This is a genomic window from Chitinophaga tropicalis (genome assembly GCF_009758205.1).
Classification (GTDB): Bacteria; Bacteroidota; Bacteroidia; order Chitinophagales; family Chitinophagaceae; genus Chitinophaga; species Chitinophaga tropicalis.
Window position 1 is genome coordinate 461,371 of the sequence record NZ_WRXN01000004.1, and the last position, 92,314, is coordinate 553,684.

Below are 92,314 nucleotides of genomic sequence, written 5' to 3' on the forward strand. Positions count from 1 at the left end.
CTTCATCTATCAGCAGGTAACAGGTACTTTCCATTGTATGGCCGGGGGTATGTAATATCCTGATCTTTGCGCCGCCCAGGCGAAGTTCTTCTCCATCGGCAGCAACATAAGCGGGAAAAGATGGCTGCGCCGTAGGTCCGTATACGATCATGGCCCCTGTTGCGGTGGCCAGGTCTACATGCCCTGATACGAAGTCTGCATGAAAATGGGTTTCCAGCACAAATTTTATCCACGCATTATTCTCTTCTGCTTTCCTGATATAGGGTTTCACTTCCCTTAATGGGTCTATGATAGCTGCTTCTCCGTGGCTTTCTATGTAATAGGCACCGTGGGCAAGACAACCGGTATAGATCTGTTCAATTTTCATATCTGACAACTTTATATCATAAAGGTCTGTCAAACACAAAACCTGAACAGTGATATCCGTCAGTCATTTAGCTGATCTTATTTCCGGCCAGGCTTCTCTCAAAAGAAATGGGTTTCGCCGAGGCGAAACCCATTTCTTTTGCAACCGGTTGAAAGCATGTTTTTTTATACGGTGCCTACGCGTTCCACTATCTCGAGAATAACATTCCTGCCAATTGGCTTTACAAGATAACCTGCCAGCGTAGGAAATTCCTTTGCCATTCCCAGATCGCTTTCATGGGTGGAACTGGTAAGGATATATATTTTGATCTGTTTAGGGAGGTATAGTTGTACAAACTCACGCATAAACTGCCAACCGTCCATATAAGGCATATTTACGTCCAGCAGGATAAGGTCAGGCAATTCATCTTCTGCATTAATGTGGTTTTTGATATAATTGAGCGCCTGTTCTCCGTCGGTGAACTTATCAATATGCGCAGCCAGTTCCAAACGTTCAAAATGTTGCCTCATAACGAACTGAAAAAGTTCATCATCATCAACGATACACACCCGGTTAAGTTTATTCATCTTACTTTAATGGGGATACGCGTTTATTAAAATATTCTAAAAAGCTGTTTCCTTTGCCTGTTTTGTATCCTGTCCCGATATCACCTTGCGGGGCCAGTTGTTCGCATGATCAATCATAGTCTTTAATACCGTTATTTTGATGCTACCCTGAGTATCTGAAGGTGGTCAGATTTTATTTCTATGGTTAGGATATGTTTATAATAACAACAGCAAGATAAAAAAAAGTACACGTTTGCCGCCAAAAAAGCCGTGTTCATCTCAATATTTTACGATAATAAAGATATTTTCGGTTGTTTTGGATAGTCATTAGTATAAATAAGCAATGAATATCAGTCAAAATGATATACGGCAGGCGTGGTATTCCAGAAGATGGGCTCAGATAGTTCTCCACGGAGTAGTATGGATCACACTTTTTTCCCTCCCTTACCTGTTAAAGCCTTCTCCCGATGCGGCGCATGCCCGTCCGGACCCTGACGAGCAAAGATGGCATGTACATTTTATCATCAATGCTATCTTCCTGACAGCCTTTTTTTACCTCAACGCAGAGATACTGATACCCAGGCTGGTATACAAAAAAAAATACTGGTGGTACGGGGTTTCCCTTTTTCTTCTCTTTACGGTACAGGTATTCTTCAGGTGGATCTTTATAGAAAACTATATCACTACACGTAAATTTGAGATAAAGCCTACTATCTTCTTCACGTTCTTCACTACGCTTTTTTTCCTGTCCTGCAGTACTGCCTGGCGGATGATCAGGGATAAGATGGAGACAGACCGGCTGGCAAGTGAAAAAGAGAATGAGAACCTGAAAACGGAGCTGTCCCTTCTCAGATCGCAGGTAAGCCCTCACTTTATGTTCAACGTACTGAACAATATGGTGGCCCTGGCCAGGAAGCAGTCAGATCAGCTGGAGCCGTCCCTGATCAAATTGTCTTCCCTGATGCGGTATATGTTGTATGAGGCTGATGAAGATACTGTACCACTGGATAAGGAAACCGATTATCTGCAGAGTTATATTGACCTTCAGCAGCAGCGTTTCGGGGCCAAGGTACAGGTAAATGTGAGGATGGAACTGCCGGAAAGCGGTTATGAAATAGAGCCCATGCTGCTTATTCCTTTCGTGGAAAATGCCTTTAAGCATGGTACAGGACTGATACAGGATGCCCGGATCAATATTGAATTAAGGGCTATACAGGGAGTACTGCACTTTTCTGTAGTGAATAAATACAACACTGAGTATGCAGAGATAAAGGATAAGACTTCCGGAATAGGGTTGACAAACGTGAAAAGGCGGTTGAACCTGTTGTACCGGGACGACTATCAATTGCTGATCAATAAACAGGATGGTTGGTTTATGGTATCTTTACTGTTACATTTGCATTGAGCACAATAAATACCAGGAATAACCAGAAAGACAACCAGAAAAACACAACGCAATGAGATTAAGATGCATAGCTGTCGATGATGAGCCGCTGGCGCTGGACCTCCTGGAAGACAATATCAGACAGGTACCTTACCTGGAGCTCGTAGCTAAATGTGCCGATGCTTTCGAGGCTATTAAGGTATTGGAAGAAACTTCTATTGACCTGATCTTCCTTGATATACAGATGCCCGGCCTTACCGGCCTGCAGTTTATACAGAGCCTTTCCCGCAAACCTATGGTGATCCTGATCACGGCCTATGAGAAATACGCACTGGAAGGATTTGAACTGGATGTTACGGATTACCTGGTAAAACCGGTGTCATTGCCGCGTTTCATCAAGTCCTGCAACAAGGCCAGGGAGCTGTTCCAGCTCAGGCAGAACGGTACCCTGCCGGCTACAGCCACTCCTCCTGAGTTCTTTTTTGTGAATTCCGACTACAGCCTGCTGAAGATCAACATTGCGGACATTATCTGGATAGAAGCCCTGAAAGATTATATCCGGATACACCTGGCAGGTAATGCCAAACCTGTAGTAACAAGAATGCCGCTGAAACAGGTGGAAGAGCAACTGACGCCGGCACGCTTTATCCGTATTCATAAATCGTATATCATTGCAGTGTCCCATATTACCGCTATCCGAAAGAACAGTGTGTTTATCGGCACCATGGAGCTGCCGGTAGGTGAGAACTACCGGGAGGCCGTTGCAGCACTGACCGGAGCCAGATAACCCTCTGTCAGCTTATCAAGTAGCTGATCCTGAGCTTGTTTGCCCGCTTCGTCGCATTATTTTATGGCATCGTCTCATTTGACTATGTATAATGGAAATCCACAATTAGTTTTGCTTTATCAGAAATGAATTTTATGCAAAAAATTATCTGGCTTCTTGCCATGTTGACCTTGTCCGTATCTGTATATGCACAGCCGCCCGGAGGATTTCCGGGAGGAGCTCCCCCCCCGGGAAAAACACTGAATGCAGGCCATCTTTACGGTAAAATACTTGATAATGAGGGTAAACCGCTCCCCTATACGTCTGTCATCGTTTTTCAGAACAGGATGGATTCTGCCAGCGGAGTAAAAAAGGAAGTATTGATAAAAGGAGCCATGACTCAGAATAATGGCGACTTCAGCCTGGAAGAGCTGCCGGTTTTCGGTCCGCTGGTCCTGAAAGTGACTGCTACCGGTTTCAAGCCATATACACAAACAATATCTTTCATCACCAAAAAGCCAGCGCCGGGCACTATGCCTTCCTTCGACAAGGACCTGGGTAACATCAAACTGGCCAGCGATATCAGTCAGCTGCAGGGAGTAACTGTTACCGCTGCCAAACCACTGATGAAGGTGGATATGGACAAGAAAGTGTTCAACGTGGAACAGAACATTTCCAGCGCCGGCGGTACGGCACAGGACGTGATGAAGAACGTTCCTTCCGTTAACATTGATATTGACGGAAACATGACCATGCGCAATGCCACTCCGCAATTATATATTGATGGCCGTCCTACCACACTTACGCTGGACCAGATCCCTGCAGACGCTATCGAAAGTGTGGAAGTAATGACCACTCCCAGCGCCAAATACGACGCTTCAGGCGGTGGTGCAGGTATTGTGAACATAGTACTGAAGAAGAACCGTAAAACAGGCTATAATGGTAACTTACGCGCCGGGGTTGACAAACGCGGCGGACTGAATGGAGGTGGTGATATCAACCTCCGCCAGGGTAAGTTCAACATTACGGCCAGCGGTATGGGCAACCAGATGAAGGACCGTACTACCGGCAAAACAGACAGGAACGATATTTCTGCTGATCCTGCTATCCATACCCTACAACAGAACAGCAGCAAAAATAACGGCGGCTTCCTGTTTGGCAGGCTGGGACTGGACTACTTCATGAACAACCGTACCACCCTGTCTGTATCCGGCATCAAGGTACACGGCAGCTTCAAGCCCAGCAGCATCCTGGATATTGACACTGACAGCCTTTTCTCCGGCGGCACTTCCACGGCTTTCAGCCGCAGGGTAACCAACAGCAGCCGTACTTTCAACGGTAACGGTCTTGTGCTGGGATTGAAACATCTCTTCCCTAAAGAAGGAGAAGAACTGACAGTAGACGGTAACTACTTTGGCGGTACCAATACAAACCACTCACTGTATAACACTGACTATTATAATATCAAAGGTGGCGCCGTAACGGGTAATGAACTGCAGAAAATAGACGGAAGCGGAAAAATGCGGCATATCACCGCACAGACAGATTATGTAAAACCACTGGGCGCCAAAGGTAAACTGGAAACAGGTTTAAGGGCCACCTTCCGTCATATTGAGAACAGGAACTTCAACTATATGTTTGATGAGGCGGCTGACCAGTATATTCTGACCTCCAACATCAGCAGTAACTACAAGAACAATGAGAGCGTGTATGCCGCCTATGCTTCCTTCAGCAACAGCATACATAACTTCAGTTACAAAGTGGGATTGCGGGTGGAAAGCTCTGAATATAACGGGGAGCTGATACAGACCGGTCAGAAATTCAGCAATACCTATTCTGCCAGTCTTTTCCCTACTGTTTTCCTGAGCCAGAAATTCAAACATGACCAGGAGATACAGCTGAGTGTTACCCGGCGTATTAACCGTCCGAATTTCTTCCAGCTGATACCGTTCGCCGACTCCACAGACAGGCTGAACATTACAAAAGGTAATCCTAACCTGGTACCGGAGTTCACCCGTTCTGTAGAATTGTCTTACCTGAAAACATTCAAGGGTAATCACACATTACTGGCATCTGCATATTATAAATATACAGACAATACCATCACCAGTTATATAGACCGGCAGACTGACGATGCAACAGGAAATACGGCGCTGATCAACACTTATATCAACGCTAACAGCAGTTATACCACAGGTGCGGAAATAACTGTTATGAACTATCTGACAAAATGGTGGAACGTATCTACCAACATTAACCTGTACAATTCAAAAGTAAATACAGGCACTGCCGCTGTAACTAACCAGGAAGCATTGTGGAGCATGTTCGGTAAGCTGAACAGTAACTTCAACCTGCCGGCTGCTATTGACCTTCAGCTGACAGCTACTTACCAGTCTAAAACCAACCTGCCGGTAAATACCAATAAAGGTTTTGGTGATGGGCCTCCTGACATGCAGGCGCAAAGTTCTTCCCAGGGTTATATCCGTTCTTTCTACGGGATAGACCTGGCGGTGAAGAAGAGTTTCCTGAAAAACAAGGCACTGAATGTGACATTGAGCGTGAGCGATATTTTCAGGAGCAGGATCACAGACCAGTATTCTTACAGCGCTTACTTCACACAGAATTATACCCGCCTGCGTAACCCGCAGATGTTCAAACTGAACTTTGCTTATCGTTTCGGTAAGGTAGATGCAAGCCTGTTTAAGCGTAAGAGCTCAGGAGCGGGTAACCAGGGAATGATGGATGGCATGCAACAATAATAGATCGCAACAGTGATGAACGGTTAATGCGGATGGTGTGAAAACCATCCGCATTTTTTTTGCTGTTAAATATCTTCGGAATCGTATACTATCACTTTCTTCCATAAAGAAGAACATTCTTCAATGAACTTCAGATGTGCCGGGTCTGTCTGATAAATGTCCTGTTCTGCTTTGTTCTTAAAGAACAACAGCCAGGAAACGGCATATGAACGGTCTATTACATCGCGGTTGGTAGTGGAGGGAACGCCTATATGGCATTGCTGTATGGTCTTTGCTGCTTTGGCCAGCTTCTGCAATCCGGCTATCAGTTTGTTCCTGTCTTCCTGGCTGTCAGGATTATGGAGCCAGAAATAAACGTGGTGTACGAAGACCTTCTTCGTTTGTGCCGCCATAGCCGCGCCTCCTGTCAGCGAGACCATGCCGGTAACAGCCGCGGTTTTGCCTGCTGCAGAAAGGAATTGTCGTCTGGTTTGTTTCGACATTGGGTTATTATTTTATGCCGGAAAATAGTTAAAATAGCTTAACTTTAGAAGACCTGCTATCAACTACTAAAACAACAGCCCTTATTCCCCTTCCCGAAACCAATGAAATCTTTTCTATTTATCCCTGTAGAGGTTGTATGTTTTTCATTCATGTAAAAAGGTAAGAGATGCAAATGTCTGAGATGAAACCCCAGATCCTTTTTGTAGGTACTTATACTCCGCGGAAATGTGGGATTGCCAGTTTTACGGGCGACCTGGTCCATGCCTTACAGCAATTGCTGCGTAATGAGTATGATATTCGCGTATGCGCGCTGGACAAAAAGAGCGAGGCAGGGAAATATACTTCCCCTGTTACAATGGTAATGGACGGCTGCCGCCTGAATTCCTGTATTGCCGGCGCTGAAGCTATTAACAATCATCCTGCTGTAAAGCTGGTTTGTGTTGAGCATGAATTTGGCCTGTTTGGCGGCAATATAGGAGAGTTTGCACTTGGCTTTCTCTCGTTGCTGAATAAACCTTTTATTATCCGTTTTCATACAGTACTGCCTGATCCTGATCCGGAAAGGCTGAAGCTGATAAAAAGCATCTGCCTGCTTGCAGACAAAGTGGTAGTGATGACCAGGCACTCTCAACGCCTGCTTATTGAGCACTATGGGATAAGTGCAAATAAGCTGATGATCATTCCTCATGGTACCCATCTCATACCTCCTCAGTTCTCTGCTTCACTCAGGGCAGCCTTCCATCTTGAAAACAGGAAGATATTAACCACCTTTGGCCTGCTAAGCCCTAATAAAGGCATAGAAACAGGTATCAGGGCTATGACCAGGATAGCAACGCAGTTCCCTGAAGCTATTTACCTGATACTGGGACGTACACATCCCAACCTGGTGGAAACAGAAGGCGAGGCCTACAGGGAATACCTGCAGGGATTGATCAATGAATACCAGCTTCATGACAATGTACGCCTGGTAAATGACTTTATTCCCACAGAACAATTACTGTCTTACCTGGCACTGACGGATATTTATCTCTTTACTTCCAGGGACCCCAACCAGGCTGTAAGCGGCACATTCCTGTATGCCATGAGCGCTGGTTGCGCCATTATATCAAACGATTTTGTGCTGGCACGTGAAATGCTTGATGATGAGACCGGTATAATTATTAATACCGGCGACGACAAAACCATGGCGGCCAATGCTATCTACCTGCTGGGCAATGACCAGGTAAGGAACAATATGGGGAATCTTGCTTTCATGAAAACAAGAGATACTCTCTGGGAAAATGTTGCCCGTAAACACGCCCTGCTGTTCCAACAGATGATCAGGCAACAGGCGCCTCTTTTACAACAAAATGATCAGCATGTTACACCCTGAAAAACTATCGGCCACGACATTTACTTCCGGCAAACTGGCCATGCCGGTCTTTAACCCGGAGCACCTGCTCTGTCTGACTGATGCCACAGGCGTCATGCAGCACGCCCTGCGCTCTCTTCCCAACCGTAAAGAAGGCTATTGTACAGATGACAATGCAAGGGCATTGCTGCTTACCATTTTTGCCTGGAAGCTGGGGCGGTATCCCGGAATATTGAAGCTGATGCCTGTCTATCTCAGTTTTGTACACTACATGCAACGGGAAGACGGGTACTTTGATAACTTCATGTCCTACAATAAGGCCATCATCCCAAACGATAATTCAGAAGACGCCTACGGGAGAGCATTGATGGCACTGGGTTATCTTATCTGCGATGGCCCTTCCATGCAGTATAAAAGGACAGGGGAAGAACTGTTCATGAGGGCCTATCCGCATATACACGGACTGGTATCGTTACGTGGCATTGCCAACAGCCTGATCGGGCTATGCCGGTTTATCACGCATGCGCCTGACAACAGGAAAAGGGAAACTGTCTCTTATCTTGCAGACAAGCTGATCACAGAGTATGCCCGTTATAGTGATAACGAATGGAAATGGTTTGAAGATATACTGGCTTATGACAATGCCATTATACCACTGGCATTATTACACGCCTATGAAGTCACCCAGTATCCCCCCTATCTCAAAGCAGGGCTGGAATCAGGCGCTTTCCTGGAATCGAAAGTGTTCAGGAATGATATATTATGTATCATAGGCAGCAACGGCTGGTACCGGAAAAACCAGGATGCGGCATTATTTGACCAGCAGCCTGTAGATGCAATGGCATTGGTATTGTTCTATCAACAAGCTTTTTATGTAACCGGCAACAGGGAATTTGCAGAGAAGATGAACAAATGCTATCAATGGTTTACAGGCAGGAATATATTGTGCCTTTCTCTCTACGATGCAGGCACAGGAGGCTGTGCCGACGGATTACAAGAGGACAGGGTCAGCGAAAACCAGGGGGCAGAAAGCACTATTGCCTACTGGATCTCTCATTTCGCTGTCTGTGAAACGCTCGATAAATGAAGATCGCAATCCTGGCCCCTATTACATGGAGAACCCCTCCAAGACATTACGGCCCCTGGGAACAGGTAGCGTCTGTGCTCACCGAAGGCCTTGCTGCCAGAGGGACAGACGTTACCCTGTTTGCCACAGGAGATTCACTGACCAGGGCAAAACTTTCATCCGTACGCGAGAAGCCACTGGGAGAGCAACCCGGCGATCATAAGGTATGGGAATGCCTGCATATTGCTCATATAATGGAACGTGCCGGTGAATTTGATCTCATACATAATCATTACGACTTCCTTCCGCTTACCTATTCAAGGCTGATACGCACTCCCATGCTGACAACTATTCATGGGTTCTCCTCTGAGGCTATTGTACCCGTGTATAAGAAATACAATACCAGCAGCTGGTATGTTTCTATCAGCAACAGTGACCGCCACCCCGGGCTTACTTATACAGATACTGTTTACAACGGTATCAATGAACAGCTCTTTACTTTTACTGAAAGCCCTGAAAATTACCTGTTAAGCTTTGGCAGGATACATCCTGAAAAAGGTACTCACCTGGCTATAGAGATCGCAAAGAAACAACGTATACAGCTGATCATTTGCGGACTAATACAGGACCAGGCCTACTTTGATACACAGGTTGCTCCCCATATTGATAATTCATCCGTTATCTACAAAGGCAATGTTGGTCCTGAAGAACGGAACAGCATATTAGGGAATGCAAAAGCCCTGCTGCATCCCGTCCTGTTCAACGAACCTTTCGGCTTAAGCGTGGCTGAAGCTATGATGTGCGGCACTCCCGTCATTGCATTTAACAGGGGGTCTATGAAGGAACTGGTACAGGACGGTACAACAGGTTTCCTGGCGACAACAACGACAGATGCTGCAGCGGCTGTTAACAGGTTACAGCACATCAGCCGTCGTTCCTGCCGGGACCATGCTATGAAGCATTTCAGCCAGGGTAGAATGGTAGAGCATTATCTTTCTATCTACGAAAGAATATTAAAGGGTTGATCTCAGTATCTCATCCAGCAGTTCATTTAACGGAATGGTGGCAAAAGAGGAAGCATAATCGGACACTGCATAAGGAAGAAATAACTGGCCGGCATGTACGCAGGCGCCACAGGAATAAACAACATTCGGCACATACCCGTTCCTCTCATCCTCATTAGGCATGAGCAGGGGTTTACCTAACCGGCCAATTTCCTTTAATGGATTATCCAGGTCAAACAGGCTGGCGCCCAGGGAATATTTCCTCATAGGTCCTACTCCATGCGTGATAACCAGCCAGCCTTTTTCTGTAAGAATGGGCGAGCCGCCGTTACCAATCTGTACAAACTCCCACGGATATACCGGTGCCTGCAGTAATGTCGCTTCTTCCCAGAGGTGGAGATCGTCAGAGAACATAATATAATTGTTGACACCGTCTATACGGGATAACATGGCATATTTCCCGTTAATACGCCTGGGAAAAAGTGCCAGGTTCTTATTAACTGCCGCTTTACCATATAAAGGAGAGATCTTAAAATGGCAGAAATCTGTTGTTTCTATGAGTTTGGGCAGGATGAAAACGCCATCGTATGCCGTATAGGTGGCATAGTATATTACAGAACCATCATCCTCTGTAAATCTTACAAAGCGGGCATCTTCAATACCATTCTTTTCTGTGAAACTGACAGGGAAGATCACCCTTTCCGACAGGCTGGAATCTTCCGGGAAATGCAGCTCGTAGGTAGCATCCACCAGTTTCATCACACTGCGTTTCAGCATTTCCCGCTCTGCCGTCCTTTCTATATCTATCAGGGAGTTCCTGAGCACCACATCCATCTCTTCATATGTGAATTCATCTGTAAGCTGATGAATGATGGTGGAGTGTATATCTTCCGGCAGGCGGAGCTGGGTAAGCTGCTGTTCAAATTTCTTTTTGTTATTCAGTCTTTCCTCTGTGATCAGTCCTTCTTCTATAAACTTATCGGGTTCAATCATCCGGATATTACAATCTTTATCCAGTATACCTTCCCTGAAAGTGATAGATGAAATATGGCTTTCGCCTGTAGCCCTGAGGCTGATCACCATACGTTTCTCTCCTTCGGCAAGCCCGGACTGGTCAGGCGCTTCCACAACGGAGGGATTGAAGAGCGCTGCAGCTTCTATGGAATATTCCATTGTGAAATAGGCGCCGATGAGAAATCTTTTTTCCCTGGAGAGCTGCATACCGTCTGACAGCAGAGGACAGACACGTTCAAAGTGCGCTTCAAATATGAGCTCAATATCCTTGTACCTGCAACAAAACTCCTGTAATACCTGGTTCAGAAGTGCGCCGGCCACTTCTTCTGTCATCCGGCTCACTTTCTCCACTATCATGAGTGCACGTTCATTTCCGGTATTAAAAAAACGGGGGATCACTTTTTTCAGATCAGGATTGATCCTTACATTTTTTCGGGTAACCTGTAGCATACTGAACAATCTATCGGTGAAAAAATGGAGAGTACTGACGTAAAGGTAGTATTTTTAAGGCACCTTAAAACTCATCTGTTATGATGTGATATATGATTTTCTTTTCCACGTTATCATGGTGGCGTTTGACCTTACAGTAGTATTGCACCGAATAATACATTAAAAAAATATACACTATTTGTTAATTTAGCGGCGTAATTAAGCCAATAATGAAACGAGCTATCCTGGTTACCCTGACCATGGTCTATTCCTATGCTATACAAGCCCAGACGGCAGCCCTGTCTCAAAGTGTGAAACAGGAATTTATCCGCTCCTGGGACTCCTACAGAAAATATGCCTGGGGCCATAATATGCTCCTTCCCCTCTCCCGCTCTTTTTCAGACGGTTATGAGCAGCCCCTTCCCATAGGGCCTGTAAACGCATATAGCACTATTAAAATAATGGGACTGCAGAAACAGGCGAGGGAAATAGAAAGATATGTCATGGACAGCTGTGACTTTAACAGGGATGTGTATGTCAAAACATATGAAATGAACACCCGTATACTGGGCAGCCTGCTATCCATGTATTCCTGCACTCATCAGCCAACAGTACTGGCAAAAGCCCGGGACCTGGGAGACAGGCTATTGAAGGCATTCAAAACACCTACAGGTATTCCCTATTGCCGGGTGAACCTGAAAACGGGAAAGACCAGCGGAGAAAACGTAAGCACAGCAGAAGCAGCAGCTTATACGCTGGAAATGGGCATCCTTAGTTACTATACAAAAGACCCTGTATATTACCAGGCCGCCAAAAAGGCTTTAATGGCTATATACGGACGCCGCTCAAAGCTGGACCTGGTAGGAGAAACAATTAATTGCGAAACGGGCGACTGGCAAAGCACTACCAGCGTTACCGGTGTATATTATGAATCTGTATTCAAAACCTCATTGCTGTTCAAAGACCCGGAAGTAAAGCAGATATGGGAGAAAAGTATTTCCGCTACCCATAAATACGATATGACAGAAAATGATACCGCCCTATGGTATGGCCGCGCAGAGATGTATTCAGGAGAAATACTGAACCCTGTAGTAACGCAGGAAGACGCCTCCCTGCCCGCATTGCTATGCCTGGATGACGACGCAGAAACAGCTGCCAGACTGCTGCGTACCTGGAACGGCGTTTGGAACAGGTACGGGCTGGCACCGGCGGTATATGATTACCGTAAGCAACAGGCTTCCTATGCACAATATGAACTTACTCCGGAAATCATTGCCTCTGCCTGGTACCTGTACGACTATACCAAAGAACCTGTATATGCAGAAATGGGCAAACAGTATTACAACGCCATATTGCAATACTGCAAAACGCCATTAGCATTTGCAGCCATCTCTGACGTAAGGTCTAAAAAACAACGGGATGAACTGCCTGTATATTTCTTTGCGGAAACAATGAAATACCTGTATCTCCTGTTTACGCCGGAAGCTGGATTTAATACGGAAGATTATATTTTCAGCAGCGGAGCACACCCGTTCAAACTCACGGAATTTAAAATCACAGAAATAAACAGGCGGTTGGGTATAGGATAACGGTTATAATGCCCGGATTGTCTGATCCACGATTTAATACGTCCACTTCAACACTTTTTCACTCTGATATGGCTCTGTTTTATGACAATTTTGCTTCATCAAATCACGTAAAACAAGCAATATCATGAACACAAAAACAGCAAAAATAGTTTACTGGACAGGCGCCGTATTAACTTCACTATGGTTCGGTACAAGCGGTATCTGTGAACTAACTGCCAATCCTCTTGTATGGGATATTACGCTTAAACTGGGGTATCCTGCTCACTTCATTTACATTCTTGGTGTTTTCAAACTTTCCGGTGTATTGGTCCTTCTCACTCCCAACAGGTTGTTGAGATTAAAAGAATGGGTATTTGCAGGCATCTTCTTTGACATTCTCTTTGCTTTCTTCTCCAAACTGAGTGTACTGGGTTTCCCCGCTACTATCGATGCCATCATTGCCTTCACAATGGTTACAGTAACCTATACTATGTACAGAAAATTATACCCTGCAACATATACCAGTCTTACTGCATAATTAATTGAATCAAATTAGAAAAGAGTGTCTGATGTTATTCAGACACTCTTTTTATTTCTATAGAACTACGCTGCGTGCAGCCGCTGCTATTACACCATTTTCAGGGTCCTGCACCATTCCTACAATCTCCCATTCCTGTGCATTGAAATCTTCAGGTACAGGAATCTGTTCTTTCGCCTTCTCACCCTTCTTCAAGTCAAATACGTAAAGCTTACGTACAATCTGCGCATGAGAAAGTGTACGTCCTTCATTCTCTCCCCGTTTAACTTTACTCACTGCATGTTTCTGTACCACGGCAATAAGCAGCTGATCATTGCGCGTATTACCTGTAACCTGGTAATTGAGCGCTATATTCCCCGCTTCCTGTCTTGCTTCAATTGTCAGCCCGACAGTTGGAACACTGCTTAAGCCCTGTGTTATTCCCTGACTTACCGCAGCCTCGTCAGAACCTATACATTCCGATCTGCCATTGATAACTACCTGTGGAGTATATACCTGTCCCTTAAAAAAGCGGCTGTACTGGTATTGACGTTCTGAATACTTTGCATCGCTGAACACATCTTTCCAGCCCAGCCGGTTCCAGTAATCCACATGATAAGCCAGCACATATACGGGTTTGTTGCCGGCTTCTTTCTGAATGCGTTCCAGCAAAGCATCTGCCGGGGGACAGCTGGAGCAGCCTTCAGATGTAAAAAGTTCAAGTACAGCAAAACCATTGCCTGCAGCCCGTCGCCACTTTTCTGCTTTTGAAGCATTACTTCTGAAAGAAAGGAAAGTGATAGAGACCAGTAATACCAGTATGGTATACAACATTGAATTCTTAAGCATACTCATTGTTTATGTTTTTAGTGACGAGCAAAGCTAGATGCAGCTCACCTCTCTGCATATCAATAAGTTCTTTAACCAGACAATTATCCCCGTGAATCAGGCATGTCTAACCGGGGGGTTAAAATGTCCGGTTCACGGTAATGGAGATTGTTGCCGGATGGCATTGAACCTACTTTTGTTGCAGAATAAATCAATCATCTATGTATAACAATCACAACATAAACTTCTGTTCCCTTGTAGTCATCGTACTAATGCTGGGCATACCAGATCTTCTGAAAGCGCAGGCTCCTGTATTCAGCCAGATAAAACAGATCAAAGCAGGAGTGCTTGATATTGGTTATGCAGAGGTTGGTCCGGTAAATGGGAAACCGGTTATTCTCCTGCATGGATGGCCTTATGACATTCAAAGTTACGCGGAAGTAGCGCCTTTACTGGCAGCAAAAGGTTTCAGGGTCATTGTTCCCTACCTGCGCGGCTATGGCACTACCCGTTTTCTTTCCGCCCAGACACCCCGTAACGGGCAGCAGGCAGCCCTGGCTGCAGATGTTATTGCGCTCATGGACGCACTGAAGATCAACAAGGCTGTTATTGGCGGCTTTGACTGGGGAGCCCGTACAGCAGATATTGTTGCGGCCCTGTGGCCTGAGCGTTGTAAAGCGCTGGTATCTGTGAGTGGTTACCTTATTGGTAGTCAGCAGGCCAACAAAGCCCCTCTCCCTCCCAAAGCAGAGCTGTCCTGGTGGTACCAGTTCTATTTTGCTACTGAACGGGGGCGCCTGGGTTATGAGGCCAACCGCTATGACTTTGCAAAACTGATCTGGCAAACAGCTTCCCCACAGTGGCATTTCAGTGATACAACTTTCAGGCAGTCTGCCGCCGCTTTTGACAACCCGGACCATGTGGCCATTGTGGTCCACAATTACCGCTGGCGTCTCGGACTGGCAGAGGGAGAAGCAAAATATGACAGCCTTGAGAAGAAACTTGCAACAGCACCTGCTATCTATGTGCCTGCTGTTACGCTTGAAGGCGATGCCAATGGCGCTCCTCATCCTGATCCATCCTCTTATGCTGCCAGGTTTAAAGGCAAATACGCGCATCATACCATAAAAGGTGGTATTGGTCACAATCTTCCGCAGGAAGCACCTCAAGGCTTTGCTGACGCTATTATTGAAGCAGCCGGCTTTGCCAGATAAAACTCTTTTTAAGAGCAACATGTGGCAACATCAATGTTCAGATAAACCAGTTGTCTGACTTATTATTGAAAGTCATAAAATCATTAGTACGATGCTATTGCTTCCAGTATTGCAACATAGTCCATTCATGTGTTCCCATAAAGAATCTGAGTATATTTGTCAACAGCTTCCATCAAAGCAAATATTCTATTGATGAAGAAAACAGGTTTTAAAATATCTCATACTACTATCTGGGTCAGTTCAATTTTTCTTGGACTGCTATCTTCAGTGCCGCAGATCGCGGCCCATCATTTCAACACTGCCGAGGCTATTGTCAATGCCGCCCTGACAGGTACATTTGCTTTGGTGATGTGGTATTTCAACATCTTCATTTTATCACGCAGTACGGGCAGGTCCCGCAAACAAAGCATCTCTTATCCGAAGCTTTTAAGCACCCTGTTGTTTGGTATGGTAGTAATGCTGGGGCTTGCATGGATACAGCAGCTGATCCTCTCTCATATCAATTTTGGCCCAACTATGCTAATGGTGGAGGTACGTGGTATTCTGATCAACCTGATATTCTACATGTTTCTGAACATGCTTCAGCAGAACTACGAGAACCAGCACGTGAAGATGGAACTGGAGCAGATTAAAAACGATAATCTCGGTGCGCAGTATGAACTGCTGAAACAGCAGGTTAATCCGCATTTCCTGTTCAACAGTCTCAATACGTTAAAAGCCATGGTGGAAAGCGGAGACGAAGAGGCTATTGATTTTATCATCAAGCTATCGAACTTTTACCGTTATACGCTGGAAAGCCGTAAGCTTGACCTGATCCATGTGCATGAGGAAATGGAAATACTCAATGCTTACCTGTTCCTGCAAAAGGCCAGGTTTGATGACGGGCTTGTCTTCACCAATGAACTTTCCACAAAGGGCTTAAACACTCTTATTCCTCCGTTCACATTACAGCTGCTGGTTGAGAACTGTATTAAACACAATGTTGTATCTCTGCAAAAGCCGTTGAGCATAAGGATATATGAAGAAGATAACTGCATAGTGGTTGAAAACAGGGTCCAGTTAAAAACCGGCGAGGTTAACTCACTCGGAGTAGGCCTGAAAAATATAAATCTCCGCTATCTCCATCTGCTCGACAAACAGGTAGACATTGTCAACGATCAACATATATTTAAAGTAAAACTCCCGGTTATTTATGAATATCATAATAATTGAAGACGAGCTGAGGACAGCCAAATCGCTGGAGAATATTATCCGGGCAATTAAGCCGGAAGCAAAGATAACCGGGCAGTATCAGAGTATTGAAAGCTCAGTAGAAGCATTGTCTGAAGGCGCACAGCCGGACCTGGTATTCATGGATGTACAGCTGGCTGATGGTCTCTGTTTTGAAATATTCAAAGCAGTTAAGGTCACATGTCCGGTAGTCTTTTGCACCGCCTTCGATGAGTATTCTCTTGAAGCGTTTAAAAACAACGGTGTAGATTATGTTCTTAAACCATTCTCAAAAGATGATATTAAGGATGCACTGAGAAAAGTGGACGAGCTTAAAAATTTCTTTCAGCAGAAAACAACGCCTGATATTGAGGAGCTGTTGTCCAGGCTGAGCCCGTCCGGTGGTAAGACCAGCTTCCTGGTTTTCCGGAATCAAAAGTATACGACCGTACATGTAGACAACATCGCTTATTTCTACATTAACTTCGATGCTACATCGATCATGTGTTTTGATAAGCAGAAGTTTGATGTTACTCAATCGCTGGACCAGATCGCTGCTGCTGTTTCCTCTAAGCAGTTCTTCCGCGTTAACCGTCAGTACCTGGTCAACTTCAAGGCTATCAAAGAAGTGGAACATTATTTTCTTCGTAAGCTACATGTGAAGCTGGTTATTGAGACACCTGAGAAGCTGCTTATTAACAAGGAAAAATCGCGCAACTTCCTGACCTGGATGGAAGACAGATAAGTAAATAATTATGCTTTTACCTGGTCAATAGTACAGTGCCCCTGCGCACTACTTCACCGCAAATAGTCCGGGCCCTGACCATATACACATAGGTGCCTGTAGGCAAATCCTGCCCTTTGCGTGTACCATCCCAGCAATCTTCCGGAGTACGGGCGTCAAAGACCACAAACCCTGCCCTGTTAAAGATCTTAAATTCGAAAGTAGATGTAGGCCCCCAGCTTTTCAGTCCGAAGCAATCATTCCGGCCATCCCCGTTAGGCGTAAAGGCTGAGGGAATAGGAAAGCGGGTGAAGGACAATGCCACATCCACACTTACCGTGATAGATTCCAGCCGCGAGCAGCCGTGCATATCGGTAATAGTCACTTCATAGGTAGTAGTTTTCAGCGGAGAAACAACCGGGTTAGGCGTCAGGAAATTAGTGATACCAGGCGCCATTTCCCATGTATAATAAATACCTCCTTTAGCATGCAGCGTCACCTCCGGGTGAGCGCAATCTATATCACCGGACTTAGAGACAGATGTTACCGGGAGGTTATATACCTTTACAGGCACATAAAGTGTATCATCTACTGCACAGGTATTATTCCGCATATACACTTTAAAGAGGGAATCACGTATTGGCGCAACAGTTATAACAGCGCCTGCAGTAAGCAGGGAATCGTTGTCCGTATACCATTCATATACATCTCCCCCTTTACCCACCAGGTCTATTGACTGCCCCAGGCATACAACCGGCGTATCAGGTATTACCCTGAACTGTGGAGAGGCATTAACAGTTATATTGATAGCCGACTGGCTGCTGCAGCCGTAAATGGTGGAAGCAGTAGCTACATAGCGCGTAGTTTTCATCGGAGTGGTTACAGGATTTTCAGCAGTAGCATCGTTGACCGCTTCTGCCGGCGACCAGGTAATAGTAGCAGGAATATCCGGTACGGCAGATAGCTGCAGGCTTGTACCTGTGCATATCATGGTATCCGTCCTACAGGTAAGCACAGGTGTTGGTTGTACATAGACGGTTACTGACGCTGAGCCGGGGCATCCTGCCGCGTCTTTTCCTGTTACTGTATAAGTAGTGGTCACCGCCGGAGATGCTATGGGGTCAGGAATATCTGTAGCCGATAATCCCGTTGCCGGCAACCATATATAACTTTCTACCCCGGAAGCCTTCAGCTGTGTTTGTTTACCGGCACAGATCACTACATTCGGTAATGTGTTCAGGCTAGCTGCACAAGGCGCCTTTATATTGACCAGGTAGTCTTCCACTTCTCCGTCTGCAGCAAATCCCACAGCGCTTTGTATGGCAGCCTGGCTGGAAGATATCCTGAACCTGAATGCATACGGTGTAACTTTTCCTGAAGGCAGACCGGCAGGAAGGTTATTCCAGTTCAGCTGTACTGTTGCAGCATTGGCAGGAACGGTCGCGATAACGGACTCATTCAGTTCAAAGCTGCCGTTACGGTTATAATCAAACCAACCTGACAGCCAGGCATCCTTTCCTGTTGTATTGGTAACAGGCACTGTAAGCTGATAGGTGCCGTTGCCGGTATAGCCAGGGAAGGTGGTAAGGGCATCTTCATCAGCACCATCGTCAGCAGCACCCTGGACATCTGCATCTCCCCCTGTAGCTCCGAGGAATAATGTGCTGATACGGGATACTTCCGGCAACGGGGCATCGGTATTACAGCTATTCTGGTTGCTGTAGAGAAGCTGATGCTGTGCATATCCGTAACCAGCCGGGAGGTCTCCCTGATCTGCCGGGGCCATGATACCAAAGGCCACAGCACTTCTGCCCTGTACCGATCTGAGCAGCCGGGTGCTGATAGTAACGGTACCGGTAGCTTCTGTAGCCAGGATGGGTAATTGTCCGAGGCCCTGGCTCCCGGCATATGTTTCTGTTATATCGATAGATTGTGTGCCACAGCCTGTTGAAGGATTAACGGTCTGTGTGGAATTCCTGTAAAATTCCAGTGTCTGCCACGCTCCTCCGGAGGTAGTGAAGGAAACCGTCTCACCTGTACCACAGGCTTCTGCATCGACAGCGATCAGGCGATAAGGTACAGGTTTACCGTTCCGTGTAGCTGTCACAGTGAGGGTGAACCGGCTGTTATTGGTGGTGAGTGTTGTTCGTAATGCAGGTATGACAGTAACGTCAGAGAAATCATAATATCCGTATAGTAATGCGCCATTCCAGGTGTTCATTACATATGGCGCAGGTATTTCTCCGGCTACAGCAGAAAGTTCAATGGTGACGGTTAAGCCTCCGGCAGTCGTAAATGTTTTAACTGCACCATCAGATACGGTCATTCCCGCCCAGTTGATCCACCATATTTCGTTTTTCAGGCTGCCGTTTCCGAGATCAGCATGTTGTGCAAACAGCTGATTATTAAATACAAAGAGGGATAAGGATAGCAATAAAAATTTTGGCATTATAGGGACTGTTTTTCAACATATAGGTATCAGGATAGTAAATAAATGGCTAACTGTTTCAGTATCATCCACTCTGCCAGGATGGAGGCTCCTGGTGGTCTTGTGTCCGGTTCCCTAAAATACATTAAAAAAAATTAAAATCAATACCATTGCACGAAGAGAATTCCCTGCAGACCGTCCGTTAAATTTAACTACTTCATTATCTGTAAAAAAAGAATAATATATTTGAGTGATTTATCCCTTAACAATTTAAAAACCACTACCTATAACTATGAACAGACGAATTATCTGGGGGGGCTTATTTCTTTTTTCCTTCCTATTATTTTATTGCTGGATGCCGGTGGGGCTTATCATGACATCACACATGTTCTTTGGCCTGACAGGAGGTGTAATTACTGCATTCTTTTTTGTACAGATGTTTGCCGATTTCAGAAGCTGGGATGAACTTAATTCCAAACTTCCCGAGCATAATCAATGGTATCATAAAGTGGCTGTTATAGCTATTGTACTGGCCGTGGCTCTTGGAGTAACGTTTTCAGTGCATTATGGTACACTGGAAGACAATGAGATCAAAGAGTACGGTGTACGCGTACCCGGTACCATTACGGCAGGCTATTCCAAGTCAAGCAGTAAGGGAGGTACTACCTACAACCTTTCTGTTTCCTTTTACACAAAGAAAGGGAAATACGTATATGTAAACAGGAATGTTGATGGAGGCCAGTATGATCAGGCCAGCATAGGAAAGCATGTAGAGGTAATGTATTCCCAAAAGCATCCCACCCTGGTAAAGATCCTGCTGGGAGAAGATGTTGTAGAGGAATTTACAGGCTTTAAAAGCAGGGATATCACCGTTAGTGATCTGAGTAAGATCCTTACTATGCGGAAAGACAGTATACTGCAGTCGCTCAACCAGGTAAGCTACCGCTGGGAGCTGCAGCCTCATGAAACCAATACATGGGTTAACAATGACAAAGAACTGGCAGTCTTCATTCAGAACGATAATGAGGTTACTTACGCTGAGAAGACCGGAAACTTTGAGGCATTTAAGAAAAATGCTCTAAGTAATGGTTTCAAGCCTGTGCTGGATACAGACAGCGCTGAGATACACCTGTTTGAAAAGGACAGCCTGATACTCATGCTGCAAACCAAAGCCAGCGACGACCTGCGAGCGCGCATAAAGGGAGAAAAAGCCCTGATAGCTACTTTAGGTAAAAAATAACCTTGCTGCGGGCTAAAAAAAAGTTGGCCGGTATCCTAAAAGGGTGTTAAATTTGCCTCCTTCCGCTTTGTGTGAGTGCAATACAATTTAGCATCCAAGGGTACGGGATGTAGCGCAGCCCGGTAGCGCGCTTCGTTCGGGACGAAGAGGCCGCTGGTTCGAATCCAGTCATCCCGACAAAACACACTTTAATTCGTTTCAAAGCCCGCAAATAGTCAATGTTTGCGGGCTTTTTATTTTTTTAGCCTACCAAATTATGTCAATTCATATCAAGCTATTCGTGAGTAAAATTTTTCTTTAAAACGACTTATGAAAGCCGTTACAACTGATTATAATTCAAAACAAAATATCATTTTTTTGTCTTCTGATACCATTTACGTGATAATTTCACACTCAGTGGTGCGTGGATAGTGAGAGTGATAACAATTACCAATTTGACCAAGAATAATTAATTTCAGCACTCAAATATTAACGTATTTATGTTTGACAACTCTGCAACAGACAGGCTACAGGAAGAATGGAACAAAAAAGGAACAGCATATGCCAGGGCCGTAAATGAAATGGTCAATTTCGGCGAACAACATGGCTGGGAAAACTGGAAAGGAAAGGATCCTATTGACGAAAGGACTCATCTGGGAGATCAGGTTGTCCAGCTTTTAAGAGAAGCTAATGAAAAAGGAACGGTAACAGCATTCAGAAAAGCATTCCCTCCCGCACATATCCCTCTTGCCCGCTACGTGGAAAAACAAGGCCAAAGCATTCGTGATATCCACTTTATTGAAGACGGGAAGATCGTTTTTGTCATAGGGGCACCCTACGAGGACAGACAGGCCTATATCTTAGACAACGACAGGCTTATCAAGCTGGATGAGGCCATATACGCAATAGGCAAGTCGAAGCAGGGAAATATTTTTGCCGTCGAAAGAGATAACACCATCGTGACTACACGGGGATGGCAGGGCGATATTATCTGTGAATTTACGCTTCATGAAACAGCAGATGAGACCATTACTGAGCTGATCCCTTTCAATGATGGCAAAAGGCTGTTGCTCGTGAGTACCAAAGGGATCTTTCTGATAGATGGGAACGGGGAAAAACGTATTCATCCGGCAAATACAAGCAACAAAGCTGGTAAGACACCTGACATTGACATGGAAAATGCCACCTTGTCTCATAATAATGACTTTATTGTTGTGGGAGATCAGGGTAGCGATCACAGGGTGCTGGATAGTGAAGGCAGGGAAATAGGCACTCTCGGACCGCAGTCATCCTACCCACATTACTGTCTCTTTTCAAAAGATGATAAACAGCTGATTACCAACTCCTGTCATTTTTATAATGGCATTACCATCGGTGTAAAGTCGGATTTACTGAATGGGCTAAATATTGAACCATATACGAAAAGCGATAAATATGTAGTGATTGACGAAGAAATGCGTGTATACGCGGGACTATCAACTGCTGACCATTACATACTGGCTGATGCATACGGGTATATAAGGGCGATCGATAAACAGGGTAATAAGTTGTGGCGGCATTATTTAGGATCTACCATTTCCGGCATGGCGATGTCGGACGATGGAACAACATTGTGGGTAGGCGCATATTCCGGCATCCTGCATAAACTAAAATTGCAGGCTGGACAGGATGAACATACCATCGGAAATGGAAATCACCAGGAAGAATTCAGGCTGATCCTTTGGAAAGATGAACCGAAACCGTTGTTCTGGTAGATGGCATCAGGTAGTGCTATTGTTTAGTAACCTATATCCGATAGGTGTTACGCCCGTGCTTTTCTTGAAAGCCCTCGTAAAATGTGCCGGATATTTAAATCCTAACTCATAGGCTATCTCGTTAATGGTCTTTGGGTTATCCAATATCTTTTGTTTAGCCCAATCCATTATTTTCAATTGGATATATTCCAAAGCCGTTTTACCTGTCTCTTTTTTTATTAAATCACCGAAATAATTGGTAGAAAGGTTGAATTGCTCAGCACAATAGGTAACTGATGGCAAGCCTATTGTTTGCGGCTTGTCCGATTGATAATATTCGTTCAACAGTTTTTCAAACTGGCTTAGTATGTCAGTATTGGGCCCACTACGGGATATGAACTGGCGGTCATAAAAACGTATGCAATAGTTTAGGAATAATTCAATATTTGCAACTATCAGCATTTTACTATGCTTATCCACACCACGCTCCAGCTCGTAACTAATCTTGTCGAAACAATCCAATACAATTTTCCGCTCCCTTTCAGATAAGTGTAGTGCCTCATTTGATTGATAAGAAAAGAATGTATAATCGTCCATATGCCTGCCCAAAGATGTACCACGTATCAGGTCGGGATGGAACAACAAAGCGTAACCCTGAGGTTTATAATCCCTGCTGATATCTACATTGATGACTTGCCCCGGAGCAACAAAAACCAACGTCCTGTCCTGGTAATCATAAGTATGCCTTCCATATTTCATGTCACCGCACATCACTTCCTTTAAATACACTATATAAAAGCCAAAATTCATCCTGGACGCGTAGATTTCCGGCACTCTGCCGTTAAAATCCATAATGCTTACCAATGGGTGCAAATTCTCCTTATGATAAAAAGCATCATGCTCGCTAACTGTATCAATTCTTAAAATTTCGTCCATTTTAATTGCATTTAAAAATCAATACAAATTTACCCACTATTTCCTCCTTTGTACGCAGCGGAACGCTGATCAGTGAAAATGGTAGCACAATCCGTGGATTGTATAAGGGATACTTATCCATAAGATAAGACCTTTGTAATCTGAACTTTCAGCGTGATTAAATCACAATAAAAGAAATATCATTTTCAACAATAAAATTAAATAAATAATTGATTATGAGACTCATGGAAGATAAAGTTGTTCTTATTACAGGCGCAGCACAGGGTATTGGATTTGCAGCTGCAAAGGCATTCGCTGAGGCCGGAGCATTGGCAGCATTAGCAGATTGGGATGAAGACCTGGTGAACAAAGCAGCAGAACGGCTAAAGACAGAGGGTTATAAAGCACTTGCTATTGTTTGCGATGTTTCGGATGATGTACAGGTACAGGCAATGATCAATAAAACAGTGGAAACATTCGGAAAACTTGATGCAGCTTTTAACAATGCAGGTATCCAGAATGTGCTTGCAGATGCAGCCGACCAGACCAGAGAAGATTTCGACAGAGTGATGGGCGTAAACCTGCGTGGTGTGTGGAGTTGTATGAAATACGAATTACAGCAGATGCGCAAGCAGGGTAACGGTGCTATTGTAAATTGTTCGTCAATCGGCGGAATTTTAGGTGGGCCGCAAAGAGGTACGTATCATGGAGCCAAACATGGTGTAATCGGGCTTACCAAAAGTGCAGCATTGGAGTATGCCTCACAGGGAATACGTATCAATTCCATTTGTCCTGGTATAATTCATACACCAATGGTAGACAAAATGATGGCTGGCGGTCAGCAGGATATATTAGATGCAATGATAGAGACCGTACCTGCCAGGCGTTTGGGGCATCCGAAAGAAATTGCCGATGCGGTGCTTTGGCTTTGTAGTGATATGGCAAGTTTTGTTGCAGGTCATACGTTGGTTGTGGACGGTGGTTACAGTATTCAATAAGCGGATAGTCGAATAAAACAACAAACCCGTCTCCGGCTTAACCGTGACGGGTTTGTTTTATAGCTTCGCCCTGCGCTGGCAGTCCGTCTCTCCTATTTCCCGCTTTCAAACCTTTTTTGGGCTTCCGGGGTCATTGGCAGGCGGACAAAAATAGCTTTACTTAAATGCTTCCAATCAAAGTTTTTCACTTAAAGAATCATATTACTTTTAGCTGAACCTGGATCTTATTTTTGAGTAATCCCTTTCCATTCATCTGTTCTAAAAGGAATAGCTGGCAAGTTTTCTGAGTTTATGAGATTGCATTCCGGATTATCTGCCCAGGCATATCTGACAGCTACAGGTTCGGCAACTTTATCAGAATAAACAATCACTTCATTTCCTTCAATGGTTGCTTTTGCCCAATAAAATTGCTTGTCTGTACCGGCAATGGCGAAACCTATTACTTCTTTTCCATCTTTTGTGGAAAGCCCCAGGCCAATGTTTGTAAAACTGATGCGGATGCGATTACCTTCCTTTCTATAATTCTTATACACCGGACCAGATGGGATACCTTCCTGTTTGTACACCATTTTATTGGCAATTAAAGCCAGGCGGCGGCCTACTTCCTGTTTATTTTTCGGATGAATATCGTTCGCTTCTCCAATATCAATAATGCAGGCCATACCTGTATTGGGCTGCGACAATGTCAAACTTTGCGCTTCTCTCAATTCCGCCCATTCACTTTCTGATGGAAGCGGTTTTGTCTTCATGTAATTGGCCAACTGAACGAATAAAAACGGAAGATCGCCTTGCTGCCAGCGCTTTCTCCAATCTGTAATCAGCATGGGAAATAACTTTCGGTAATCATAAGCTGCTCCGGCATTCGACTCACCCTGGTACCAGATAAATCCTTTAATACCAAAAGGAATAACCGGGTTTATCATGGTATTAAATAGCACTGTGGGATAATACTGATAGTTGAGTATTTTAGGAAGAGCAGTTTCAAGATCTTTTTTATATAACCATTTCCCGCTTAAAGAAATTTTAACTGAACCATCTGTAATATAAATATCATCTGCCGGGTTCAAACCTCCCCCGTTCCATAACATGGCTATTCTGACAGCAATAGTATTTTCTCCGTTCTTCACCAGATTGGCAGGAATGGTATAAGAATGCGTTGGACTGGAATTCCAGACATTCTTACAAATTTCCTGGCCATTAAAATAGAGCGAATAGTTCATCTCCGGATGTCCGAGGTTGATAGTTAAATCTTTTTGCTCAAATGACTGAGGCAATGTGATTTTTTTTCTTAGCCAGACCATTCCTTCATAAGAACCAATTCCAAAACCCTTTACCAGATTTGGCATTTCAACTGCTGTCCAATCCGTATCATCATATCCCGTAGCCGGCACTATCTTATCCGTGTTATTTTGCGGATTATATATTATATTCCAAAAGCGTACCAGGTTCAGGCTGTCCTGCACAAAATCTTCACGGTCAGGAGCAAGCGTATCATTGCTAAGCGTTTTTTCCCTGGTAATTGGCGAGGTAAGCAACATGTCCCGGCTTGTCCATGCTTCTATTGGTGTGCCACCCCAGGTGCTTTGAATAATGCCAACCGGCACCCTCCTGTCCTGGTGAATTTTACGGGCAAAATAGTAAGCAACTGCAGAAAAGTCTTTTACATTTCCGGAATCGCAAACTTTCCATCTTCCGGCTGCAATATCGGTTTGAGGTCTTACCTGTTTACTATGTTCAACAACCAGAAAGCGTATTTGCGGGAAATTAGCATTTGCTATTTCTTTACCTGCATCCTTAGCCTGCTGCACCTGCCATTCCATGTTTGACTGACCGGAAGCCAGCCACACATCGCCGATAAGAATTCCCTTTAGCCTGATTCCAGCATCCGGTTTTCCTGATTCAGCAACTTCAAGTACATAAGGTCCTCCTTCTTTAAACACAGGGAATCTGAGCAGCCATTTCCCCTCCCGGTCCGCTTTCGCTGTTGCCTGAATATTTCCAAGTTTTGCAACGACAATAGCGCCGGGAGTTGAATTTCCCCAAACCGGAATTTTAATGCCCCTCTGTAAAACCATGCTATCGCCAAATACATTGGGCAACCTGATCTGAGCATTAATAAATTTTTGAGAAACAAAAAATGTAGTAAGGAATAGAAGTAAAGTTCGAATCCGGAATCTCATTGTATTATTCTTTCGTTTTAAGCATGTAAAAAATAATCTTTATGCTGGAGCAGGTACAACCAAAGGCCCTTAAATCTTCTGATCGCTGGCAAAGCAGTTTACCCAGGAACCTATTTAACCGAAATCTTGACCGATCCTGAAATATTGCGTGATGAATTGCCGATATGCAATATAAATTCGCCAGCTTCCACATTCCAGTTTTTTTTGGTTTCGTCATAAAAAGCCAGGTCAGCAGCTTTTACGTTAAGCTCGATCGTTCTTTCTTCCCCAGGACGCAGAAAAACTTTTTCAAATGCTTTAAGTTCTTTTTCCGGGCGCAAAACAGTGCAAAACGGATCGCTGACATAAAGCTGCGCAACTTCTGCTCCATACCGGGAACCCGTATTTTTTACAGTGCATTTCGCATGAATGGTCTCTCCTTTCCCATAGCTGGTCTTGTCTGTAGAAAAATGGCTTACCGAAAACCCGGTATAAGAAAGGCCATAACCAAATGGGAATTGAGGAACAATTTTTTTTGTATCAAACCAGCGGTATCCTACTAAAATATCTTCTTCATAATTTACGCGAAGGTCTTTTCCCGGAAAATTGCCTAACGCATGGGCGGGCGATTGATCCAGGGACACCGGCAATGTGAACGGCAGTTTACCGGATGGGTTTACTTTGCCACTCAGCAGATCGGCAACAGCATTTCCTGCTTCCATTCCGCCAAACCATGACCACAGTATGGCAGGCACGCGATGAACAATTCCTGATAACTTTACCGGTGAGCCGGCAATGATAACAACCACGGTATTAGGGTTTGCTTTTGCCACTTCGCGGATCAAAACATCTTGTCCGTACGGTAGGTCCATATTTTGCTTATCGGAAGATTCTGTATCAAAATCATGATTTAATCCTCCGAAAATGATCACTGCTTCTGATTCCTTTGCTACTTTTACAGCTTCATCTATCAGTTTCCAGTCAACCACATCAGAGCTTGTTTGTCCGGCGTTGCTGCCTTCTTTGAAAGTGGATTGCTTTTCATACCCCTGAGCAAAGTTTATTTTCACCGTAGCTCCAAATTTCTTCCGGATAGCGTCAAGCGGAGTAATTTCGTAGAGGGCTTTTATTTCGGAGCTAAGTCCGCCATTGCAATGCCTGCGTGTAGCATTATCTCCAATAACTGCAATGGATTTTATTTTATTGAAATTCAGTGGAAGTATGTTTCTGTTGTTTTGCAATAATACTGCCGCTTCAGCAGCATCGTTATATGCGGCCTGCTGATGCTGCGGCGTATTCATCTTCCCTTTTTCCCGATCCTCTTCATCAAACATTTTTGTCTTTATCATTATCCGCAGCACATTCGCTACCTTTTCATCAACAATGGCGACAGGTACCTTTCCTTCTTTTACTGCGCTGATCAATGGATCGGCAAAATACCATTCATTGTAATCCTTTTTATCCGTTCCCATTTCCAGGTCAAGGCCGGCTAAAGCGGCTTTTATTGTTGAATGTGCGGCTGCCCAGTCGGTCATCAGCACCCCTTTAAAACCAAACTCTTCACGAAGTATCTTCCTGTCCAGGTACTCATTCTCCGCGCACCAGTCCCCTCTGAATTTATTGTATGCGGCCATTACGGTGTAGGCACCTCCTTCGGTTACTGACGCTTTAAATCCCGGCAAATAAATTTCACGCAATGCTCTTTCGCTCATGTACACGTCAATTGAATCTCTATGCGTTTCCTGGTTATTAGCCAGCCAGTGTTTTACACTTACCGCTACATCTTTTGACTGTAATGCTTTGATATAGGCAACCGACATTCTGGAAATAAGGAACGGATCTTCGCTCATGTACTCGAAATTTCTTCCGCAAAGCGGTGAACGGATAATGTTGATACCGGGTCCGAGTAAGATATCTTTTTTCCGGAAGCGGGCTTCTTCACCCAATACAATTCCACGCTCATAAGCCAGTTTAGGATTCCAGGTAGCGGCCAACGCTGTACCCGGCGGAAAACAGGTGGCAGAATCATTGGTCCAGCCGGCATAAGCCCAGTCATGCCGGTTTATTTCCGCACGCACCCCATGAGGCCCATCGCTCAGTGCCCATTCAGGAATACCTAATCTTTTTATTCCCGATACGTAAAATTTCGAATTTCCATGAAGGAGACTAACTTTTTCCGCCAGCGTCATCTGGCTGATCAATGAGCGGATCTTTTCCTCCTGTTTACTGTCGTTTGTCAAGAGCTGCGCATTGGCTATACCAGCCATCATTACGCCTGCTAAACCGAGCACAAATTGTCTTACTACTTTTTTCAATTTCATCAAATTTTCTAAACGTGTCTTTGTTAAAAAAATGTATAAGGGATGTATTAAAATTTCATCCCTTATACATACAAGTCAATTAATCTTCTAAAACTATTTACCACCCGCAACAATGGCATCGATGGTACGTTTGTCGAGCACGGTATTATTCCGCCTGTCCAATGCACCGCCCGTATCCCAGTAAAAGGGTTTAAGACCATTGGCTATGGCCTGTCTGGTTACATAGGTCAGCCAATAATCCACCGCGTCATTATGGGTGGCCAGATCTTTGGGAACATACTTACTGTTGCCACGCCTGTAGGCTCCATATTCGCCCATTATGACAGGGATCTGTTTGTCAATGAATTTCGTTTTCATCCTGGCGAGGGAGGTGTTTACATCACTCTCCTCTCCCCAGGTGGCATTCCGGTCAGGTTCAATGTTAGAATGATGTCCTGTTCCCCAGTAATAAAACATTTTACCCCAGTCAGCGTCGCCATCCATCAGCAAACAGAACTGGGATGGTGAATAATAATGTACCTCTACCATCATCCTGTCTTTTACAGGATCTGTGGGGAGGGTATTCATCATGTCATTTGTTTTTTCAATATTCGTTGACGGTCCCTGCACCACCAGCACCCGGTAGCTGTTACGTCCACCGGTGGACCGGACTGCATTAACAAAGGTTTGATGATAACCGGCAAGTATTGCCATTTGCTCAACATTGTCGGCAGCGGGCTCATTGGCGCTTGCAAATAGCAGGTGCTCATCAAAATCGCGCATTGTGGTAGCTATTTGTTCCCAGAACGCTTTTTGCCTGGCATTAACTGAATCTTTCTTCTGAGCGTTAATATTATTCTCCAGCCAGCCACCGTCCCAATGGATATTGAGTAAAACATACATATCGTTATTGACGCAATATTGAACCACCTGCTTTACCCGGTTAAGCCAGGCATCCTGGATCTTAGCGGTAGCTTTATCTGAATACGGGTTCCATGAACAGGGCAGGCGGATGGCATTAAATCCCTGCTGCTTTACGAACTGGATGTAACTCTCGGTAATTAAAGGATTTCCCCAGGCGGTTTCTCCGCCAATAGCTTCCAGTGTATTTCCAATGTTCCAGCCCAGTGTAAATTTGGCAGCCAATTGCACTGCAGTACTTCCCATGCCGGTTGCATCGGCCGGTATGGGCGATGTATTATAGCCCGGATATAAACTGCTGGCTTGCGTTACGTTTATCCGGCGCAGCTGGCTGTTTCCCACGTTAACCTCTAGTACCGCAGAGCGGACAGCTCCTGTGGTATTGGCTGTAGTGGTTAATTGAATGGAAGCCGGGCTGTTTTTGCCGTTTGTTTTGCTCAATTGCAGCCAGGAAGAAGCGGGATTGCTGATATTCCATTCTGCGTTACTGGTGATCGTTACCTCAGCAGTATCTTCTTTAGCCTCAAAAGCAATTTCGGATGAAGAAACCGACAATACCGGTGCGATCGTGCTGTTTTTACTACAGTATGCAAACATTACAGCCATAATTACAAGGCCGGTGAGTACATACCATCTTTGAGTTTTCATATTTATGATATTTGGTTAAAAGTCCTGGCACTATTTAATCTTTACCACCCTGATATTATCAATAGCCGCCCGTAAGCCGGAAGCCGAGGGGGAAGCGGAAAAGTTTTTGGTCTGGATATTTATCGCTCCGGTGCCGGTGGTACCCAGCAAAGCGGTCAGGCTTGCGGCTGCCGAGCCTTTACCGTCATTGCTCCTGAACAGTGACAATGGAATGGTTACCGTACGCCAACCCTTTGTGGCAAAGGAAGAGATAGCGCCATTGGTACCTTGCCACGGCTCATAGCGGGCCATATAGTCAAATGAATAACCTTTTATAACATAAATAGAAGTGCCGGTCCATGTGTTGGGTACGCTGATCTCAAACTTAAGGGCATAGTCATCAAGGGAAAGGCCTAAACTGTCAGCAGGGACCCATTGTACATCGTTAGTATTTATACTGCGTTGCCAGTCCCACCAGGTGCCATCACCGGCAGGCAGAATACCATTGCTTAGCACCGCGTAATTACCCCTGTTGCCGGGAAAGTTAGCGCTGCTGTTATCTATGCCGGTACCCCAGTTGAAAGTATTTATCTCATCAAAATTACAGAGAACGCCTGTTGTATTATCGTTTACGTTGAAGGGGGTCGAGGCCATGCCGGATTTTGTAGTAACCACTACAGGGCCGCTTTGTGTAAGTGCTGGTAATACAAATCCAACGGAGGTACCATCGCCCGCTGTGGCATAACTGGTAACCGGTGTACCGGCAAAAGTGAGCTCGTTTATAAAAAACAAATTCAACCCGTAGATATAAACAGAATCGCCCTCATTGGCATTTTCGTTTGAAATGCTTGTGATGCTGGGAGGCGGAGCCACAATATCAAATGTAAAGGTGGTTGCCCCCTGCCGGGTAACGTAGCGGATAGTGTTCAGATCTTCTGCAGACACTGATGGGAACGGTATCACAGCAGGTACCAGTACGGCAGCGCTGGTATCAGAGAACATTACGCTGTTGATGGTAGCTGGTATGCCATTGAAGGAGATCTGTACAGCATCTTTCAGGTTATGCCCGATCAATACCACCCATTGACCGGTAGTAATGCCATTCACAAGGGTATCAGCAGGCGCTGCTGCATAATTCCTGACACTTGTTATAACTGGGGCGCCTTCCGTTACATCCTTCTTACAGGCGGATAGCATCCATGCAAAGGCCGTAGCAAACGCCAGGAACAGCAAGCTTCTATAGTGGTGTTTAAATATTACTTTATTCACTGTATAATGTTTTTAGTATTGCTTAATAATATGATACCGGAGCTTCCAGCAATTTCGGGTTAGCAGTAACCTCAGAAGAAGGTAGCGGGAAAGTGAAGCTTTGAATAGTGGCAGGCGTGATAATGCCATATGGATCCGCGGGTGTTAAGACGCCATTTGGCAGCGTAAATGTTACACGTTGTTCGCCGTTTAATTTACTGATTGCCTTTGCCGGGTTGTAATAAGACAACCTAACCAGGTCTGTCCAATATTGCCCTTCTGCTGCCAGTTCAATCCGTCTCTCGTTAATCAGGGTATCAATATCTATTTTGGTTGCCGGGTCGATGCCGGCTCTTGTACGAACCTTGTTAAAGTAAAGAAGCGCCTCGCCGTCAGTAGTTGAACCATTGTTACCAAGTATAGCTTCAGCATAAATGAGGTAAACGTCTGCCAGTCTTAATAATGCGTTATGTTCTGTAGAGGAGGTCAGATTCATGGTTGGGGCGTTATTATCCTTGTTTGTACCGATAATATGCTTTTTCAATCCGCAATCGCCTGTATATTTATATCCTCCGCCAGCTGCGTTCAACTCCGGATAATAATCACCATTGATCATAAAGGTAGCCTTACGCCTTACGGAATCTTTTGTGGTATAGAGCTTGTACATATCTACGGTTGGCCGTATGTTAAACCAGCCGGCAGAGCCATTAGCAGATATTTCTGTACCGCCCGGAGAATAGATCTGCAGCATATTTCCTTCCAGCCAACCGCCACCCGGGGCCCACTGTAATGCGAACAATGACTCCGGATTGTCGTTAAACTGGCTTTTAAAGAGGTCGGCATAATTAGCTGCCAGCGCCAGGCCGCTATTGTTGCACACATTTCCTGCGTATTTTCTTGCACTATCCAGGTATGCCTGGTCCCTGGTACCGCCGCCCTGGTTTAATCCGGCTACTGTTAAATAAACCTTACTTAACATGCCTTGCGCTGACCAGGTGGTTACCCTTCCGGCGGCATCAGCAGGCGGGAGGTTCTGAGCTGCAAAAGTCAGATCATTAATTGCGAACTTATATACGTCTTCTGTTTTTATGCGGTTAATCAATGGAGATATGATCAGCGTACTGTTATCTTCAATAACAGGTACGGAACCCCATAATACCGCCAGGTTATAATAGGCAAATCCACGTATAAACCGGGCCTCTGCTATAGCAGCATTCCTGTCCTTGTCAGGGATAGTATTGGGCGCCTTTTGCGTGATGGCATTGATAGTAACGTTACAGTGCGCAATGACATTGTACATCCCTTTCCAGTTGGAGATCATGATATTATTTAAGCCCGTAACTGTAAAAGTGTTAAGCTGCACGGCATCTCCCCAGTAACCAACTGCCATGTTCCCGCTCAGCACATCGCCAACAGGTAAATAACAGTTATAATTCCAGTCTCCCCAGGGTGTACCTGCGTACAATGCGGCAGTTGCCAATCTAAGGTCATTAGGAGTTTGATAAAAGTTATCAGCACTTATCTGCGACAATGGCGGACGATCTAAAAAACTCTTGGAGCATCCTGTTATAACTATTACAGGTAACAGGAAAGCAATTATTTTATTCAATATCGGTTTCATGACTATTTATATTAAACAGATGAATATTTACTTACTCAATTTGATGTTAGCACCAATGGTATACACCCGGGGCTGCGGATAATAGCCTCCGTCAATACCTGCAGACAGCGGATCCCATGATCCGATCTCAGGATCCATTCCCTTGTAGCTTGTAAGAATGAAAGCATTCGAAACATTGAAATAAACTCTCACATACTTAATGTTGGCTTTATCAATAAGCTTTTCAGGGAGGGTATATCCTAAAGAGAGATTCTTACACCGTAAAAAAGTGCCGTTTTCTACAAACTTGTCAGAGTTCCTGTTATTATCATTGGTATTATCATTTCTAATTCCGGGGATCCTGGTAGTAGGGTTTGTCACCTGTACATTATTAACATCTGTAGCAGATCCGTTCGGGTCAATCAAAGTCAGCTTTGCGTAGTTGGAGAGTGCCCTGAGATACCCAAAACTTGTTCCCGGGTATTCTCCGTTTACACGCAGCTGGTTATATACTTTATTGCCGATGTTTGCAGCAAAAAATATATTCAGATCAAAATTCTTATACGAGAAGGTATTATTTAAACCAATCTGGTACTTAGGTATGGGAGAACCGAGGAACGTTTGGTCATGTTCATTGATAACGCCATCACCGTTAAAGTCTTTAAACTTCAGATCACCATACCAGATGCTACCACCGGCAGCGCCTACCGGCAGGGGTACGCCATTTTTAGTGGGCAATGCGTGGTTCTTAAAATCATCTTTCGTTGCAAATACGCCTCCGTCAATAACATATCCGTAAAACTCACCAATAGACCTGCCCACAACCGTTTTGCTGTACTGTTTATTCAGTGAAGCACCATCCGTGTTGAGCTTCAGCACCTCGTTAATATTACGTGAAACGGTTACATCCGTCTTCCAGGTGAAATTTTTGCTTTTAACATTGGTTGAGCTGATCCTGAAGTCAAAACCTTTGTTGTTAACTGTACCTACGTTGACGTACGGGGCATCCAGCGAGCCTGGTGCATAGCCAATGGCCGTTCCGGAATACAATGGCAGGGGGATCTGTAATATAAGGCCATCGGTCCTGCGGTTGTAAAAATCAACGGCGAAATTCAATCTCCAGTTAAAAAAAGTACCATCCAGCCCTACGTTCGCATATTTTGTTTTTTCCCATTGCACATAAGGATTTCCCACATTCTGGGTCAGCTGTGCAATGCCTGTGAGGCCGGTAGCCACCGTAGCAAGGGTTGAGGTATAGGCATAGTCCCGGATATTCTGATTATTTGTTAATCCATAACCCAGGCGCAGCTTTAATTCATTAATAGCTTTAACTCCCTGCAGAAAGCTTTCATTATTCAGCTTCCAGGCAAATGCTCCTGAGTAGGTGGTTACCCAGCGGTTTTCAGGAGCGAATTTGGAAGAACCATCCGCCCGTACATTGGCGGTAAACAGGTATTTATCATTGATGCCCAGGTTTAGACGGCCAAAGTATGATTCCTGGGCACTTTGCCCCTTGCTGCCGGAATTAGTAGCGGTAGTAGGATCTCCACTACTGATTACCTGCACACTGTTGGATGGAAAATTTGTCCGGCCGGCAGAAGAAGCTTCATTCGTGTTTAGCTGCGCTTCGTGCCCCAGTAGCACATTGACATTATATTTATTCTTAAACAGATGTGAATAGGTTAAATAGTTTCTTATGGTTGTATATAAGCTTTGCGAAAAACTATAAGATGCGCTGTTAGTATTGTTTTTCACCAGGCCGAAGGTATAGGAAGGATTAAACCGGTCTTCCGTTGCCATTGAAAAGCTTGCTGTTGCTTCATTGCGCAGGATCAGATCTTTGGTAAAAGCAATTTCTGCATATAAATTACCAAAAAGCTGTTTCCTGTTTGCCTGGTCTTTATTAATAAGGGCTATCGCATATGGGTTCACGGTACTATTGACCCATCCATTTGGATTATAGGCGCCGCCCCAGCTGCCATCCTCATTTTTTACAGCTATATCCGGCGTCTGGCTTAATGCGGTATTAATTACATTTGAACTGGTTGAATTCACATTTTCTTTGATACTAACAAGTTGCAGGCTGGTGCCGATCTTTAGCCAATCGGTTGTTCTATTGTCAAGGTTCAGTCTTAATGAGATCCTGCGGAAATCTGATCCAAGGGCAATACCTTCCTGGTTGAAATAAGAGCCGGATAGCAGGTATTGGGTCCTAGCGTCTCCCCCACTGATGGTCAACGTATGGTTGGACATCGGTGCATTTCTAAAAAGCTCTTTCTGCCAGTTAGTTCCTTCGCCCAGATATTTTGGATTTACAAACTCCGGCCGGGTATCAAACCCCCAGCCTAAGCCTGTATTTCTTTCATTTATAAAAGCTGCATATTCCCTTAAATTCATGACAGGCAATTTTTTAGGTATCTGCTGGTAGCCTGTGTACATATCATAGGAAATGCTTGGCGGAGCTACCTGTCCCCTTTTGGTTGTTATTACTATCACGCCGTTTGTTGCCTGAGATCCATAAATTGCTGTTGCGGATGCGTCTTTCAATACATCAATGGATTCAATTTCGGAAGGATTGATACCGGCCAGTGGATTGACGCCGGCGCCCAATGTGGCTGTGCCGCCAATAATGATCCCATCTATTACATACATAGGCGCACCTCCTCCAAAAGAAGACAGGCCACGGATCTGGACGGACACCGCTCCACCCGGCTGACCTGATATTTGTTGAGCCACTAGCCCAGGAACCTTTCCCTGCAAGGCCTGATCAAAGGTTACAGGTTGTGTTTTACGGATCTCATCACCGGAAACAGAAGATATGGCGCCGGTAACGTCCGGCCGTTTTATTTTGCCATACCCGATTACCACCACGTCTTCCAGCTGTGAAACATTTTCAGCCAGTTTCACCTGAATGGAGGTGCTTTTATCAACAACTACTTCTTTTTTCTGGTAACCTATCATTGTAATCACTAATATGTCTCCGGTCGACGCGTCGATCGTAAACCGTCCTGCTTCATCGGTGATAGCGAAGCGTTGGGCGTTCTTAATGCTGACCGATGCTCCGGGAACCGGGGTGGAGTTACTTTGAGTGACGATCTTACCACTTATCTTAATTGTTTGTGCAGAGAGGCTTATGCTGAAAAGGATTCCCAAAAGGGCACCCAATAGCGGCAGCATTCGCGAGCGAATCATTTTGGTTGACTTCATACGTGTGAATTTAAATTGGCTCTTATTTATATATTTAGATGTTTTCCTTCCCTTAAATCACGTCTTATAGCATGTTGTATCTAAATCCAGGTATTGGGCAGCCCTAAACAGGGTGTCTGTAAAAAGTATTATGCCATCAGGAAGTTTGGTATAGACAGGTGGTACTGCCAATAAGTCATTCAAGAATGCAGAAGCCAGCAAGCTAAACAGCACCAATCTCAATTTCATACACGTGGATTAGAATACTGTAAAGCTATTACCTGACCGTCTGAAAGCAGGCGGTCGAATGTTTCAAACTGGGGGGTTAAATGTTACAAACGGCTGATTTTCATCTTTTCTAACCGATGAGGGAGGAGACTAATTGTCTTTATTTTTAATGTTTGTTATATACTGTGAAGGCAACATACTAAACTCTTCCTTGAAAAATTTGGTAAAGATCTTGGGATCATTAAATCCTACCTCGTATGCAATTTCGGCAATTGACATTCCGCTTTTATCCAATAGTTGAGCAGCTCTTTTCAAGCGGATTGAACGGATAAACTCTAATGGCGACCTGCCGGTAAGCGAAACTATCTTTCTATAAAAGGTAACGCGGCTCATGCACATTTCACGGCTGAGGTCTTCTACTGAAAAATCAGAGTTATCTATTTGTTTTTCAACAGCTTCCAATGCCTGTTTCAGGAATTTTTCGTCCACAGGGGTTATTGTAACCTCTCCGGGATTTACTTCAATCTGCTTCTGGAACCTTTTCTGCAACAGTTTTTGCTGTGCCAGCAGGTTATTGATACGTGAAGCCAGTATCTCAAAGGTGAATGGTTTTGTAATGTAATCGTTCACACCGGCTTTCAAGCCTTCCAGCTGTTTCTCTTCGCTTCCCATAGCTGTAAGCAAAACAATGGGAATATGGGCAGTGAGTGTTTCGGTCTTAACTTTTTTGGCCAGTTCAACGCCGTCCATTAAAGGCATCATAATGTCACTCACCACCAGGTCAGGGTTTAGCTGTTTTATTCTTTCCCAGCCTTCTTTTCCATTCGTGGCTTCTTCTATATGATATTGCCCTTTCAGGTTGTCCTTCAAATAAAAGCGAAGGTCCTCATTGTCTTCTACTATGAGTATGGTTTTCCTCTTATCTCCCTTTTTACTTTCCTCTAATTCCAATGGTTCTCCATTTTCTGCTGGTAAAGGGGAGGCTGCTGCCCGGGCCGAAGATTCATAGATTTTCTTTGCAGGAAGAAGCACCGTAAAACAGGTACCCTGATCCGGCTCACTTTTTACAGTGATGATCCCGTTATGCAATTTTACAAACTCTTTTGTAATGGCCAGGCCGATCCCGGTTCCCTGGTTCACCATGCTTTCCGGGACCTCTGTCTGAAAGAACCGTTCAAATATCTTTTCATGCTGACCGGCCGGGATCCCGATACCGGTATCTTTTACTTCAATGGCAAGTGTTCCATCTCCTTCATTATTCACGGGTGGCTGATAGATGAGATTAAGCCCCACAGCGCCGTTATCATACGTATATTTAAACGCATTCGAAAGCAGGTTGAACAGGATTTTTTCAATTTTATCCTTATCGAAATAAATTTCCAGGCTGTCAATGTTAGCTGAGAAAGAAAATTGGATCTTTTTCTTTTCCGCAATATCGGTAAAGGAGTAACTGGTATCCTTACAAAACCCTACAATGTCGCCTATAGAAGGATGTAATCTTACTTCCTGTACTTCCATCTTTCTGAAATCAAGGAGCTGGTTTACCAGGTTCAATAAGCGCTTTGCATTACGCTGCACCAGGTTTAACTGCTTTACCTGCTCTTCATCCGTAGTATGCTTAATGATCTTGTCTAATGGGGCAATGATAAGACTTAATGGTGTGCGGAATTCATGGCTCACATTGGTAAAGAATTTTGTCTTTAACTGTTCCAGCGCATGGGCTCTTTCAGCTTCCCGGCGTTGTTGCTGTACTTCAAAGCGCATGTGTATCCTGTCTAGAGTAATACGCCGGATAAGTAAAAACAATCCTGCAGCGACCAATATATAAATAATATATGCAAGGGGGCTTCGCCAGAATGGCGGTTCTATATTGATCTGCAAGGTCTTAACACTACTCCAGGAACCATCCCTGTCCAGGACCTTTACTTTAAAAACATAATGACCAGGATTAAGGTTGGTATAAGTAGCTCTTCTTTCACTGCCATCGGCATAAAACCAGTCTGTATTAAACCCTTCCAGCATGTATGCATACTTATTATAAGTATTGCCGCCGAAATCAAGTGAAGCAAATTCAATAGAGAAAACGTTCTCTTTATACTTCAGGTCTATATGCTGTGATTTTGATAAAGATTGCGGCAGCAGGACCCTGTTATTGATCAGCTCTCCCGGGGCAACATTTTTATTTAAGATCTGCAAGCTGGTAAATACAATTTTAGGATGATAAGCCCGCTTTTTTATGTTATCCGGATCAATGATATTAAAACCAAAAGGGCCTCCGAAGATCAATTCACCTGCCCGTGTTTTAAGTGCTGCATTGTCATTAAATTCGCGGTTCTGCAGATTGTTCGTCTCATCATAGTTAATAACAGAGAAGGTAAGTCCGTTACTATTTTGTTTTGGAATGGCATTACACACTCCATTGGGTGTAGAAAACCACAATGTCTGATGATTATCTTCAAGAATATCCAGGATCATGTTATCGGGCAGGCCATCTGAGGTAGTGAATATTTGAAATTCTTTTGTCTGCTCGTTAAACAAATTCAAACCTTCCGAAGTCCCCAGCCAGATCCGTCCTTTGCTGTCTTCCAGGATAGAAGAAATAACATTGTTGCTTAAACTATTCTTATTATTTGTATGCTGATAAGAGACCGGAACACTTTTATTCTTTTCAAAAACGGTCACCCCGCCATTTGTCCCGATCCATAAATTACCCTTTCCGTCCTGCAGGATACTGGAAATATAATCGGAAAGTACAGCCCCTGCCCTGGCTTTATAATGGTCAAACTTGTTTGTGCTCCTGTTAAAACGATTCAGGCCGCCGCCCAAAGTGCCTATCCATAAATTCTGCTCCCGGTCCTCAAATATTTCCCAGACCCTGTTGTCTCCCAGGCTGGAAGAATCGCGGTCATCATGCCGGTAGTGTGTAAACTTCCTACCGTCAAAACTGTCAAGACCACCCAGGTAAGTTCCAATCCAGAGCATACCTGTATGATCGATCCACAAACTTACCACTACGTTTGCCGTCAGGCTGTTTTGATTGTTTGAATCATGCAGGTACTGATTGAAAGTATTGTTTTTCCTGTCAAAATAGATGAGCCCTCCGCCATTGGTACCGATCCAGAGATTACCAGACCTGTCTTCAACAAAACGGTTTACATCATCATATTGAAGGCTCTTTGCATTCATTTCCTGGTGATGATAATATGGGAATTGTACGATGTTGCTGTTTAAATAATTTACCCCCTGCTTGTATGTTCCCAGCCAGATAATGCCGTTATCGTCTTTATAGATTGCGTTGATACTGTTCTGGCTAAGGCTTTTGGGATCTTTTGGATCATTCAGCAGGTAACTGGTTTTGAAGCCGTTTTTCTTATCGATCAGGGTTACGCCGCCATGGTCTGTTCCTACCCAGATAATACCATCGTTATCCTGAACGATCTGGCTTACTACTTCTGAGCTCAACCTGGATGGAGAGGAATTTTTATTAAACAGTTTGATCGTATTGTCCTGTGGATGAAAAAGAAAAACGCCATAGGTGTAACACCAGACCCAAACATCTCCATCATTGTCTATAAAAAGGCTATTGAAATTATTCCCTTTATGCTGTTCCTGTAAAACGGTGCTGGAGAATATAACTTTATCTGATGCTATATCATATTGCTGCAAAAATCCACTCTCGTATACGATCCATAACTTTCCGTCTTTTGTTTCTTTAACAGAAGTGATCTTTCCTGGAGAATTCAAAGCATCCTGCCGGACGAATGGTTTTGCTCTTTTATCAATATCTGAATATAGATATAGACCTAAATCATAGTAAAGAAACCAGTATCTGCCATTGTTCCCCTTTACGACATTCGCAATCGTACTACGAGGTAGCCCCAGGAGCTGCAAATATCTAAAATAATCCTGCTCAAATCCTTCTGTATCCGGATTATAAATGCATGCTCCTCCCATTGTTGCTACCCACATCTTTCTATCGGGAAGCTCATAAAGCGACAGCACATTGTTATCCTTCAGTGAAGAGCTATCATTGCGATTTTTACGGAATATTCTGCACTTGTATCTATCGTAACGGTTAAGTCCGCCCGTGGTGCCAAACCATAGAAACCCGTCAGGATCTTTCAGCACGGCATTCACCCGGTTGTGTGAAAGTCCGCTGTACATATCAAGTTTGGAGAAATTGTAATGGTTGCTCTGAGCAAAAATCCAACCCCGCAGCAGCAATAAAACAACTGCAACAAAAACAAATTTAAGATAATGCAAAACAGACTCTATCATTTTACGTTTCATTGTTCAAAATCTCCCATCATAGGGAAGGAATTATACCAGCGCCCGTTTATAGCTACAATTTCAGCTGGGCTCCAAATATAATTGATAACCGGGAAATTTATAAACCTGCAATTCACGGTAGTGCCCTTGTCAGAAGCTTTATCATGCTCAATGCGAAGAAATTGCTCAAAAAATCGCTTTTACCTTCGGTAAAAGCGATTTTTTGGGGTGTTTTTGCCTGCAGCCGGCCAGGAAACAAATTAAGGATATTCATACTATTATCCCGATAGAAAATTAAAAAGTCAACAATTTTTGGCAGTCTGCTCTACAACGATTTAATTTACATAAGCATATCAACCTATATACAGCCCATATGAGAAAGGGAATGAACCTCGCATCATTCGACATTTTCAAATATATAAAGTATAATTTTTTTAAAGCAACGAATACCCAATATATGTTGCTTGACGATGACACGTTTAAAGTGGCAGACATCCGTTTCCCGATCCGCAATTTTTTCTATGGTATAGGTATAACTTATGGTGGTAAAGACACTGTTCGTATTGCAAACAATGAATATGTAATAAGTAAAGGCAGTTGTATTGCTATTGGCCCCGGCACTATTTCCCAATGGCTGAACGAATCTACTGCGCTTACAGATACGGTACTGTTTACGCGGGACTTTTTAAAGAACTTCCTGCATGCCGGTTTTCCGGATTCACTTCCGTTCTTCTTACCCGGCGGTAATCATGTAATTCAATTAAATGCGGCGCAATTAAAGCAAATGAGGTTACTGTTCAATACCCTTAAAGCATTCAGGGATGATGAAGCTATTGTGACCGGTATTGTTTACTCCATCCTGATGCTTGCAAAAAAAATGTACGACATCGACCTTACTCATAAGCTGAATGGGCTTACCCATAAACAAAAGCTGGTCCGGCAATTTCAAAGCCTTGTTGTTGAACATTTCTTAACAAAACGAACAGTTGATTTTTATGCCAGGGAAATGAACATAACTTCCAAATACCTGAGTGAGATCCTGCTAGCCGAAATTGGAAAACCTGCCAAAGCGCTGATCGATGAAACAGTATTCCTGGAAGCCAAAACACTATTGAGGCAAACAACTATGTCTGTACAGGAAATAGCTAACTGGCTTAACTTTCCGGAAACTTCGAACTTTATCAAGGCTTTTAAAAAAAGAGAAAACCTGACGCCTGCCGCATACCGGAAACATCAATAATATCTTACCGAAAAAAGTACCATTGTTGCCGACATTTGGATAATTGTGTTGATAGTTTTTGAAGCAACTTTACTGTAACAAAACTAAAACGTATGAATAACACAATCAGCCCGTTCACAATCAGCATTCCCCAGGAGGAAATTAATGATCTCAATCAAAGATTAGCCTTATCACGCTTTCCGGCAGGAAAGACCAATGACTGGAAATGTGGAGCGCCTGTTTCTTATCTGCAAAAAATTGCGAACTATTGGCAAACAGCATTTAACTGGAAAAAGCAGGAAGCCTGGTTGAATCAGTATCCGCAATACATTGCCAGTATAAATGACCAACCCATACATTTCCTGCACGTTAAATCCGCCGATCCTGACGCCATTCCATTAATGCTCATACATGGTTATCCCAGCTCATTTGTTGAGTTTATAAAAATAATTGATCTGCTTACCAATCCTTTACCGCATAAGACGAAACCGACCGTTTCTTTTCATTTGATCATTCCTTCCATACCGGGCTTTGGCTTCTCCATCCCAACAGGTGACGAAAGTTGGGACATGATAAAAATAGCATCGGTTTTTGCAGAGCTGATGACCACATTAGGATACGAAAAATTTGCAGTACATGGTACCGATATGGGCGCCGGCATTACAGGCATGTTATCTGCAGTTGCTGGACACCGGTTACTGGGAACGCATGTAAATACTGATTACACAGCTGTAACAGGTATGGGTATGTTGCCACAGGACCTGCAATCCTTTTCAGACGATGAAAAGAAACAAATCTCCGCGTTCAGGGATTATGAAAAACATGAAACTGCCTATCTGAAAATATTATCAACAAAGCCACAAACATTGGCATATGCACTTACCGATAGTCCTATAGGTTTATTAAGCTGGATCATGGAGAAATTCAGGACATGGACAAATGCTTCGAAACATCTGCCTGAAGATGCCATTGAGTTAGATCTTCTGCTTACCAATATTTCAATTTACTGGTTCAATAAACTTGGCGCATCTACTGCCTATACATTGTACGATGGCATGAATATGCAGTTTAACTGGAATGCGCAAAGCGGTGATGCCAATGCACAACAACCAGCAGAACAATCATGGGCCCCGCCAAAAGTGCCGTCGGGAATGGCAGCATTTGGCGGCGATGGCGTACTCCTGAAAAAATTATTAGGGCCTATGGGTAACCCTGACAGGTGGAGCTCTTATGATGAGGGTTTACACTTTCCGGCGATGGAATGTCCTGAGCTGCTGGCGAAAGATATATATAGTTTCTTTCAGGATGCAGTGCATCCATAAGATACTCCATACTAAAGACATGCCCAAAAATCGATTTTGCCTTTGGCAAATTGATTTTTTGGGCATGTCTATCTGGCCTGCGGCCTGCTAATAATTTAAACCGGTGCACAACATAACAGCCTAATGAATAAGCCTGGCCACTTCACTTTCCAATGCCTCTCCCCGTAAGTTCTTTGCTACTATCTTTCCCGAAGGATCTATCAGGAAGTTCTGAGGTATTGCCCTTATGTTATACAACCTGGCAGCCTTACTATTCCAGTACTCCAGGTCCGACACCTGGGTCCAGGGCAGTCCGTCATGCTGTATCGCTGCCAGCCAGGCATCCCTTTTACCTGCCTGATCCAATGATACGCCCAGCACGGTAAAGTTCCTGTCCTTATACTTGTTATACACTTTAACAACATTGGGATTTTCTGCCCGGCAGGGGCCACACCAGGAGGCCCAGAAATCAAGCAGCACATATTTCCCCCTGAAATCAGATAGACGGACCGGTTTTCCGTTCACATCATTTTCTGTAAAATCAGGCGCGATAGACCCGATTGACGTCGGCCCGGTATCAAACAATTCATTGCCCAGTTTTTTTCCTGCAACAGTGTTTCTGATTTCCGGAGACAGTTGCCTGAATAACGACCCTGTCTGTGTAACGGGGAGCTGACCAGCCAGTTCTATCAATGTCTCGAGGCTTATATAGGAACCAGGATGATGCATGATGTAAGCACATTTCAAAGAATCCCGCTGCTTAAGCATCTGCTTTGCCTTATCATACAAAGTAAGTATGAACGTACTATCGACCGTCTGCCCGGCAGTAGCTTTTCTATAACTTTCGTCCAGCTGTAAGGAAAGCGCATCTCCCGGCGCCAGGACCTCCCTGTAATAAGCGGCATATTGCGCATTGATCTTCCCGCCCTTCACCACTGCATGCTGCAGCAAATCCGTACCTTTAATACTGATCACTCCCGGTTCCAGGTAGAAAGTGATCGCATCTTCACTTTTCCCGATCACGATACTTACCTTCTCCGGATCTGTAACTACTCCTTTGAAAGTAAATCTGCCACCGGACAACTCCGCTGAATCAGCCACCCGCTCGTTTGTCCAGCCCAGTGAATAGATCAGATAAGCCTTTGCCGGCGTCTTCATTTTACTAAGCTGCCCTTGTATTGTATAATGGCTCTGTGCAATGGTATGACCTGCAAATAAAAGCGACAGGCCTGCGATAAGAATTTTTTTCATTACTAATATCCAGAAGTTTGAGTAAGGTTAGGATTATAAGTGATTTCCGTTGGTGGTATTGGCCAGAATTGTTTATAAGAGGCCCATATGTTATTACCTTTTGATGCCAGCATAACAGCATCCAGCTTACCTGTGCGTCTCAGGTCAAAAAAGCGGTTCCCCATTTCGGTGAACAGCTCTACCCGGCGTTCCTGTGCAATGGCAGCCAGCAGGTCTGTTTCATTGGAAGCGGTGGTATTTGATAATCCTGCACGGTTTCTTATTACATTGATATCCTCCTGCGCCCCACCCAGGTTTTTCAGCGCTGTTCTTGCTTCTGCTCTTACCAGGTAAATGTCTGCCAGTCGCAGGATCATAGACCGCTCAGCGCCATTGGTCACCGATTTGTACTTGTTGGGAAAATAATAAGTGGCAGCAGGTGTTATACCGGTATATGTAGTGGCCCTTACCCAGTTCGTATACCGTTCATCGTCAGGTTCAAAGCTGTTCAGCAGATCAGCCGTTAACTGTACCTGTACCAGGTAAGTGCTGACAGGATCGGTTGTCACTGTAGCTGGCATGGAGTTGTTATAGTTCTCGAATTCAGTAGTCACCACATCATTCATCATGGCCATTGACCAGATAGTCTCCTGGCTGTTCTTTAAGAATACATCGGCCAGCCGTACCAGCTTGTAAGTATCATTGTCTGCGATCACAGAATCGGCCATATCAGCCGCATGCTGCCATTCCCCTGTAGCCAGGTACATCTTTGCCAGCAGGGACTGTGCTGTGCGAAGGTTGGGGCGGGCCCTGTCAGATGTTGCCGACCCGTAACCATCCCTGTAAGTTGCTGGCAACAGGGAAGCCGCCATCTTCAGATCACTGATGATCTGCTGGTACACATCATTCTGTGAGGCACGCGATAGCTTATTGGTTACATTAAAATCGGAAGTTAAAGCCAGCGCTACATCTCCATACAAATTAGTCAGGTAATAATAATTGAATGCCCGTAAAAAATAACATTCACCCAACCACTGATTTTTAAAATATAACTGGGCATTTGTAGCATTTATCCCTTCTATTGCCAGGTTTAAAGCATAGATCTTGCTATAGGTAGATGACCAGTAATTCACTGTAGCAGGCGAAATGGCATCTGCATAGCACATCTTGATAGTATTGTTTGCTGACGTATTAGGCATAGGCGCCAACTCGTCTGCATACAGACCGGTAAGGCCGGGGAAACCACCAGGTCCGTCGGAGTTTAACGCCGCCAGGGAGCCTGTCACAATTGCCGATATCGAATTGTCTGATATATATGCGTCTGCCCCACCAATCGTGCCTGCAGGCAACTGACCATTATCCAGGTATTTTTTGCAGCTGGTGAACAGCAGGAATAAGGCGAATAATTTTATAATACTGATTTTCATTTTCATCTCAGTTAATTAGTTAGAAGGATACATTTAAACCTCCGGTGATCACTCTCATTGGTGGTATTACCGACAGGCTCAGGTTTTCAGGATCAAGACCACCAAGATTGGAAATGGTGAACAGGTTCTGCCCCTGCACATACACCGAGAGGTCTTTCACGTGTAATTTTGAGATTACTGCACCGGTGAAATTATACCGGATGCTCACGTTCTGTAATCTTGCATAAGTGGCATCACTATAAGCTCCGGAGCTATTCACATATAATTGCGAGAAGTTGATCAGGTTCATTATAGAGGCGCTCATACGCGGCACTTCAGTAATATCTCCTGGTTTTTGCCAGCGGTCCAGCCAGTAGGTAGGGCCGTTCAAGCCGTAGTAGCCCACTGCAAATCCGTTCTGTGCTAATCCATTCATCGCCGTCCGCTTGGTAAAAACGAAAGAAAAATCCAGTGACAGATGTTTGTATGTAAATGTATTTTCGATCCCTCCATAATATTTAGGCGCCAGGTCCACAAACTGTGTTTTATCTGCGTCCGTCAATTCCATAGCCTGATAATCGGCCTTCTCTCCCTTGGCATTGACATAACTGAAATATCCTGTTTCCGGGTTTACACCGGCATAGTTGAACAACCTGATACCGGTAACCGGTTTATCAAGTACATAGTTAATTCCCAGGTTCCGGTAAGTAGGGAGCTTCACCAGCTTACTGGTTGGGATAGATATATTAAACCGCGTGGTCCAGTTAAAATTCTTTTTCCGGATATTGTTGGTGCTCACGCTCATCTCCCATCCGCTGGTGCGGATCACCGCATCTGTATTCACAGGATAGCCACCAAAGCCCGTTACCGTGGACAGCGGTATATTCATCAATTGATTTGAAGCGATATTCCGGTAATAATTTCCTTCCACATGCACCCTGTCTTTAAAGAAGCCCAGTTCCAACCCTACTTCAGTATTCCTGTTATGTTCCCAGCTGAGAGCAGGGTTGGCCAGGCTGCCCGGGTTAAGGGTCGTCTTTCCCGCATAAGTGCCGGATCCGGCCACATACTTGCTCAGGTATGCAAAGTCCCCCACGGCATCTCCACCTATAATACCTGTACTGGCACGCATCTTTCCATAACTCAGAAACGGCAGGTTGTATTTGATAAAGGGCTCTTCACTGAAAATCCAGGCAGCAGCTACAGATCCGAAAGTGCCAAACTTTTTGCCGGGGCCAAAACGGGTAGAGCCATCCCGCCTTCCATTGAGGTTAATGATATATTTCTGGTCCCAGATGTATTTCATGATCGCATACATACCTATATCCCGGTAAGGTGTCTGACGGTAGACGGTCGACACAGATGTAGCTACAGAAGGATTGCTGAGCAAAGCATCGGAGGGAAAGCCCTGACCCGAGATCTCATCGACAGTACTGAGATTGTTATCCAGCTTTCCACCAATTTTAAAGCTGAACTCCCCTTTCTGCCAGAAGCTATTATTATACTCTGCATAAGGCTCAAGCGTCACATTACGTGTTTGAAAATGATGAAAGCTGCTATATGTACTGGCTGCGGCATCTACCTTGTTTGGAGGCATAGCCGTGGTAGGGTATCCCATTAACTGCTGCCCGTTGATATTGCTGTACCCCAGGTTCATCCGTAATGCAACATGTTTGAAAGGCCGGTAAATAAGGTTCGTGTTAGCAAGTAAGTTGTTGGTCACATTACGGTAAGTACGGTTTATATCTGCAGCCACCGCACTGTTCGGATTTTCCCAGTTCACAGTTCCATCAGGAAGGAAAGGGGGAGGTGCATTGGGTGGTGTGAATACCGCTACAGATGAAAAGTCTATTGGTACCATATCATTCACGCTGGAAAGATAAGTACCTGAAATTGCATAGCTGAATTTGTTATCCTTCGTATTGGTATTGATGGAAAAGTGCATAGAACCATCCACCATTGAGCCTTTATGTACCTGGATGTTCCCGGTCTTACGGAGACTACCGCTTACCATATAGCTGGTAGTTTGTGTACCGCCTCCATAAGTAACATTTAAATTAGCTGTTTGTGCCAGGCTTCCCAACATCTCCTTTTGATAATCGTTATCTCTATCCAGTGGGTAAGTTCCGTTCAGATCAGGGTCTCCGGCGCCTACAGTGCTACCATCATTCTTTAGTGCCTCCCGGCGAAGTGTGAGGTATTGAGCGGTATTCATCGGCTTTACATGTTGTCCTAACATAGAAACACCATCATACACATTCACATTCAGTGTAGCCGGTCCGGGCTTTGCCTTTTTAGTTGTAATGAGGACCACGCCATAAGCACCTTCTGCACCATACAGGGAAGTTGCATCTGCATCCTTCAGCACGCTGATGCTCTCAATATCATTGGGGTTTAAGAAATTCAGACCATTACCTCCCTGTAAAAAGTTGCCGGTGCCATAAAGTGTATTTGTTTCCATAGGCAGCTTTGCTCCCGGATAGGTCACACCGTCTACTACTATCAGCGGAGGTGGCGCTGTTGAGCTAAAGTTGGCCGCATTCCGCAACCGGAGTGAGAAAGCGCCTCCGGGCTGGCCGGTCACCTGTTGAATGAATAACCCTGGTACTTTTCCCTGTAATGCTTCCAGTACATTGTTGACAGGATTCTTTGCAATATCTTTAGCTGTAATGGTTGTTACATCCCCTGTATTAAACCGTTTGGTGGTAGAACCATAAGCAATGACCTGCACCTGGTCCAGGTCTCCTATATCCACCCGCAGAACCACCTTTAAGGGCTCAGTGATACGGGCTACAGCTATTTCCCTGCTTACAAAGCCCACATAAGAAAACTGCAGGATGGCCTTCCCGTCTGGAACAATGAGCGAAAAAGTACCTTTTTCATTGGTCAGGGTCATCCGCTGGAGCTCTCCTTTCACCTTTACAGTTACGCCCGCAAGGGAATTATTATGTTCATCCGTCACCGTACCTGTCACTATCCCGGGAGGTGCAGGCTCTCTGGTTACGGGCTTAGCATGGATCAGGATAATACTGTTCTCAATGCTGTAAGTAAGCGGCTGGTTTGCCAGGCATTTACTGAGTACTGCCGGGAGGTCAAGGTCCTTCACATGAATGGTTACCGGTTTACTGGTATTCAAGATATCATCGGTATAAAAGAAATCATACCCGGTTTGTTTCCTGATCTCCTTAAATACCTGTGACAGCGGTGTCTTTTCCATATTAAGTGTGACCTTTTGTGCATAGCTGGTAGCACTTGCCTGTACAATGCCAATTGTAGTAAGGATGAGTACGATCAATTTCATAATGCGCAAGGACATTAATGCGCAGGTTTTCCACCTGCCTGATTTTTCAGGACAAAAATTCATAATTTTGGTTGAGTTAATTCGCAAAGCAGCCCTGCCCACGAAGCCGTGCGTGCAACGCGAATAATGTTTAATGAATAATGTTTAGCCCGAGACCGGCCACACCGGTATCAGTAGCTAAGCGTAAATCCTTAACCGGGAGTGTTCCACCACTTCCGGTTGTTTATTTTTGCTCAGCCTTTCCCCAGAGGCGTAGGTGATTATTGAACTACCGTCATAGTATTTAATGTGTTGGTTGATAAATTAATTACGATCTTATTTGTCGGCTATAGTAATATGGTTGTTCTTCACCGTAAATTTTACCGCCGCAGTAGCTTCCAGCATTTTTAGTACTACAGACAGGTTCCGGGACCGGGATACCTCTCCGCTAAAAGTCAGCTTACTATTGTTATAATGTCCATAATCCACATCCACATCGTACCACCTGGATACCTTCCGCATAATATCGGGCAGGGTCTCATTCTTAAATATAAAATCGCCCTCTTTCCAGTCAATCGCCGTTTCAGGGATCACGGAACTTACCGTTACATGTTGCAGGCTGTTCAAAACTGCCTGCTGTCCTGGCTTTAACAGGGCGCTTTCGCCGCCATCGGCTGTTACACGGACAGCTCCCTGTAGTAATGTGGTTTTAATTACCGGTTCATCCGGATAAGCATTTACGTTAAAATGGGTTCCCAGTACATCGATCCTTTGTCCCTTACAAACAACCCTGAATGGTTGACCCACATGTTGTGCAACTTCAAAATAGGCTTCTCCGGTAATTTTCACTTCCCGTTCCTGGTTGTTGAAAGCCACCGGGTAGGTAATAGAAGAGGCTGCATTCAGCCATACCTGTGTTCCATCCGCCAGTACCAGATGGTGTTTTCCTCCCCGGGGAGTACTTACTGTATTGATCATAGAGAGGGCGTCTTCATCCTGCTCCTCTCCGTTGGTATAATTCAGTTCTCCGTCTGCCTTCTTTTTAATAGTTATGCCGCCCTGTTTTGCCAGCTCCCCGTTCTTTGCATCCGCCAATGTGATGCGCTGGCCATTGGCCAGTGTAAGCACTGCCTTATCAGACCCGGGCAGGGCATCATCCTGTATTATTGCCAGTGGCTGAGGTTCCGGGACGCTCCCGGAGTGGTATAAAAAGTATCCTCCCACTGTTACCAATACGGCTACAGCTGCCGCCACAGGCACCCAGCGCAAGCGTTCCCGCTGTTTAGCCGGCAGAGAAGGGGTAAGCTGTTCTATTTCAAGCAACTGCTCATCCGTAAGCTCTTTCAGACCCGGTAATTCCAGCTGATGATACCATGATTCGATGATGGCCCTCTCCTCCGGGGTGCATTCCCCGGCATTATACTTATGTAGCAGCTCCTTAAATGATACTCTCATATAATGTATGACAGGAAGAAAAGGGGGAAGGGCTATTGGGAATGAATATTTTTAAAAAAATTGTTGCAGGGCAATGAGGGCGCATAGCCCAATCTTCAAACGGAGGATCTTTAATGCGCTTTTGATATGGTTCTTCACAGTAAACTCAGAGATATTGAGCCTGTCGGCTATCTCTTTGTGGGTAAGATATTCTTTGCGGCTCAGGATGAAGACCTCTCTCATTTTGGGGGGAAGGGCAGCAATCTCCTTATCGATCATCTGCTGTAATTCCTTTTCCCGGACCTGGATGTCTGACGTATTAAGCCCTTCATCTATAAAGTTTTGAAAATTAAGAGCATACCGGGCTTCCACCTGCTTATGTTCTATATAGTTCAGCACCCTGTTACGAACCATTGTATATAAATAAGCAGATACGTGCTGAATGGGGGGAAGCTGTTCATGCTGACTCCAAAGGGTAGAAAATACTTCCTGTACAATTTCCTTTGCATCCTCCAGATGGCCGGTCTTCTTATAACCGTGCAGGATCAGGGGCCTTTTATACCTGTTATAAAGTTCTGTAAAGGCGTTATTGTCGCCCGCCTGTAGCATGACAACTAACTCTTTATCATTTGCATGTGTTAAGACCCCCATTTAGTCAAAAATAAAAAAAAGGGGGAGATTTTTGTTTACATAATAATTTACCACGGCATTTGTGCTGTGCGAAGAAGCACAACCGCATCCTCTATACTACCAGGTGAATATTACAACTTAAATCTACCGTGCAGTTTTAATCAATCTCTAAGTTAATTCTTCTCTAATTTATGTGACAGAAAAACTGAATGAAATGAATGGAAAATGGCTAGTAAAGAAAATATATTTTCGTCAGCGTTATGAATAAAGAAAAGTATCCATTTAAGACCAACAATAGCCACGCTAACTTTGAATTTGAAAGCCATGGTCCGAAAGGGAGGATAAAAAAAATTATCGAATATTATGAGATAGGAAAAATGGCAGATGAAACTCCTATTCTTAATTTAGGTTTTGGCGATTGGGATGATGCTTTACAGACTGTCGGTGATTTGACAATTTCAAATAACGCTGATCGGGATAAGATTTTAGCAACGGTTGCAAGTACGGTATTAGACGTTACAGATCATTTTGGCAATGTAGCTATATATGCGAAAGGGAGTACACCTGCCAGAACAAGATTGTATCAAATGGGCATTAATGCTAATATAAAAGAAATCGAAACGCTTTTTAATATATTAGGATTAACCTCCTCTGGTTGGGAGAATCTTCAGCAGGGGGTAAACTATACAGAATTTTTAGTCACAAGAAAAAAACATAAATTTGAATGAAAAGAAGAGAAAATATGTCGTCCAGGTTTTCTAAAATCTTAAGTAAAATGGAAAAGCCAGTGGTAGGAAAGCTAAGTTTTTCCGAGGAAGACTTGCGTAGAAGCTCCTTTCTCAATAAAAAAATAGAACAGGCCAAACGTAGCTTAAAGGAACATCCTGTGCCAATCGAATTATTGAAATCAAGATAATATTATAATAAAGCAACGCCTCGCAAAAAGCGAGGCGTTGCTTTATCTGGATACCGTTTCGAATATAGCTGCTCTTAAAATGTCTCCTTCTAAAACATTAAAATCAGATAACGAAAACATTTCCATTCTTCGTTACCGCACAAATAAACCCGCTGCGAGGACAAAAATAATGCTGCAGCAAAACCTCTTCACCTTTTTGCTTAAAGGCGAAAAAACAGTTCATTTTGCAGGTACACAGGTCAGCATAAAGCCTCACCAGTTTGTCATGCTGGCTGCCGGCAATTGCCTCATGAGCGAAAAGATCGCCGCAAAAGATGCAGATTATCACAGTATTCTCATCTTCTTTGATAGCAAGCTGCTATCTGACTTCTATACCCGCCATTTTTCATTGCTTGCCAAACAGGCAAAACAATCAGATAATCATCCATTCCTGCTGTTTGAAAAAGATGAGTTCCTGGTGAATTTCACCCGTTCCCTTGACTGCATGCTTACCGGGGACAACTCCATACATCCCCATCTGCAAAAGGTAAAACTGGAAGAGCTGTTCTTATATCTTGCAATACATTACCCGGAACAGATACAGCAGATCAGAAATATGAGCTATGAAGCAAATGAAGATCTCATAGTCCGCCAGGCAGTTACCTCTCATATAGACAGCAATATCACAGTTGAAGAACTTGCCTTTCTATGTAACATGAGCCTGTCTTCATTCAAACGTAAGTTTGCACGTATTTATGGTAACAGTCCCAACAAATGGCTATTGGAAAAAAGAATGGAAAGAGCGGCTAAAATGTTACGGCAGGATAACCGCAAAGCGAGCGAGATCTATTATGAGCTTGGTTATGAAAACCTTTCCAGTTTTATTCAATCCTTTAAACAGATCTACGGTTTAACTCCTAAACAGTATCAATTATCAGATTGAACGTCCGGCTACACTTTCTGAACGGTTACCTATTATTTGCTGCCGGTTTCCACATCTACCTTTGAACAATAATTCAAACAAGATGAACAGAAAGTATTTTTTAGAGTTAGCTGACTACAACACCTGGACAAATAATATTGTTATTGAATGGTTGGACCAAATTACTGATGAACAGTGGGAAGAGAACATTATCAGTAGTTTCAGCAGTATTAAACGAACCGTAACTCATATCGTCAGTGCTGAAAAGATCTGGATCGACTACTGGGAAAATGTTCCTGATCCGGTTTTCTTATCTGCCGGATTTAAAGGCACGAAAAATGATCTGATAAAGATCTGGAAAGAATCATCCGCCTGTTTGAAGGATCTCATTGAAAGATATCCTGAAGAAAAATATCAGCAGCAAGTTACTTTTAAATGGCCGGGAGGCAGAGAAGGGCGGATGGAATTCTGGCAAACATTTTCTCACTTTATTAACCATTCAACCTTCCATCGCGGGCAATTAGTAACTATGCTACGCCAGGCTGGTTTTACAAAACTTACTTCAACTGATTTAGCTACCTATTATCGTGTTATCAGCTAATTAATAATTTGCCCCGGCATTTAAAATGCCGGGGCAAAGAAATGTTGCAATAATAATAATCAATGTGTAATTTGATAGTCGCATTATTATAGGCTATTATTGATAATCAAACTATAACTCTAAATGAAAGCTAAACTCCTCCTATTTGTTATCCTGTCAACAATATTTATCAGTAAGGTACAAGCACAGGATACAGTTCTAAAAGTACTCACTATCAGCAAACTTGATTCAATAAACTCAACCATCTTAAAAGAGAAACGATTTTTGCAAGTCTTCCTGCCTCAAAGTTATAAACCAGGGAGTACTCATAAATATGATGTGATGTATGTACTTGATGGAGGTAACTGGAATACCGGCTTAATTACAAAAGTACAGCAATTTTTAGAAGGCGAGAGCTACATGCCTCCAACTATAATTGTCAGCGTACTGGGTATAGACCGTACCAAAGATCTCACTCCTACACACCTGGATGACTGGAAAAATTCAGGAGGAGCAGCAAATTTCCTCAGTTTCATTAAAGATGAACTGATACCTTACATTAATAAAGAATACCCCTCTAACGGAGATAATACGCTATGGGGGCATTCACTTGGCGGACTATTTGTTATAAATGCCCTGCTGAATGAACCTAAAACCTTTAAAACATACATTGCTGTCGACCCCAGTCTCTGGTGGGGCAATGAGTATATTCAAAAGATCGCCCCCGGCAAGTTACCCGCATTAGCCGGTTCCAATATTACACTATTCATAAGTGGCAGGGAAGGTAAAGACGGAGAAGGCATGAAGATCGCTTCTATGGATAGCATCCTTAACAAAATGGCGCCCGCAGGACTAGCCTGGAAACATATTAATTATGCCGATGAAACACATAGCTCAATAAGGCTAAAAAGCATTTACGACGGTTTGAAATTTGCCTATGGATGGCGTAACGGCCAGATTGAATTTCATCCTATGAACGGCCTCGTTTTAAAAAACAAGCCTCTCAAAGTATGGTACTTTGGCGATACCACTAAAACTCACTACACCCTGGACGGTACCGAACCAACTGCCTCCTCTTCAGCAATACAATCTGAGATCAGTATAACTGATGCGACAAAACTTACCATAAAACAGTTCACCAACCGGGCACGTTACGATAAGATCAAAACCGGAGATTTTAAAGTAACCAAAGCTTTACAATCTGGTTCCAGGCAAAAGAATATACAACCCGGCGGCTTTCATTATGCCTATTATGAAGGTGAATGGGATAGCACCACGAACTTCAGGAATCTGAAACCACAGCAGGAAGGAATAACCGGAGCCGATTTTGACATAGATAAGCTACCACGGAAAAATAAGTACGCGCTGGTCATTGACGGATTGCTGGAAGCCAAAGAAGACGGATATTATATTTTTATCCTGGATGCCGACAAAGGTTCGAAACTGTACCTTGATAACCAGTTACTGATACAATGGGAAGGCTGGTACACCAACCGGACGTATTCATACATATTACCCCTGGAAAAAGGATTTCATCCCATTAAACTGGAATACCTGCATAAAAATGAAGACTTTAAATTAAGGTTATCATACCTTACCCCAGGTACCCTGGAGACCAAAGATCCGATCGTGATCCCTCCTGCCCTGCAATATAGTCAACGTTAGGACCCGGTTTGATAAGTTTATAATGCGGAACATTATCCATTAATAGTGTCCCGCATTAATTATTTAGCGTCAGGTGTCTTTTCTGTCTTCCATTTAATAACATGGTATACCGCTTTAGTAGTACCTACATTTCTGATACCATGTAATTGATTGGATGCCTGGAAAATGACAGAACCCGGGCCAACACGTTTCGTGATCCCATTTACGGTCGATTCGACCATTCCCTCTTTAACGATGATCAGCTCTTCGTCAGGGTGCTGATGCGGCGGATGCGGCGCTTCTCCCGGATTCAACGTAGTTACATGCAGCTCCAGCTCATTTAAGGTCAACGTAGATGACTGAAAGAACTGGCGTTTCTCTCCTGTTTTAGTACGTTCCTCCCTGATGTCGTTCCAGTCATATATAGCAGATGTCAAGGGAGGCTGCTGGGCTTTGCGGGCAACAATGGCGATTGGTATGCACATTATCAGTGCAGTTATACAAATGAGCGTTATTTCCCGTTTTGTCATTGTATATGGTTTAAGTAAGATAATTTACAAAACAAATTGTTGAAAATGGGATTAATATTCTGACCGGAGAATTACCTTCTGTAAACCAGCGCATTCGTCGCCATTAATTGTCAATTAGACATCAAAATTCACACACTCGAAGAACATCCCCAAAAACAGGTCACTTTTGTACAAAAAAAAGAGCGTATCCCCTATACATTCGCAGCGTTCATAAAATATGATTTTACCCCCTTTTTTAAACGAATTACCCCTGTTTTCACTATCCCTGGAGAGTTATTTTTGTAAGTGTCTCTATAAAACTGAGTTCAAAAATTCGGGGGCCTACCATTCATTTTAATTTATTTAAACAGATTCTCGTTATGAAAAGATTCCTAACCATCTTTCTTTTCCTATTTCCGTCCGTTACACTTTTTGCCCAGCAATCGAAGATCACGGGCAAGGTAGCTTCCGGCGCGGACCCATTACCGGGGGTAACGGTGCGGGTAAAACACACCAACCAGGGTACTGTCACAGATAAGAACGGGCAGTTCACCCTTATGGCGGGTATCGGCGATACCCTTGTATTCAATCATATCTCTTTTCTTACACGGGAGCTGGTGGCAAGCGGCAATGGCCCGATGAATGTATCGCTCGTATCTAACAGCCAGAACGTGAATGAGGTCGTGGTGGTAGGTTATGGTACACAAAAGAAAGCGAATTTAACTGGTTCGGTTGGCGTTGTTAAAATGGAGGATATGGAGAGCCGGCCATTGACAAATCCTGGTCAGGCGTTACAGGGTACTGTTGCCGGCGTATATGCGTTACAAAGCTCCGGGAAGCCCGGTGACGATGGTGCAGTAATTGACATTCGCGGCGTAGGCACGTTTGGTAATAATAGTCCCCTGATATTAATTGATGGGTTTCCGGGAAACATAAATGATGTCAATGCCAATGACATCCAATCCATATCCGTATTAAAAGATGCAGCTTCAGCTTCTATTTACGGTAACAGGGCCGCCAACGGCGTAGTCCTGATCACGACCAAAAGGGGCTCGGCAAGTAAACTGCGGGTAAATTATACGGCCTTTTATGGCTCACAAAGCCCTACCAGGCTACCACATGTTCTGAACGCTGTGGACTATACAACACTTTATAATGAGGCATCCATAAATTCCGGCGGGACAGCCAAATATGCAGACTCTATTATTCAAAAGTACGCAGCGAATAATGACCTGATGTATCCTGATATCAATTATTTCAAAGTGTACTATGGCAATGCCAATATTCAGAATCACCGGGTAAGCATTTCAGGGGGAAACGACAATGTAAACTATGCGTTTATGCTTGGCCGCCTGAACCAGGACGGTATCCTTGTAGGGACCAACTATAAGAAGACTGACTTCAGGTCAAATATTGACGCCTATTTCCTGAAGAATAAAAGGCTCAGGTTTTCAGGAAAGTTAGCCGGAAATCTTGGTGTGAAAAATGAGCCAACAGACCTGTGGAACGCGGAATGGTATGCAACGCTTGCACCGATACACCCTTTACGCAACGCTGCCGGTCAATGGGTATCTGTTAACGGAGAGCGGAACTATTACGGTGAAATTAAAGAAGGCAGTACTGCGCTGACAAAACGATATAACTTTAACGGGCAGGTAGAAGCCGAATATAAGATCTTAAACGGTCTGAGCGCTCAGGTCACTTACGGGTATAATGTAATGACTTCAAAAGCAAATGCATTTCATGCAAATGTGACCCTGTATAATGAAAGCGGCACTACAACCAACCTGGTCTCCAATTTAAATGTTACCAATGAGACAGACGTTCAAACCCTGCTGACCTCATTGTTAAAGTACAACAAAGTGCTTGGTAAACATGAAGTTAACTTACTGGGTGGTTATTCTGAAGAAGAGTTTACCTATGATTGGGAAAGCGCTTACCGTTCAGGATTTGTTAATAACACACAACGTGTGCTTAATCTTGGAGATCCTTCTACCCAAACAAACAATGCGGGCAGTTATGACCTTGGATTACGCTCTTATTTTGCGCGGTTGAATTATGCTTTTGACGGGAAGTACCTGTTTGAAGCAAACATCAGAAGGGATGGTTCATCCAGGTTTGCAAAAGCGCACCGGTGGGGAACATTTCCTTCTTTCTCTGCAGGCTGGGTATTATCAAAGGAGAGATTTATGGAAAGCCTGACCTGGCTTGACCTGCTTAAACTCCGTGCATCATGGGGCAGATTAGGCAATCAGAACATAAACAATTATTATAACGGAAGCGACATCCTGTCATCCGGACAGAACTACTCACTTGGTGGTACATTGTATTCCGGTGTGGCTGTTACTTCTATGACCAATAAAAATCTGACCTGGGAAACTGCACAGCAACTTGACCTGGGTATTGACCTCTTCCTGAAGAAAAACTTTGAGATCACTGCCGATTATTTCGACAAGAGAACAAAGGACTTACTACTGACCCAGTCTATACCGCTTACAATGGCTCAATCTGCACCATATGCAAATGCGGGTGAGGTACAGAATAAGGGTATTGAAGCTGCGGTAACCTACAGAACCACCTTTTCCAACGGGTTCAAGCTAAGAGCAACAGTAAACGCTTCCCATATTATAAATAAGATAACAAGAATGGATGTTGCCGAACAGCTCACTTCACCTAAAGCTATTAAGACCGGCGCGGCCATCAATTCATTCTACGGTTATAAAATGGATGGAATATACCAGATATCGGATTTCACCTGGCAAAATAACAGCGATCCGTCAATACCTCATGCAAGCCGTGCCTATACACTTAAGCCTGACGTGGTACAGGTTTCCAACTATACAGCACAACCTGGTGATATCAAGTATAAGGACCTGAACGGAGATCATGTGGTTGACATGAATAATGACCGTACAATAATAGGAAATCAGTTCCCTAAGCTGACTTATGGATTCAATCTTAATATGGAATGGAAAGGGTTTGACCTTGGTATGTTCTTACAAGGCGTTCAGGGCATGCAGGGATATACTTACTATGAAATTGCCACTCCATTCAGCGGGTTTGCAAATATGGGCGACTGGTGGCTTAAACGATGGACACCTGATAATCCATCCAATACCCTGCCACGGTTGACCTTAGATGGCGCACGTAATAATATTCATTCCTCTTTTTACATGGAGAATGCTTCGTATCTGCGTATGAAAAATATTGAGCTGGGCTATTCTGTAAGTCCGAAAATTCTTTCCAGGGCAGGTATCAGTACACTCAGGATCTATGGAAATGTGCAAAATGCCTTCACGATCACGAAATTCAAAGGTTTTGATCCTGAGCAAACAGTTGATCAGACCAGGGCCCAGGCTTTTCCGCAGGTTCGTATAATGACGATGGGTGCAAGTGTTAACTTTTAAAAGAGCAGTTCATGAAAAACATACATAAAATAATTCTTTTCTTCTTTGCATTGTCTTTGTTTGGTTGTTCGAAAGATCTTCTTGATAAAACGCCGAAAGACAGGCTCTCTCCCTCTACTTTCTTTCAAAATGAGTCGCAATGTAAGCAGGCACTGATAGGCATTTATAATGCCATTCAGCCTAATGCAACACCTTCTCATTTTTACCAGTTCGATTATATGTCTGATAACGGTTACTGCCAGGATTCATGGCAGGGATCAAGAGAGGTAGGTGAATGGCTCACCAACGCTTCCAGCTGGGCGCCATATGCCAAATGGACGATGGACTTTACAATTATCTCCAGGGCAAACGAATTCCTCCAGGACATCAGCAATGCAACCGTAAGTGAAACAGTTAAGACGCAAATGTCCGCCGAAGCCAAATTCTTAAGAGGTTACGCTTATGCTGACCTGATCACATATTTCGGAGATGTGCCGCTTATTACGAAGGTCCTGGCATTGTCAGAGTCTTATGTATCAAGAACCGCTAAAAGCGATGTGCTTACCCAGATCCTTGCAGACTTTAATGATGCTGCTACTAATCTTCCTGTTTCCTATTCCGGAACAGATGTAGGACGCGCCACAAAAGGGGCAGCTCTTGCTTATAAGGCAAAAGTCCTGTTATATAACCAAAAATGGGCGGAAGCTGCACAGGCAGCACAGGATGTTATTGATCTGGGAGCATATAGTTTATATACAGACTATGGAAGCATGTTCGACGAGGCTCATGAAAATAATGTTGAAGTTATTTTTGACATCCAGTATATTCCTACAACGCAGGCACAGCCATGGCCTTCTTCTGCTTTATCTCTCAGCAGCTGGCCTACAGCAAATGTTACAGCAGACCTGATCAATTCCTATTACATGACGAACGGGTTGCCAATTACAGATGCAAATTCAGGCTATAACGCTCAGGACCCTTTTAAGAACCGTGATCCGCGACTGGCTGCATCAGTGGTATTGCCTGGTTCATCGTTCGGGTCATCTACATTCATCCCTTCCCTTGACCAGGTGCCTTGTGGTGCACGGCCGCGTAAGTATGCCGCTCTGGGCATTGCAGATGTCAATAACTGCTCTCTTAACACGATCCTGATGCGTTATGCAGATATTTACCTGATGCGTGCAGAAGCGCTTATTGAATCCGGAAGTACAGACCAGGAGATATATACTTTGATCGATAAAGTAAGAGCCAGGGTAAATATGCCGACAGTAGAGTCTGTTGAAGGTGTGGGTTTAACGCAGGCGCAGCTCCGGGCTATTGTGCGTCACGAAAGAAGAGTAGAGTTTTACAACGAAGGAACACGCTATGCTGATATGTTCAGATGGCAGGATGTATCTCTTGTGCACGATGTATATGGCTATGATAAAGCATTATTATCAGATCCTTCAAGCCCTGCAACATGGACCTTTAAGCAAATAAAGGTGGAGACAAGAACTTTTGACGCTACAAAGGGATGGTTGTGGCCCGTTCCTCAAGGCGATATAGACATCAATAAAAATTTACTTCCGAATAATCCGGGCTATTAACACGCCTGATGTCATGTTAGTTAACTCCAGGTGATCCGGGGTCTGAAAGCCCCGGATCATTCTACAGGCAGTTTGTTCCGTATGAATTTAATCATCAAACCCAAATATCTCCGTTATGAAAAGAAACCCTCTAATCCAGCTCATTTGTTTGCTGATCTTCTTATCCGGTTGTTCCAAAAAGGAAACGGATATAGAAAAGATCCAGGCTAAATCACTTACCGCACTGGCTACCAGTACCCCCACTAATACGAATAGCCTGCGGGGAATTAACTGGGCTGATCCTAATGGCAATGAAGCTCCTTCAAGGGTTGTTACACCGAGCGGGTTATCATCAACCATAACAGCAACGGATGCAGCAGCTGTGGGAAAACGTATTGCCGATTCTTTAAAGGCGGCCGGTGGCACGACCATACGAATGCCTATTACGCCGTCAACTGCCAGCAGCGCGTCTTACTGGCCTGTATACCAGGCGGCCATTAATGCGATAGTAGCGGAAAACTGTAATGTTATCCTGTGCTATTGGCCTGACGGGGTGCATCATGTACCTGACACTACTCAATGGTATACGATGTGGAAAAAAGTAGATACGGTTTATAAAAACAATGGTTCCGTACTTTATGAACCGATCAATGAACCTGTAGATTATTCCGGCACTGATCTCTGCAATCTTTATGCAAACTTCTTAAATCAGCTTAGCCCTGCTTCCTGGAAATGTATTTTAGATGGTACAGGGTATGCAGGAGAAGTGATCACAGTAGGTAATGACAGCCGGTTAACCAATCAATATCTTGGACTTCATTGTTACTGGTGGTTTTATGGGTCCTATAATGTATGGTCAAGTTACTATAACATAGTATCAGGTAAAGTGGGATCATACGCTTCAAGAACGGTGATAACGGAAGTAGGCATTGAAACGTTCCGTCATGTCAGCTTCTGGTGGCAGTGGGATACAGGGGTATATGAAGACCAGGCATTCCTGACAGGGTCCCTGGCTTATTCAAAAGACAATCAGATAGGAACTATTGCCTGGTCGGGCGTAAATGACATTGACACATATCGCTGGTTTTCGGCCAACAATAATCTTGTGGAAGTGAATCCGGGTTGTGCCAATATGTTCAGATGGTCATGGGGGCTTACTGCTTCCCCCAAATGGCAGGGACCAATCTCTGATGGAAGATTTAAACTGCAGAACCGGGCAAGCGGCCTTATGCTGGATAACCTTGGAAGTACAACGGATGGGGCCAGTGTAGCTCAATGGCAGGATGGAACAAGCTCCAATCAGCAATGGAACGTAAGCTATTCTGCAGGCTATTATACATTGAGTTGCGCTACCGGGAAAAATTGCCTTGATGTAGGCAGCAATACTGCTGATGGTTCGGCTGTTCAACAAAAAGCTTTAAGTTTTTCCAATAACACCCAGCGCTGGACATTTGTTTCTACCGGTGATGGTTATTATAAAGTGGTTAACCTCACCACAGGTAAATGCCTTGATACCGGCGGACAAACTACCAACGGTTCATCAATGCAGCAATGGTATAGCAATTCAAGTTATAACCAGCAGTGGAAATTCATTCAGTTATAACAAAACCTCATAAGATCAGATATCATTAAGGAATGGGCAGACAACCTGCCCATTCCTTAATGATATTAATTGCCATTGCGACATATACGAAAGCCCTGATCGGGGCCTTTGCCATTTGCTTCGTAGCTGGCCCGGAAAGACAACCTGCAGCAGAAATCGGCACCGATCCAGCCACCGCCCTTCCATATCCGCCCCTGTGGGCTATCCGTTCCTTCAGGCTCGTACCAATCCCAGCACCATTCCCTTACATTGCCAGACATATCATAAAGACCAAGCTCGTTCGGGGCTTTACCGCCAACAGGTCTTGTTCTGTTATTGTTTTCTACTAACGCAGGCCAGGACCAGGTCCCTGCCAGGTATTTATCTCCGGCATTTTTCCAGTACCATGCTGTTTCATCTATATTATTACTTCCGCTGTATGTGTAGCCTTTGCTGTTCCTGCCTCCGCCTGCAGCATACTCCCACTCTGCCTCTGTGGGCAGCCGGTAGCCATTGGCTTCTGTATTGACCGTTACAGTCCATTTTACATCATCTAGAGCATTCGTATTATCCGGGTCTTTTTTATCCTTGTATATATTGTAATATGGAGATAACCCTTCTTTTGCGCTCCTTTTGTTACAGTATTCGATGCAATCATACCAGCTTATTGTTTCTACCGGGAAATTGCTGCCTTTGAATGCTGAAGGATTGTTTCCCATTACTTCGATCCACTCTTTCTGAGTCACTTCGTATATGCCGATATAAAAGTCAGGTATTGTTCCGCCTTTTACCAATACAAGGTTATCAGGCGCTTTCTGCGAACAGGAGCTGGCAATAACCATGACTGCTGTTAAAACTAAGATCAGTAGCTTGCTCATTGAAACGGGCTCCTTTACTATTACCACACTGTTGCATTTATATACCCGCTTTTACCACCCCATGCTTCCAATGCAAGTATCATGTAATTGTAGCTGCCAAATCCCTGTCCGCCGGTATTTCTCCAATTGTTAATGTGGTTGGCCATGTTTACAGAACGGTTTTGTGCGGTTGACGCTCCGCCCCAGGTATCTTTGTACTGCCAGAAAGTTGCAGTTCCAATAATAGAAGGCGCGTCAACACGCAGTGACTTATAAAAGCTATATGAATGACCGTCGCTACTCATGGTATTCACATAGGTACCACCCGTTACAGAACCCATCTCTGCAACATAGTACTCTATTAGCGGATTTGTTGTCCATCCATAGACGCCAACGAAATTATAGCTACCGCTAAGGGCGCCAACGTTGTAGCCTACAGTTCTGGCAGATCCGGGGTTCCAGCCTTTACCGCCAACCACATCGTTGACATTGCTGTAGCTAATGGCAAAGTTACCTCCGGAACCGTGGGTTATACTTGCGGAACCACCTTCCCGGTATAATGACCAGAAGTAGCCGTTAATGGTACCCTGATCTTCCGGTGTGACATCATCTTTAATAAATCCTGTCTGCCGCTCGCCAGGGGGTTCAGGGGCGGAGGCGTTTTCTTTGTTGCAACTTGTTAAAAGTGGTGAACTTGTAAGGAGCATAATGATCATCGCTCCGGAAGAAGCCTTTCTGGCTACTTCCATTAGGGTTTTAGCTGTTTTCATAACGGTAATATTTAATGGTTACTATAAATTTAGTAAAGTCATTTCAATAATATTACCGATTGCAAAAAAAGTTTCATTTTTTGTTATTAAATACAGCTATTTCAGCTATCTAACCGATTGCGAAACAAATATATTAGAACAGGGAATATATATATTAAAAAGATGGTCTTGTGAATCTCTTTATTTACATCTGTAAGTGAATACCGGATTATAAAAGCCCATATAGTCAATGATAATTGCAGTACTGCCATGAACATAAGAATATTCCAGGGGAAGACCGTATGCGTTATATGAGCTGGCTCCTGCAGGGTTATTCACGCTATAATCTCTGTTGATGAACTGCAAAACCGGGTCAGTACGATTGAAATTTACTTTGTTATCGTATTGCAGTGAATCTCCATAAACATTCGTCACCAGGTTACCTTGCGCATTATAAGTATAGATGCTGGAATTGCCTGACATGCTCCGGCGTATCATCCTGTTCCGGGAATCATATTCATACCCTATAGTTGACCTGTTATATCCCGGAGGCATCAGGGGGTCGAATACAGGTCCGTCAGCACCAATCACACCATCGTAAAAAAGGGTATCCTTTGTAATCCGGCCACGGGCATCATAGTACAGGTAGTGCCATTCGTAAAACCGGGAGCCAACACTATAGGATCCCCCGTTGGTAATGTATTGTGATAACCGGCCACGTCTATCATATATGAATTTATAGTCCGGGCTTAAACGGGTTTCATAGGAGGCCCGCCTGTATTCAAGCCGGCCAAGGGAGTCATACTCAAAAAAGACGCTGTAATCAGACACCTGGTCATCAATACCTGTCAGCTTACAAATGCAAACGTCAGGTCCTGAGGCGTTATCCGGTTTACGGCAACCCAACAGGCAGATAAGTACCATTGTAAAAAGAGGGAAAATGAATTTGTTCATGATAGGGTATTTTTGAAGTTAAAAATTGCATGGGGTAGTGACATATTACATTAACTGTAATAAGCGCGACATCAGATGTAAATGCTCGGGTATAACTGCAGATAGGGATCCGGGTTAAAAGGGTTATTGAATATACAAAAATTAAGGTAATTACCGGTAGTATATAAATTCAAGTAATTACGGTTTAGACACCTGATCAAAAGGTTTGATTTTATTAACTTTGCTGCATGAACAGAATTCCTGAATGTAAAGTAGCTTCTTTCCGTAGTTCCGAATTGAAAATGAAAGGTTTTAAGATCCACGAGATCACAGGACCAGCATATCCTTCTCTCTTCTATGGCAGACGGGACTTTTATAAGATAGTTCTGGCAACCGGTCACATGAACATTTGCTATGGCGACCAGACAATTGATATAGAAGATACTTTCCTGTTCTTTGCCAATCCACATATAGCCTATTCCTGTGAACACCTCTCCCCCGAACAGAAAGGTTATGCCTGCGTGTTCACTGAAGATTTTATTGAAAGCAGGGAGCGTAAAGAAAACCTCCTGAACTCTTCCATATTCCGCTTTGAAGGAATACCTGTGATTCCCGTAAACAGCGAACAGGCAGCGTTTATTGAAGGGCTTTACCAAAGGATGCTATCTGTATATAACGGCGATTATGACCGGAAGGACGAAATGCTGAGAAGCTGCATAGATCTCATTATTCATGAGGCATTGAGGATCCGACCCCAGAATGAGCTGAGGCAAAAGAACGCTGCTACCAGGATCACCTACCTGTTCATGGAATTACTGGAAAAACAATTCCCTATAGAAACCACCGCAGATCCACTCAGGTTAAGAACTGCCCAGGACTTTGCTGAAAGCCTTGCTGTTCATGTCAACTATCTCAATCGTTCAGTAAAAGAAGTTACAGGTAAACCAATATCTGTGCATATTGCCGAACGCATTGCTGCAGAAGCCAAAGCCCTGTTACAGCACACCAGCTGGAGCGTAGCTGATATTGCCTACGGACTGGGATTTGAATACCCCAGCTACTTTAATAACTACTTTAAAAGAGTTAGCGGCGTTACTCCAAATTCCTTCAGAAAGAGTAAAGGGAAAGTATGAAAATCATAATTTCCCGTTTGATTCTCTTAAAAAATGCCTGTTGTTTAACCGGAGCTTTGCATCAACAAATGCAACAAAGCTCATGGAAAAAAGAGAATCTAATGGATTGGAAGTATCCGGCAACACACCAACTCCTGTCATCTCAGTAAGCCCGATTATATTATCAACACCACCTGAACGGGGTGAAAAACTACAGGTACGGATCTCCGCACCTATAACCGGAAGTCAGCTACCGGTTATTATCTTCGCACACGGCTACGGTTCTTCACTGGACGGCTATGCTCCGCTGGTAAATTACTGGGCCGCCCGGGGGTTCGTAGTGATCCAGCCCACTTTCCTTGATTCAAGAACGTTGGGCCTCAGCCCGGATGATGCCCGTACACCTTTGATCTGGCAATTCCGTGTTCAGGATATGAAACGTATCCTTGACCAATTAGAGCTGATCATAGATTCCCTGCCCGGACTTAACGAACGCGTAGACCGGAGCCGCATAGCTGCAGCAGGACATTCATTCGGAGCGCAAACAACAGGCATGCTGCTGGGAGCGCGGATCATTGGGCCTGACGGCAGCCCTGGTGAGGATATGTCTGACCCGCGGATCAAAGCAGGTGTGCTGCTTTGTGCCGCCGGACGGGGAGGCGAAGATCTAAGTCCCTTTGCAGCAGAACATTATCCGTTTATGAATCCCGGCTATGCAGAGATGGCTACGCCTGCACTTGTAGTTGCAGGTGATGATGATCACTCCCCGCTGACCGTTCGCGGACCGGAATGGTTCACCGATGCTTATACATTAAGCCCGGGTAATAAATGGTTGCTTACATTGTTTGGAGGAGGGCATCTGCTTGGCGGGATTTCAGGGTACCTGGTAACGGAGACATCAGATGAGAATCCGGAGCGGGTTGCTGCAGTACAACGGCTCACCTGGGCTTATCTACGCAGTGCGCTCTATTCTGGAGATACTTCCTGGGAGATGGCATGCAGGGAGTTAATGGAAAGTCCTGATCCGCAAGGTAAGGTTGAAGGTAAATAAATATAACTTCCCACCCTTAAACAGATTGCTTTCACCAACAAAAGCAATCTGTTTTCACGTTATGTAAATAATCTCAAATAGTATTATCTTAGTAGTCTTCCGAATACAATAATTGTCAATCTGACCTTTAAATCCATATGAATAAACAACTGGGAATATTATTGGGATCATTAATTATATCTATTGCCTGCACCGGTACTATACTGGCGCAAAAAAGCAATCCTGCCCCCAAACCTGTTTTTGCAGACCCGGTATATGATGGCGCTGCCGATCCTGTTATCATCTGGAATAAAGAGAAGAAAGCATGGTGGATGTTCTATACAAACCGCCGTGCCAACACTGACGATTCAACAGGCGTTCGTTGGGTACATGGTACTCACATTGGCATAGCCACATCTGCAGATGGCGCTACCTGGCGCTATGTTGATACCGCCAATATCAACTACCGTCCTGACGAAGGATATACCTTCTGGGCGCCCGATATTATTGAGCACAATGGCCTTTATCACATGTACCTTACATATGTGCCGGGTATATTCAATAACTGGAACCATCCCAGGAACATTGTTCATTTAACCAGTACCGACCTGATGAACTGGAAATATAAATCCACTCTCAAACTGGCTAATGACAACGTTATTGACGCTTCTGTATTTTACTTACCCGATGGCAGCTGGCGCCTTTGGTATAATAATGAAAAGGACGGAAAGAGTATTTACTATGCCGATAGTAAAGACCTGTTCCACTGGGAAGATAAAGGCAAAGCTATTGATGCAAGAGGAGAAGGACCAAAAGTATTTCGCTGGAAGAACAGCTACTGGATGATCGTTGATGTATGGAAAGGAATGGATATTTACCAGTCTGACGATCTGCTGAAATGGAAACACAATGCAAGAATACTCGAAGAACCGGGCAAAGGCAAAGATGACGGAGCAATAGGCGGGCATTGTGATGTGATAGTGAATGGGGACAAAGCATGGGTATTCTATTTTACCCATCCGGGAAGAACAAAAATAAACCCTGCTCCTAACCAATCAGTAGCCGCCAGAAGAAGCGTCATTCAGGTTGCTGAACTACAACTGAGAAACGGAACCATCACCTGCGACCGCGACCAACCGGCATATATACGCCTGAATAAGCCCTGACGCGGGGGGAATCCGGACAATATCAAGGTGTTTTGCGACAAATGCCGTTATGCAGTTTGTGCTATTCTGCTGAAGTTGTAACTATGCAGTGAAAACAAACGCATCCATGAAAAAATTAACATTCATTACGACGACCCTGTTACTGTTCATTACATTACAATCTTACAGCCAGAAGGTTCAACCCGTTACCAGTGGCTTTGCCAGCAACCAGGGAGTGAAAACATATTATGAGGAATACGGCAAAGGCAGTCCGCTGATATTACTGCATGGCGCTTACATGACCATTGGTATGAACTGGAATGAGCTTATACCGGAATTATCCAAAACCCATCGCGTAATTGCCCTTGAACTACAGGGACACGGGCATACCCCGTTAACAGACCGTCCTCTGACATGGCCTACTCTTGCGGCCGATGTAGCGGCTGTTATGAATCATTTAAAAATAGACAGCGCTGATGTGATAGGTTACAGCTTTGGTGGTACAGTAGCTTATCAGCTGGCCATACAAAACCCTGAGAAAGTAAAAAGAACAGTCATCATTTCTTCCACCTATAAAACCTACGGCTGGCAAAAAGAAGTAGCGGCTGCTCTCAGGTCCATGACGCCTGAAATGCTGACAAATACACCTCTCAAAACTGCCTATGATGCAGTAGCTCCGGATAAAACAAAATGGGAACCCTTCTTAAAGCAGATGATCGCGTTCGATAATATTGACTACAATTTCGGAGACGATAATATTAAAAAGATCAAATCTCCGGTACTGCTTATTTCTGGGGATAACGATGGAGTTGATAAAATCGAGTTAATAAAAACCTACCAGTTACTGGGAGGCTGTGTATTCGCAGATATGGGAGCTATGCCAAAATCTCAATTAGCTATCATTCCTGCCCAGGGGCATGTGAGCCTGATGATGCAAACAAAGCAATTGCTTGAATACATTACTCCTTTCCTGAAATAATCACATTGCTAATATTGACTGATAGCAGTATTCTCAGGGATACTGCTATCTTTTTTTGTGGCAATCACCGATCATATCAATTTATAAATGTATTCTTCTATTTCCATTTGTCTTGCACTTGCAAATCCCCTATCATTACCAATTTTAACAAAGCCACATTTCTCCAGCACTCTTTGTGAGCCGAAGTTGTCAAAAGCCACCCTTCCGAAAATTGGCCTGGTCTTTTCTACTTCCAGGAGCTTCATAAGTGCATTTGATGCAATGCCTTGTCCCCAAAGTTCTCTATCTATCCAATAAGTAATCTCTGCATCTCCATGCATTACAAATTTAGCCACGCTACCAGCAATGCGATCATCCACCAATATTGTGCGCATGTTAATTTCCGGGTTGGTCAGAAAACCTGTCCATTTCTTTATAAAAGCGGTTTTATCGGCATGGCCTTCAGGCATGAAAGCTGCCAGATAACAAGCTTCCCTGTCAAGTTGAAACTGGAAGAGCTGTTCTAAGTCAGCACTCTCCGTATGTCTGAGTTTGATTTCTTTTTCAGCTGTCATATATCTGTTGGGAATGAGCTATTTATTCTCAATATTCAATTTCCTGTAATGCGTTTTCCTTTATAGCCATCATAGTTACACCAATATAGGAATAAATATAATTACCCGGCAAACCTCGTCTAATAATGAATAGCCCCTTATCCTCCTTGTCCACCTGGTTTATAAATGTTTTCCATACAGTTCCTTCCCCTCAACTCTACCTTTCAAGTATATTTAAAGCATGTTTGAAGCATGTCTTAAGCATGTTTAGTGTATGTATTGCGGTACCTGTTTAGCGCCACGGTATTTCTCACTTAGCATTTCTGAAATTGGAAAAACTCAGGCTGAGTATTACCGGTAAAGAAATAACTTGGCCAAACAGCGGGCTTATCTTATATTTAAGGTACCACCAATAAATAAGAGCGCTCTGCTAACGAAGCCGTACCCCATTTAACCAGATGAATGCAAAAATAAGGCTGGCTGCCGCAGGCGTTTTGCTACAGGTAATTTATTACAAACACTTATTCAATTAATAAATAATACCTTTTATGGCAAATCAGAGTAGCAATTATCAGCAAACGGCTTTGGGTGATGTAGCTGCAAGACAGCTAGCCATTGCCACCCGTACGGTCCCCCAGATGGTCACTATCAGCCCCCGCTGGCTTACCCGTCTGCTTAACTGGGTTCCTGTGGAGTCGGGTGTGTATCGTTTAAATAAAGTCAAAGATGCAGGTTCCATTGTTGTGGATTGCTCCGCCCGGGATGAACATATCCTGCCGCAAACCTTCGTGGATTATATCGACAACCCGCGCGAATACAACCTGGCCGCCGTACAAACGATCGTAGACGTACATACCAGGGTCTCTGATCTGTATAGTAAACCTTATAACCAGATCAGCGAACAGTTGCGGTTAGCGATTGAAACCATTAAAGAAAGACAGGAAAGCGAATTAATCAATAATAAGGAATACGGGCTGTTAAACAGCGTAGCTCCATCACAAAGGATTAAAACCCGTACAGGAGCTCCTACTCCTGACGATCTGGACGAGCTGATCTCCCTCGTGTGGAAGGAACCGGGCTTCTTTTTATTACATCCGCTGGCGATAGCTGCTTTTGGCCGTGAGTGCACCAGGAGAGGCGTTCCCCCTCCTACTGTATCTCTTTTCGGCTCTCCATTTATTACCTGGCGGGGTATCCCCTTAATCCCTTCCAACAAACTGCCCATAGAAAACGGTAAATCAAAGATCATTCTCTTACGTACGGGTGAAAGTCGCCAGGGCGTAGTAGGTCTTTTTCAACCAGGTTTACAGGGTGAGCAATCCCCCGGTCTGTCCGTACGTTTTATGGGTATTAATGAGAAAGCCATTGCATCATATTTAGTGTCATTGTATTGTTCACTGGCAGTACTGGTCGATGACGCCATTGCTGTCCTGGACGATGTAGAAACAGGATTCTACCATGAATACAAATATTAATAACACAGCTCTGCCTGATGAAGCCGCATTGGAAAAGCTGGCCAATGAACTTTTTCGCCAGGCAGACACAGGTAATGGCATACCTGGGCAGGAAGTGGTAGCTCAACAGGCTATCCCACCTTCTGTGGCAGGTAGCGGACAATCGCCCGCCGGTATCCTGCATGGTAATAATATTAATATAGACAATCCGCAAACCGGTTTCCCGGATAAAAATCTGCAGGATATCAACTCTTCTTCCATAGCGGGCGACAGTCTTTTTTCCCCGGCTCTCCGGCTAAAAGAATATCTTCCATATGAGGCTGACCCTGCACATTTATTTAACCTGCAGGCTATATTATCGCTGATCCCTGTTGATAATGGCATGGGATTGCAGTTACCAGGTACAGTTGATCACGCTCTGGAAGATGTGCCTGCCTATTATTTCCTTGAAAGTAAGCCGGCGCTTGTTTCATCCTGGGGTTTTGATGCCTATGCAGTAAAGAAGGATTTTCCTATCCTGTCTGAACATGTGAATGGTAAACCCCTGGTATGGCTGGATAACGCAGCTACAACCCAAAAGCCCCAACAGGTGATTGACAGGATCAGCCATTATTACCAGCATGAAAATTCCAACATTCACCGCGCTGCCCATGAGCTGGCTGCCCGTGCAACAGATGCATATGAAGACGCCCGTAAGAAAGTACAGACTTTCATCAATGCCGGCTCTCCCAATGAAATTGTTTTTGTACGCGGCACCACTGAGGGTATTAACCTGGTAGCCAAAAGCTGGGGAGAACAATACCTGCAGCCAGGCGATGAGATCATCATTACCCATCTTGAACATCATGCCAACATAGTACCCTGGCAGCAACTGGCCGATAAAAAAGGTCTGAAACTGCGTGTAGTACCGGTAGACGATGACGGACAGGTATTGCTGGACGAATACGCAAAACTGCTGAACAGCAAGACAAAGCTGGTGGCATTTACACAGGTATCCAATGCTCTGGGCACTATAACTCCGGCTCATACTATTATAGAACTTGCCCACCAGGCAGGTGCTAAAGTATTGCTGGATGGCGCACAGTCTGTTTCACATATGCGCACTGATGTGCGGTCATTAAATGCAGACTGGTTTGTCTTTTCAGGACATAAAGTATTTGGGCCTACAGGTATTGGCGTGTTGTACGGCAAAGAAGACCTGCTTAACCAGACAGCACCCTGGCAAGGCGGTGGCAACATGATCAAAGATGTAACGTTTGAGCATACCGAATACCACAATGCGCCCACCCGCTTTGAAGCCGGAACAGGCAATATTGCGGATGCTGTTGGACTCGGAGCTGCTATTGATTATGTAAATAAACTGGGGATCGATAATATTGCTTTGTACGAGCATTATTTGCTGGAATACGCTACCCGTTTACTGAGACAGGTACCTGGCCTGCAGTTGATAGGCACTGCCAAAGAAAAGGCAAGCGTTCTGTCTTTTACCCTGCAAGGTTATTCCAATGACCAGGTAGGACAGGCATTGAACAAAGAAGGTATTGCTGTAAGAACAGGGCATCATTGCGCCCAGCCTATACTTCGCAGGTTTGGCCTGGAAAGCACGGTAAGACCATCGCTGGCTTTCTACAACACCTGCGCTGATGTAGATCTTCTTGTGGCCACTTTATTACAGCTAAGAGCTGCTAAAAGATAGGATAACCTATCTTTTAGCATGCCACTGTTACTCTTAAAAAGGTAGCAGGAATAGAAGTGCTGCCAGAATCCCCACTCCTGTTCTCACGGTTAAATAACTCTTCCAGCTCATGCTGCAACTCTGCGGACTTACCACTCTTTTCAGCTGCTTCAAATGCATTCATAGTAGGACCATAGTAATTCTTAAACCTTTCAACCAATGCAGAGGGAGAGAAAGGTGCATTAAAGGTATATGTATCCTTCACAAAGGAGATCTTTTCCGGGGGAATACCAGTTTTACCAAACCGCTCTTTCACATGATCTTCTATACCCCATAACATAGGACTAACAAACCCTTCCGGCGGCGGTGGTGTATATGCAGAACTGATCTTCAATATCTGAGCTACAAGTGTAGGATCTCCGGGTATCCAGTTTCCCATTATAATCTGGCTACCATGGCGTGTAACCCTTACCATTTCCTTTGCCACATCAAAAGGTTTTGGTGCAAACATAGCACCGAAGATGCTTATCACCAGGTCAAAGCTTTCATCGTCTATTCCCTCCAGGTTCGTAGCATCCCCTTCCCTGATAGAAATACCGGTAAGCCCTTCTTCCTGTATACGTTTATTTCCTGCTGCAACAAGGTTCCTGGCAATATCCACGCCTAATACCTTCGCTCCAAGCCTGGCTGCAGGAATAGCAGTAGTACCATCCCCACAACCAAGATCCAATACATTCATCCCGGAGTTAATTCCGAGCTTATCAATTAATGCAGCACCACTTTCCCGCATAGTTTCTGAAATACGGGTAAAATCGCCCTTCTCCCATAAAGCCTTGTTAGGATTCGCAGCAGTTTGTTGCGCGCTTGCTGGTTCACTCATAAGTATTGTTTTGAGGTTAAAAATGTATGGGGCTTCAAAGTGGTAGTAAACAAAGGAGATCAAATAAAGCTGAGGTACTAAAGATAAAAAAAATAACCCGCTAAGGCGAGGGCACTGAAAAAGTAGTTTTCTTTAAAGAAATATTCGGGTAGGGGGTGGAGAATATTTTCGAATAGACGATTCTCAGAGCCTACGTAAGGACTTTTTCAGTGCCCTCGCTAAGGCGGGTTATTTTTTTTATCTATTTTTCTTTTTCTTTCGTCTCGCCCAGTTGCCACTCCGGACGGATATAATGACAGGTATATCCGAATGGATGTTTCTGCAGGTAATCCTGGTGTTCTTCCTCTGCATCCCAGAAATCAGATGCAGATACAATTTCAGTAACAATAGGTTTGGAATATATACCTGCAGCAGTCAGTTCTGCAATAAGCTCCGTTGCTGTTCTTTTCTGTTCTTCATCCAGATAGAAGATAGCCGAACGATAGGATGTACCGATATCATTACCCTGCCTGTTCAAAGTGGTAGGATCATGGATCTGGAAGAAGAACTCCAGCAGCTTACGGTAAGAGATCTCATCCGGGTTAAATTCGATCTTTATTCCCTCTGCATGGGTTCCATGATTACGATAAGTAGCATTACGCACATCTCCACCTGTATATCCTACCCTGGTTTTAATTACCCCGGGAAGAGCACGGATAAGTTCTTCCACTCCCCAGAAACAACCACCAGCTAATATTGCAGTTTGATTTGACATAGTCTCTGTTTTATTATTAATGCAGCATCATTTATGCCAGGACAATATTGGAGGCCAATTTAGCATACATTGGCATATAGCCGGGAAAAATTCTGCCAGTATGGCAATCCTATTTCTCCTTATGGCCTTTCAGGACAGGTATTTCAATATAACTATCATTCTGCCATTTTACTTTCAAAAGCTCTCCGGCATCATCCATCGTTTCATCACTCACATCTTTCCCTGTTCCGTAATTGAGCTGGGAAAATGAATTTTTATTGACATTGATCACTGCAAGCAATCGGCTTCCTTTGCTTAGCTGTCTGCTCACCAGCTTAGTATTGGAGAAGGGAATGCCCTCGATCTTACCAGGGGTTAAAAGATGCCTTGTAGTAATATCTTTGGCATAGCTGGCACGACCTAAAAAATAAGATAATTCAAAATAAGTTCCGTCAGGCATTACTTCATATAGAACAACTCCCAGATCAAAATCCTTCTTATTGATGATCGCTTTTATTTCTCCCGAAAATGCGCCATTCACAATAACAGGTTCCTTAAAAGGCTCGCTGAGGAAAAAGAGGCCATTGCTCGTATCAAGTTCTTTCCTGATGATAGGGTCCGGATAGTAATCATTATAATACGTGGTCCGGTCCTTAAAATCTATTTCCTGATAAAAAGAACTCCGCTTCAACGGTTTCCTCTCAGTTAGCTGATACCTCCCGTCCTTCCTTGTATCGCTCAGGTATAAATGGAGCACCTCATTGTGCATTTTATCCAAAGATGATGCATGCCTCCATTCATTAGCACCCATTACTTCATAGTTAATTCTATCCTGCAATATAGCAGGTTTCTTCCCTCCTTTAAAGATATAATCAAACCATTCGTAAGTGATCTTTCGTGTATTGATCAATGCTACAGTATCTACTTCATATCCATTGAGCACCTTCGCCCCTCCCCTCTGTGAACCGAAATGGTCGTAGGGACCAATAATCAGGTAATCTTCATTGTTCTTATAGTATTTCGTATGCTCCCTGAAGTAGTACAGGCTGGATAGCTGAGAATCGTTATAATATCCATCAATAACCAGCACAGGTATAGTTATCCCGGAAAATTCCTCTTTATATGGCACCATGCTTTGCCAGTAAGTATCATAGGCTGGATGCTGCAACCAGCGCTGCAGATATTTATTGGGAGTTCCGTCAACACTATCAATTTTCCGGTATGCGGTTCCTGCTTCCCACCAGGCCTGTTGCATTTTCCTGAACCGCGGCCTGTCGTTCCCTACAATGGTATCCAGCTCCTTGTTGTTAGTTACATAGAAAGCCCATTCATAATTTGGATTGACGAAGATGCCATTCTCTACCGGCAATCCCATACCCGGCCTGTTTGCTGCATAAGGCACAATGGTCTTCAGAGCCGGATGCAGCTTCTTAACAGCCGCCCATTGGGTGAAGCCATTATAGCTTCCACCGTACATTCCTATCTTTCCGTTACACCAGGGCTGTTTACTTATCCAGTCAATAACATCGTAGGTATCTTTGCTATCATTTTCATATGGGAAGACTTCGTCAGGGCTATACCGTTTTCCTCTCGTGTAAGCCATAACGCCGATATAGCCATTGTCTACCGCTATTTTCAAACTATTCACATCCCTGCTGCGCACATAGATCGTAGACTGTAAGATGACAGGTAAAGGAGTTGTTACTCCTTTTCTTTTAACCACAATAGCAGATATAGAAGCACCATCTCCTGTTCTGATCAGAACGTTATCCTGGATGTCGTAGATGCTGTCAGCAGGTGTAGATTGCCGGGGAAATACGGGTACAAGGGCAATGAGAAGTAAACAAATCAAGATAAGCAAGTTCTTCATCGATAATATTATTTGGGCTAAAGGAGAAAAATAATAAAAAAAAACGGCATTTATTGTTTCAGCTCTGGTTGGGACTGCTCTACACTTCTCCAGGGGAATACCCGATGGCACTGAATTTGTCGCGATAAAATAGTCAATTTTATTTAGTCAACTAAACTTTAAAGTTATGCCTATTGTAAAAGTGATTGAAGTAATAGCCTCATCAGAGAAAGGTATTGAAGATGCGATCCAGAATGCACTTACAGAGACATCCAAAACTATAAGAAATATTGATTCAATTTTCGTAAAAGATATCAAAGTGCATGTTAAAGACGGCAAAATTGCTACTTATGGATTGATCTGTAAAGTCTCATTCCGAATTGATGACAACGAAAGAGAAAATAAACATTGATGAAACCGGTTTTTAAATGGGAACATCAAAAAGGTCAGTGGTGAAAAAGAATTTATTGTCCGGAAATGGACTTAGTATGCCCATAATCGAACAGATAAAGATCAATGTCCACTGGTTTCTCAATGAAAAGAAAGCCTTTATGCCATGGCACGGGTATTGAGCATAGGCAGAAACGCTATTTGCCATGCTGTACAACTATCTGAAAATTGCGTATCGAAATATAATCCGTAACAAAACCTTTTCCACTATCAACATCCTGGGCCTGGCCTTAGGCATGGCATCAAGTCTTCTTCTTTTGTTATGGGTACAGGACGAATTACGCATTGGCAGGCAGCATGCTAATACAGGTCTTTTATACCGGATCATGGAGAATGAAATTGCTGATGGACGGATTGTAACAGATGAAGATACGCCAGGTCTTTTACCTGAAGAGCTTAAAAGACAATTTTCTGAAGTAGCTTATGCGGCAGGAATATCGTCTAACGAAAATCATGTATTGAGTGCAGGTGAAAAAATATCCCGGCAAAGCGGTTGCTACGCCGGAGCTGATTGGTTCAATATGTACAGTATTCCATTACTGACAGGTACATCGCAATCTGCTCTCAGCGAACCAGGTAACATTGCTATTTCCCGCAAGACAGCTGAAACCTTTTTCAAAAATGCCCAGGCAGCGCTTGGCCAGGTTATCCGGATAGATAATCATACTGATTACAAGGTATCCGCTGTTTTTGAAGACCTCCCGGATAATTCAACTGATAAATATGATTTTCTTCTGAACTGGAAGACATTTTTAAAAAGGGAACCATGGCTGAACGTTTGGGAGAATGGCGGACCAGGTACAAGGATACAACTCAGACCAGGAACGGACCCTGATAAAGTTAATGCTAAACTGAAAACTTTTCTGAAAGGCCGGAATAAAGATATCAGTCCTTCATTCAACATCGAACTATTCTTACAGCCTGAAGCAGAGGTCTATTTGTATTCTAACTTTAAAAATGGTCACCGGGATGGCGGCCGCATTGAATATGTCCGGCTTTTTATTATTGTAGCTGCTTTTCTTCTGCTTATTGCAGGTATCAATTTCATGAATTTAGCTACTGCACGATCTGTTAAACGGGCCAGGGAAGTAGGTGTCAGAAAAGCAATAGGGGCTGAACGGCGCTCCCTGATCTGGCAATTCATGAATGAGGCTTTATTGATGACAGCACTTGCAGCTATCGTGGCTATTATAGCTGTCTGGATAAGTCTTCCTGTTTTTAATCAGTTAACCGGCAAACAGCTATCCCTGCCCATAGGTAACTTTACTTTCTGGATGCTGTTAGCAGCAATACTGCTTGTTACAGCCGGGGTATCCGGAAGTTATCCGGCATTATTTCTCTCATCAATCAGGCCGGTACGTGTGCTGAAAGGAACATTACACATAAGTGCCGGATCGCAGCTTTTCCGGCGTGGTCTCGTTGTTTTCCAGTTTGTTCTGTCCATTTTAATGATTGTTGGCACCATTGTCGTTTATCAGCAGTTACAGTATGTCCAGACAAAAAATCTTGGATACGACAGGGAGAACCTGGTAGTTATTCGTGGAGAGGGAGAAATTGCGCAGAAGTACCAGGTATTTAAGCAACAGCTATTGCAGCTGGCCGGTATTCAGTCTGTCACCTATATGCAAACAAGTCCGCTGCAGAATGGTAATACAACAGATGGCGTACAATGGTCAGGTAAAGAGCCTGGCCTGGCTATCCAGTTTAACAATACTTCGGTGGGATATGATTTCGTTAAAACGATGAAGTTACAGCTTGTGCGCGGCCGGGACTTCTCGCCGGAATTTGGAACTGACTCTGCCAACTACCTGATAAATGAATCTACCGCGAAACGTCTCGGCTATAAAGATCCTATTGGCCAGCCACTCACTTTCGGGAAGCATCCCGGTATAATTGTGGGCCTGCTTAAAGACTTCCATTTCAATTCGCTTCATGTACCCATCCGTCCAATTATTATCCGGTTGAATGACCAAGGGGCATATGGGAATATCCTGATCCGGACACAGCCAGGCCAGGTAAAACAGGCACTTTCCAACATTGAAGCAGTTTGCCGCAAAATGAATCCTACATTTCCCTTTTCCTACTCATTTGTAGATGAAGAATTTATGAAAGTATACAAAAGTGAGGCTGTTGTAGGAAAGCTGATCACGCTGTTTGCCTGTCTTTCCATTTTTATTGCCTGCCTTGGCTTGTTTGGTCTGGCAGCTTTTATGGCTGAGCAACGGACAAAAGAGATCGGTATCAGAAAGGTTTTCGGTGCTTCGGTAGCCAGCATTGTAACTCTGTTATCCAGGGATTTTATAAAACTTGTCCTGATCGCCATTCTAATTGCTTCTCCGTTAGCCTGGTATGCCACAGCCCAATGGCTGGAAACATTTACTTACAAGATCTCCCTTTCCTGGCCTGTATTCGTTATAGCCGGACTGTCAGCAATAACGATAGCGGTGCTGACGATCAGCTTCCAGAGTATCAGGGCAGCCCTGGTCAACCCGGTGAATAGCTTAAAGGGGGAATAAAATTTTCAATTCAGATCTTCGACTTTAACCTGCTTAATGTTTCCTGCGATATGTTGAGGTAAGAGGCAACCATTTTATTAGGCAAACGCCTGACAATAACGGGGTTTTCTTCAAGCAACTGACGATATTTCTCTGTTGCATCCTGTGTCAGGAATGACATGAGCCTCCTGGTATTATTCACATACGCCATTTCCAGGTAACTACGGTAAAACTTCTCCCATTGGGGAATGATGTTGAGCAGATGATAAAAATCGTCGTGGGTGATATACAACAATTCCGTAGGTTCTATTGCCTGGATAAATTCCACTGAAGGTTCGCCTGTTATGAAGCTGACCAGAGCCGTTGCAAACTGGTTCTCAAAAGCAAAATGCCGCGTTGCTTCCTGCCCTTCTTCGTTAATGAAGAACAGCCTTAAGCAACCTTTGCCAACGAAGAATGTTCGTTGGCTGGTTTGCCCATGAGCCAGCAGAAGTTCATGTTTCTCCAGCTGTAATGGTTTGAAGTAAGAAAGAATAAAATTTAACTCTTCCTCAGAGACCCTTATTTTGTTGTTAATGTAACTGCGAAGCTGTTCGTACATGCAGGATTAAAATCTTTTAAAGTTCCTAATTTAAGACTTTGCTGCAACCTTTTCAGCCAATTTACGGGCATTGGGAATGATAATAAAAGCAGCAGCATAAGCAACCGGCACCATAACGCTCCATGCTTTAAGGAATTTAATAAACCAATCTTCACCAAAGCCATAGTTCCGCATAAGCCCTACAAATGCCATGATCAATGTCATTGGTATTACTACAAATAATGTGTTGATGTACTTAAAATGTTTCTTTCTCATTTTTTTTAAATTTTAAATTGATAACGATGCAAAGGTGCAACGACTATCAATTTCAATCTTTGATGTACATCAAAAAATGATAAAAGCATTCCGGCAATACCTATCTGACTACAATATTTACCAATCTGACTACTTATTACGGGGTATCATACCGGAACTTTGCAATTAAAACTAACAATATATGCACAATCAAATCGAAGGTAAAGTAGTGGCCATCACCGGAGCAAGCAGCGGCATTGGCAAAGCAATTGCCATGGAATTATCCAGGCTGGGCGCAAAGATCATTCTCGGCGCCCGCAGAACGGAACAATTAGAAAAGATCGTAGACGGGCTCAGCAACGCCATATACGTTACTACAGACGTCAGGCATAAAGCCGACCTTGAACGCCTTGTCAACGCAGCTGTTACTGAATATGGCCGGCTGGACGTGATTATCAATAATGCCGGTGTTGCCCGGACCAGCCGGATAGATGAACTGGATATTGAAGGCTGGGAAGAAATGATAGATATTAACCTGAAAGGCGTCCTGTATGGAATGGCAGCGGCCATACCCGTTTTCCGGCAGCAGCAGTCAGGGCATATCGTCAATATCATTTCTACCTCTGGACTAAAGATAGTGCCCACCCAGGGAGTATATGCCGGAACAAAGAATGCCGTTCGCACCATAGCAGAAGCCTTCCGGCAGGAATCTGACGGTACAATACGGATAACAGGTATTTCTCCGGGAGTAGTAAAAACAGACCTCACTCATAGTATGAAGAACAGGGAAAGCCAGGCAGCTATCCTGGAGATGATGGAACAACTGGCCATCAGCCCGGAAGCAATTGCCCGCGCAGTATGTTATGCTATCAGTCAGCCGGCAGATGTGGAAGTGGGCGATATCGTGATCCGTCCCTCCCGGCAGAATTAGTTGTAATTTAGCCTGTAAAAGCCTTTCGCATGAAATCTTTCATGTCAGATACATATACTATCAGCAGCATCTCTGAGCTGATGCGTTACCTGGAACAACCTGAGCCTTTGCATCCATTGGCAGCCGTAGTGGATTATAACCAGGTGGGTCCCGGCGCCTTTGAAAAGGGAAAGAAGATCCTTCTTGACCTGTATAAAATTTCATTCAAAACACAATTCCGGGGACAGGTAAAATACGGTCAGGGATATTACGATTTCGAAGAAGGTGGATTGGCCTTTATAAAGCCCAACCAGATCGTTGCCTCGCCAGAGGACGACCTGAGCTATGAAGGCTATGCCCTCTTCTTTCATCCGGACTTTATCAGGCACTATCCCCTTAACAACACGATAGATAATTACGGCTTTTTTTCATACTCCGTCTCGGAAGCGCTATTCCTTTCAGCTAAAGAAAAAACGGTCATCATTAACCTGTTTGGGTTGATAGTAACAGAACTGGAGAATAATATAGACCAGTTCAGCCAGGATATTCTTGTATCGCAGATAGAGCAGTTATTGAACTATAGTCAACGGTTTTACAACAGGCAGTTCATTACCCGCAAAACTGTCAATAATGAGATCATCGCTGCGCTGGACAAACTGTTAAAAGTTTATTTAAACGAAGGTAAGGGCCTTGAAGACGGCCCTCCTTCGGTACAATATGTTAGCGGTCAGCTGCAATTATCACAACGCTACCTCAGCGATATGTTACGTTCACTTACGGGACAGAATACCCAACAATATATTCAACATAAAGTGATAGAATACTCCAAAGACCTGCTTGGCTCAACCACGCTTTCAGTAGCTGAGATAGCTTATCAGCTGGGTTTCGGACATCCCCAGTCTTTCAGTAAACTATTTAAAGCAAAAACCAGCCTGTCGCCATTGGAATACAGGCAATCATTTCATTGATTCCCATTTTTCAACATTCACACCTTTTATCAGCAGCCACAAACACATTGAAAGTTCTCCGATTAAAATTAACGGACCAAGGACAGTGGAGAACAACAGTTCTTCCAATCCGGGAGAGAAGATCAGTAAAAATGTATTCAGCAGATAACATACCCCTACAATACATAGCATAACACCTAAAAACCCTGGCAGAAATTCAGACTTAAAGACCAGGTATCCATCTATCAGACATTCAAAAGCAAAGAATACAAGGCCAAATCCAAAGCCATATGAATGCACTTTAACTGAAAGATAGCTTAGCGACTGTAACTGTTCCTGGCTGAATGTTTTCAGATAACCGGCATCTTCCATCAGGAACAGCGGCATCATTAAATTCATTTTATTGGCTACTAACACTGCGGTCTGTATCAGGCCGAAAAGAAGCGAGAGTAGCGCAAGGCTCTTGTTTACCCGTTTTAAAAGCGTATAATAAACCAATCCGAGCACCAGGTCAAACACATGCATTATAAGGTCACCAAAAACACCAACGCGCCATAATAAGGGGGAAGCCGATATATTTTTAGTAGTTGCGGCAGCATCTCCCGGTACGATCATTTTATTCCGGATAAATATCTCACCCATAGCGCCTGCCACGATTATTATGAGGTAGGCCAGGCCGCCAATGCGGGCATATACCTGGGGAGAGGTTTCAATTTTCTTTATTGTCATGGTATATATGTTTGGGACTGAGGGCCAATGATAGCTCAAAAGTTTATAATTATTTAGCTATTTTTATTCCCTGTGTTAAAAAAATATTCTCATCGTTATATCCGGAATGCGAGTTATTCTATCCTTTTTACTTTTATGGATCCCTGTATCTCTTATGGCGCAGGCTCCTTATACCATACGTCATTTCACTGACCAGGACGGGCTTCCCCAGAATAGTGTGAAATATATAGCTCCCGATGGAGACGGCTTTCTATGGATGGCAACTGAAAGCGGGCTGACACGCTTTGATGGCAGCCGGTTCATGAATTTCACCAGCAGCAATACACCGTTCAGGAACAGCCGTATTGATTTTATCTATCCTGCCGCCACTGAAGACGGACTGCTGGCCACTACCACAGATCATGAAGTACTGAGTATTCACAACGGTAAAGTGCTTGTGCCTACTAAAATTCCACAGGAATTCGGCTATCTCCGCCGGGGCCAGACAGATGAAACCTATGCTGTTATCCGCCTGCCGGACCGGTATATAAATGCTGTAAATTCATCTCATTACCTGCTGGCACATGGAGCTGACAGCTATTTCAGAGTAAGCCGTGACACCATCAGCCTGTTAAAGGGCAGCAAAGTGCAATACAGCGTCTATTACCCCCAGGCTGATGTCAACCGGCTATTTACGTTACAGGGGTACCTTTGCAGTATCCAAAAAAATGGGCAGGCTGTACGGATCACCCCTGCCGGTATCCGGCCCTTGCGTCTGACAGGCGATCTGCAGACAATCCTCTCCCGATTGGGATCAGAGGAAATGCCGGGGATATATTGGAACATTCCCGCAAAGCAATTATTCATCTACCACGATAAGACCTGCTACAGGCTTGAGCTTACAGACAGTTCTACCTTAAAGGCCACCCTGATGCTGAAAGGCTTTGATTTTCCCAGGAATGGGATAGTAAACCTATATAATGACAGCACTAATAAGCGGCTGTTCCTTGGCAGCTCGACCAAGGGGCTTTTTGTATGTAACTCACAACAGTTCAAAGGGATAAAGGCAGGTCAGGAAGAAGATGAAGTATATTATGCACAGGCGCCCTTCGGCACGCAGGGCATTGTTACTCCACAGGGAGTTGCCCTGGACCCGCAAACCGGCAAAAGGACCAGGATACCCCTGCTGGATAAAAAACCTACTGATAAATACAGCATCACCCGCGATCCGATGGGTAACTACTGGTATAAGGACTATGCTACAGTAATGAAATTCAACAGTGACCTTAGCAGGTTATTATGGAAGCACCGGTTTAACCAGCAGATAGGCCAGCTGTTCATAGACGATGACAGTGTGCTCTGGATAGGGACCAAGCAGGGGCTGTATACCATCCATACTCCCGGTGCCCGTCCCGAACCTAAGTTATATGAAGCCAATCTTAACAACATCTCCTATGTCATAAATGACAGACACATTCTATGGGTGGGAACAGGCTATGGCTTACTTCGTGTTGACCGGCGGACAGGTAAAACAGATAGCATACCACAGCTCAACGACCGTTATATCAGGAGTCTTTATCTCACCGCTCCGGATGAGCTCTGGATCACGACAGACAACTATGGCATTTCCCTTTATAAGGATAATCGCCTTATTCCCCTGCCTACCGATGAGAACAAATACCTGGAGGCTGCCCATTGTATTGTACTGGATAAACAGGGATACCTCTGGATCAGCACCAATAAGGGATTATTCCAGGCCAGTTACCGGGATGCGCTGGAATATGCAGCAGGCCGGCAACAAACACTATTCTACCTTCATTACGGTAAGGAACAGGGGTTCTATACCAACGAATTCAATGGTGGCTGCCAGCCCTGTGCCTTACAGCTGCAGAACGGAGACATTTCCCTGCCATCGCTGGAAGGGCTGGTGTACTTCTCTCCTTCCTCCATACGTCCTGAGTTTCCCGAAAAAGGGATTTTCATAGATAAGGTAGAGCTGGATACCGGAATTGTTACCGCCGAAAATTTAATTTCCCTGCCCAACGATTTCAGACATGTAAGATTCTCTATCAGTACACCTTATTTCGGTGATCCCGGTAATCTTCACCTGTATTATTCCCTTGAAGAAGAAGGAAAACATAATAAGGTGCTATGGCTTCCAGTGGCTGATAACAGGGTCATTGAGTTCTCTTCCATGCACTCCGGTAAATATACTCTTCGCATACGCAAGCTCAACGGTTTCGGAAAGGATAATATCACAGAAAAAGCCCTCACTATACTGGTAGGAAAAGCTTTCTATGAAACCGGCTGGTTCCGTATACTGGCAGGCATCCTGCTCCTGCTTACAGGTTTCGCTTTGTCCTGGTTCCGTATCAGGAGAGTGGAGAAAATGAACCGTGAACTGGCATTACGTGTAGCAGAGCGGACCAGCGCGCTGGAAGAAGCAATGAACACCCTGCAGATATCAGAACAGCAATTACGCAGACAGGGATTTATTCAGCAACGACTGATAGCGGCTATTTCACACGATCTGAAAACGCCGCTGAAGTATATGATGCAGGTAATAGGAAAAGGTAATGAACAGAAGAGTGAGATAGGGAAAGACGAGCGAAAGATCATTTACGAAAGCCTGTACAGCATGTTTCATATGGTGGAAAACCTGATCCAGTATATGCGTTCGCAGTTCATGGATGATGTATCCTCTCTCGAAATGGTGGATCTCCGCCAGTTACTGGAAGAAAAAGCTAACATTTTCCGGGTAGTGGCCAGGGCCAGGGAAGTGGAGATACTAGATCACACACTGCCTGATACGGTTGTACTGGTTAACAGGCAGTTGCTGGCCGTGGTGATCCATAACCTGCTGGATAATGCCGTTAAATATACCCGTAAGGGTTATATACAGATACAGGCCTCCTGCTACGCTGAACAGATACACATACGGTTTGCAGATACCGGTATTGGTATACCCCCGGCTATAATAAACTGGATCACGCAATATAAAGAGATGCCTGCCAATACAGAAGGAAAGCTGTCTTCGCCGGACGGGATCGGCCTGATGATGGTGATAGAGCTGCTACAGCTCCTCAACGGTGATATTACCGTTACTGCCAATAAAGATCAGGGGACCATTATCGATATTACATTAGACGTTATCAGGTAGAAATATTATGCGTTCTCATTTTTTCCAGCAGATCAACAATAGTATTAACCTCCAGCTTTGTGAATATGCGCGCTTTATAAGTACTTACTGTTGAAAGCTGCAGATGCAGTTTCTCTGCTATTTTGTTTAACGGGATACCTTTCGAAAGCAGGTTCATTACCTCCAGTTCTCTTGTAGAAAGGGATTCAAAAGGATTGGCCTGTGGTTGTCGTTGCAGCATTATTTTATTCAGCATCAGCTGCCGGGTGGAAGCGCTCATATATTTCTCATGCCTCAGTAATGTCTGGATAGCCTCTTTTGTTTCTTCTTCAGGTGAATTTTTACTGAGATAACCATCGGCTCCTGCCATCAGGTAATCTATTGCATACATCTTCTCATCGTAAGCTGAGAACATAAGTACCATAATACTGGGTTGTTTCAGTTTTACAACATCCAGCATCTGCCTGCTGTTACCTCCCGGCAGATTGATGTCCAGTATCAGCAGGTCAAACTGTTGTTTTCCCAGCATCACTACTACGTCATCAAACGCTTCCACTGCCGTTATTGTAGCAGGGATATCAAGATTGGAAATTATTTTCTTAAGACCATAACGTACAATAGAATGGTCATCAGCAATAAGAATACTGGTCATTTATATCGGATAAGAGTAAGTGTCAGACGGTGTTCCTCCTATGGTGTGCGCAAATATATATAGTATTTTCAATAATCAGCAACAGCTTGTTTAAGCTAAAACAGATGCACTACCTGTCGTGTAGTATTACTACTACATACATGACAAAAAACTTCTATTCATCAAGAAACGTAACCAATTTACCTTCGCCCCGCTCATAACAAATGAGTTTGTTTGCTCCTGTAATACCCTTATCGTCCTTTCAGGCAAACAATTAAAAGATTGCGCTGGCAGTGGTCATTGAAAATGGTTATGTATATAACCATGTGGAAGCCCTATGTTCTTAATGTTTATTATCTGATACTTACTTGATATCTATGAATAAATTTTACAAAAAATCCCTGCTCTCCTACCTGATGGCCCTGGGTATGTTTGCATCGCATGAAAGTTATGCAGACGGCTCAAAGGATCTCTATCCCAGTGGAGCTACGGGGCACAGGGCCTTCCTTGTCAGCACCACCAATACGACTACAAACAACTGGTTGTTTACAACGTTGGGGGTACATTATGTATATGTTAATCCCGGTGAAAAAGTAGCTGCTGCTTCCAGTGCCCAGGGTGTGGGTAACGGGCAGATCAGGCTGACTGCTCCTGATGGAACGGTTTATCTGTCAACCGTCGGATCTACTACGGGAAAGATCGCTAACCGTACGGAAGAGCTACAGGGCCCCCTGGTTGGTTATACCCCGTTTGTGCGGACGGTAGGCAGTAATCAGGGAGGGTTGTGGAAAGTAGAATTCATACCTGTAAATACTCTTGATGGCAATGGCTTCAATGGCGGTACCGTTCTTGCTGATGCGGCATGGACCCAGAATACCACTAACAACTCCATTGCAGCATGGGATGTTTCTGCATTAAGTGCTTCCAATACTATTATTCCCGGCAGGATGTATTCTAATGTGATGAATATGTATGTTGATAACGGGAATTTTTATGGTAATTTCTATATCCAGACAAATGATGGTTATACATATAAAGTTAATAACAATGGAATGGCGGGGATAGGCTTTACTTTCTTTGTGAATAACAAAGGTATTGCCACCAGTACTGCTGATAATGCTACTCCGACCTATAAGAGCCTGAACTCAACAGCCAGTATTCCTACCAAAGACCCGAGGAGCGCTGATGGCGCTCAAAGCGTTACCCAGAAGATATTTTATACCACACCGGCTGCTGACCTGCCAGCATCGGCGTTATTACCCGATGGCAGTACTACCTGGCTGAAAGTGCCTAAAGTAGTCCCTACCGTAAGCAATATCAGCATAGATGGTGTAGAAGGTACTGTGGGACAGGTAAGCAGTAAAGGTGCTTATATTAAGTTCACTGCTAACCAGGCAGGTAATTTTCGTATTACCCTGACTGGTTCCGGTAGTTTTGTAACAAGGACTATTAACGGTTTTGCCTCTGCAGGTGTAAACTCTATATTCTGGAATGGGAAAGATGGTGCAGGTACTAGTCCTTCCCTTGGCACGGCAGCTATTACTGCCGACATAAGGCTGCAAGGAGCGGAAGTGCATTTCCCTTTCATAGATGTGGAATATAACGTGAATGGTATCATTATTGAACAGCTGAACGATAATGGTACTGTAAAGACAGATATTGTTTATTGGGATGACAGCAATTTAGCCAGTGCTGCCGGCGCGTCAAGTCCTATGGCTAATGGGAACTCCGGAAGCGGGCTTTCCAGTAATTCTAATGGTCATAAATGGAGCAGTAATTTCGGTGATGCCAAGACCATGGATACATGGACCTATATTCTGGGTGATATTGCCAGCAAAAATACTAACCTGGTTATCAGGCAATCTGATCTTGCAGTACAGGGTATCACTACATCCGGATCAGTAACAACTGTAGCAGCAGGGCAACCTGTTACCTATACTATACCTGTTGTAAATAACGGTCCCAGTGATGTAACCGGTGCCCCATTTGCATTTAAAGTACCTTCGGGATTCACTATATCCAACATCAGCTATACTACCAGTTGTGGTACTGTCAGAAATGCGGCAACAGACGCGTCAGGAAACTACTCAGCTTTGCTGGATATTCCGAATGGCTGTATTATTACCTTCAATATAACTGGTATTCCGGGTGCAGCTCTGGCTGGCAGTTCATTGAATATGGAAGCAAGCGTTATGCGTCCAAGCGATGTAACTGATCCGGATGCTACCAACCCGGATGTAGCAGTACCTCCTACGGATCCTCATGTGGAATGTAAGAATGGTACGACAACAGAATCCTGTAATAACATAAAATATAATACGGGTGTTACTGTAACTGCAAGTGCTGATATCGTAACTGTTAAAAAGCTGAAAGATGCTGCTAAAACGACCTTTGCGCCAGGGGAAGCTGTTGTATATACTATCACTGTAACCAACAACGGCCCTAGTGATGCAACCAATGTAAACGTACAGGATGCGGCACCGGCTGGTACGAGTATCAGTGCATGGACAGCTACTGTTACTACTGGTACTGCTACCTTACCTGCTACCAGCGGAACAGGTAACCTGAACCAGACTATCTCTACCTTACCTAACGGGGCTGTTGTTACTTATGAAGTAACCGTTCAAACTCCTGCCAACTATACAGGCAGTCTTTCTAATACAGCAACTGTTACAAGCGGTACCAGCGATCCTAACCCGGATCCAACATGCCCGACCTGTACTGCTGCTAGCATACCAGCTACTCCAAGTGCTGATATCGTAACTGTTAAAAAGCTGAAAGACGCTGCTAAAACGACCTTTGCACCAGGAGAAGCTGTTGTATATACTATCACGGTAACTAATAACGGCCCTAGTGACGCGACCAATGTAAACGTGCAGGATGCGGCACCGGCTGGTACGAGTATCAGTACATGGACAGCTACTGTTACTACTGGTACTGTTACCTTACCTGCTAGCAGCGGAACAGGTAACCTGAACCAGACTATCTCTACCTTACCTAACGGGGCTGTTGTTACTTATGAAGTAACCGTTCAAACTCCTGCCAACTATACAGGCAGTCTTTCTAATACAGCAACTGTTACAAGCGGTACCAGCGATCCTAACCCGGATCCTACATGCCCGACCTGTACTGCTGCTGGCATACCAGCTACTCCAAGTGCTGATATCGTAACTGTTAAAAAGCTGAAAGATGCTGCTAAAACGACCTTTGCACCAGGGGAAGCTGTTGTATACACTATTACTGTAACCAACAACGGCCCCAGTGACGCGACTAATGTAAACGTACAGGATGCGGCACCGGCTGGTACGAGTATCAGTGCATGGACAGCTACTGTTACTACTGGTACTGTTACCTTACCTGCTAACAGCGGCACAGGTAACCTGAACCAGACTATCTCTACCTTACCTAATGGAGCTGTTGTTACTTATGAAGTAACTGTTCAAACTCCTGCTGACTATACCGGTAGTCTTTCTAATACAGCAACTGTAACGAGCGGTACCAGCGATCCTAATCCGGACCCTAGCTGCCCTACCTGTACTGCTGCCAGCATACCTGCTACTCCAAGTGCGGATATCGTAACTGTTAAAAAGCTGAAAGATGCTGCTAAAACAACCTTTGCGCCAGGGGAAGCTGTTGTATACACTATCACTGTAACTAATAACGGCCCCAGTGACGCGACTAATGTAAACGTACAGGATGCGGCACCGGCTGGTACGAGTATCAGTGCATGGACAGCTACTGTTACTACTGGTACTGTTACCTTACCTGCTAACAGCGGCACAAGTAACCTGAACCAGACTATCTCTACTTTACCTAATGGAGCTGTTGTTACTTATGAAGTAACTGTTCAAACTCCTGCCAACTATACAGGCAGTCTTTCTAATACAGCAACTGTTACAAGCGGTACCAGCGATCCTAATCCGGACCCTACATGCCCTACCTGTACTGCTGCTAGCATACCAGCTACTCCAAGTGCTGATATCGTAACTGTTAAAAAGCTGAAAGATGCTGCTAAAACGACCTTTGCACCAGGGGAAGCTGTTGTATATACTATCACTGTAGCTAATAACGGCCCTAGTGACGCGACCAATGTAAACGTACAGGATGCGGCACCGGCTGGTACGAGTATCAGTACATGGACAGCTACTGTTACTACTGGTACTGTCACCTTACCTGCTAGCAGCGGAACAGGTAACCTGAACCAGACTATCTCTACCTTACCTAACGGGGCTGTTGTTACTTATGAAGTAACTGTTCAAACTCCTGCTGACTATACAGGCAGTCTTTCTAATACAGCAACTGTTACAAGCGGTACCAGCGATCCTAATCCGGACCCTACATGCCCGACCTGTACTGCTGCTAGCATACCAGCTACTCCAAGTGCTGATATCGTAACTGTTAAAAAGCTGAAAGATGCTGCTAAAACGACCTTTGCACCAGGGGAAGCTGTTGTATATACTATCACTGTAACTAATAACGGCCCTAGTGACGCGACTAATGTAAACGTACAGGATGCGGCACCGGCTGGTACAAGTATCAGTGCATGGACAGCTACTGTTGCTACTGGTACTGTTACCTTACCTGCTACCAGCGGAACAGGTAACCTGAACCAGACTATAACTACTTTGCCTAACGGCGCTGTTGTTACTTACGAAGTAACCGTTCAAACTCCTATTAGTTATACCGGCAGCCTTTCTAATACAGCGGCCGTTACGAGCAGCACTAACGATCCAAATCCGGGTTGTGCAGCCTGTACTGCGCCCACTATTACGGCAACCACATTAGCTCCACCAACTACAACAAATGATGTAGTTAATATTAAAGAAGGCAGCAACATTACCATACCCGTACTGACAAATGATGTTGCAGGAGGAGCCTCAATAGTTCCTTCGACGCTGGAAATAGTTACACAGCCACAACATGGTACGGTAACTGTAAACACTGATGGAACTGTTGTATACGCTCCAGAAGTTAACTACAACGGTACTGATACATTTACATACAGGGTAAAAGACGCCGCAGGTAACTGGAGCAACACTGCTACTGTAGATATTACAGTTACACCTACCCCGCCAGTTGCTGGAAATGATGTTGTAAATACCAAAGAAGGCAGCAACGTTACCATACCTGTACTGACAAATGATGCGCCGCAAGGTAGCCCGATCGTTCCTTCAACGCTGGAAATAGTTACACAGCCACAACATGGTACGGTAACTGTAAACACTGATGGAACTGTTGTATACACTCCGGGTGCTAACTACAACGGTACTGATTCATTTACATACAGGGTAAAAGACGCAGCAGGTAACTGGAGCAACACTGCTACTGTAGGTGTTACAGTTACACCTACCCCGCCGATAGCTGAAAATGATGCTGCAGATACAAAAGAAGGCAGCAACGTTACTATACCTGTACTGACAAATGATGCGCCGCAAGGTAGCCCGATCGTTCCTTCAACGCTGGAAATAGTTACACAGCCGCAACATGGTACCGTAACTGTGAACACTGATGGAACTGTTGTATACACTCCGGGTGCTAACTACAACGGTACTGATTCATTTACATACAGGGTAAAAGACGCAGCAGGTAACTGGAGCAACACTGCTACTGTAGGTGTTACAGTTACAC

67 protein-coding genes and 1 tRNA gene (1 of these 68 cut by a window edge) are annotated in these 92,314 nt (G+C 44.2%); 37 read left to right on the plus strand and 31 right to left on the minus strand.

Annotated elements, in window-relative coordinates; genetic code table 11:
• Both GO493_RS12205 and GO493_RS12210 read right to left on the minus strand, forming a co-directional pair.
• On the minus strand, nt 1-367 hold the 5' portion of the coding sequence (locus GO493_RS12205; protein WP_157306442.1) for an MBL fold metallo-hydrolase. The gene continues 1,052 nt to the left of window position 1, outside the view; only the first 367 of its 1,419 coding nucleotides appear in the window; its start codon is at nt 365-367; its stop codon lies off the left edge, out of view.
• 164 nt (nt 368-531) lie between these two features.
• Complete coding sequence (locus GO493_RS12210; protein WP_157306443.1) at nt 532-933, minus strand: response regulator; 402 nt, start codon at nt 931-933, stop codon at nt 532-534.
• A gap of 322 nt (nt 934-1,255) precedes the next feature.
• Between GO493_RS12210 and GO493_RS12215 the strand changes: the two genes are divergently transcribed.
• The 3 genes from GO493_RS12215 to GO493_RS12225 all read left to right on the plus strand — a co-directional run bounded on the left by GO493_RS12215 (nt 1,256) and on the right by GO493_RS12225 (nt 5,821).
• The gene (locus tag GO493_RS12215) at nt 1,256-2,317 is read left to right on the plus strand and encodes a sensor histidine kinase (RefSeq protein WP_157306444.1); all 1,062 of its coding nucleotides are present in this window, start codon (nt 1,256-1,258) and stop codon (nt 2,315-2,317) included.
• 52 nt (nt 2,318-2,369) lie between these two features.
• Entirely contained in the window at nt 2,370-3,083 is a 714-nt protein-coding gene (locus tag GO493_RS12220) for a LytR/AlgR family response regulator transcription factor (protein ID WP_157306445.1), read from the plus strand.
• 134 nt (nt 3,084-3,217) lie between these two features.
• Nucleotides 3,218-5,821 carry a TonB-dependent receptor gene (locus GO493_RS12225; protein ID WP_157306446.1) on the plus strand — a complete coding sequence of 868 codons (2,604 nt, stop codon included), beginning with the start codon at nt 3,218-3,220 and terminating at the stop codon, nt 5,819-5,821.
• A 65-nt stretch (nt 5,822-5,886) separates the two neighbouring features.
• Here GO493_RS12225 and GO493_RS12230 read toward each other — a convergent pair whose 3' ends face one another.
• A complete protein-coding gene (locus GO493_RS12230; RefSeq protein ID WP_157306447.1) occupies nt 5,887-6,303 on the minus strand; it encodes a Dabb family protein in 417 nt (138 codons plus the stop codon).
• Between the two features lie 173 nt (nt 6,304-6,476).
• Between GO493_RS12230 and GO493_RS12235 the strand changes: the two genes are divergently transcribed.
• Genes GO493_RS12235 through GO493_RS12245 form a run of 3 tightly spaced genes read left to right on the plus strand, consistent with a single transcriptional unit; the run spans nt 6,477 to nt 9,746 of the window.
• Nucleotides 6,477-7,676, plus strand: a complete 1,200-nt coding sequence (locus tag GO493_RS12235; RefSeq protein WP_232538820.1) for a glycosyltransferase — start codon at nt 6,477-6,479, stop codon at nt 7,674-7,676.
• Nucleotides 7,663-8,742, plus strand: a complete 1,080-nt coding sequence (locus GO493_RS12240) for a glycosyltransferase (RefSeq protein ID WP_157306449.1) — start codon at nt 7,663-7,665, stop codon at nt 8,740-8,742. The genes GO493_RS12235 and GO493_RS12240 overlap by 14 nt, the downstream gene beginning before the upstream one ends.
• Nucleotides 8,739-9,746, plus strand: coding sequence for a glycosyltransferase family 4 protein (locus tag GO493_RS12245; RefSeq protein WP_157306450.1), 1,008 nt, complete (start codon nt 8,739-8,741; stop codon nt 9,744-9,746). Before GO493_RS12240 ends, GO493_RS12245 begins: the two co-directional genes overlap by 4 nt.
• On the opposite strand, the gene GO493_RS12250 is transcribed toward GO493_RS12245, so the two are convergent.
• Nucleotides 9,735-11,189 (minus strand): glycoside hydrolase family 130 protein, encoded by a 1,455-nt coding sequence (locus GO493_RS12250; protein WP_157306451.1) that lies wholly within the window; start codon nt 11,187-11,189, stop codon nt 9,735-9,737. The two genes, GO493_RS12245 and GO493_RS12250, sit on opposite strands and share 12 nt — an antisense overlap.
• Before the next feature lie 209 nt (nt 11,190-11,398).
• Between GO493_RS12250 and GO493_RS12255 the strand changes: the two genes are divergently transcribed.
• Both GO493_RS12255 and GO493_RS12260 read left to right on the plus strand, forming a co-directional pair.
• Nucleotides 11,399-12,757, plus strand: coding sequence for a glycoside hydrolase family 47 protein (locus GO493_RS12255; RefSeq protein ID WP_157306452.1), 1,359 nt, complete (start codon nt 11,399-11,401; stop codon nt 12,755-12,757).
• Nucleotides 12,758-12,881: 124 nt separating this feature from the next.
• Complete coding sequence (locus GO493_RS12260; RefSeq protein ID WP_157306453.1) at nt 12,882-13,274, plus strand: DoxX family protein; 393 nt, start codon at nt 12,882-12,884, stop codon at nt 13,272-13,274.
• Between the two features lie 57 nt (nt 13,275-13,331).
• Here GO493_RS12260 and GO493_RS12265 read toward each other — a convergent pair whose 3' ends face one another.
• A complete protein-coding gene (locus GO493_RS12265) occupies nt 13,332-14,102 on the minus strand; it encodes a DUF1223 domain-containing protein (protein ID WP_157306454.1) in 771 nt (256 codons plus the stop codon).
• Nucleotides 14,103-14,302: 200 nt separating this feature from the next.
• Between GO493_RS12265 and GO493_RS12270 the strand changes: the two genes are divergently transcribed.
• The 3 genes from GO493_RS12270 to GO493_RS12280 all read left to right on the plus strand — a co-directional run bounded on the left by GO493_RS12270 (nt 14,303) and on the right by GO493_RS12280 (nt 17,249).
• Nucleotides 14,303-15,295, plus strand: coding sequence for an alpha/beta hydrolase (locus GO493_RS12270; RefSeq protein WP_157306455.1), 993 nt, complete (start codon nt 14,303-14,305; stop codon nt 15,293-15,295).
• Between the two features lie 192 nt (nt 15,296-15,487).
• A complete protein-coding gene (locus tag GO493_RS12275; protein ID WP_157306456.1) occupies nt 15,488-16,507 on the plus strand; it encodes a sensor histidine kinase in 1,020 nt (339 codons plus the stop codon).
• Nucleotides 16,488-17,249: a LytR/AlgR family response regulator transcription factor gene (locus tag GO493_RS12280; protein ID WP_157306457.1), complete on the plus strand. Its 762-nt coding sequence runs from the start codon at nt 16,488-16,490 to the stop codon at nt 17,247-17,249. The genes GO493_RS12275 and GO493_RS12280 overlap by 20 nt, the downstream gene beginning before the upstream one ends.
• Before the next feature lie 16 nt (nt 17,250-17,265).
• Here the strand turns inward: GO493_RS12280 and GO493_RS12285 are convergent, their stop codons facing one another.
• Nucleotides 17,266-19,677: a CshA/CshB family fibrillar adhesin-related protein gene (locus GO493_RS12285; protein WP_157306458.1), complete on the minus strand. Its 2,412-nt coding sequence runs from the start codon at nt 19,675-19,677 to the stop codon at nt 17,266-17,268.
• A 271-nt stretch (nt 19,678-19,948) separates the two neighbouring features.
• Between GO493_RS12285 and GO493_RS12290 the strand changes: the two genes are divergently transcribed.
• The 3 genes from GO493_RS12290 to GO493_RS12300 all read left to right on the plus strand — a co-directional run bounded on the left by GO493_RS12290 (nt 19,949) and on the right by GO493_RS12300 (nt 22,629).
• A complete protein-coding gene (locus tag GO493_RS12290) occupies nt 19,949-20,896 on the plus strand; it encodes a DUF3592 domain-containing protein (protein ID WP_157306459.1) in 948 nt (315 codons plus the stop codon).
• A gap of 103 nt (nt 20,897-20,999) precedes the next feature.
• Nucleotides 21,000-21,073: transfer RNA gene (locus tag GO493_RS12295), tRNA-Pro, on the plus strand.
• 302 nt (nt 21,074-21,375) lie between these two features.
• Nucleotides 21,376-22,629 (plus strand): YncE family protein, encoded by a 1,254-nt coding sequence (locus tag GO493_RS12300; protein WP_157306460.1) that lies wholly within the window; start codon nt 21,376-21,378, stop codon nt 22,627-22,629.
• 6 nt (nt 22,630-22,635) lie between these two features.
• On the opposite strand, the gene GO493_RS12305 is transcribed toward GO493_RS12300, so the two are convergent.
• A complete protein-coding gene (locus GO493_RS12305) occupies nt 22,636-23,544 on the minus strand; it encodes a helix-turn-helix domain-containing protein (RefSeq protein WP_157306461.1) in 909 nt (302 codons plus the stop codon).
• Between the two features lie 215 nt (nt 23,545-23,759).
• Between GO493_RS12305 and GO493_RS12310 the strand changes: the two genes are divergently transcribed.
• Nucleotides 23,760-24,521, plus strand: a complete 762-nt coding sequence (locus tag GO493_RS12310; RefSeq protein ID WP_157306462.1) for an SDR family NAD(P)-dependent oxidoreductase — start codon at nt 23,760-23,762, stop codon at nt 24,519-24,521.
• Between the two features lie 224 nt (nt 24,522-24,745).
• On the opposite strand, the gene GO493_RS12315 is transcribed toward GO493_RS12310, so the two are convergent.
• The 7 genes from GO493_RS12315 to GO493_RS12345 all read right to left on the minus strand — a co-directional run bounded on the left by GO493_RS12315 (nt 24,746) and on the right by GO493_RS12345 (nt 40,954).
• Nucleotides 24,746-26,701 carry a sialate O-acetylesterase gene (locus GO493_RS12315; protein ID WP_157306463.1) on the minus strand — a complete coding sequence of 652 codons (1,956 nt, stop codon included), beginning with the start codon at nt 26,699-26,701 and terminating at the stop codon, nt 24,746-24,748.
• Between the two features lie 110 nt (nt 26,702-26,811).
• Entirely contained in the window at nt 26,812-28,995 is a 2,184-nt protein-coding gene (locus GO493_RS12320; protein WP_232538821.1) for a glycoside hydrolase family 3 C-terminal domain-containing protein, read from the minus strand.
• 99 nt (nt 28,996-29,094) lie between these two features.
• Complete coding sequence (locus GO493_RS12325) at nt 29,095-30,549, minus strand: cellulase family glycosylhydrolase (RefSeq protein WP_157306464.1); 1,455 nt, start codon at nt 30,547-30,549, stop codon at nt 29,095-29,097.
• A gap of 30 nt (nt 30,550-30,579) precedes the next feature.
• Entirely contained in the window at nt 30,580-31,797 is a 1,218-nt protein-coding gene (locus GO493_RS31345; protein ID WP_157306465.1) for a glycan-binding surface protein, read from the minus strand.
• A 22-nt stretch (nt 31,798-31,819) separates the two neighbouring features.
• Nucleotides 31,820-33,397 (minus strand): RagB/SusD family nutrient uptake outer membrane protein, encoded by a 1,578-nt coding sequence (locus GO493_RS12335; RefSeq protein ID WP_157306466.1) that lies wholly within the window; start codon nt 33,395-33,397, stop codon nt 31,820-31,822.
• Between the two features lie 27 nt (nt 33,398-33,424).
• The gene (locus tag GO493_RS12340) at nt 33,425-36,583 is read right to left on the minus strand and encodes a SusC/RagA family TonB-linked outer membrane protein (protein ID WP_198315693.1); all 3,159 of its coding nucleotides are present in this window, start codon (nt 36,581-36,583) and stop codon (nt 33,425-33,427) included.
• Between the two features lie 357 nt (nt 36,584-36,940).
• On the minus strand, nt 36,941-40,954 hold the full coding sequence (locus tag GO493_RS12345) for a hybrid sensor histidine kinase/response regulator transcription factor (protein ID WP_157306467.1): 4,014 nt from the start codon (nt 40,952-40,954) through the stop codon (nt 36,941-36,943).
• A gap of 478 nt (nt 40,955-41,432) precedes the next feature.
• Here GO493_RS12345 and GO493_RS12350 point away from each other — a divergent pair, with 478 nt between their 5' ends.
• Both GO493_RS12350 and GO493_RS12355 read left to right on the plus strand, forming a co-directional pair.
• Nucleotides 41,433-42,299, plus strand: coding sequence for a helix-turn-helix domain-containing protein (locus GO493_RS12350; protein ID WP_157306468.1), 867 nt, complete (start codon nt 41,433-41,435; stop codon nt 42,297-42,299).
• Nucleotides 42,300-42,391: 92 nt separating this feature from the next.
• Complete coding sequence (locus GO493_RS12355; RefSeq protein ID WP_157306469.1) at nt 42,392-43,600, plus strand: epoxide hydrolase family protein; 1,209 nt, start codon at nt 42,392-42,394, stop codon at nt 43,598-43,600.
• Nucleotides 43,601-43,720: 120 nt separating this feature from the next.
• Here the strand turns inward: GO493_RS12355 and GO493_RS12360 are convergent, their stop codons facing one another.
• The 5 genes from GO493_RS12360 to GO493_RS12380 all read right to left on the minus strand — a co-directional run bounded on the left by GO493_RS12360 (nt 43,721) and on the right by GO493_RS12380 (nt 51,580).
• Nucleotides 43,721-44,830, minus strand: a complete 1,110-nt coding sequence (locus tag GO493_RS12360; protein WP_157306470.1) for a TlpA disulfide reductase family protein — start codon at nt 44,828-44,830, stop codon at nt 43,721-43,723.
• Between the two features lie 2 nt (nt 44,831-44,832).
• Nucleotides 44,833-46,236 (minus strand): RagB/SusD family nutrient uptake outer membrane protein, encoded by a 1,404-nt coding sequence (locus GO493_RS12365; protein ID WP_198315694.1) that lies wholly within the window; start codon nt 46,234-46,236, stop codon nt 44,833-44,835.
• Between the two features lie 19 nt (nt 46,237-46,255).
• Entirely contained in the window at nt 46,256-49,516 is a 3,261-nt protein-coding gene (locus GO493_RS12370; RefSeq protein WP_198315695.1) for a SusC/RagA family TonB-linked outer membrane protein, read from the minus strand.
• A 315-nt stretch (nt 49,517-49,831) separates the two neighbouring features.
• Nucleotides 49,832-50,950, minus strand: a complete 1,119-nt coding sequence (locus GO493_RS12375; RefSeq protein WP_157306473.1) for a FecR family protein — start codon at nt 50,948-50,950, stop codon at nt 49,832-49,834.
• Nucleotides 50,951-51,001: 51 nt separating this feature from the next.
• Nucleotides 51,002-51,580: an RNA polymerase sigma-70 factor gene (locus tag GO493_RS12380; RefSeq protein WP_157306474.1), complete on the minus strand. Its 579-nt coding sequence runs from the start codon at nt 51,578-51,580 to the stop codon at nt 51,002-51,004.
• Between the two features lie 239 nt (nt 51,581-51,819).
• Between GO493_RS12380 and GO493_RS12385 the strand changes: the two genes are divergently transcribed.
• The 5 genes from GO493_RS12385 to GO493_RS12405 all read left to right on the plus strand — a co-directional run bounded on the left by GO493_RS12385 (nt 51,820) and on the right by GO493_RS12405 (nt 55,621).
• Nucleotides 51,820-52,287 (plus strand): DUF6934 family protein, encoded by a 468-nt coding sequence (locus tag GO493_RS12385; protein ID WP_157306475.1) that lies wholly within the window; start codon nt 51,820-51,822, stop codon nt 52,285-52,287.
• Nucleotides 52,284-52,475: a hypothetical protein gene (locus GO493_RS12390; RefSeq protein WP_157306476.1), complete on the plus strand. Its 192-nt coding sequence runs from the start codon at nt 52,284-52,286 to the stop codon at nt 52,473-52,475. The genes GO493_RS12385 and GO493_RS12390 overlap by 4 nt, the downstream gene beginning before the upstream one ends.
• A 169-nt stretch (nt 52,476-52,644) precedes the next feature.
• Nucleotides 52,645-53,397 carry a helix-turn-helix transcriptional regulator gene (locus tag GO493_RS12395; RefSeq protein ID WP_232538822.1) on the plus strand — a complete coding sequence of 251 codons (753 nt, stop codon included), beginning with the start codon at nt 52,645-52,647 and terminating at the stop codon, nt 53,395-53,397.
• An 82-nt stretch (nt 53,398-53,479) separates the two neighbouring features.
• Nucleotides 53,480-53,977, plus strand: coding sequence for a DinB family protein (locus GO493_RS12400; RefSeq protein ID WP_157306478.1), 498 nt, complete (start codon nt 53,480-53,482; stop codon nt 53,975-53,977).
• A 123-nt stretch (nt 53,978-54,100) separates the two neighbouring features.
• Nucleotides 54,101-55,621, plus strand: coding sequence for an alpha/beta hydrolase-fold protein (locus tag GO493_RS12405; RefSeq protein ID WP_157306479.1), 1,521 nt, complete (start codon nt 54,101-54,103; stop codon nt 55,619-55,621).
• Nucleotides 55,622-55,680: 59 nt separating this feature from the next.
• On the opposite strand, the gene GO493_RS12410 is transcribed toward GO493_RS12405, so the two are convergent.
• Nucleotides 55,681-56,130, minus strand: coding sequence for a cupin domain-containing protein (locus tag GO493_RS12410; RefSeq protein WP_157306480.1), 450 nt, complete (start codon nt 56,128-56,130; stop codon nt 55,681-55,683).
• 359 nt (nt 56,131-56,489) lie between these two features.
• Here GO493_RS12410 and GO493_RS12415 point away from each other — a divergent pair, with 359 nt between their 5' ends.
• The 3 genes from GO493_RS12415 to GO493_RS12425 all read left to right on the plus strand — a co-directional run bounded on the left by GO493_RS12415 (nt 56,490) and on the right by GO493_RS12425 (nt 62,663).
• Nucleotides 56,490-59,516 carry a SusC/RagA family TonB-linked outer membrane protein gene (locus GO493_RS12415; RefSeq protein ID WP_157306481.1) on the plus strand — a complete coding sequence of 1,009 codons (3,027 nt, stop codon included), beginning with the start codon at nt 56,490-56,492 and terminating at the stop codon, nt 59,514-59,516.
• 11 nt (nt 59,517-59,527) lie between these two features.
• Complete coding sequence (locus GO493_RS12420; protein ID WP_157306482.1) at nt 59,528-61,081, plus strand: RagB/SusD family nutrient uptake outer membrane protein; 1,554 nt, start codon at nt 59,528-59,530, stop codon at nt 61,079-61,081.
• Nucleotides 61,082-61,196: 115 nt separating this feature from the next.
• The gene (locus GO493_RS12425; protein ID WP_157306483.1) at nt 61,197-62,663 is read left to right on the plus strand and encodes an RICIN domain-containing protein; all 1,467 of its coding nucleotides are present in this window, start codon (nt 61,197-61,199) and stop codon (nt 62,661-62,663) included.
• A 65-nt stretch (nt 62,664-62,728) separates the two neighbouring features.
• Here GO493_RS12425 and GO493_RS12430 read toward each other — a convergent pair whose 3' ends face one another.
• From GO493_RS12430 to GO493_RS12440, 3 genes are all read right to left on the minus strand, one after another.
• Entirely contained in the window at nt 62,729-63,520 is a 792-nt protein-coding gene (locus GO493_RS12430; RefSeq protein ID WP_157306484.1) for a formylglycine-generating enzyme family protein, read from the minus strand.
• A gap of 20 nt (nt 63,521-63,540) precedes the next feature.
• Entirely contained in the window at nt 63,541-64,269 is a 729-nt protein-coding gene (locus GO493_RS12435; protein ID WP_198315697.1) for a glycoside hydrolase family 11 protein, read from the minus strand.
• Between the two features lie 180 nt (nt 64,270-64,449).
• Nucleotides 64,450-65,202 (minus strand): hypothetical protein, encoded by a 753-nt coding sequence (locus GO493_RS12440; RefSeq protein ID WP_157306485.1) that lies wholly within the window; start codon nt 65,200-65,202, stop codon nt 64,450-64,452.
• 227 nt (nt 65,203-65,429) lie between these two features.
• On the opposite strand from GO493_RS12440, the gene GO493_RS12445 reads away from it, so the two are divergent.
• The 4 genes from GO493_RS12445 to GO493_RS12460 all read left to right on the plus strand — a co-directional run bounded on the left by GO493_RS12445 (nt 65,430) and on the right by GO493_RS12460 (nt 69,447).
• Nucleotides 65,430-66,314 carry a helix-turn-helix domain-containing protein gene (locus tag GO493_RS12445; RefSeq protein ID WP_157306486.1) on the plus strand — a complete coding sequence of 295 codons (885 nt, stop codon included), beginning with the start codon at nt 65,430-65,432 and terminating at the stop codon, nt 66,312-66,314.
• Nucleotides 66,315-66,396: 82 nt separating this feature from the next.
• Complete coding sequence (locus tag GO493_RS12450) at nt 66,397-67,344, plus strand: alpha/beta hydrolase family protein (RefSeq protein ID WP_157306487.1); 948 nt, start codon at nt 66,397-66,399, stop codon at nt 67,342-67,344.
• A gap of 137 nt (nt 67,345-67,481) precedes the next feature.
• Nucleotides 67,482-68,489: a family 43 glycosylhydrolase gene (locus tag GO493_RS12455; protein WP_157306488.1), complete on the plus strand. Its 1,008-nt coding sequence runs from the start codon at nt 67,482-67,484 to the stop codon at nt 68,487-68,489.
• 106 nt (nt 68,490-68,595) lie between these two features.
• Complete coding sequence (locus GO493_RS12460) at nt 68,596-69,447, plus strand: alpha/beta fold hydrolase (RefSeq protein WP_157306489.1); 852 nt, start codon at nt 68,596-68,598, stop codon at nt 69,445-69,447.
• 71 nt (nt 69,448-69,518) lie between these two features.
• On the opposite strand, the gene GO493_RS12465 is transcribed toward GO493_RS12460, so the two are convergent.
• The gene (locus tag GO493_RS12465; protein WP_157306490.1) at nt 69,519-70,001 is read right to left on the minus strand and encodes a GNAT family N-acetyltransferase; all 483 of its coding nucleotides are present in this window, start codon (nt 69,999-70,001) and stop codon (nt 69,519-69,521) included.
• A 527-nt stretch (nt 70,002-70,528) separates the two neighbouring features.
• On the opposite strand from GO493_RS12465, the gene GO493_RS12470 reads away from it, so the two are divergent.
• Nucleotides 70,529-71,455, plus strand: coding sequence for a family 2A encapsulin nanocompartment shell protein (locus GO493_RS12470; RefSeq protein WP_157306491.1), 927 nt, complete (start codon nt 70,529-70,531; stop codon nt 71,453-71,455).
• Complete coding sequence (locus GO493_RS12475; protein ID WP_157306492.1) at nt 71,439-73,130, plus strand: family 2A encapsulin nanocompartment cargo protein cysteine desulfurase; 1,692 nt, start codon at nt 71,439-71,441, stop codon at nt 73,128-73,130. Before GO493_RS12470 ends, GO493_RS12475 begins: the two co-directional genes overlap by 17 nt.
• A gap of 13 nt (nt 73,131-73,143) precedes the next feature.
• On the opposite strand, the gene GO493_RS12480 is transcribed toward GO493_RS12475, so the two are convergent.
• The 3 genes from GO493_RS12480 to GO493_RS12490 all read right to left on the minus strand — a co-directional run bounded on the left by GO493_RS12480 (nt 73,144) and on the right by GO493_RS12490 (nt 76,574).
• On the minus strand, nt 73,144-73,989 hold the full coding sequence (locus GO493_RS12480; protein ID WP_157306493.1) for a class I SAM-dependent methyltransferase: 846 nt from the start codon (nt 73,987-73,989) through the stop codon (nt 73,144-73,146).
• A gap of 241 nt (nt 73,990-74,230) precedes the next feature.
• Nucleotides 74,231-74,743 carry a peptide-methionine (S)-S-oxide reductase MsrA gene (msrA, locus tag GO493_RS12485; RefSeq protein WP_157306494.1) on the minus strand — a complete coding sequence of 171 codons (513 nt, stop codon included), beginning with the start codon at nt 74,741-74,743 and terminating at the stop codon, nt 74,231-74,233.
• Nucleotides 74,744-74,852: 109 nt separating this feature from the next.
• Nucleotides 74,853-76,574, minus strand: a complete 1,722-nt coding sequence (locus GO493_RS12490) for a CocE/NonD family hydrolase (RefSeq protein WP_198315698.1) — start codon at nt 76,572-76,574, stop codon at nt 74,853-74,855.
• 184 nt (nt 76,575-76,758) lie between these two features.
• On the opposite strand from GO493_RS12490, the gene GO493_RS12495 reads away from it, so the two are divergent.
• Both GO493_RS12495 and GO493_RS12500 read left to right on the plus strand, forming a co-directional pair.
• Nucleotides 76,759-76,983: a dodecin family protein gene (locus GO493_RS12495; protein WP_157306496.1), complete on the plus strand. Its 225-nt coding sequence runs from the start codon at nt 76,759-76,761 to the stop codon at nt 76,981-76,983.
• Between the two features lie 184 nt (nt 76,984-77,167).
• Entirely contained in the window at nt 77,168-79,537 is a 2,370-nt protein-coding gene (locus tag GO493_RS12500) for an ABC transporter permease (RefSeq protein WP_157306497.1), read from the plus strand.
• 10 nt (nt 79,538-79,547) lie between these two features.
• Here the strand turns inward: GO493_RS12500 and GO493_RS12505 are convergent, their stop codons facing one another.
• Complete coding sequence (locus tag GO493_RS12505; RefSeq protein ID WP_157306498.1) at nt 79,548-80,117, minus strand: Crp/Fnr family transcriptional regulator; 570 nt, start codon at nt 80,115-80,117, stop codon at nt 79,548-79,550.
• Between the two features lie 30 nt (nt 80,118-80,147).
• A complete protein-coding gene (locus GO493_RS12510; protein WP_157306499.1) occupies nt 80,148-80,372 on the minus strand; it encodes a DUF2798 domain-containing protein in 225 nt (74 codons plus the stop codon).
• A 181-nt stretch (nt 80,373-80,553) separates the two neighbouring features.
• On the opposite strand from GO493_RS12510, the gene GO493_RS12515 reads away from it, so the two are divergent.
• Both GO493_RS12515 and GO493_RS12520 read left to right on the plus strand, forming a co-directional pair.
• Nucleotides 80,554-81,282 carry an SDR family oxidoreductase gene (locus GO493_RS12515; RefSeq protein ID WP_157306500.1) on the plus strand — a complete coding sequence of 243 codons (729 nt, stop codon included), beginning with the start codon at nt 80,554-80,556 and terminating at the stop codon, nt 81,280-81,282.
• A 29-nt stretch (nt 81,283-81,311) separates the two neighbouring features.
• Nucleotides 81,312-82,229: a helix-turn-helix domain-containing protein gene (locus GO493_RS12520; protein ID WP_157306501.1), complete on the plus strand. Its 918-nt coding sequence runs from the start codon at nt 81,312-81,314 to the stop codon at nt 82,227-82,229.
• Here the strand turns inward: GO493_RS12520 and GO493_RS12525 are convergent.
• Nucleotides 82,218-82,937, minus strand: a complete 720-nt coding sequence (locus tag GO493_RS12525) for a DUF4386 domain-containing protein (RefSeq protein ID WP_157306502.1) — start codon at nt 82,935-82,937, stop codon at nt 82,218-82,220. The genes GO493_RS12520 and GO493_RS12525 overlap by 12 nt on opposite strands.
• 106 nt (nt 82,938-83,043) lie before the next feature.
• On the opposite strand from GO493_RS12525, the gene GO493_RS12530 reads away from it, so the two are divergent.
• Nucleotides 83,044-86,076, plus strand: coding sequence for a sensor histidine kinase (locus GO493_RS12530; RefSeq protein ID WP_157306503.1), 3,033 nt, complete (start codon nt 83,044-83,046; stop codon nt 86,074-86,076).
• On the opposite strand, the gene GO493_RS12535 is transcribed toward GO493_RS12530, so the two are convergent.
• The gene (locus GO493_RS12535) at nt 86,069-86,707 is read right to left on the minus strand and encodes a response regulator (RefSeq protein ID WP_157306504.1); all 639 of its coding nucleotides are present in this window, start codon (nt 86,705-86,707) and stop codon (nt 86,069-86,071) included. The genes GO493_RS12530 and GO493_RS12535 overlap by 8 nt on opposite strands.
• 356 nt (nt 86,708-87,063) lie before the next feature.
• Here GO493_RS12535 and GO493_RS12540 point away from each other — a divergent pair.
• Nucleotides 87,064-92,314, plus strand: a 5,251-nt coding sequence (locus GO493_RS12540) for an Ig-like domain-containing protein (RefSeq protein WP_157306505.1), incomplete at its 3' end; no start/stop codon positions are given.

Excerpts from the sequence above, each read along its gene's own strand:
- GO493_RS12285 (WP_157306458.1), bottom strand. The coding sequence starts at position 19,677 with ATGCCAAAATTTTTATTGCTATCCTTATCCCTCTTTGTATTTAATAAT.
- GO493_RS12530 (WP_157306503.1), top strand. The coding sequence starts at position 83,044 with ATGCGAGTTATTCTATCCTTTTTACTTTTATGGATCCCTGTATCTCTT.
- GO493_RS12260 (WP_157306453.1), top strand. The coding sequence starts at position 12,882 with ATGAACACAAAAACAGCAAAAATAGTTTACTGGACAGGCGCCGTATTA.
- GO493_RS12425 (WP_157306483.1), top strand. The coding sequence starts at position 61,197 with ATGAAAAGAAACCCTCTAATCCAGCTCATTTGTTTGCTGATCTTCTTA.
- GO493_RS12525 (WP_157306502.1), bottom strand. The coding sequence starts at position 82,937 with ATGACAATAAAGAAAATTGAAACCTCTCCCCAGGTATATGCCCGCATT.
- GO493_RS12470 (WP_157306491.1), top strand. The coding sequence starts at position 70,529 with ATGGCAAATCAGAGTAGCAATTATCAGCAAACGGCTTTGGGTGATGTA.
- GO493_RS12245 (WP_157306450.1), top strand. The coding sequence starts at position 8,739 with ATGAAGATCGCAATCCTGGCCCCTATTACATGGAGAACCCCTCCAAGA.
- GO493_RS12385 (WP_157306475.1), top strand. The coding sequence starts at position 51,820 with ATGAATAAAGAAAAGTATCCATTTAAGACCAACAATAGCCACGCTAAC.
- GO493_RS12340 (WP_198315693.1), bottom strand. The coding sequence starts at position 36,583 with ATGAAGTCAACCAAAATGATTCGCTCGCGAATGCTGCCGCTATTGGGT.
- GO493_RS12325 (WP_157306464.1), bottom strand. The coding sequence starts at position 30,549 with ATGAAAACTCAAAGATGGTATGTACTCACCGGCCTTGTAATTATGGCT.
- GO493_RS12225 (WP_157306446.1), top strand. The coding sequence starts at position 3,218 with ATGCAAAAAATTATCTGGCTTCTTGCCATGTTGACCTTGTCCGTATCT.
- msrA (WP_157306494.1), bottom strand. The coding sequence starts at position 74,743 with ATGTCAAATCAAACTGCAATATTAGCTGGTGGTTGTTTCTGGGGAGTG.
- GO493_RS12445 (WP_157306486.1), top strand. The coding sequence starts at position 65,430 with ATGAACAGAATTCCTGAATGTAAAGTAGCTTCTTTCCGTAGTTCCGAA.
- GO493_RS12270 (WP_157306455.1), top strand. The coding sequence starts at position 14,303 with ATGTATAACAATCACAACATAAACTTCTGTTCCCTTGTAGTCATCGTA.
- GO493_RS12500 (WP_157306497.1), top strand. The coding sequence starts at position 77,168 with ATGCTGTACAACTATCTGAAAATTGCGTATCGAAATATAATCCGTAAC.
- GO493_RS12305 (WP_157306461.1), bottom strand. The coding sequence starts at position 23,544 with ATGGACGAAATTTTAAGAATTGATACAGTTAGCGAGCATGATGCTTTT.
- GO493_RS12405 (WP_157306479.1), top strand. The coding sequence starts at position 54,101 with ATGAAAGCTAAACTCCTCCTATTTGTTATCCTGTCAACAATATTTATC.
- GO493_RS12440 (WP_157306485.1), bottom strand. The coding sequence starts at position 65,202 with ATGAACAAATTCATTTTCCCTCTTTTTACAATGGTACTTATCTGCCTG.
- GO493_RS12450 (WP_157306487.1), top strand. The coding sequence starts at position 66,397 with ATGGAAAAAAGAGAATCTAATGGATTGGAAGTATCCGGCAACACACCA.
- GO493_RS12455 (WP_157306488.1), top strand. The coding sequence starts at position 67,482 with ATGAATAAACAACTGGGAATATTATTGGGATCATTAATTATATCTATT.
- GO493_RS12435 (WP_198315697.1), bottom strand. The coding sequence starts at position 64,269 with ATGAAAACAGCTAAAACCCTAATGGAAGTAGCCAGAAAGGCTTCTTCC.
- GO493_RS12465 (WP_157306490.1), bottom strand. The coding sequence starts at position 70,001 with ATGACAGCTGAAAAAGAAATCAAACTCAGACATACGGAGAGTGCTGAC.
- GO493_RS12310 (WP_157306462.1), top strand. The coding sequence starts at position 23,760 with ATGAGACTCATGGAAGATAAAGTTGTTCTTATTACAGGCGCAGCACAG.
- GO493_RS12235 (WP_232538820.1), top strand. The coding sequence starts at position 6,477 with ATGTCTGAGATGAAACCCCAGATCCTTTTTGTAGGTACTTATACTCCG.
- GO493_RS12505 (WP_157306498.1), bottom strand. The coding sequence starts at position 80,117 with ATGTACGAACAGCTTCGCAGTTACATTAACAACAAAATAAGGGTCTCT.
- GO493_RS12360 (WP_157306470.1), bottom strand. The coding sequence starts at position 44,830 with ATGAAAAAAATTCTTATCGCAGGCCTGTCGCTTTTATTTGCAGGTCAT.
- GO493_RS12255 (WP_157306452.1), top strand. The coding sequence starts at position 11,399 with ATGAAACGAGCTATCCTGGTTACCCTGACCATGGTCTATTCCTATGCT.
- GO493_RS12515 (WP_157306500.1), top strand. The coding sequence starts at position 80,554 with ATGCACAATCAAATCGAAGGTAAAGTAGTGGCCATCACCGGAGCAAGC.
- GO493_RS12250 (WP_157306451.1), bottom strand. The coding sequence starts at position 11,189 with ATGCTACAGGTTACCCGAAAAAATGTAAGGATCAATCCTGATCTGAAA.
- GO493_RS12495 (WP_157306496.1), top strand. The coding sequence starts at position 76,759 with ATGCCTATTGTAAAAGTGATTGAAGTAATAGCCTCATCAGAGAAAGGT.
- GO493_RS12520 (WP_157306501.1), top strand. The coding sequence starts at position 81,312 with ATGAAATCTTTCATGTCAGATACATATACTATCAGCAGCATCTCTGAG.
- GO493_RS12475 (WP_157306492.1), top strand. The coding sequence starts at position 71,439 with ATGAATACAAATATTAATAACACAGCTCTGCCTGATGAAGCCGCATTG.
- GO493_RS12300 (WP_157306460.1), top strand. The coding sequence starts at position 21,376 with ATGTTTGACAACTCTGCAACAGACAGGCTACAGGAAGAATGGAACAAA.
- GO493_RS12395 (WP_232538822.1), top strand. The coding sequence starts at position 52,645 with ATGCTGCAGCAAAACCTCTTCACCTTTTTGCTTAAAGGCGAAAAAACA.
- GO493_RS12240 (WP_157306449.1), top strand. The coding sequence starts at position 7,663 with ATGTTACACCCTGAAAAACTATCGGCCACGACATTTACTTCCGGCAAA.
- GO493_RS12510 (WP_157306499.1), bottom strand. The coding sequence starts at position 80,372 with ATGAGAAAGAAACATTTTAAGTACATCAACACATTATTTGTAGTAATA.
- GO493_RS12430 (WP_157306484.1), bottom strand. The coding sequence starts at position 63,520 with ATGAGCAAGCTACTGATCTTAGTTTTAACAGCAGTCATGGTTATTGCC.
- GO493_RS12355 (WP_157306469.1), top strand. The coding sequence starts at position 42,392 with ATGAATAACACAATCAGCCCGTTCACAATCAGCATTCCCCAGGAGGAA.
- GO493_RS12215 (WP_157306444.1), top strand. The coding sequence starts at position 1,256 with ATGAATATCAGTCAAAATGATATACGGCAGGCGTGGTATTCCAGAAGA.
- GO493_RS12210 (WP_157306443.1), bottom strand. The coding sequence starts at position 933 with ATGAATAAACTTAACCGGGTGTGTATCGTTGATGATGATGAACTTTTT.
- GO493_RS12280 (WP_157306457.1), top strand. The coding sequence starts at position 16,488 with ATGAATATCATAATAATTGAAGACGAGCTGAGGACAGCCAAATCGCTG.
- GO493_RS12400 (WP_157306478.1), top strand. The coding sequence starts at position 53,480 with ATGAACAGAAAGTATTTTTTAGAGTTAGCTGACTACAACACCTGGACA.
- GO493_RS12390 (WP_157306476.1), top strand. The coding sequence starts at position 52,284 with ATGAAAAGAAGAGAAAATATGTCGTCCAGGTTTTCTAAAATCTTAAGT.
- GO493_RS12375 (WP_157306473.1), bottom strand. The coding sequence starts at position 50,950 with ATGAGAGTATCATTTAAGGAGCTGCTACATAAGTATAATGCCGGGGAA.
- GO493_RS12230 (WP_157306447.1), bottom strand. The coding sequence starts at position 6,303 with ATGTCGAAACAAACCAGACGACAATTCCTTTCTGCAGCAGGCAAAACC.
- GO493_RS12220 (WP_157306445.1), top strand. The coding sequence starts at position 2,370 with ATGAGATTAAGATGCATAGCTGTCGATGATGAGCCGCTGGCGCTGGAC.
- GO493_RS12380 (WP_157306474.1), bottom strand. The coding sequence starts at position 51,580 with ATGGGGGTCTTAACACATGCAAATGATAAAGAGTTAGTTGTCATGCTA.
- GO493_RS12420 (WP_157306482.1), top strand. The coding sequence starts at position 59,528 with ATGAAAAACATACATAAAATAATTCTTTTCTTCTTTGCATTGTCTTTG.
- GO493_RS12460 (WP_157306489.1), top strand. The coding sequence starts at position 68,596 with ATGAAAAAATTAACATTCATTACGACGACCCTGTTACTGTTCATTACA.
- GO493_RS12480 (WP_157306493.1), bottom strand. The coding sequence starts at position 73,989 with ATGAGTGAACCAGCAAGCGCGCAACAAACTGCTGCGAATCCTAACAAG.
- GO493_RS12535 (WP_157306504.1), bottom strand. The coding sequence starts at position 86,707 with ATGACCAGTATTCTTATTGCTGATGACCATTCTATTGTACGTTATGGT.
- GO493_RS12370 (WP_198315695.1), bottom strand. The coding sequence starts at position 49,516 with ATGAAATTGATCGTACTCATCCTTACTACAATTGGCATTGTACAGGCA.
- GO493_RS12410 (WP_157306480.1), bottom strand. The coding sequence starts at position 56,130 with ATGACAAAACGGGAAATAACGCTCATTTGTATAACTGCACTGATAATG.
- GO493_RS12335 (WP_157306466.1), bottom strand. The coding sequence starts at position 33,397 with ATGAAACCGATATTGAATAAAATAATTGCTTTCCTGTTACCTGTAATA.
- GO493_RS12345 (WP_157306467.1), bottom strand. The coding sequence starts at position 40,954 with ATGTACAGCGGACTTTCACACAACCGGGTGAATGCCGTGCTGAAAGAT.
- GO493_RS12290 (WP_157306459.1), top strand. The coding sequence starts at position 19,949 with ATGAACAGACGAATTATCTGGGGGGGCTTATTTCTTTTTTCCTTCCTA.
- GO493_RS12275 (WP_157306456.1), top strand. The coding sequence starts at position 15,488 with ATGAAGAAAACAGGTTTTAAAATATCTCATACTACTATCTGGGTCAGT.
- GO493_RS12415 (WP_157306481.1), top strand. The coding sequence starts at position 56,490 with ATGAAAAGATTCCTAACCATCTTTCTTTTCCTATTTCCGTCCGTTACA.
- GO493_RS12365 (WP_198315694.1), bottom strand. The coding sequence starts at position 46,236 with ATGAAAATCAGTATTATAAAATTATTCGCCTTATTCCTGCTGTTCACC.
- GO493_RS12315 (WP_157306463.1), bottom strand. The coding sequence starts at position 26,701 with ATGAGATTCCGGATTCGAACTTTACTTCTATTCCTTACTACATTTTTT.
- GO493_RS12350 (WP_157306468.1), top strand. The coding sequence starts at position 41,433 with ATGAGAAAGGGAATGAACCTCGCATCATTCGACATTTTCAAATATATA.
- GO493_RS12265 (WP_157306454.1), bottom strand. The coding sequence starts at position 14,102 with ATGCTTAAGAATTCAATGTTGTATACCATACTGGTATTACTGGTCTCT.